113 protein-coding genes, 2 rRNA genes and 2 pseudogenes (1 of these 117 cut by a window edge) are annotated in these 113,287 nt (G+C 65.7%); 64 read left to right on the top strand and 53 right to left on the bottom strand.

Going from position 1 to position 113,287, the window contains the following annotated elements; translation table 11 throughout:
* Together ACLJPD_RS29400 and ACLJPD_RS29395 are read right to left on the bottom strand one after the other, a co-directional pair.
* On the bottom strand, positions 1-88 hold the 5' end (the start) of the coding sequence (locus ACLJPD_RS29400) for a DEDD exonuclease domain-containing protein (protein ID WP_410876452.1). 1,724 nt of this gene lie to the left of the window's left edge; only the first 88 of its 1,812 coding nucleotides appear in the window; it begins with the start codon at positions 86-88; its stop codon lies beyond the left edge, outside the window.
* 216 nt (positions 89-304) lie between these two features.
* Positions 305-1,591, bottom strand: coding sequence for an ATP-binding protein (locus ACLJPD_RS29395; protein WP_410876451.1), 1,287 nt, complete (start codon positions 1,589-1,591; stop codon positions 305-307).
* A 662-nt stretch (positions 1,592-2,253) separates the two neighbouring features.
* Between ACLJPD_RS29395 and ACLJPD_RS29390 the strand changes: the two genes are divergently transcribed.
* The 13 genes from ACLJPD_RS29390 (at position 2,254) to ACLJPD_RS29330 (ending at position 15,459) form a co-directional block, all read left to right on the top strand.
* Complete coding sequence (locus tag ACLJPD_RS29390) at positions 2,254-2,823, top strand: C40 family peptidase (RefSeq protein ID WP_410876450.1); 570 nt, start codon at positions 2,254-2,256, stop codon at positions 2,821-2,823.
* Positions 2,824-3,043: 220 nt separating this feature from the next.
* The gene (locus tag ACLJPD_RS29385) at positions 3,044-4,108 is read left to right on the top strand and encodes an NlpC/P60 family protein (protein WP_410876449.1); all 1,065 of its coding nucleotides are present in this window, start codon (positions 3,044-3,046) and stop codon (positions 4,106-4,108) included.
* Between the two features lie 9 nt (positions 4,109-4,117).
* Positions 4,118-5,116 (top strand): peptidase MA family metallohydrolase, encoded by a 999-nt coding sequence (locus tag ACLJPD_RS29380; RefSeq protein ID WP_410876448.1) that lies wholly within the window; start codon positions 4,118-4,120, stop codon positions 5,114-5,116.
* 63 nt (positions 5,117-5,179) lie between these two features.
* Entirely contained in the window at positions 5,180-6,307 is a 1,128-nt protein-coding gene (locus ACLJPD_RS29375) for a glycosyltransferase family 4 protein (RefSeq protein WP_410876447.1), read from the top strand.
* Positions 6,308-6,350: 43 nt separating this feature from the next.
* Positions 6,351-6,743 carry a polyketide cyclase / dehydrase and lipid transport gene (locus tag ACLJPD_RS29370; protein ID WP_410876446.1) on the top strand — a complete coding sequence of 131 codons (393 nt, stop codon included), beginning with the start codon at positions 6,351-6,353 and terminating at the stop codon, positions 6,741-6,743.
* A gap of 66 nt (positions 6,744-6,809) precedes the next feature.
* A complete protein-coding gene (locus ACLJPD_RS29365) occupies positions 6,810-7,247 on the top strand; it encodes an SRPBCC family protein (protein WP_410876445.1) in 438 nt (145 codons plus the stop codon).
* Positions 7,244-8,524, top strand: coding sequence for an ArsA family ATPase (locus ACLJPD_RS29360; protein WP_410876557.1), 1,281 nt, complete (start codon positions 7,244-7,246; stop codon positions 8,522-8,524). The genes ACLJPD_RS29365 and ACLJPD_RS29360 overlap by 4 nt, the downstream gene beginning before the upstream one ends.
* A complete protein-coding gene (locus ACLJPD_RS29355) occupies positions 8,514-9,086 on the top strand; it encodes a hypothetical protein (protein ID WP_410876444.1) in 573 nt (190 codons plus the stop codon). The genes ACLJPD_RS29360 and ACLJPD_RS29355 overlap by 11 nt, the downstream gene beginning before the upstream one ends.
* Positions 9,083-10,078 carry an ROK family protein gene (locus ACLJPD_RS29350; RefSeq protein WP_410876443.1) on the top strand — a complete coding sequence of 332 codons (996 nt, stop codon included), beginning with the start codon at positions 9,083-9,085 and terminating at the stop codon, positions 10,076-10,078. The genes ACLJPD_RS29355 and ACLJPD_RS29350 overlap by 4 nt, the downstream gene beginning before the upstream one ends.
* Before the next feature lie 119 nt (positions 10,079-10,197).
* The gene (locus ACLJPD_RS29345; protein WP_410876442.1) at positions 10,198-10,926 is read left to right on the top strand and encodes a lysophospholipid acyltransferase family protein; all 729 of its coding nucleotides are present in this window, start codon (positions 10,198-10,200) and stop codon (positions 10,924-10,926) included.
* Between the two features lie 200 nt (positions 10,927-11,126).
* Positions 11,127-12,506 carry an ABC1 kinase family protein gene (locus ACLJPD_RS29340; protein WP_410876441.1) on the top strand — a complete coding sequence of 460 codons (1,380 nt, stop codon included), beginning with the start codon at positions 11,127-11,129 and terminating at the stop codon, positions 12,504-12,506.
* Positions 12,507-12,582: 76 nt separating this feature from the next.
* The gene (locus tag ACLJPD_RS29335; RefSeq protein WP_410876440.1) at positions 12,583-14,136 is read left to right on the top strand and encodes an alkaline phosphatase D family protein; all 1,554 of its coding nucleotides are present in this window, start codon (positions 12,583-12,585) and stop codon (positions 14,134-14,136) included.
* Between the two features lie 51 nt (positions 14,137-14,187).
* The gene (locus ACLJPD_RS29330; protein WP_410876439.1) at positions 14,188-15,459 is read left to right on the top strand and encodes an FAD-binding oxidoreductase; all 1,272 of its coding nucleotides are present in this window, start codon (positions 14,188-14,190) and stop codon (positions 15,457-15,459) included.
* 76 nt (positions 15,460-15,535) lie between these two features.
* Here ACLJPD_RS29330 and ACLJPD_RS29325 read toward each other — a convergent pair whose 3' ends face one another.
* Positions 15,536-15,952: a cytochrome c oxidase subunit 4 gene (locus ACLJPD_RS29325; RefSeq protein WP_056816603.1), complete on the bottom strand. Its 417-nt coding sequence runs from the start codon at positions 15,950-15,952 to the stop codon at positions 15,536-15,538.
* A gap of 10 nt (positions 15,953-15,962) precedes the next feature.
* Positions 15,963-16,952 carry a cytochrome c oxidase subunit II gene (locus ACLJPD_RS29320; RefSeq protein WP_410876556.1) on the bottom strand — a complete coding sequence of 330 codons (990 nt, stop codon included), beginning with the start codon at positions 16,950-16,952 and terminating at the stop codon, positions 15,963-15,965.
* A gap of 484 nt (positions 16,953-17,436) precedes the next feature.
* Here ACLJPD_RS29320 and asnB point away from each other — a divergent pair, with 484 nt between their 5' ends.
* Entirely contained in the window at positions 17,437-19,380 is a 1,944-nt protein-coding gene (gene asnB / locus ACLJPD_RS29315; protein WP_410876555.1) for an asparagine synthase (glutamine-hydrolyzing), read from the top strand.
* 57 nt (positions 19,381-19,437) lie between these two features.
* Here the strand turns inward: asnB and ACLJPD_RS29310 are convergent, their stop codons facing one another.
* Both ACLJPD_RS29310 and ACLJPD_RS29305 read right to left on the bottom strand, forming a co-directional pair.
* Positions 19,438-20,364: a carbohydrate kinase family protein gene (locus ACLJPD_RS29310; protein ID WP_410876554.1), complete on the bottom strand. Its 927-nt coding sequence runs from the start codon at positions 20,362-20,364 to the stop codon at positions 19,438-19,440.
* 335 nt (positions 20,365-20,699) lie between these two features.
* Positions 20,700-21,056, bottom strand: coding sequence for a HesB/IscA family protein (locus ACLJPD_RS29305; RefSeq protein WP_056816608.1), 357 nt, complete (start codon positions 21,054-21,056; stop codon positions 20,700-20,702).
* A 314-nt stretch (positions 21,057-21,370) separates the two neighbouring features.
* On the opposite strand from ACLJPD_RS29305, the gene ACLJPD_RS29300 reads away from it, so the two are divergent.
* Positions 21,371-21,970, top strand: a complete 600-nt coding sequence (locus tag ACLJPD_RS29300) for a DUF3043 domain-containing protein (protein ID WP_410876553.1) — start codon at positions 21,371-21,373, stop codon at positions 21,968-21,970.
* Positions 21,971-22,028: 58 nt separating this feature from the next.
* On the opposite strand, the gene ACLJPD_RS29295 is transcribed toward ACLJPD_RS29300, so the two are convergent.
* Positions 22,029-22,196, bottom strand: a complete 168-nt coding sequence (locus ACLJPD_RS29295; protein WP_410876438.1) for a hypothetical protein — start codon at positions 22,194-22,196, stop codon at positions 22,029-22,031.
* 85 nt (positions 22,197-22,281) lie between these two features.
* Between ACLJPD_RS29295 and ACLJPD_RS29290 the strand changes: the two genes are divergently transcribed.
* From ACLJPD_RS29290 to ACLJPD_RS29265, 6 genes are all read left to right on the top strand, one after another.
* On the top strand, positions 22,282-23,232 hold the full coding sequence (locus ACLJPD_RS29290) for a helix-turn-helix domain-containing protein (RefSeq protein WP_410876437.1): 951 nt from the start codon (positions 22,282-22,284) through the stop codon (positions 23,230-23,232).
* Positions 23,233-23,401: 169 nt separating this feature from the next.
* Positions 23,402-24,316 (top strand): alpha/beta hydrolase, encoded by a 915-nt coding sequence (locus ACLJPD_RS29285; RefSeq protein WP_410876436.1) that lies wholly within the window; start codon positions 23,402-23,404, stop codon positions 24,314-24,316.
* A gap of 56 nt (positions 24,317-24,372) precedes the next feature.
* Positions 24,373-24,909, top strand: coding sequence for a bifunctional adenosylcobinamide kinase/adenosylcobinamide-phosphate guanylyltransferase (cobU, locus tag ACLJPD_RS29280; protein WP_410876435.1), 537 nt, complete (start codon positions 24,373-24,375; stop codon positions 24,907-24,909).
* Between the two features lie 76 nt (positions 24,910-24,985).
* On the top strand, positions 24,986-26,059 hold the full coding sequence (gene cobT, locus ACLJPD_RS29275) for a nicotinate-nucleotide--dimethylbenzimidazole phosphoribosyltransferase (protein WP_410876434.1): 1,074 nt from the start codon (positions 24,986-24,988) through the stop codon (positions 26,057-26,059).
* Between the two features lie 115 nt (positions 26,060-26,174).
* A complete protein-coding gene (locus ACLJPD_RS29270) occupies positions 26,175-26,924 on the top strand; it encodes an adenosylcobinamide-GDP ribazoletransferase (protein ID WP_410876552.1) in 750 nt (249 codons plus the stop codon).
* A 132-nt stretch (positions 26,925-27,056) separates the two neighbouring features.
* Positions 27,057-27,770, top strand: a complete 714-nt coding sequence (locus ACLJPD_RS29265) for an MBL fold metallo-hydrolase (RefSeq protein ID WP_410876433.1) — start codon at positions 27,057-27,059, stop codon at positions 27,768-27,770.
* A 54-nt stretch (positions 27,771-27,824) separates the two neighbouring features.
* On the opposite strand, the gene ACLJPD_RS29260 is transcribed toward ACLJPD_RS29265, so the two are convergent.
* Positions 27,825-28,922 carry a branched-chain amino acid aminotransferase gene (locus ACLJPD_RS29260; protein WP_410876432.1) on the bottom strand — a complete coding sequence of 366 codons (1,098 nt, stop codon included), beginning with the start codon at positions 28,920-28,922 and terminating at the stop codon, positions 27,825-27,827.
* 38 nt (positions 28,923-28,960) lie between these two features.
* A complete protein-coding gene (gene gcvT, locus ACLJPD_RS29255) occupies positions 28,961-30,061 on the bottom strand; it encodes a glycine cleavage system aminomethyltransferase GcvT (protein ID WP_410876431.1) in 1,101 nt (366 codons plus the stop codon).
* A 111-nt stretch (positions 30,062-30,172) separates the two neighbouring features.
* On the opposite strand from gcvT, the gene ACLJPD_RS29250 reads away from it, so the two are divergent.
* The 3 genes from ACLJPD_RS29250 (at position 30,173) to ACLJPD_RS29240 (ending at position 32,797) form a co-directional block, all read left to right on the top strand.
* Entirely contained in the window at positions 30,173-30,364 is a 192-nt protein-coding gene (locus tag ACLJPD_RS29250) for a hypothetical protein (protein ID WP_410876430.1), read from the top strand.
* Between the two features lie 103 nt (positions 30,365-30,467).
* A complete protein-coding gene (locus tag ACLJPD_RS29245; protein WP_410876429.1) occupies positions 30,468-32,057 on the top strand; it encodes a bifunctional phosphatase PAP2/diacylglycerol kinase family protein in 1,590 nt (529 codons plus the stop codon).
* A gap of 83 nt (positions 32,058-32,140) precedes the next feature.
* Entirely contained in the window at positions 32,141-32,797 is a 657-nt protein-coding gene (locus tag ACLJPD_RS29240; RefSeq protein WP_410876428.1) for a nucleotidyltransferase domain-containing protein, read from the top strand.
* A gap of 11 nt (positions 32,798-32,808) precedes the next feature.
* On the opposite strand, the gene ACLJPD_RS29235 is transcribed toward ACLJPD_RS29240, so the two are convergent.
* Entirely contained in the window at positions 32,809-33,843 is a 1,035-nt protein-coding gene (locus ACLJPD_RS29235; RefSeq protein ID WP_410876427.1) for a hypothetical protein, read from the bottom strand.
* Positions 33,844-33,957: 114 nt separating this feature from the next.
* Between ACLJPD_RS29235 and ACLJPD_RS29230 the strand changes: the two genes are divergently transcribed.
* A complete protein-coding gene (locus ACLJPD_RS29230; protein WP_410876426.1) occupies positions 33,958-34,206 on the top strand; it encodes a hypothetical protein in 249 nt (82 codons plus the stop codon).
* Positions 34,207-34,259: 53 nt separating this feature from the next.
* Here ACLJPD_RS29230 and ACLJPD_RS29225 read toward each other — a convergent pair whose 3' ends face one another.
* Together ACLJPD_RS29225 and msrA are read right to left on the bottom strand one after the other, a co-directional pair.
* Positions 34,260-35,264 (bottom strand): hypothetical protein, encoded by a 1,005-nt coding sequence (locus ACLJPD_RS29225; protein ID WP_410876425.1) that lies wholly within the window; start codon positions 35,262-35,264, stop codon positions 34,260-34,262.
* A 134-nt stretch (positions 35,265-35,398) separates the two neighbouring features.
* Positions 35,399-35,914 carry a peptide-methionine (S)-S-oxide reductase MsrA gene (msrA, locus tag ACLJPD_RS29220; protein WP_410876424.1) on the bottom strand — a complete coding sequence of 172 codons (516 nt, stop codon included), beginning with the start codon at positions 35,912-35,914 and terminating at the stop codon, positions 35,399-35,401.
* A gap of 172 nt (positions 35,915-36,086) precedes the next feature.
* Between msrA and ACLJPD_RS29215 the strand changes: the two genes are divergently transcribed.
* Both ACLJPD_RS29215 and ACLJPD_RS29210 read left to right on the top strand, forming a co-directional pair.
* On the top strand, positions 36,087-36,560 hold the full coding sequence (locus ACLJPD_RS29215; RefSeq protein ID WP_410876423.1) for a carboxypeptidase-like regulatory domain-containing protein: 474 nt from the start codon (positions 36,087-36,089) through the stop codon (positions 36,558-36,560).
* Positions 36,561-36,666: 106 nt separating this feature from the next.
* Positions 36,667-38,622 (top strand): GMC family oxidoreductase, encoded by a 1,956-nt coding sequence (locus ACLJPD_RS29210; protein WP_410876422.1) that lies wholly within the window; start codon positions 36,667-36,669, stop codon positions 38,620-38,622.
* On the opposite strand, the gene ACLJPD_RS29205 is transcribed toward ACLJPD_RS29210, so the two are convergent.
* Positions 38,619-38,993: a DUF742 domain-containing protein gene (locus ACLJPD_RS29205; protein WP_410876421.1), complete on the bottom strand. Its 375-nt coding sequence runs from the start codon at positions 38,991-38,993 to the stop codon at positions 38,619-38,621. The genes ACLJPD_RS29210 and ACLJPD_RS29205 overlap by 4 nt on opposite strands.
* Entirely contained in the window at positions 38,990-40,969 is a 1,980-nt protein-coding gene (locus tag ACLJPD_RS29200) for a nitrate- and nitrite sensing domain-containing protein (protein WP_410876420.1), read from the bottom strand. The genes ACLJPD_RS29205 and ACLJPD_RS29200 overlap by 4 nt, the downstream gene beginning before the upstream one ends.
* A gap of 284 nt (positions 40,970-41,253) precedes the next feature.
* On the opposite strand from ACLJPD_RS29200, the gene ACLJPD_RS29195 reads away from it, so the two are divergent.
* Together ACLJPD_RS29195 and ACLJPD_RS29190 are read left to right on the top strand one after the other, a co-directional pair.
* Positions 41,254-41,721 carry a MarR family winged helix-turn-helix transcriptional regulator gene (locus ACLJPD_RS29195; protein ID WP_410876419.1) on the top strand — a complete coding sequence of 156 codons (468 nt, stop codon included), beginning with the start codon at positions 41,254-41,256 and terminating at the stop codon, positions 41,719-41,721.
* Positions 41,722-41,851: 130 nt separating this feature from the next.
* The gene (locus ACLJPD_RS29190) at positions 41,852-43,306 is read left to right on the top strand and encodes an MFS transporter (protein WP_410876418.1); all 1,455 of its coding nucleotides are present in this window, start codon (positions 41,852-41,854) and stop codon (positions 43,304-43,306) included.
* A gap of 24 nt (positions 43,307-43,330) precedes the next feature.
* Here the strand turns inward: ACLJPD_RS29190 and ACLJPD_RS29185 are convergent, their stop codons facing one another.
* From ACLJPD_RS29185 to ACLJPD_RS29170, 4 genes are read right to left on the bottom strand one after another with little or no spacing between them, the layout of a single operon-like run.
* Entirely contained in the window at positions 43,331-44,632 is a 1,302-nt protein-coding gene (locus ACLJPD_RS29185) for an AAA domain-containing protein (RefSeq protein WP_410876417.1), read from the bottom strand.
* Positions 44,629-46,110, bottom strand: coding sequence for a hypothetical protein (locus ACLJPD_RS29180; RefSeq protein ID WP_410876416.1), 1,482 nt, complete (start codon positions 46,108-46,110; stop codon positions 44,629-44,631). The genes ACLJPD_RS29185 and ACLJPD_RS29180 overlap by 4 nt, the downstream gene beginning before the upstream one ends.
* Positions 46,107-47,192, bottom strand: coding sequence for a hypothetical protein (locus tag ACLJPD_RS29175; RefSeq protein ID WP_410876415.1), 1,086 nt, complete (start codon positions 47,190-47,192; stop codon positions 46,107-46,109). The genes ACLJPD_RS29180 and ACLJPD_RS29175 overlap by 4 nt, the downstream gene beginning before the upstream one ends.
* Positions 47,189-47,974, bottom strand: a complete 786-nt coding sequence (locus tag ACLJPD_RS29170) for a hypothetical protein (protein ID WP_410876414.1) — start codon at positions 47,972-47,974, stop codon at positions 47,189-47,191. Before ACLJPD_RS29170 ends, ACLJPD_RS29175 begins: the two co-directional genes overlap by 4 nt.
* Before the next feature lie 137 nt (positions 47,975-48,111).
* Between ACLJPD_RS29170 and ACLJPD_RS29165 the strand changes: the two genes are divergently transcribed.
* The gene (locus tag ACLJPD_RS29165; RefSeq protein WP_410876413.1) at positions 48,112-49,620 is read left to right on the top strand and encodes a leucyl aminopeptidase; all 1,509 of its coding nucleotides are present in this window, start codon (positions 48,112-48,114) and stop codon (positions 49,618-49,620) included.
* On the opposite strand, the gene ACLJPD_RS29160 is transcribed toward ACLJPD_RS29165, so the two are convergent.
* Positions 49,621-49,971 carry an oxidoreductase gene (locus ACLJPD_RS29160; protein WP_410876412.1) on the bottom strand — a complete coding sequence of 117 codons (351 nt, stop codon included), beginning with the start codon at positions 49,969-49,971 and terminating at the stop codon, positions 49,621-49,623.
* Positions 49,972-50,203: 232 nt separating this feature from the next.
* Here ACLJPD_RS29160 and sucB point away from each other — a divergent pair, with 232 nt between their 5' ends.
* The 6 genes from sucB to ACLJPD_RS29130 all read left to right on the top strand — a co-directional run bounded on the left by sucB (position 50,204) and on the right by ACLJPD_RS29130 (position 55,613).
* Positions 50,204-51,946, top strand: coding sequence for a 2-oxoglutarate dehydrogenase, E2 component, dihydrolipoamide succinyltransferase (gene sucB, locus ACLJPD_RS29155; RefSeq protein ID WP_410876411.1), 1,743 nt, complete (start codon positions 50,204-50,206; stop codon positions 51,944-51,946).
* 12 nt (positions 51,947-51,958) lie between these two features.
* Complete coding sequence (locus ACLJPD_RS29150; protein ID WP_410876410.1) at positions 51,959-52,852, top strand: TIGR01777 family oxidoreductase; 894 nt, start codon at positions 51,959-51,961, stop codon at positions 52,850-52,852.
* Positions 52,853-52,856: 4 nt separating this feature from the next.
* Positions 52,857-53,360 (top strand): GNAT family N-acetyltransferase, encoded by a 504-nt coding sequence (locus ACLJPD_RS29145; protein WP_410876409.1) that lies wholly within the window; start codon positions 52,857-52,859, stop codon positions 53,358-53,360.
* 136 nt (positions 53,361-53,496) lie between these two features.
* Positions 53,497-54,246, top strand: a complete 750-nt coding sequence (gene lipB, locus ACLJPD_RS29140) for a lipoyl(octanoyl) transferase LipB (protein ID WP_410876408.1) — start codon at positions 53,497-53,499, stop codon at positions 54,244-54,246.
* On the top strand, positions 54,243-55,265 hold the full coding sequence (lipA, locus tag ACLJPD_RS29135) for a lipoyl synthase (RefSeq protein ID WP_410876407.1): 1,023 nt from the start codon (positions 54,243-54,245) through the stop codon (positions 55,263-55,265). The genes lipB and lipA overlap by 4 nt, the downstream gene beginning before the upstream one ends.
* Before the next feature lie 36 nt (positions 55,266-55,301).
* Complete coding sequence (locus tag ACLJPD_RS29130) at positions 55,302-55,613, top strand: pyrimidine/purine nucleoside phosphorylase (protein WP_410876406.1); 312 nt, start codon at positions 55,302-55,304, stop codon at positions 55,611-55,613.
* Positions 55,614-55,661: 48 nt separating this feature from the next.
* On the opposite strand, the gene ACLJPD_RS29125 is transcribed toward ACLJPD_RS29130, so the two are convergent.
* The 3 genes from ACLJPD_RS29125 to ACLJPD_RS29115 form a co-directional block, all read right to left on the bottom strand.
* The gene (locus tag ACLJPD_RS29125; RefSeq protein ID WP_410876405.1) at positions 55,662-56,195 is read right to left on the bottom strand and encodes a hypothetical protein; all 534 of its coding nucleotides are present in this window, start codon (positions 56,193-56,195) and stop codon (positions 55,662-55,664) included.
* Positions 56,196-56,274: 79 nt separating this feature from the next.
* Positions 56,275-57,015 (bottom strand): glucose 1-dehydrogenase, encoded by a 741-nt coding sequence (locus ACLJPD_RS29120; protein ID WP_410876403.1) that lies wholly within the window; start codon positions 57,013-57,015, stop codon positions 56,275-56,277.
* A gap of 143 nt (positions 57,016-57,158) precedes the next feature.
* Positions 57,159-58,586, bottom strand: a complete 1,428-nt coding sequence (locus ACLJPD_RS29115) for a DHA2 family efflux MFS transporter permease subunit (protein ID WP_410876401.1) — start codon at positions 58,584-58,586, stop codon at positions 57,159-57,161.
* A gap of 144 nt (positions 58,587-58,730) precedes the next feature.
* Between ACLJPD_RS29115 and ACLJPD_RS29110 the strand changes: the two genes are divergently transcribed.
* Positions 58,731-59,732 (top strand): sigma-70 family RNA polymerase sigma factor, encoded by a 1,002-nt coding sequence (locus tag ACLJPD_RS29110; protein WP_410876400.1) that lies wholly within the window; start codon positions 58,731-58,733, stop codon positions 59,730-59,732.
* On the opposite strand, the gene ACLJPD_RS29105 is transcribed toward ACLJPD_RS29110, so the two are convergent.
* Positions 59,675-60,220, bottom strand: coding sequence for a hypothetical protein (locus ACLJPD_RS29105; protein WP_410876398.1), 546 nt, complete (start codon positions 60,218-60,220; stop codon positions 59,675-59,677). The two genes, ACLJPD_RS29110 and ACLJPD_RS29105, sit on opposite strands and share 58 nt — an antisense overlap.
* 509 nt (positions 60,221-60,729) lie before the next feature.
* On the opposite strand from ACLJPD_RS29105, the gene ACLJPD_RS29100 reads away from it, so the two are divergent.
* Both ACLJPD_RS29100 and ACLJPD_RS29095 read left to right on the top strand, forming a co-directional pair.
* A complete protein-coding gene (locus ACLJPD_RS29100; RefSeq protein WP_410876397.1) occupies positions 60,730-62,148 on the top strand; it encodes a WGR domain-containing protein in 1,419 nt (472 codons plus the stop codon).
* Between the two features lie 171 nt (positions 62,149-62,319).
* Positions 62,320-62,820: an NERD domain-containing protein gene (locus ACLJPD_RS29095; protein WP_410876396.1), complete on the top strand. Its 501-nt coding sequence runs from the start codon at positions 62,320-62,322 to the stop codon at positions 62,818-62,820.
* Here the strand turns inward: ACLJPD_RS29095 and ACLJPD_RS29090 are convergent.
* Positions 62,780-62,968: a hypothetical protein gene (locus tag ACLJPD_RS29090; RefSeq protein ID WP_410876395.1), complete on the bottom strand. Its 189-nt coding sequence runs from the start codon at positions 62,966-62,968 to the stop codon at positions 62,780-62,782. The genes ACLJPD_RS29095 and ACLJPD_RS29090 overlap by 41 nt on opposite strands.
* A gap of 80 nt (positions 62,969-63,048) precedes the next feature.
* On the opposite strand from ACLJPD_RS29090, the gene ACLJPD_RS29085 reads away from it, so the two are divergent.
* From ACLJPD_RS29085 to ACLJPD_RS29070, 4 genes are all read left to right on the top strand, one after another.
* Positions 63,049-63,264: a hypothetical protein gene (locus ACLJPD_RS29085; protein WP_410876394.1), complete on the top strand. Its 216-nt coding sequence runs from the start codon at positions 63,049-63,051 to the stop codon at positions 63,262-63,264.
* Entirely contained in the window at positions 63,261-63,551 is a 291-nt protein-coding gene (locus tag ACLJPD_RS29080; protein WP_410876393.1) for a hypothetical protein, read from the top strand. The genes ACLJPD_RS29085 and ACLJPD_RS29080 overlap by 4 nt, the downstream gene beginning before the upstream one ends.
* Before the next feature lie 98 nt (positions 63,552-63,649).
* Positions 63,650-64,774 (top strand): hypothetical protein, encoded by a 1,125-nt coding sequence (locus ACLJPD_RS29075; RefSeq protein WP_410876392.1) that lies wholly within the window; start codon positions 63,650-63,652, stop codon positions 64,772-64,774.
* Positions 64,775-64,842: 68 nt separating this feature from the next.
* Positions 64,843-65,469, top strand: coding sequence for a uracil-DNA glycosylase (locus ACLJPD_RS29070; RefSeq protein ID WP_410876391.1), 627 nt, complete (start codon positions 64,843-64,845; stop codon positions 65,467-65,469).
* Here ACLJPD_RS29070 and ACLJPD_RS29065 read toward each other — a convergent pair.
* From ACLJPD_RS29065 to ACLJPD_RS29045, 5 genes are all read right to left on the bottom strand, one after another.
* A complete protein-coding gene (locus ACLJPD_RS29065) occupies positions 65,466-66,170 on the bottom strand; it encodes a 2'-5' RNA ligase family protein (RefSeq protein WP_410876390.1) in 705 nt (234 codons plus the stop codon). The genes ACLJPD_RS29070 and ACLJPD_RS29065 overlap by 4 nt on opposite strands.
* 125 nt (positions 66,171-66,295) lie before the next feature.
* Entirely contained in the window at positions 66,296-67,117 is an 822-nt protein-coding gene (locus tag ACLJPD_RS29060; RefSeq protein WP_410876551.1) for a phosphotransferase family protein, read from the bottom strand.
* 65 nt (positions 67,118-67,182) lie between these two features.
* Complete coding sequence (locus ACLJPD_RS29055; protein ID WP_410876389.1) at positions 67,183-67,785, bottom strand: hypothetical protein; 603 nt, start codon at positions 67,783-67,785, stop codon at positions 67,183-67,185.
* Positions 67,786-68,157: 372 nt separating this feature from the next.
* The gene (locus ACLJPD_RS29050; protein ID WP_410876388.1) at positions 68,158-68,631 is read right to left on the bottom strand and encodes an NUDIX domain-containing protein; all 474 of its coding nucleotides are present in this window, start codon (positions 68,629-68,631) and stop codon (positions 68,158-68,160) included.
* Entirely contained in the window at positions 68,615-69,499 is an 885-nt protein-coding gene (locus tag ACLJPD_RS29045; RefSeq protein WP_410876387.1) for a hypothetical protein, read from the bottom strand. The genes ACLJPD_RS29050 and ACLJPD_RS29045 overlap by 17 nt, the downstream gene beginning before the upstream one ends.
* A gap of 78 nt (positions 69,500-69,577) precedes the next feature.
* Between ACLJPD_RS29045 and ACLJPD_RS29040 the strand changes: the two genes are divergently transcribed.
* The 6 genes and pseudogenes from ACLJPD_RS29040 to ACLJPD_RS29015 all read left to right on the top strand — a co-directional run bounded on the left by ACLJPD_RS29040 (position 69,578) and on the right by ACLJPD_RS29015 (position 73,146).
* Positions 69,578-69,838, top strand: a complete 261-nt coding sequence (locus ACLJPD_RS29040; protein ID WP_410876385.1) for a replication-relaxation family protein — start codon at positions 69,578-69,580, stop codon at positions 69,836-69,838.
* Complete coding sequence (locus tag ACLJPD_RS29035; RefSeq protein WP_410876384.1) at positions 69,835-70,176, top strand: hypothetical protein; 342 nt, start codon at positions 69,835-69,837, stop codon at positions 70,174-70,176. Before ACLJPD_RS29040 ends, ACLJPD_RS29035 begins: the two co-directional genes overlap by 4 nt.
* Before the next feature lie 38 nt (positions 70,177-70,214).
* Complete coding sequence (locus ACLJPD_RS29030; RefSeq protein ID WP_410876383.1) at positions 70,215-71,150, top strand: ABC-three component system protein; 936 nt, start codon at positions 70,215-70,217, stop codon at positions 71,148-71,150.
* Positions 71,151-71,161: 11 nt separating this feature from the next.
* Positions 71,162-71,416, top strand: a complete 255-nt coding sequence (locus tag ACLJPD_RS29025; RefSeq protein WP_410876382.1) for an ABC-three component system middle component 6 — start codon at positions 71,162-71,164, stop codon at positions 71,414-71,416.
* Positions 71,382-72,590 (top strand): annotated as a pseudogene (locus tag ACLJPD_RS29020) (ABC-three component system protein); the annotation flags it as partial. The gene ACLJPD_RS29025 and the pseudogene ACLJPD_RS29020, both read left to right, overlap by 35 nt.
* A 256-nt stretch (positions 72,591-72,846) precedes the next feature.
* On the top strand, positions 72,847-73,146 hold the full coding sequence (locus ACLJPD_RS29015; protein ID WP_410876550.1) for a DUF2326 domain-containing protein: 300 nt from the start codon (positions 72,847-72,849) through the stop codon (positions 73,144-73,146).
* A gap of 146 nt (positions 73,147-73,292) precedes the next feature.
* Here ACLJPD_RS29015 and ACLJPD_RS29010 read toward each other — a convergent pair whose 3' ends face one another.
* The 6 genes from ACLJPD_RS29010 to ACLJPD_RS28985 are packed head-to-tail and all read right to left on the bottom strand — an operon-like array spanning position 73,293 to position 84,270.
* Positions 73,293-74,207 (bottom strand): restriction endonuclease, encoded by a 915-nt coding sequence (locus tag ACLJPD_RS29010; protein ID WP_410876381.1) that lies wholly within the window; start codon positions 74,205-74,207, stop codon positions 73,293-73,295.
* 12 nt (positions 74,208-74,219) lie between these two features.
* Positions 74,220-75,767 carry a protein kinase domain-containing protein gene (locus ACLJPD_RS29005; RefSeq protein ID WP_410876379.1) on the bottom strand — a complete coding sequence of 516 codons (1,548 nt, stop codon included), beginning with the start codon at positions 75,765-75,767 and terminating at the stop codon, positions 74,220-74,222.
* A gap of 26 nt (positions 75,768-75,793) precedes the next feature.
* Positions 75,794-78,967 carry a type I restriction endonuclease subunit R gene (locus ACLJPD_RS29000; protein WP_410876378.1) on the bottom strand — a complete coding sequence of 1,058 codons (3,174 nt, stop codon included), beginning with the start codon at positions 78,965-78,967 and terminating at the stop codon, positions 75,794-75,796.
* A gap of 4 nt (positions 78,968-78,971) precedes the next feature.
* Complete coding sequence (locus tag ACLJPD_RS28995) at positions 78,972-80,279, bottom strand: hypothetical protein (RefSeq protein ID WP_410876376.1); 1,308 nt, start codon at positions 80,277-80,279, stop codon at positions 78,972-78,974.
* Positions 80,276-82,261 (bottom strand): N-6 DNA methylase, encoded by a 1,986-nt coding sequence (locus ACLJPD_RS28990; RefSeq protein ID WP_410876375.1) that lies wholly within the window; start codon positions 82,259-82,261, stop codon positions 80,276-80,278. Before ACLJPD_RS28990 ends, ACLJPD_RS28995 begins: the two co-directional genes overlap by 4 nt.
* Positions 82,258-84,270: an N-6 DNA methylase gene (locus ACLJPD_RS28985; RefSeq protein WP_410876374.1), complete on the bottom strand. Its 2,013-nt coding sequence runs from the start codon at positions 84,268-84,270 to the stop codon at positions 82,258-82,260. Before ACLJPD_RS28985 ends, ACLJPD_RS28990 begins: the two co-directional genes overlap by 4 nt.
* 779 nt (positions 84,271-85,049) lie before the next feature.
* Between ACLJPD_RS28985 and ACLJPD_RS28980 the strand changes: the two genes are divergently transcribed.
* The 5 genes from ACLJPD_RS28980 (at position 85,050) to ACLJPD_RS28960 (ending at position 87,867) form a co-directional block, all read left to right on the top strand.
* Entirely contained in the window at positions 85,050-85,634 is a 585-nt protein-coding gene (locus ACLJPD_RS28980) for an exonuclease domain-containing protein (RefSeq protein ID WP_410876373.1), read from the top strand.
* 206 nt (positions 85,635-85,840) lie between these two features.
* On the top strand, positions 85,841-86,026 hold the full coding sequence (locus ACLJPD_RS28975) for a hypothetical protein (RefSeq protein ID WP_410876372.1): 186 nt from the start codon (positions 85,841-85,843) through the stop codon (positions 86,024-86,026).
* 242 nt (positions 86,027-86,268) lie between these two features.
* Complete coding sequence (locus ACLJPD_RS28970; protein WP_410876371.1) at positions 86,269-86,619, top strand: calcium-binding protein; 351 nt, start codon at positions 86,269-86,271, stop codon at positions 86,617-86,619.
* A 103-nt stretch (positions 86,620-86,722) separates the two neighbouring features.
* Entirely contained in the window at positions 86,723-87,256 is a 534-nt protein-coding gene (locus ACLJPD_RS28965) for a hypothetical protein (protein WP_410876370.1), read from the top strand.
* 35 nt (positions 87,257-87,291) lie between these two features.
* A complete protein-coding gene (locus ACLJPD_RS28960; protein WP_410876368.1) occupies positions 87,292-87,867 on the top strand; it encodes a hypothetical protein in 576 nt (191 codons plus the stop codon).
* Positions 87,868-88,614: 747 nt separating this feature from the next.
* Here ACLJPD_RS28960 and argS read toward each other — a convergent pair.
* The 6 genes from argS to ACLJPD_RS28930 form a co-directional block, all read right to left on the bottom strand.
* Positions 88,615-90,381 (bottom strand): arginine--tRNA ligase, encoded by a 1,767-nt coding sequence (gene argS / locus ACLJPD_RS28955; protein ID WP_410876367.1) that lies wholly within the window; start codon positions 90,379-90,381, stop codon positions 88,615-88,617.
* A 47-nt stretch (positions 90,382-90,428) separates the two neighbouring features.
* A complete protein-coding gene (locus ACLJPD_RS28950) occupies positions 90,429-91,154 on the bottom strand; it encodes a hypothetical protein (protein WP_410876366.1) in 726 nt (241 codons plus the stop codon).
* Positions 91,151-92,068 (bottom strand): methyltransferase, encoded by a 918-nt coding sequence (locus tag ACLJPD_RS28945; protein WP_410876365.1) that lies wholly within the window; start codon positions 92,066-92,068, stop codon positions 91,151-91,153. The genes ACLJPD_RS28950 and ACLJPD_RS28945 overlap by 4 nt, the downstream gene beginning before the upstream one ends.
* Entirely contained in the window at positions 92,065-93,558 is a 1,494-nt protein-coding gene (locus ACLJPD_RS28940; protein ID WP_410876364.1) for a pyridoxal phosphate-dependent decarboxylase family protein, read from the bottom strand. Before ACLJPD_RS28940 ends, ACLJPD_RS28945 begins: the two co-directional genes overlap by 4 nt.
* A gap of 72 nt (positions 93,559-93,630) precedes the next feature.
* Complete coding sequence (locus tag ACLJPD_RS28935) at positions 93,631-94,740, bottom strand: hypothetical protein (RefSeq protein ID WP_410876363.1); 1,110 nt, start codon at positions 94,738-94,740, stop codon at positions 93,631-93,633.
* Between the two features lie 16 nt (positions 94,741-94,756).
* A complete protein-coding gene (locus ACLJPD_RS28930; protein ID WP_410876549.1) occupies positions 94,757-96,187 on the bottom strand; it encodes a helix-turn-helix domain-containing protein in 1,431 nt (476 codons plus the stop codon).
* 461 nt (positions 96,188-96,648) lie between these two features.
* Between ACLJPD_RS28930 and ACLJPD_RS28925 the strand changes: the two genes are divergently transcribed.
* On the top strand, positions 96,649-97,017 hold the full coding sequence (locus tag ACLJPD_RS28925; protein WP_410876362.1) for a hypothetical protein: 369 nt from the start codon (positions 96,649-96,651) through the stop codon (positions 97,015-97,017).
* 12 nt (positions 97,018-97,029) lie between these two features.
* Here the strand turns inward: ACLJPD_RS28925 and ACLJPD_RS28920 are convergent, their stop codons facing one another.
* On the bottom strand, positions 97,030-97,650 hold the full coding sequence (locus tag ACLJPD_RS28920; RefSeq protein ID WP_410876361.1) for a HEAT repeat domain-containing protein: 621 nt from the start codon (positions 97,648-97,650) through the stop codon (positions 97,030-97,032).
* Entirely contained in the window at positions 97,647-97,967 is a 321-nt protein-coding gene (locus ACLJPD_RS28915) for a putative toxin (RefSeq protein WP_410876548.1), read from the bottom strand. The genes ACLJPD_RS28920 and ACLJPD_RS28915 overlap by 4 nt, the downstream gene beginning before the upstream one ends.
* 70 nt (positions 97,968-98,037) lie before the next feature.
* On the opposite strand from ACLJPD_RS28915, the gene ACLJPD_RS28910 reads away from it, so the two are divergent.
* Complete coding sequence (locus tag ACLJPD_RS28910; protein WP_410876359.1) at positions 98,038-98,556, top strand: hypothetical protein; 519 nt, start codon at positions 98,038-98,040, stop codon at positions 98,554-98,556.
* A gap of 492 nt (positions 98,557-99,048) precedes the next feature.
* Here ACLJPD_RS28910 and ACLJPD_RS28905 read toward each other — a convergent pair whose 3' ends face one another.
* From ACLJPD_RS28905 to ACLJPD_RS28890, 4 genes are read right to left on the bottom strand one after another with little or no spacing between them, the layout of a single operon-like run.
* Entirely contained in the window at positions 99,049-99,270 is a 222-nt protein-coding gene (locus ACLJPD_RS28905) for a hypothetical protein (protein WP_410876358.1), read from the bottom strand.
* 19 nt (positions 99,271-99,289) lie between these two features.
* On the bottom strand, positions 99,290-100,561 hold the full coding sequence (locus tag ACLJPD_RS28900) for a hypothetical protein (RefSeq protein ID WP_410876356.1): 1,272 nt from the start codon (positions 100,559-100,561) through the stop codon (positions 99,290-99,292).
* Between the two features lie 4 nt (positions 100,562-100,565).
* Positions 100,566-100,841: a WXG100 family type VII secretion target gene (locus ACLJPD_RS28895; RefSeq protein WP_410876354.1), complete on the bottom strand. Its 276-nt coding sequence runs from the start codon at positions 100,839-100,841 to the stop codon at positions 100,566-100,568.
* A gap of 23 nt (positions 100,842-100,864) precedes the next feature.
* The gene (locus tag ACLJPD_RS28890) at positions 100,865-101,206 is read right to left on the bottom strand and encodes a WXG100 family type VII secretion target (protein WP_410876353.1); all 342 of its coding nucleotides are present in this window, start codon (positions 101,204-101,206) and stop codon (positions 100,865-100,867) included.
* A 304-nt stretch (positions 101,207-101,510) separates the two neighbouring features.
* Here ACLJPD_RS28890 and ACLJPD_RS28885 point away from each other — a divergent pair, with 304 nt between their 5' ends.
* Positions 101,511-102,086, top strand: coding sequence for a Uma2 family endonuclease (locus tag ACLJPD_RS28885; RefSeq protein WP_410876351.1), 576 nt, complete (start codon positions 101,511-101,513; stop codon positions 102,084-102,086).
* Between the two features lie 321 nt (positions 102,087-102,407).
* On the opposite strand, the gene ACLJPD_RS28880 is transcribed toward ACLJPD_RS28885, so the two are convergent.
* The 3 genes and pseudogenes from ACLJPD_RS28880 to ACLJPD_RS28870 all read right to left on the bottom strand — a co-directional run.
* Entirely contained in the window at positions 102,408-103,373 is a 966-nt protein-coding gene (locus tag ACLJPD_RS28880; protein ID WP_410876349.1) for an ADP-ribosylglycohydrolase family protein, read from the bottom strand.
* Positions 103,374-103,451: 78 nt separating this feature from the next.
* The gene (locus ACLJPD_RS28875) at positions 103,452-103,751 is read right to left on the bottom strand and encodes a hypothetical protein (RefSeq protein ID WP_410876347.1); all 300 of its coding nucleotides are present in this window, start codon (positions 103,749-103,751) and stop codon (positions 103,452-103,454) included.
* A 293-nt stretch (positions 103,752-104,044) separates the two neighbouring features.
* A pseudogene (locus tag ACLJPD_RS28870) lies at positions 104,045-104,221 on the bottom strand (DALR anticodon-binding domain-containing protein); the annotation flags it as partial.
* Positions 104,222-104,301: 80 nt separating this feature from the next.
* Here ACLJPD_RS28870 and ACLJPD_RS28865 point away from each other — a divergent pair.
* The 6 genes from ACLJPD_RS28865 to ACLJPD_RS28840 all read left to right on the top strand — a co-directional run bounded on the left by ACLJPD_RS28865 (position 104,302) and on the right by ACLJPD_RS28840 (position 109,225).
* Positions 104,302-105,120, top strand: coding sequence for a DUF3558 domain-containing protein (locus tag ACLJPD_RS28865; RefSeq protein ID WP_410876345.1), 819 nt, complete (start codon positions 104,302-104,304; stop codon positions 105,118-105,120).
* A gap of 9 nt (positions 105,121-105,129) precedes the next feature.
* Positions 105,130-105,933: a hypothetical protein gene (locus ACLJPD_RS28860; RefSeq protein ID WP_410876343.1), complete on the top strand. Its 804-nt coding sequence runs from the start codon at positions 105,130-105,132 to the stop codon at positions 105,931-105,933.
* Positions 105,934-105,941: 8 nt separating this feature from the next.
* Positions 105,942-107,162 carry a hypothetical protein gene (locus tag ACLJPD_RS28855; RefSeq protein ID WP_410876341.1) on the top strand — a complete coding sequence of 407 codons (1,221 nt, stop codon included), beginning with the start codon at positions 105,942-105,944 and terminating at the stop codon, positions 107,160-107,162.
* Positions 107,159-107,638 (top strand): hypothetical protein, encoded by a 480-nt coding sequence (locus ACLJPD_RS28850; protein WP_410876339.1) that lies wholly within the window; start codon positions 107,159-107,161, stop codon positions 107,636-107,638. Before ACLJPD_RS28855 ends, ACLJPD_RS28850 begins: the two co-directional genes overlap by 4 nt.
* Positions 107,639-107,850: 212 nt before the next feature.
* Positions 107,851-108,948: a WD40/YVTN/BNR-like repeat-containing protein gene (locus ACLJPD_RS28845; RefSeq protein ID WP_410876338.1), complete on the top strand. Its 1,098-nt coding sequence runs from the start codon at positions 107,851-107,853 to the stop codon at positions 108,946-108,948.
* Positions 108,949-108,976: 28 nt separating this feature from the next.
* A complete protein-coding gene (locus tag ACLJPD_RS28840; protein ID WP_410876337.1) occupies positions 108,977-109,225 on the top strand; it encodes a MoaD/ThiS family protein in 249 nt (82 codons plus the stop codon).
* A 26-nt stretch (positions 109,226-109,251) separates the two neighbouring features.
* Here the strand turns inward: ACLJPD_RS28840 and ACLJPD_RS28835 are convergent, their stop codons facing one another.
* Entirely contained in the window at positions 109,252-110,628 is a 1,377-nt protein-coding gene (locus ACLJPD_RS28835; RefSeq protein ID WP_410876336.1) for a DoxX family protein, read from the bottom strand.
* A 283-nt stretch (positions 110,629-110,911) separates the two neighbouring features.
* Here ACLJPD_RS28835 and ACLJPD_RS28830 point away from each other — a divergent pair, with 283 nt between their 5' ends.
* Positions 110,912-112,807, top strand: a complete 1,896-nt coding sequence (locus ACLJPD_RS28830; RefSeq protein WP_410876335.1) for a UvrD-helicase domain-containing protein — start codon at positions 110,912-110,914, stop codon at positions 112,805-112,807.
* A 147-nt stretch (positions 112,808-112,954) separates the two neighbouring features.
* On the opposite strand, the gene rrf is transcribed toward ACLJPD_RS28830, so the two are convergent.
* Positions 112,955-113,071 (bottom strand): 5S ribosomal RNA (gene rrf / locus ACLJPD_RS28825).
* An 88-nt stretch (positions 113,072-113,159) separates the two neighbouring features.
* Positions 113,160-113,287, bottom strand: a 23S ribosomal RNA gene (locus ACLJPD_RS28820); the annotation flags it as partial.

Below are 113,287 nucleotides of genomic sequence, written 5' to 3'. Positions count from 1 at the left end.
CGAGCTCATCGAAGGCCAACTGCCGTGCGGCAGCAGGGAGCGGAACGGGATCGGGCACGGCGAGCAGCGTAGGACGGGGGTCCGACATGCTCGCCACATCGGAATCGGTTCCAGTCGACGATGACCGGCTCGGCGGGGCGTCAGGCCGGGCAACCGAGACGAAGGCAAGTCCGCCGCGCGGATGCAGCCGCCCGGAGGTGCGAGCGGTGGAAGACCGAGTTCTCCGGATCGATCTCCACGGCGGTGTCGATGGCCGTGAGCGCGGCGGCCCGGTCGAGTTGTTGTTCGCTCATCGACGCGCGACTCAGCGCCGCTTCCTGCGGGTGAGATACAGCGCGAGGTCGTCGTAGCTGCCGTCGCCGTTGGCGAATTCGACCACGTTGCGGGCGGATTCGAACCAGGCGCCGGTGCTCGGCCGGATCTGGGACAGGGCCGCGTGGATGTCGGGCATGCCGATCGGGCGGACTTCACCCGAGCGCATCGAGTCGGCCATCGCCAGTTGGGTGGCCGAGGTGCAGACGTGGGCGAGGTCGGCGCCGGAGAGGCCGTCGGTGTGGGCGGCGAGGGCGTTGAGGTCGATGCCCGCCACGGGGCGGGCGCGCAGGTGGTAGTGCAGGATCGATGTGCGGGCGGCGAGGTCGGGGAGGCCGACGAAGATCATGCGGTCGAAGCGGCCTGGTCGGCGCAGGGCGACGTCGACATCCCAGGGATGGTTGGTCGCGCCGAGTACGAACACCCCTTCGTTGCTGTGGGTGGCCGAATCCATTTCGGTGAGCAGCTGGTTCACGACCGTGCGCATGGTCGAGGACGCCTGCATCTGGCTGCGTTTGTGGCCGAGCGCGTCGACCTCGTCGAGGAACAGCACGCAGGGGGCGTTGCGCCGGGCCATCTCGAAGATGCTGTGCACGTTGCGTTCGCTGGCGCCGGTATAGATGTCGAGGATGTCGGTGATCTCGATCGGATAGAAGTTGGCGCCGAGTTCGCCCGCGACCGCCGAGGCGATGAAGGTCTTGCCGCAACCGGGCGGGCCGTAGAGCAGCAGGCCGCCGCGGGCCGAGGTGCCGAAGGCCTTGGCCAATTCGGGATTGCGCAGCGGGCCGAGCAGGGTGAGGTCGAGTTGCTGCTTCACCTCGGACATACCGCCGACATCGGCCAGGCGCAGGGTCGGGCGCTCGACGGCGGCGTCGTCGTCGGTGACGAACTCGGTGGGCACGCCGTGCACGAACGCCGGTTCGATGATGTCGCCGACTTCGTCCTCGGCCGCGGCCCAGTCGAACCCCGACGGCGCCGCGGCGGAACTGACTCCCGACTGCGCCGCGGTGGGTGCGGCGTCCGACTGCGCCGGGACGGGTGCGATGGGCGCGGGGGTTGCGGCGGAACCACCGGACAGCGCTGTCGTGCAGCGCGTCATCAGGCCCAGGACCTGGGCATTCCCCGGATCCTGGCCGAGCGCCGTCCCGCAGTGCGCGAGCGCATCGGCATAGCGCCCCCGCTCGATCAGCAGCTCGATGACGCACACGCGCAGCGCGAGCACCCCCGGACTGCGTTCCAGCATCGCCAGCATGTCGGTCACAACCTGGTCGTCGGCCACCCGCGCCCCCTTCGAACTGCGAACATTCGGCCGTACCCTAATCGCCACAACAGCTTTCCCGCCAAGCGGCGATCACCCCGATCCCCTTCGTGGCTCGACGCACACGATGGCCCGTGATCTCCGGAGCCGACAATTCGACGCGAGCCTTTCGTTCCGATGCGAACAAAATGCCCGAGATCAAACTCAATCGTGACCGGGCTCACATTATTATCGAATTCACATGAGTTCATCAGAATTCAATGGGCAATCGGCCTTACCGGTCTGAGCACGGCGCGGCGCACGGCGCGCCGCCTGCGAGGCGGACCACTCGGCGAACCGTCGATGATCGCCGCAAGCACCCACCACCTGCGAGTTTTCCGATTCGCGGATCGAAAATCGCCGCACGATCCCTATTGGCGACGCGCCGGTAGCAGTCGGAAATCTCGGTTGGCGTGACCTGGCGTTATCGTTTCGTGATCGGGTGTGATCCAGCTCGCACACATTCTTCGGTGATATCACCCGAAACCCCCTTTGGACCGGTGTCCGACTTTACAAACCCCCGTGATGTCTTCGTAACCTTTTCGAGACCTCACGGAGTCCCGCTGACCGGAAACGGCCGGCGAGACGAAGCCCGCCGCGTCAAACGGACACGTCGTCGTGGGGCAGATTGGAAGTACCGCATCATGGCGAACAACACCGTCAAGCGTCAGGCGCAGCGTGCCGTTGCCGTCGGAGCCGTCGGCGCTGCCACCATCGGCGCGTTCCTCCTGCCGGCCGCCCCGGCATCGGCGACGCCGGTGACCGTGCCCGGCATCGGCACCTTCGAGGTGCCGAACGAGATTCCGCTGCCCCAGGGTGTCCCCGGCATCGAGATCCCGGCCGCACCGCAGGTTTTCACCGCGCCGCGCGCCACCGCCGCCGACATCGCCCTCGATGCCGCGCTGAGCAAGATCGGCTCGCCCTACGTCTACGGCGCCGCGGGCCCGAACGCCTTCGACTGCTCGGGTCTGGTCCAGTGGTCCTACTCCCAGGCGGGCATGGACATTCCGCGCACCAGTGACGCCCAGCTGGGTGCCGGTACCCCCGTCTCGATCGACGAGCTCCAGCCCGGCGACATGGTGTCGTTCTACGGCGGCGGCCACTCCGGCCTGTACGCGGGCGACGGCAACGTCGTGCACGCCTCCACCGCGGGCACCCCGGTCCAGATCGCGTCGCTGTCGTCGATGCCGTTCGCGGGCGCTCGCCGCTTCTGATCCGCCGGCACGGTGCGTCGTTCACGGGGAAGGGCGCACCGAAGCCGCAGCGATAGTCCGGGCATGCGCCGTCCACCGGGTTGGGCGGCGCACGTACCTTTACTGGACACGAATGCATACCTTTCCGTAACCTGATCGAGACCTTCTCGGCTGACGAGGAGATCGCCCTCAGGTATTGCGCTGGATCGGCGGACAACGAGAGAACGGGGCACGGGCCACTGTGACTGCACACCACCGGAAATCGCACGCTAGGCGTGGTTTCGCCGGAGCCCTTTCCGCCGCGATCCTGGTGTGCGCGATCTACACCGCCGGTCCCTCCGGTGCCGACCCTGTCGCCCTCCCGACCACCGCGACCGACGCGATCTCCCGGATGGTCGAGCTCTCGCGCCAGTCGGAACAGCTCAATCAGCAAGCCCTCACCGCCCAGATCGATCTCGACGCCAAGCTGGCGGTGCAGCGCGAGGCCGACGACAAGGTCGCCGCCACCTCCGCGGTCGTCGAGGCCGCCCGCGCCGAAGTGCGCAAGTTCCAGCCGATGATCGACCGCACCGCCGTGGCCGCCTACACCGGCGTGCGCACCAACAGCATGTTCGCCGTGCTGTCGAGCGGTTCACCGCAGCAGTTGCTGGACAAGATGTCGACGCTGGACGTGCTCGCCCAGCAGACCGCCGAGACGGTCCGCCAGTTCAAGCAGGCCGCCGACACCGCCACCGCGGCCGACAACCTCGCCCGCACCGCCGCCGAGGCCGCGCATGCCGCGACCACCGCCGCCGACGCGGTGCGCGCCGATGTCGAACGCAAACGCCAGGATCTCGCCACGTCGACCACCTCCGTGGTCGAGGCATGGAGCCAGCTCTCGGCCCGTGACAAGTCGACCCTGGCCGGTTCGCCGTTCCCGCCCGGTTTCGACCGTGATTCGCTGCTGGCCGGGCTGGTCCCCGGTAGCGGCACCAGCGCGCTGGCCGCCGCCCTCACCCGCGTCGGCGATCCGTATGTCTGGGGTGCCACCGGGCCCGACCAGTTCGACTGCTCCGGTCTCGTGCAGTGGGCGTTCAAGCAGGTCGGCAAGAACGTGCCGCGCACCAGTTCCCAGCAGGCGGGCTACGGCACGCCGGTGTCCAAGGACGCACTGCTGCCCGGCGATGTGATCCTGTTCTATCCCGACATCACCCACGTCGGCATCTACGCGGGCAACGGAATGATGGTGCACGCCTCCACGTTCGGTGTGCCGGTCGCTGTCGCGCCGATCAACACCACCCCGTATCACTCGGCCCGGCGATACTGAGCCAGACCGGTGACCGATCCGTCCCCCCGCTCGGGCCTGCGTTCGTGGTTGTCGTCGAACGGCCGCCTGGAATTCTGTATCACCCTCGCCTCGGTCACGCTGTTGACCGGGGCATGCGTCGCACTGATCCTGGTGCCGCGCAACGTCGGTTCGTTGCAGCTGGCCACCGACGAGGCAGAGGTGCTCGACACCTCCGAGGGCATCGACAATCCGCGCCTGAGTCCGGTGCGTCGCGACCTGCAACCCTACGGTCCGATCCTGGTGCGTGAAGTCGCCGCGTCCGAGGCGCTGCTGGTGGCTCATCCCAGCCATCGCGCCGACCTCGATGTGCTCGAACAGCAACTGGGACAGGCTATTTCGGATGTGAGCGCGGTGTGGGGCACCGACTGGAACCGTGCGCCCGTCGTGGTCGTTGCGAGCACGTCTGCCGAATTCACCGCGCTGACCAGGTCCGCGGGTGGTACCGGCGCCGACGTGGCGGCCGTGTCGCTCACCGGTTCCTACGCCCCTGGCACCCAGCCCACCGACCAGCGCATCGTGTTCAACCCCGACGCGCGCCGACGAGTCGGCAACGAGGGCATGGCCACCCTGCTGCGCCACGAACTCACCCATGTCGCCACCAGGGCCGACACCACCGACGGCGCACCGCTGTGGATGCTGGAAGGCTTCGCCGAGTACGTCGCCCAGCGCGATCAGGCCACCACTTTCTCGCAGATCGCGCCCACGCTGACCACCCGATTACGCGCGGGCACCCTGCCGTCCGACCTCGTCGTCGACGCCGATTTCGCCGGCGTCGACGCGCCCTACGCTTACGAGAGCGCGTGGAGCACCTGCGCGTTCCTCGCCGACCGCTACGGCACCACCGCCCTGACCTCGCTGTACAAGCGCCTGGCGACCGGCCCGCAGTCCCCCGCCGCGCAGGATGCCGCGTTCACGGCCGTGCTCGGGGCCTCCCGCGCCGAGTTGCTGGACGGCTGGCGGGCCTGGTTGCGCGGTCACGCTGCATGATGGGCACAGGTACGCCAGACCACGTCCGCCCACCTGTCAGCCGACCGATTAGGTTGTTCTCTTATGGCCCGAACTCTGCTGGTTACCAACGATTTCCCGCCTCGGCCGGGCGGAATCCAGTCGTATGTGCAGGCACTGTCGAATCAGCTGCCGCCCGAGGACCTGGTGGTCTACGCCCCGCGCTGGCGCGGTGACAGCCACGAGAAGTTCGACGCCGCGCAGCAGTTCCAGGTGGTGCGTCATCCGACGACGCTGATGCTGCCGAGTCCCGCCGTCATCAAGCGGGCGAGCGCACTGCTGCGCGAGAACGACTGCGACACCGTGTGGTTCGGCGCGGCCGCACCCCTGGCGGCGATGGCGCCGATGCTGCGGCGCGCGGGCGCGGAACGCATCCTGGCCAGCACCCACGGCCACGAGGTCGGCTGGTCGATGCTGCCTGGATCGCGCCAGGTGCTGCGGTCGATCGGCGAGCACACCGATGTGGTGACCTACGTCAGCAAGTACACCCGTGGCCGTTTCGCCTCGGCCTTCGGTCCGCGCGCGGCGCTCGAGCACCTGCCGCCGGGCGTCGACCCCACCGAATTCCGGCCCGACCCGGCCGCACGGGAACAGCTGCGCGCCCGCTACGGACTCGGTGAGCGCCCGACCGTGCTGTGTCTGTCACGGCTGGTCCCGCGCAAGGGCCAGGACATGCTGATCATGGCGATGACCGAGATCCGCGAACGCGTCGACGGCGCGGTGCTGGTGATCGCGGGCAGTGGGCCGTACGAGCCGCGACTGCGCGCACTCGCCGAGACGCTCGGTGTGCAGGACAGCGTCGTGTTCACCGGGCGGGTGCCCGCGGGTGAGCTGGCCGCTCATCACACGATCGCCGACGTGTTCGCGATGCCGTGCCGCACGCGCGGGGCGGGCCTGGACGTCGAGGGTCTCGGGATCGTCTTCCTCGAGGCGTCGGCGACCGGGGTTCCGGTCGTGGCCGGTGATTCCGGCGGCGCCCCCGAGACCGTGCGCGAAGGCGAGACCGGCATCGTGGTGCACGGCCGGTCGGTGGCGCAGATCAGCGACGCCATCGTCGAACTGCTCACCGACCGGGACAAGGCGGCCCAGATGGGCGCCGCCGGCCGGGCCTGGGTGGAACAGAACTGGCACTGGGACCGCCAGGGCGCCCGCTTGCGCGAACTGCTGCGGTGACACCTTGCCAGGGCCAGGTGTGGCGTCCACTACGCTCAGCCGAGTGAGCAGTATCCAGGTCGCAGATCAGACCTTCCTCGCCGCACCGGGCGCCGCGATCGCCGACGTGCTGAGCGCCGCGAACAACTGGCGCCGCTGGTGGCCCGACCTACGCCTCGACGTGCGCGAGGATCGCGGCGACAAGGGCATCCGCTGGACGGTGGCAGGCGCGCTGACCGGCACCATGGAGGTATGGCTCGAGGCCGTCCCCGACGGCGCGATCCTGCACTACTTCCTCCACGCCGAACCCTCGGCCGAGCCCAGGTCGCCGCACGCACTGGCCGCGGCCAATCGGGCCCGCCGGGTCGCAGGCCGGAACATGGCCTTCGAACTCAAGGCAAGGCTCGAAGCAGGTCGACCGGCAGGCGTCGCACCCGCGGTCTTCACTGCACCCTGATGTACGTTCCCGGCGCGCTAGAACCGCGGCACCAGCCGCGATAAGACACAGGAGGGCTTGGCTGCCATGGCTGACCGGACTCAGAGAACGATCCTGATCGACGCACCATCGCAGCAGGTGATGGCCGTCATCGCGGATCTGGAGTCCTATCCGGAGTGGGTGGCCGCCGCGAAGTCGGTGGAGGTCATCGAGCGTGACGCGCAAGGACGCGCGGCCAGCGCCCGGTTCGTGCTCGACGCGGGCGTCGTCAAGGACACCTACGTGCTGTCCTACACCTGGCGCGCCGACGGTAGGGCAGTGAGCTGGCAGCTGCTCAGCGGCGACCTGCAGAAGGCCCAGGACGGCAGCTACGAACTCCTGGACAGTCCCGACGGAGGCACCGAGGTGGTCTACGAACTCACCGTCGACCTGAACATCCCGATGATCGGCATGTTTAAACGCAAAGCCGAGAAGGTCATCACCGATACGGCGCTCAACGAGCTGAAGAAGCGGGTCGAAGGCTGAGCGCCCCGGGCGGTACCCGCGTCGAACTGTTCGTCGGCAAGGGTGGTGTCGGGAAGACGACGCTGGCCTGCGCGACGAGCATGACGTATGCCCGCTCGGGGCAGCGCGTGCTGATCGCCTCGCTGGATCAGGCCCATTCGCTCGGTGACGCGCTCGGCTTCCGTTTCCCGCACGATCCGGGCACCGTCGCCGGAGTGACCAGGGTGGCACCCGGCATCGAGGTGATCGAGATCGATTCCCTCGCCCTGCTAGAGGACCGTTTCCGCGATGTGGTGGCGATGCTGGCCAAGGGCGGCGGCCATGATCACGGCGTCGACCTGACCGCGCTGGACCCGGCCGAGCTGACCGGGCTGCCCGGCGTGGAGGAACTGCTGATGCTGGTCGAGATCGGCCAGTACGCCGAGGAGAGCGACTGGGACGTCATCGTCGTCGACTGCCCGCCCTCGGCCGACATGCTGCGCATCGTCACCGCCCCCGCCACGATGCTCAACTACCTCGAGCGCCTCTGGCCCAAGCACGAACGCACGATGAGCGCCATCGGCCTCGACCTGCGCAAGGCGGTGCTCGCGGCCGCGGTCGAACGGATCGTGGTCGCGGTGACACAAGTGCGCGACCTGCTCGCCGACCGCACCCGCACCAGCGCCCGCCTGATCACCGGTCCCGAACAGGTCGCCGTCGCCGAGGCGCGCCGAATGCGTTCGGCGGCCGCGCTGCTCGGCCTGCGGATGGACGCGGTGGTGGTGAACAAGGTCCTGGCAGCGATGCCACCGCCCGGCGACAACGCCCACCCGGCCGTGCACTGGTACCTCAACCGCCGCGCCGAGCAACTCGAAGTGGTGGCCCGCCTGCACGAACAGGTCACCGACGTCCCGATCCTGATCGCCGGGCACGCCGGTGCCGAACCGGTGGGGGTGAATTCGCTGGCGGCGTTATCCCATTCGGTCGACACGCTGGCCGCCGCGCACGCACAGGGCGCCGAATCGGGTGAACCGATGGTTCGATGGGAGTCCGGCTCCGGTGTCGACTCCGTGTACGCGATGCGGATGCGGCTGCCGGTTGTCGATCCCGGCACCTTGCGGCTGGGCCGAGTGGAGGACGATCTGATCGTGGGAGCCGATGGGGTGCGCACACGCGTACGGCTCGCGCCGGTGCTGCGACGCTGCACGGTGGCGGGCGCCGAACTCGACACCGATCACCTCGTTGTCCGCTTCCGGCCCGATCCGCGGGTGTGGCCCGCCGATCCGAACTACACGAAGGCGACCGCAGATGAGCACTGACTCCCAGTCCGAGCGTCACGGCCACGACGGCTTCGCCGAGTTCGCCGAGGAACTGCGCCTACTCGCCGAAGTCCTGCTCTCTCGCGTCGAACCGGTCCTGCGCCGCACCGCCGCCGACGGCCAGGCAGATCTGGGCGGCTGCGCCTGGTGCCCGGTCTGCGCCGCCGCCGCCCTGGTCCGCGGCGATCACCACGACGTCGTCGCCACCCTGGCCGAGCACGGCACCTCCATGGTGACGGTCCTGCGCGAAGCCCTCGCCGGCACCCCCGTCGAACCGGTCATGCCCCAGGAATGGGCTGATCATGCTGCGGGACAACCGAATTCGGCCGAGGAGCCCGCCGCCGCAACCGGCCCGAACACGAGTTCGGCCAGTCAAGGTCGGCACGGCACACCGCGACCTCGGCGAGTCGACGAATTCACCGAGCCGCGTCAGCAGGGTGGGTCCCCCCGGACGACGGCTCCCACCGTCACTCCCGAACCGAACACGGGCACGGACTCTTTCGCCACCGCCCGCGCGCCGCGCTCGCAATATGTCGACATTCCGGTGACGATCCGGGCATGACCAGGCGGATCGACCCCCAACACCTGCTCACCGTCGGCATCGACGTGGGTGGCACGAACATTCGCGCCTCGGTGGTCGATGTCGCGGGCGAGGTGCTCGACACCGTGCAGGCCCCGACCCCGCATTCGGCGCGCGCGCTCGAGGACGCCATCGATCGCTCGGTGCGCGAGCTGGCCCGTCGGCATTCGATCGCGGCGGTCGGGCTGGCCGTGGCCGGTTTCATCTCGACGGATCAATCGACGGTCCTGTTCGCTCCGCACCTGCCGTGGCAGAACGCCCCTGTCGCCCAACGGCTCACCGCGCGCCTGGGTCTGCCGGTCATCCTCGAACACGACGCGAACGCCGCGGGCTGGGCCGAGTACCGCTTCGGTGCGGCGGCGGGCGGGCACACGGTGGTGCTCGTCGCGATCGGCACCGGCATCGGCGCCGCCCTACTCATCGACGGTCAGCTCTATCGCGGCAGCCACGGCATCGCCCCTGAACTCGGCCACCTCCAGGTCGTTCCCGAAGGCCGCGCCTGCCCCTGCGGCAAACACGGCTGCTGGGAGCGCTACTGCAGCGGAACGGCACTGGCCGACACCGCCATCGAAATGCTCGCGACCGATCCGGTGCGCTCGGTGCTGGCCCGCGATGTGCTCCGCGACCCCGGTTCGCTCACCGGCCGCCGGGTCGCGGGTGCGGCCCAGGACGGCGACCCGCTCGCGGTCCGGGTGATGGCCGACTTCGCCCGCTGGCTCGGCCTCGGCCTCGCCTTCGTCAGCGATCTGTTCGATCCCGACCTCGTGGTGATCGCCGGCGGGGTGAGCAGTTCGGCGCCGCTGTTCCTCGACGAGGCCCGCGAGCACTACGCCGCCGCGGTCACCGGCGCCGGGCATCGACCGCTGGCCCGGCTGCGCACCACCCAGCTCGGCGAGGCCGCGGGTATGATCGGCGCCGCGGAACTGGCCAGGGCGGCGGCCGATGCGCCGGTGGCCGGTCGCGCGGCGAGATAAGGGTCACAGCGATGTGCTCCGGCTACCATCCTGGCTTGGTTGTGACCTGCGACCAGCGGTAAAGTCGTTGTGCGACGAGGCTCTACACAATTATCCCGGTCCCCTGGGGAAAGGACGCCATGTTCTACTGGCTGCTCAAGTTCGTTCTCGTGGGACCCTTCATGCACGTGTACAACCGGCCCGAGGTCGAAGGTGTCGAGAACATTCCGACCGACGGCCCGGCCATCATGGCGGGTAATCACCTCTCCTTCTCCGACTGGCTGTTCGCTCCCCTGCTGAGCCCGCGCCGGATCAACTACCTGGCCAAGGCCGAATACTTCAACACCCCCGGTTTCAAGGGTCGCCTGCAGAAGTTCTTCTTCAGCGGCACCGGCCAGTACCCGATCGACCGCAGCGGCGCCTCGGCCGCCGAGGACGCGCTCAGCGCGGCCACCAAACTCCTCGACGAAGGCCGTCTCGTCGGCCTGTACCCCGAGGGCACCCGCTCCCCCGACGGCCGCCTCTACAAGGGCAAGACCGGCATGGCACGCCTCGCGCTCGAAACCGGCGTCCCGGTGATCCCGGTCGCGGTGATCGGCACCGACAAGGTCTCGCCCCCCGGACCGTTCAAGTGGCGTCGCCAGAAGGTCATCCTGAAGTTCGGCGCGCCTCTTGATTTCTCGCGCTACGAAGGCATGAGCGGCAACCGCTTCGTCGAGCGCGCCGTCACCGATGAGGTGATGTACGAGCTGATGCGGCTCACCGGCCAGGAATACGTCGACGTGTACGCGCACAGCCTCAAGAAGGGCGTCGCTCCCAGCGACAACCAGATCGACGCCACCCGCATCCCCGTAACCAAGGCGAGCTGAGCCGAAACCCGCTGCGCCGCACGATGAACCGAATCGTTGGCTGATCTCTGATCGACCGGGTGACGCTCGGACCGAACGCCCAGGTAATCGCCTGCCGTTGCCCGGACACCCGCACGCCCGATTGGTAACCTTTGCCGGGCACAGGTTGACGGACGGGTGGGCCATCAGAGTGGCGGGCGGCGGCGGACAGTGAGGTAGACATGGCCGGAGGCGAATCCGACGAGGGTCGCGTCGTGCCGTTCGCACGGCGAAAGCCTCAACGCGACGGCAATCCGCCCACCGGCCGGGTAGTCCGCGGCGCCCGGCTGGCCGCGGTACCGGTCGCCTACGCGGGCAGGCGCATCGCAGGCTTCGGCAAACGCGCGGCGGGCCGCGACCCCGCCGAGGTAGATCGCGACATCCGCGTCCGCACCGCCGAACACCTCTTCCAGGTACTCGGCGAACTCAAGGGTTGCGTCGCGAAACTGGGCCAACTGCTCGGCCTGCTCGAACTCGGCCTCGCCCCCGATCTGGCCGAACCGTACCGCCAAGCCCTCGCGCGGCTGCACGATTCCGCACCGGCCATGCTGCCCGGCGCGGTCCACGCCGAGCTCGCCACCCACCTCGGCCCGCAGTGGCGCTCGCTGTTCCTCGAGTTCGACGACCGCGCCTGCGCCGCCGCCTCGGTCGGCCAGGTCCATCGCGCCCGCTGGCACGACGGCACCGAGGTCGCGGTCAAGCTCATGTACCCCGGTTCCCGCCGCGCGGTGCTGGCCGACCTGCAGGCCCTGCGCCGCGCGACTCCCTTCTTCACCGCGCTGTTGCCCGGCGCCGACACCCGTCCGGTGGTCGAGGCACTGTGCAACGAGATCCGCGACGAACTCGACTACGCCCGTGAGGCCGTCAACCAGCGCGCCTTCGCCACGGCTTTCGCCGATGATCCCGAGGTCGTGGTGAGCCGCGTGATCGCCCAGCGCGGCGACGTCCTGGTCACCGAGTGGCTCGACGGTGTTCCGCTGTCCCGCTTGATCATTCGCGGCAACGCGGCCGAACTCGATCGCCTCGGCGTGCTGATCATGCGCTTCCTGTTCTCCGCCCCTGCCCGCGCCGCCCTCGTCTACGGTGACCCCCACCCCGGGAACTTCCTGCGCATGCCCGACGGCCGCCTCGGTGTCGTCGACTTCGGTGCCTGCACCCCCTGGCCCGCCACGTTCCTCGACGTCGCGAGCGACGTAGGCGCCGCCGTCATCGCCGATTCCCCCACCGATCTCGAGGCCGCCATGCGCCACCACGGCTTCGTCGCCCCCGACCGCGATCTCGACATCGCCACCGTCGCCGCCCGCCTCCAACCGGTGCGCGAAGCCCTGCTCGCCCCCACCTACCCGCTCTCGGCCGACTGGCTGCGCGAGCAGGTCCGCCTGGCCACCGACCTCCGCCTCACCAACATCCTGCGCCAGCTCACCATGCCCCCCGCCCACACCCCTATCCTGCGCTCCTTCCTCGGCGGCATCGCAGTCCTCTGCCAACTCCACACCACCGTTCCCCTCCGCACCGAGTGCACCCGCTGGTACCCCGAGACCGCCGCCGCCGCGGGCCTGTGAGTTCGTACGGCACAGTTCATGCTCTGTTGCCTTGCTAACGACCGCGTGTTACGACCGGTGACGCACCGTAAGGCTCATGGCTGTCTCGGATTTCGCGATGTCTCGGCGCACGCTGCTGCGCGCAACCGCTCTCGGCGTTGTGACCGCTCCTGCCCTGGTGGCCTGCGGTGATGACGGGCCCGGCTTGGTGCGGGCGCGGCCCACGCTCACGCACGGGATCGCCGTGGGTGATCCGCGTAGTGACGGTGCGCTGATCTGGGCTCGGTCGGACACGCCCGCGACGCTGGTGGTGGAGACCTCGGCGACCGAGAAGTTCAGTGACGTCAAGCGATTCACCGGGCCGCTGTTGACCCCGGCTACCGATGGGACCGGGCGGGTGCGGGTGAACGGTCTGCCCGCCGGGCAACTCGTGCACTACCGCGTGCGTCTCGACGGCGAAGACGGTGCGAGCTCGGAGACCATCACCGGTGTCTTCCGCACGGCGCCGACCGCGCCCTCGGATATCTCGCTGCTGTGGTCGGGTGACGTCGCGGGCCAGGGTTTCGGCATCAACCCCGACCTCGGCGGCATGAAGGTGTTCGCCACCATGGCCGCCCGCGACCCGCACCTGTTCCTGCACTCCGGCGACTGCATCTACGCCGACAACGCCCTCACCGAGTCGGTGACGCTGCCCGACGGCCGGATCTGGAAGAACATCACCGCCGAAGCCAAGAACTCACCGGCCGAGACCCTCGACCAGTTCCGCGGCAACTACGCCTACAACCTCACCGACGACAACTACCGTCGGTTCAACGCCGCCGTCGCCCAGATCGTCCAGTGGGACGACCACGAGACCACCAACAACTGGTCCCCCGGCGGCACGGTCGCCGCCGAGAAGGGCTACACCGAGCGCAGCATGGACACCCTCGCGACGCGCGCCTGGCAGGCCTTCCACGAGTGGATGCCCCTGGAGCCAAAGGAAGCTGTCGACGGCCGCCTCTACCGCAAGATCTCCTACGGCCCACTGCTCGATGTGTTCGTCCTGGACATGCGCGCCTACAAGGACGCCAACACGGCCAACACCGCACCCCAGGGCCAGATCCTCGGCGCCGCGCAGATCAAGTGGCTCACCGAGGGTTTGAAGGACTCCAAGGCAACCTGGAAGATCGTCGCCGCCGACCTGCCGCTCGGCGTCGTCGTGCCCGACGGCAAGACCGCCTTCGAAGGACCGGCCAACGCCGCCCCCGGCGCACCGTCGGGGCGCGAAACCGAGATCGCCCAGGTGCTCTCGGCGATCAAGGCGAACAAGGTCGCCGACGTCGTCTGGCTCACCGCCGACGTCCATTACACCGCCGCGCACCACTACTCCCCCGCCCGCGCCGCCTTCACCGACTTCGACGAGTTCTGGGAGTTCGTCTCGGGCCCGCTCAACGCGGGCGCGTTCGGCCCCAACCCCCTCGACCCCACCTTCGGACCCGAAGCGGTGTACGTCCACGCGCCGCCCACCCCCAACACCTCCCCCATGGACCCGGAGTACCAACACTTCGGCGAGGTGAAGATCGACGGCCGCACCGGAGAAATGACCGTCAACTTGTGCGACGCGACCGGAAAAGTCCTGTTCGCCAAGAAACTCGCGCCGACCCGGAAATAGGTGCGAAGTACCCTGCGCAAGAACCGCCCACCTGTGGTTAGCTATGCGGTCATGGGCACGCCGCAGACCATCATCTCCGAAGAATATCTCCCCACCGACACGGCGGATGTCGTTCGCACCGTGCGTGATTCGCGCGGCCGGTCGGAACGCTTGACGGTGCGCGGCGGTGAACAGACCGAAGAGTCCTATGGCCTGACCGATCAGCGCGGCGCGCTCTCGCTGCGCAAGATGAACTCGGTGCTCGACATCAACCTGGGTCGGCGCACCGTGCGCGTGCAGGCGGGCGCGAAGCTGTCCGAGATCGACCGTCGCCTCGGCGCGCACGGTCTCGGCCTGCCGGTGGTCGGCGATCATCGCGACATCACCGCGGGCGGCTTCGCCTCCGTCGGCGGGGTGAGCACCGCCTCGCACCGCTACGGCATGTTCATCGACCAGATCGTCGACCTCGAATACGTCGACACCGACGGCCGGATCGGCACCTGCGGGCGCGGTCACCACACCGAGCGCTTCCACCGCATCCTCGGCGCGGGCGGTCGCGCGGGCATCATCACCGCGCTGACCCTGGATGTGGTCGAGGTCGACAAAGACCACACCATGCTCACCACCGACGCCGACCGGTTCCTCGACTTCGACTCCTTCGTCGAGCACGCGACCAACGAGATCACCAACCCCGGCAGCGCGGCACTGCAGGTCGGCCGCTGGGTCGACACCGCCCCGCTGAAGATGGCGCGCCCGGTCGGCACCGGCCAGGTGACCCTCGGCGCCGTCCGCTTCGGTCAGTGGTCGAGCCTGTACCCCACCGCCCCCACTCGCGGCCTGCGGGCCCGCCGCGAGGTCGGCACGCGGACCCGGAAGTCGTTGGGCGCCATCGCTTCCGCCGCTGGCGGCCGCGCGGGCATGCCGGTCCGCAACGCGGCAGCGGGCGCGCTGATGTTCGCGCCGAAGGTGCTCACCATGCGCGACGCCGAGTACCTGGCCGACACCGTGATCAACTCCTCCGAACGCGGCCCCGCCTACCGCGTCGGCGTGTTCGCCCCGCTGGCCAACTACGGTTCGGTCTTCTACGGCCTGCACGACCTGTTCTCGGCCCACCGTGAACGCTCTGGCTGCTTCACCGTCATCTCCGCGATGACCTACGGCGTGCGCTCGGAATACCTGCGCGCCGAAGCCGCCGCCCGCGGCCTCACCCCCGCCGACTACGGCCTGATCACCTTCACCTGCCGCCTGCGCCCCTCAGCCCTGCCCTCGGAGCAGCTGCGCGAGATCGTCTCCGGCATCGACGACATCTGCCGCTCGGAACAGGCCCTGCGCTACAGCGTCTGAGTCACCGAAACAGATAAGACACCAAAAAGGAAGGCCCCCACCGAACCCGGTGGGGGCCTTCCTTATTGCTTGTAGCTCAGTGCTTTTCGGCGCCGAGGTAGTACTCGAACACCAGGCCGGCGGCGGCGGCGAGCACGAGCACCACGCCGAGACCGATCAGCCAGAACTGGAAGAACGCCAGGCCCAGAGCGGTGACCGAACCAGCGCCGGCCAGCAGGATGGGCCAGAAGCTACCGGGCGAGAAGAAGCCCAGGTCACCGGCGCCGTCGACGATCTCGGCCTCTTCGTAGTCCTCAGGACGCAGGTCGATACGCCGCGCGACGAACCGGAAGTAGGTGCCGATGATCAGCGACAGGCCCGCGGTCAGCACGATCGCGGTGGTGCCCGCCCACTCGATGCCGGTGCGCGACTGGGCGGTGAAGAAGCCGTAGACGATGCCCACCAGGATGAAGAACGCCGTGAGCAGTTCGAAGATCCGCGCTTCGATCCTCATGTCAGAATCCTCACTTGCTCTCGTTCACCGAAGCGCTCTTGGCGTCGCGCTTGGTGTTGAAGGGGTACGTGGTGGTGGCCACCGGCGACTCGCCGATCGACGCGAGCGCCTCACCGTTGGTCATCCCGGACTCACGCGCCTTGATGTACTGGGCGAACTTCTCCGGCGAGACCGCACGGACCTCGAAGTTCATCATCGAGTGGTAGGTACCGCACATCTCGGCGCACCGGCCGACGAAGGCACCTTCCTTCTCGATCTCCGAGATCTGGAAGACGTTGTCGGACTGGTTTTCCTTCGGGTTCGGCATCACGTCGCGCTTGAACATGAACTCCGGCACCCAGAAGGCGTGGATCACGTCGGCGGCGGCGAGCTGGAACTCGATGCGCTTACCGGTCGGCAGCACCAGGACCGGGATCTCGGAGCTGGAACCGAAGGTCTCGACCTTGTCGTAGTGCAGGTACGAGAGGATGTCGTTGGCCGGCTTACCGTGCAACGGACCCGGCTGCGGGTGGCCCTTGTCGTTCTTGAGCTCACGGTATTCGGCGAGCTGCTCTTCGTTCAGCAGCTCCCTCTCGGTGTCGATGCCGTTCCACGTGAGACCGCCGACGTTGTTCACGTTGCGGTAGCCGAACTTCCAGTTCCACTGGAAGGCGGTCACGTCGACGGTGACATCCGGGTTGTCGACCTTCTCGTGCACGTAGTTCTGCACGACCACGGTGAAGTAGAACAGCACCGCGATGATCACGAACGGGATCGCCGTGTAGGTCAGTTCCAGCGACACGTTGTAGCCGGTCTGGCGCGGGAACTCCGGGGAGTTCTTGCGCTTGCGGTGGAAGATGACCGTCCAGAAGGTCAGGCCCCAGACCAGCACGCCCATGGCGAGCGCGGCCAGCACCGACCAGGTCCACAGCTCACGCATCCGGGTGGCCTGCGGGGTGATACCCGAGGGCCAGCCGAACCGGAGCCAAACATTGTCGATCGAGCAGCCCGAGACGAGCATCGCGGTGATCCCCAGGGACACCGCCAGCCCGGCCCGCCGAAGAACCCGGCCCTGCCGGCCCTTCTCGGGTCGTGCCCCGATCTCTTCGCTCGCCTTGTGCGCCACGCTCACGCCTTCCTGGTCGCCACACATTCCGACACATTGCGTCGTCCGGGCCGCGATTCGCCCGTTCCGACACCTCTTCAAAGCAGTTTCAGGCCTGGTCGAAGTATTGCCGCTGTGACGCCTGCACACCTGAGAAGGACCTGAGTACTACGCAGCGTAGACCAAAGCGGGCACTGTCTTGTCGCGGGGTCACTTTCGACACTCCGCCGTGACCGCGCCGATCGTCGCGACCTGCGGTTTGGCCCCCACCTGGTGGCTACGCACCTCGCACGAGCGGGCGAGCGCGGCGTGTCGGGCAGGCGTGCGGCATACTCGGACACAGCGTTTCGGCCCGTCTTGTGGCCACCCATCATCGAACGAGAGAAGGTTGGGCGACACCGTGTGCGGACTGCTCGGATTCCTGACAGCTGATACCGCACCGACCGCGGTGGTCGATCAGGTGTACGACGCGCTGCACTGCCAGCGGCATCGTGGGCCCGACGAGAAGGGCACCTGGCACGACGATCACATGATCTTCGGCTTCAATCGCCTCTCCATCATCGATATCGAGCACTCGCACCAGCCACTGCGCTGGGGTCCGGCGAACAACCCGCAGCGCTACGCGATGACGTTCAACGGCGAGATCTACAACTACCTCGAGCTGCGCGAGCAGTTGGCCGCCGAGCACGGCGCCGAATTCCCCGACGGCAAGATCTTCGCCACCGACGGTGACGGCGAGGCCATCGTGGCGGCCTTCCACTTCTGGGGCCCCGAGGCCGTGCGCAAGTTGCGCGGCATGTTCGCCTTCGCGATCTGGGACACCGAGACCTCGGCACTGTTCCTGGCGCGCGATCCGTTCGGCATCAAGCCGCTGTTCATCTCGACCGGCCCCGGTGGCACCGCCTTCGCCAGCGAGAAGAAGAGCCTGCTGGAGCTGCTGGGCCCCCTTGAACTGTCCGACGAGCTCGACCCGCGCGCGCTCGAGCACTACACGGTGCTGCAGTACGTGCCCGAGCCCGAGACGCTGCACCGCAACATCCGCCGCCTCGAGTCCGGCAACTACGCCACGGTGCAGGTCGGCCAGGAGCCGGTCGCGACCCGCTACTTCCGTCCCGACTTCCGGGTTCGCCCGTTCGTCGCGGGTTCGGAGCAGGCTCGCTATGCCGAGATCGCCGCCGCGCTGGAGGACTCGGTCGCCAAGCACATGCGCGCCGATGTCACCGTCGGTTCGTTCCTGTCCGGCGGCATCGACTCCACCGCCATCGCGGCGCTGGCCATGCGCCACAACCCGAAGCTGATCACCTTCACCACCGGGTTCGAGCGCGAGGGGTACTCCGAGGTCGACGTGGCCGCCGAGAGCGCCGAGCTGATCGGCGCCCGTCACATCGTGAAGGTGGTCTCCCCCGCCGAGTTCGCCGCCGCGATCCCCGAGATCGTCTGGTACCTCGACGAACCCGTCGCCGACCCGGCCCTGGTCCCGCTGTACTTCGTGGCCAAGGAAGCGCGCAAGCACGTCAAGGTGGTGCTCTCCGGTGAGGGCGCCGACGAACTCTTCGGCGGCTACACGATCTACCGGGAACCGTTGTCGCTCAAGCCTTTCGAATACCTACCCGCCGGTGCGCGCAAGCTGCTCGGCAAGCTCGGCGACAAGATCCCCGACGGCAGGCGCGGCAAGTCCCTGCTGCAGCGCGGCTCGCGCACCCTCGAGGACCGCTACTACGGCAACGCCCGCAGCTTCAACGACGCCCAGCTGCGTTCGGTCCTGCGTGACTTCCGCCCCGAGTGGACCCACCAGGACGTCACCGCCCCCATCTACGCCCAGTCCGCGGGCTGGGACCCGGTCGCGCGCATGCAGCACCTGGACCTGTTCACCTGGCTGCGCGGCGACATCCTGGTCAAGGCCGACAAGATGACCATGGCCAACTCGCTGGAACTGCGCGTGCCGTTCCTGGACAACGAGGTCATGCGCGTCGCCGAGGGCATCCCCTTCGACCAGAAGATCACCAAGGAAACCTCGAAGTACGCGCTGCGCAAGGCACTGGACGGCATCGTCCCCGACCACGTCCTCCACCGCGCCAAGCTCGGCTTCCCGGTCCCGCTGCGCCACTGGCTGCGCGGCACCGAACTCTACGACTGGGCCGAAACCCAGATCGCCGAGTCCCAGACCGACCACCTGCTGAACAAGCCGGCCATCCTCCAGATGCTCCGCGACCACAAAGCGGGCCTGTCCGACCACAGCCGCCGCCTCTGGACCGTCCTGGTCTTCATGGTCTGGCACGGCATCTTCGTCGAAGACCGCATCAAGCCGGAGATCCAGGAACCGGTCTACCCCGTCTCGCTGTAAACCCACGGAAAACGCCCCCTGGTTCGAAAGAGCCAGGGGGCGTTCGCTTTCCGTGCGTCAGAACAGCCGAGCCAGTTCGTCGGCGGCGTCGGTGCCGTAGGCCTTGGTGAGGCGCTCGAGTGCGTCTTCGGTGTTGAGAGTCCACTCCTGGGTGCCGGTGGTCTCCAGGATGAGGACGGCGATCAGGGAGCCGAGCTGGGCGGCGCGCTCCAGACTCAGGCCCGCGCGGTGGGCGGTGAGGAAGCCTGCGCGGAAACCGTCGCCGACGCCGGTGGGGTCGACTTTGGCGACCTCGGGGACGACCGCGACCCGGACCTCGGTGCCGTCGGCATCCACCACGAGCACACCTTCGGAGCCCAGCGTGGTGACCCGGATGCCGACCTTGGCGGTGATCTCCGCTTCGCTCAGGCCGGTCTTCTGCTGCAGCAGGGCCCACTCGTACTTGTTGGTGAACAGGTAGGCCGCACCGTCGATCAGCTCGGCCGCCTGCTCGCCGTCGAGGCGGGCCAACTGCTGGGACGGGTCGGCGGCGTAGGCGATGCCCTGCGCCTTGGCCTGGCGGGTGTGGGCGACCATCGCGTCGGGATCGTTCGCCCCGACCAGCACCAGGTCGACATCGTGCGCGGCGGCGATCGCGGCGATGTCGATATCGCGCGCCTCGCTCATCGCACCCGGGTAGAACGACGCGATCTGCGCCATCGTCTCATCGGTCGTGCACACGAACCGCGCGGTATGCGACGTCGCGGAGACATGCACCGCCGAGCAGTCGACGCCGCTGGCCTCCAGCCACTGCCGGTACTCGGCGAAATCGGCGCCGACGGCACCGACCAGCACCGGGCGCTGCTTCAGCAGACCCATCGCGTAGGCGATGTTGCCCGCCACTCCGCCACGGCGGATCTGCAGATCGTCGACGAGGAAGCTCAGGGACACATGATCGAGTTGATCGGCGAGCAGCGCATCGGCGAACCGGCCGGGAAAGCGCATGAGGTGGTCGGTGGCGATGGATGCGGACACGGCAACAGACACGAGGCAGGGCCCCTTCGACGCTAGATGAGGAAACAGAAAAAGTCCGGGACCACACGAATCCCGGACTTCAACGTTAGCAAGCGCCGCACCCCCATGGTTCACCTCGACGCAACCGTGTCGACAGCAACCACCCTCGCGAGTGAATCGCTACTCCCCCGCAACCACCTACGAACTCCCCACGCGACAACCACGTTTTCGGCCGCCCCGGATCCGAGGGGCGAGACGTAACGCCGAAGGCGCAGTATCGCCCCTCGGATTCGGGGTTACGAGGCCGAAAACCGCGGCGCCAGCCGCTAATTAAAACTGTCGCCGCAGGCGCAAGAACCGGTGGCCTGCGGGTTGTCGATCGTGAAGCCCTGCTTCTCGATGGTGTCGACGAAGTCGATCGAGGCGCCGTCGATGTACGGGGCGCTCATGCGGTCGACGGCCAACTTCACGCCGGAGAACTCGACGACGATGTCACCGTCGAGGATGCGATCGTCGAAGAACAGCTGGTAGCGCAGACCGGCACAGCCACCGGGCTGCACGGCGATCCGCAGGGCCAGGTCGTCGCGGCCCTCCTGGTCGAGCAGCGCCTTCGCCTTGATGGCGGCAGCGTCGGTCAGCGTCGCACCGTGGGTCTCGGTGGCGGTCTCGTTCTGCACAGTCATGGACACTCCTAGTTCGACTCAGCCCGTCAACGGACCTCAGGTGCACAGCGCACGACTGATTTCAACGCTGTCGCAGCAACTGCTATTCCTATTTTGCCACCCTCGGGGCAGCCAGTGGACGCCACCTGGGTGCTTGCGCCCACACTACGCCCTATATCGACGTGATCTGCGTCGCAGACCGCCTGGTATGAGATCGGGCCCACCGTTGAGCAGACCGCGTTTCCCGATGGTCGGCATCATCGAATAGCCTGGTGAACGTGAAATTGTTCCGTCGCGACGAGTCCAGCACCATCGACGAGTCCGTCGACCCGTCGGTGTCCGCCTCCGATCAGGCCGCCGCCACCGCTTCGACCACCCCCGGCAAAGGCAGGCCGACGCCGAAAAGGCGTGAGGCGGAAGGCAAACGGCGCGGTCCGATCGCGCCGGCCCCGCTGACCGCCAAGGAAGCCCGCGCCCGTCGCAAGGCCGTCAAGGGCAACAAACAGGACCGCAAGGCCGCCGCCGCCGACCGCCGCGCCGCCGTGCAGGACCGCCGCGCCCGCATGCTCGCCGGCGAGGACAAGTACCTGCTGCCCCGCGATCAGGGCCCCGTCCGCGCGTACGTGCGCGACCTGGTGGACGCCCGCCGCAACCTGGTCGGCCTGTTCATGCCGATGGCGCTGGTGCTGATCCTGTCGATGTTCGTGGCCCCCGGCCTGCAGACCATTGTCACCCTGGCGATGCTGGTGATGATGGTCTTCATGATCATCGAGGGCTTCGTCCTCGGCAGAATCGTGAGCAACCGCGTGATCGAGCGCTTCCCCGACACCACCGACACCGGCTTCAAGCTGGGCTGGTACGCCTTCGTCCGCGCCTCCCAGATCCGCAAGATGCGCGCCCCGAAGCCCCGGGTAGGCCCCGGCGACGCGGTCTGAGTTCTCCCCAACTCCCGAATGCCGTCTCATCCAACCGGATGGGGCGGCATTCGTGTTGTCAGTGATGGCTGGGACGGATGTAGTTCGAGTAGCCCGCGATGGCCTTGAGTTCGGTGTCCATGCGCTGGGCGTCGCGGTCGACGATTCCGGTGGAGCCTGCGGTGCCGCGACCGATCAGTACGGCGAGTCCGATGATGACGGCGAGGACGATCAGAAAAGTAAGCATGGCAGTAATTTTGCGCTCGATGATTTTCAGCCGAAAGTGGCTGTTCTGTCATTGTGCGTAAAGATTCAGCCAGCTACGATGAGTCATGCTCTCGAAGGTTGCGGTGGTGCTCAACGACCGGCTCGCCATGTTCGAATTCGGCGTCGTCTGTGAGGTTTTCGGCCTCGATCGCACCGCCGATGGCCTCCCCGGTTTCGACTTCCGGGTCTGCGGCGCCGAGCCGGGCAAGCCGCTGCGGTCCACCACCCCCGGCATCTCCGTGGCCCCCGACTTCGGCCTCGACCAGCTCGCCGATGCCGACCTGGTCGCCATCCCGGCCTCCCCGATCGGCCAGTACGACGATCGAGTGCTCGCGGTGGTGCGCGACGCCGCCGATGCGGGCGCGACTGTGCTCACCGTCTGTTCGGGCGCGTTCCTGGCCGGCGCGGCAGGCCTGCTCGACAACCGCAAGTGCACCACCCACTGGCGCTACGTCGACAAACTCGCGGCGATGTTCCCCGAGGCCACCGTCGACCCCGACGTCCTGTTCGTCGACGAAGGCAACCTGATCACCAGCGCGGGCACCGCCGCGGGCATCGACGCCTGCCTGCACCTGGTCCGCCGCGAGATCGGCACCGCCGCCGCCAACGGCATCGCGCGCCGCATGGTCGTCCCGCCGCAACGCGACGGCGGCCAGCGCCAGTTCATCGAACAGCCCGTCCCCGAGTGCAGCTCCGCCGGCCTGTCGACCACCCTGGCCTGGCTCGCCGAGAACCTCGCCCACCCGCACACCGTCGACGAACTCGCGGCCCGCTCCAGCATGTCCACCCGAACCTTCGCCCGCCGCTTCGCCGCCGAAACCGGCACCACCCCGGTCAAGTGGCTCACCACTCAGCGCGTCCTGTTCGCCAAGCACCTGCTCGAAACCACCGATATCGCCTTGGAGCGGATCGCCGACGAGTCCGGCTTCGGCTCCGGCGCCCTGCTACGCCATCACTTCCAGCGCCACGTCGGCATCGCCCCCACCGAATACCGTCGTCGGTTCGGCGCAGCCTGAGTAACGCGCCTGAAACGCACGAGCGGAACCCATTGGTGAACAACACAGTTCCCCACCCCTCGCGACTGTAGGGTGTCCGCATCAGCTTGACTGGCCCCGCCGCTACTGGTCAGCTGATTGCGTGTTCTATGCGCGGGGACGTTCCGGTTGGCTGACAAAGATTCTCACGGTGGTCGCTACGGCTGCCGTCCTGTCGATCGGAGCGGGTCCGGTCGAGGCGGCACCGGTGTCACGCACGCCCGCAGGCGGTTTCGAGGAACTGTTGGTGCCGTCGAGCATGGGCCCGATCAAGGTCCAGGTGCAGTGGGCCGCACGCGGCGGCAGCTCCGCGCTGTACCTGCTCGACGGTCTGCGCGCCCCGTCCGACCACAGCCAGTGGACCACCGATACCGACGCACTGCGCCAGTTCGCCGGTGACAACGTCACTTTGGTGTTCCCGGTCGGCGGACGCTCCAGCTTCTACACCGACTGGTATCGGCCCAGCAGTACCAACGGCCAGAACACGACCTACAAGTGGGAAACGTTCCTCACCCGTGAACTGCCGGATTTCCTCGCGGAATACGGTGTCTCGCGCACGAACAACGGCATTGTCGGCGTCTCGATGGGCGGCAACGCCGCATTGACACTGGCCGCCCATCATCGCGACCAGTTCCGATTCGCCGGCTCGTTCTCCGGCTTCCTCAACCCGACCTCCCCGATGTGGAACCACACCATGCGCGCGGCGATGCTCGACGAGGGCCGCTTCAATATCGATGACATGTGGGGCCCCGCGAACGATCCCGCGTGGAGCCGCAACGACGTCACCGTCCAGGCCGAACGCCTGCGCGATCTACCGCTGTACGTCACGACCGGCAATGGCGTCCCCGGGCCCCAGGATCTGCCCAGTGGTGTCGGCAACACGATCAACGGTGCCGCGATCGAGGCTCTCGCCGTGATCACGGCCGGCGTCTTCCGCGACCGCGTCACCGCCCTCGGCATCCCCGCTCGGGTCGACTTCACCTATGGCACCCACACCTGGCCGTACTGGCAACAATCTCTCACCAACGCCCGCCCGATGATCTTGGACGCGCTGCACGCGCACTGACGGCACGGGTGACCCAGCCCCGAGTCGCCGGGCGACCGAGCGGCTACCGTGCTGGAATGCCAGCCACCGCCAGGCCACCCCGCACCCTCGTGCTCGGTGGCGCCCGTTCCGGTAAGTCCGCCTTCGCCGAAGAGCTCCTGACCGAGGCGCCCGCGGTCCGCTACCTGGCCACCGCCGTCCTCGACCCCGCCGATCACGACTTCGCCGACCGGATCGCCGTCCACCGCGACCGGCGCCCCGCGCACTGGACGACCGTCGAGAACACCGAGCCCGCAACGGTTCTCGCCACCGTGGCCCCCGCGACGCTGCTCGACGACATCGGCACCTGGCTCACCGCGCGCCTCGACGCCCGTGCTGCCTGGGAAGCACCGCGCGGGACCGTCGCCCCCGATTGCGATGCGCTCGTCGCCGCCGTCGAGGCCTATCGCGAGCGACTGGTGATCGTATCGCCCGAGGTGGGGATGGGGGTTGTCCCGGCGACCCGTTCGGGGCGGCTGTTCCGTGACGAGATCGGCACGCTGAACCAGCATCTCGCGCGGGTGTGCGACGAGGCGTATCTCGTTGTGGCCGGGCTGCCGGTTCGGTTGAAATGAGGCGGGTCGGTCGGCGCCGCGCGCGGTGATCCGGGCAAGATGAGTGCCGAACACCCGACTTTCGAAAGGCTCGCCAGTGACTCACGGATTCGACCCGGTCGTGGCCCCGGACACGCAGGTACGTGTGGCGGCCGAGCGGCGTCAGGCGCAGCTCACGAAACCGGCCGGATCGTTGGGACGGCTCGAGGAACTCGGCAACTGGGTCGCTGCCTGCCAGGGCGTGTGCCCGCCCAAGCAGTTCGAACGCGCCCGCGTGGTGGTGTTCGCGGGCGATCACGGGGTGGCGAAGCACGGTGTTTCGGCGTATCCGAGCGAGGTCACCGCGCAGATGGTGGCCAACTTCCTCGCCGGTGGCGCAGCCGTGAACGCACTGGCCGCCGTGGCAGGCGCGACGGTGCGGGTCGTGGATATCGCCGTCGACGGCGACACCGACCCCTCGGTGTCCCAGCACAAGGTGCGCCGCGCGAGCGGTTCCATCGACCGCGAGGACGCCCTCACCGAAGCCGAGGTCACCGCCGCGCTGGCCGCGGGCCGCGCGATCGCCGACGAAGAGATCGATTCCGGCGCCGACCTGCTCATCGCCGGTGACATGGGCATCGGCAACACCACTCCCGCCACCATCTTGATCGCCATCCTCACCGGCACCGAACCCGTCAACGCCGTCGGCCGCGGCACCGGCGTCGACGATCAAGGCTGGATCCGCAAGGTCGCCGCCATCCGCGACGGCATGCGCCGCGCCCGCCCCGTCGCCACCGACCCCGTCGAGCTGCTCCGTGTCGCCACGGGCGCCGACTTCGCCGCCATGACCGGTTTCCTCGCCCAGGCCGCCATTCGCCGGACCCCGGTCCTGCTCGACGGCGTCGTCGTCACCGCCGCCGCCTTGGTCGCCGAAGACATCACCGCGGGTGCGAAAGCCTGGTGGCTGCCTGCCCACCGCTCCACCGAACCGGCCCACGACCTGGCCTTGAAGCACCTGCGCCTGACCCCGCTGATCGACCTCGACATGCGCCTCGGCGAAGGCTCCGGCGCCCTGACCGCCCTCCCGATCCTGCGCGCCGCTGTCGCTACTCTCGCCGAGATGTCGACCTTCGCCGACGCGGGCGTGAGCACCGCTGCCGAAGACTCGGACACCGTCGACCTGGTCAAGTGAGCGAATCGGACGCGGCCGAGTCGAGCCGACAGCGCAGCACCGAAGCTCACCCCGCTGCCCGGGATCGCGGTCCTTTCGCAGCGTCGGCCCACGTCGTCACATGCCGGACATCGGCATGAACGCGCTGCGGCTCGCGGTCTCCTGGCTGACGGTCATCCCCGTGTCAGGGCCCACGAAGGTGGATCGGGGTATCGCGGGCCACGCGATCACTCTCGCTCCCTTGATCGGCCTCGCTCTCGGGGCGGTAGCCGCAGGAGTTTCCTGGCTGCTGGTCAGCGCAGGACTGACCACCCTCCTTGCCGGTCTACTCACCGTCGGTCTGCTCGCTCTCCTCACCCGAGGTATGCACCTCGACGGCCTGGCCGACACCGTCGACGGGCTCGGTAGTTACGGTCCGCCGCAGCGCGCCCGCGAGATCATGAAGTCCGGTGGGGCAGGCCCGTTCGGCGTCGCCGCCCTCCTTTTCGCCATCGCCAGCCAATCGGTCGCCTTCGCGACACTGGCCGAACAGCAGCGCTGGGTCGCGATCCTCCTCGCGGTCGCCGCGGGCCGAGTCGCCGTCGTCCTGGCGTGCCGGACCGGCATCCCCGCCGCCCCCGACGCCGGTTTCGGCGCGTTGGTCGCGGGCACTCAGCCGCGCGCCATCGCACTGATCTGGCCCGCGCTCGCCGTCATCACCGCCGCCGTGGCCGTTCCAGACAACCTCTGGCTCGGCCCGGTTGTCGTGCTATCCGCCCTCGCGTCGACCGTCGCGATCACCCGCCACTGTGTCCGCCGTTTCGAAGGGCTTTCCGGCGATATTCTCGGCGCAGTGGTCGAAATCACGGTTTCGGTTGCCGCAGTAGGGTTCTCGCTGGCGTTATAGCCGAACGGGCAGTCACAGCAAACTCGGACTGGTCACAAGACCGACATGTCGAGGGTTGTGTGCTCGCACAGATCGTCCGGTCATCGGTACTCGGGTGCCGCTCCAGCACACCGGTGGCAATAAGGTGAGCGCATGTCATCCGAGCGCCTCTACTTCCGCCAGCTGCTGTCCGGTCGGGATTACGCCGTCGGCGATCCGATCGCGACGCAGATGCGCAATTTCGCGTATCTGATCGGCGATCGGGAGACCGGCGAGACCCTCCTGGTCGACCCCGCCTACCAGGCGGGCGACCTGGTCGACGTCGCGGCGGCCGACGGCATGCGCGTATCCGGGGTGCTCGCGACCCACCATCATCCCGACCATGTCGGCGGCACCATGCTCGGTTTCACCCTCGGTGGCGTGGCCGAACTGCTCGAGAAGACCAGCGTCGCCGTGCACGTCAACAAGCACGAACTGGACTGGGTGGCCCAGACCACCGGCATCGCCCCCAGCGAGCTGACCGGCCACGACCACGGCGACAAGGTGAAGGTCGGCGCCTTCGAGATCGAGTTACTCCACACGCCCGGCCACACCCCGGGCAGTCAGTGCTTCCTGTTCGACGGTCGCCTCATCTCCGGCGACACCCTGTTCGTCGACGGCTGCGGCCGCACCGACTTCCCCGGCGGCGACTCCGACGAGATGTTCCGCAGCCTGCGCAAACTCGCCGCCCTCGACGGCAACCCGGTCGTCTACCCCGGCCACTGGTACTCCGAAGCACCGAGCGGCGCACTGGCTTCCCTGCGCGACACCAACTACGTCCTGCGCCCGAAGTCGCTCGGCGAATGGCAGGCGCTGATGCCGGGCTGACAGCACAAGAGCGGGACCCGCGACGGGACCCGCTCTCGAATGCTGTTGTGGCGCTTACAGAGTGCGCATCCATTCGTGGGTGTCGGCGAAGGTACCGCGCTGGATGCCGGTCAATGTGTCGCGCAGCGCCATCGTCACCTCACCGGGTTCCCCACCGCCGATGGCGAATTCACCCTCGGCGGACTTCACCCAGCCGACCGGCGTGATCACCGCGGCCGTCCCACACGCGAACACCTCACTGATCTCGCCGGTTTCGGCACCCTTGCGCCATTCCGCCACCGAGATCTTGCGCTCCTGCACCGGGTAGCCGGAGTCGGCAGCCAGCGTGAGCAGCGAATCGCGGGTGATGCCGGGCAGTAGCGAACCCGACAGTTCCGGGGTCACCAGTCGCGCCTCGGAGCCGGTGCCGAACACGAAGAACAGGTTGTTGGTGCCCATCTCCTCGACGTAGCGTCGCTCGCAGGCGTCGAGCCAGACCACCTGGTCACAGCCCTCGTCGGTGGCCTGCGCCTGCGCGAGCAGCGACGACGCGTAGTTGCCCGCCACCTTCGCCTCACCGGTACCACCGGGAGCCGCCCGCACGTATTCGGTCGACAGCCACACCCGCACCGGCTTCACACCACGCGGGAAGTAGGCACCGGCGGGCGAGCCGAGCAGCAGGTACTTGTACGCCGAAGCGGGCTTCACACCGAGGCCCGCCTCGGTGGAGAACATGAACGGGCGCAGGTACAGCGAATCCTCGCCACCGGCCGCGGGCACCCAGTCGGCGTCGACGTCGAGCAGCTGGCGCACGGATTCGATGAACAGTTCCTCCGGCAGTTCCGCCATCGCCATGCGGGCGGCCGAGCGGCGGAACCGGGCGGCGTTGGCATCGATGCGGAAGGTCGCGATCTCGCCGTTCGGCTGGCGGTAGGCCTTGAGTCCTTCGAAGATCGCCTGACCGTAGTGGAAAACCATGGTCGCCGGGTCCATCGAGAGCGGGCCGTACGGTTCGACGCGTGCGTTGCCCCACTGGCCGTCGGCGTAGTCGATCGACACCATGTGATCGGTGAAGAACCGCCCGAAACCGGGGGTCGCCAGTACCTGGTCCCGCTGCTGCGCCGAGGTGGGCGCGGGGTGCGGAATACGGGTGAACTGAGCGGCGACTGTCATGGGGGCAATCCTATCCGGGCCGGTTTCTGGTACTGAAACTACTTGGTCTTGGTGTCGACGAACGGCGGCTTGACGACCGTCGCGCGCAGCTTGCGCCCACGCACGTCGACCTCCACCTCGTCGCCGGGTGCCAGCTTCGCGTCGGTGTCGAGCAGTGCCAGCGCGATGCCGACCTTGAGCGACGGGGAGAACGTCCCCGAGGTGGTCTCGCCGACCGGCTCGCCGTCGCGCAGCACGGTCTGACCCTGCCGCAGCACACCACGATCCAGCGCTTTGAGTCCCATCAGCGTACGGCGCGCGCCGTCGGCCCGCTCCTGCTCGAGCGCGGCCTTGCCCCAGAATTCCGGCTTCTTCCAGCCCACGGCCCAGCCGGTGCGGGCCTGGTTCGGGGTGATGTCGAGGGAGAGCTCGTGCCCGTGCAGCGGGTAGCCCATCTCGGTGCGCAGGGTGTCGCGGGCGCCGAGTCCGGCCGCCTGGCCGCCTGCCGCCTCGACCTGCGCGATCAGCGCGCGGAACACCGGCTCCGCGTCGGCCCACCGCGGCAGCAGCTCGTAGCCGTGCTCGCCGGTGTAGCCGGTCCGGCACACGCGCACCGGGCGGCCCTCCCACTCGGCGTCGGCGTAGGCCATGTACTCCATCTCGGTGGGCAGGCCGAGCGCGGTCAGTACCTCGGTGGCCTTGGGGCCCTGCACCGCGAACACCGCGTAATCGCGGTGCTGGTCGGTCACCGTGATGCCCGCGGGCGCCGCCTTCTGCAACTGCGCGACCACCGCTGCCGTGTTCGCCGCGTTCGGCACGAGGAACACCTCGTCGTCGCTGACGTAGTAGGCGATCAGGTCGTCGATCACGCCACCGTCTTCGGCACAGCACAGCGTGTACTGCGCCTTGCCCGGCCGGATCCGGCCCAGGTCATTGGTCAGCGCGGAGTTCACGAACGCCGCGGCACCCGGCCCCGCGACCGTCGCCTTGCCGAGGTGGCTCACGTCGAACAGCCCGACCGTGGTGCGCACCGCGGTGTGCTCGCCGACCGTGCCCCCGTACTGCACGGGCATCTCCCAGCCGCCGAACGGCGCGAAGGTGGCTCCGAGCTCGACATGAACAGCGTGGATGGGGCCCTCGAGCAGCGCGGTGTCGGTCATGGGCCGAGTTTATCGGTCCGTCGGCGGCGCCCGAATCTGCCACCTTGCCCCCGTAATTGGGGGGCGGTCCGGATGGTTCGAATTCGGTGTTCCGGTGCGAGGATCGTTCTCATGATCGTTCGCAGAATTGCCGCAGGCACCACGCTGGTCGCTGCCTGTCTGTTCATCGCCGCTCCCGTCGCGCAGGCCGATACCGGCGCCGGTGCGGGTTCCTCGCAGATCGACATCGGCTGCCTCCTCCAATCGCTGAGTGGCACACCCGCCACCGCGGACTGCGACCCGCCTTCCATCCCGACCCCGTAATCCCGCCCCCCGCAGGCGATGCCGCCTTTGCCATCGAGGGGTGCGCAGGTGGCATCGTCGGCACCGAAAGAGGCTGACCGCCAACAGCTGTAGGGTTCTCACTGTGAGTGAGTTGCCCCGAGCACGATTCGGCCACGTCGCCCGGCTCGACGACAGCATGAGCCGGGCAGTGTCGCGAATACCGGAATCATTCGTCGATCGCGGCATGCTGCGGTTGACCCGGTCGGCCAATACCGGCGGTCTCTGGCTGGCTGTCGCGGCGGCACTCGCGCTGAAACCGGGTCCCCCGCGACGAGCCGCTCTGCGCGGCGTCATCGCGCTGGGTGGCAGCAGTTTCCTGGTGAACCTCGTGCTCAAGACACTGATCCCGCGCCGTAGGCCACCCGCCGAACTGATGCCGATCGGCCGCAGGCTGGTCGCGGCCCCGGAGTCGTCGTCCTTCCCGTCCGGCCACAGCGCCAATGCAGCCGCCTTCGCCACGGCCGTCGCCCTGGAGAGCCCGCGCGCCGCGCTCGCCGTGGCCCCGGTCGCCGCCGCGGTCGCCTATTCGCGCATCCACACCGGCGCGCACTGGCCGTCCGACGTACTCGTCGGCGCCGGTGTAGGTACCGCCGTCGCGCTGACCACCCGCCGCTGGTGGCCGATCCGCGAATCCGACGAGGCCGACGCCCACGTCGTGCACGGCGCACCGATCCTCGCCGAGGGCAAAGGCCTTGTGCTACTGGTGAATCCGCGCTCGGGCGATTCCTCCTACGACCCCACCGCCGACATCGTCGAAACCCTGCCCGCGGCGACGCTGGTGCGCACCGAACCCGGCCGTGACGCCATCGAACTGCTGCAGGACGCCGTCGACGCCGCTGTCGGCACGGCGGCCCGCGACGCGAACGGGCGCGCCTCGGTCCTCGCGGTCGGTGCGGCAGGCGGCGACGGCACGATCGCCGCGGCCGCCGCCGTCGCGATCCGCAACAAGCTGCCCCTGGTCGTCATCCCCGCGGGCACGCTGAACCACTTCGCCCGCGACCTCGGCGTCTACGACCTGCGCGAAGTGGCCGACGCCACCGGCACCGGCGAAGCCGTCGAAGTCGACATCGCCGCCGTCGACTTCGACACTCCCGACGGGCCGTACACCCACCACTTGATCAACACCGCCAGCATCGGCGCCTATCCCGAACTGGTGCGCCTGCGCGAGCAGTGGGAGGACCGCTGGGGCAAGTGGCCCGCGTTCGCCGCCGCCCTCGTCGTCACCCTGCGTCGCGCCGAGCCGATCCACATCCGCCTCGACGACCGCTGGCACGACATGTGGTTCCTGTTCATCGGCAACGGCCCCTACCATCCGCACGGCGCCATCCCCGCCTTCCGCTCCCGCCTCGACGAGGGCCTGCTCGACGTGCGCTGGCTCCGCGCCGACGTCCGTTTCTCGCGCACCCGCGCAGTCATCGCTCTGATGCTCGCCGCCATCGGCCACAGCCGCGTCTACGGCGAACGCCAGATGCACGAACTCACCGTCACCTCCAAAGCCCCCGTCTCGGTGGCCGCTGACGGCGAAGTAGTAGGCATCTCAACCACTTTCCGCTTCTCCGTGGCAGGCCGAATCCCGGTCTACCGCCGCGACGAAGACAATCCCCGCTGGGAAAATCGCCCCCGCCCCCACCACCGCCGTCCCCTGGCCTGGCTCACCGACCGCCGCCGCTGACTTTCTCACAAACCCGTCTCACCTCGATCACCATCGCCCACAACAGCCTTGCGCACCGGGCCGCGGGTACCGAGGATGGACAGATGAGCTCGCCGGACGGGGGACGTCCGATCACCGCAACCGAAGCCGCCCGCCGCTGGGACCCGTGGACTCCGAGCGTGGTGGCCGCCCGCCTCGCGACCTGTCCCGCACCGTGGGCCGTCGCGGGTGGCTGGGCCCTCGATCTGTTCGCCGGCGCGATCTCCCGCGCACACGATGACATCGAAATCACGGTCCCCCGAGCAGATTTCCCGCAGATCGCCCACGCTTTCCCCGAATACGAATGGGACGTCGTCGGCGACGGCAAGCTCTGGCCCTACGATCGGGCCGGAAGCCGCCCCGAACTGCACCAGACCTGGCTCCGAGACCCTTTCACCGGCGCATTTCACCTCGACGTCTTCCGCGAGCCGCACGACGGCGATACCTGGATCTGTCGCCGCGACCCCACCATCACCCTTCCGTACACCGAACTCATCCGAACCACCACCAACGGCATCCCCTACCTGATTCCCGAAGTCGTCCTGCTGTTCAAGGCAAAAGCCAACCGTCCCAAGGACGACGCCGACTTCCGCCGCGTCGCCCCCCTGCTCCCCGAGCACCGGCTGGCCCGCCTGCACGCCTGGCTGACTCAACTCCACCCCGACCACCCATGGTCGACACAGATCTGCGCGCCCGTCATCGGCTCATCACCCACGGAATAGGTCCGACGAACTCAGTCGGCCATCCGACACCAATCTCTGCGGTAATCAGCCCAATCCTGTGGTGTCGCAGCGAAATCCACATACATGGCCACGCCGAAGTTCGCTCGGCCCACGTCGGCTTCGGTCAGGCCGAGGCGAATTCCCCGCACGGCGGCGGCCACCGTCTCGGCAGCACCGTGATGACCCGGGTCGTCGGCCCAGAAGGCGGGCGCGCCCATCAACAGATCGACACTGTCGGGTGTCACCTCGGCGGCCAACTCGGTCTGCTGCGCCACATACCCGCTGTACAGCGCTCGGGTAGGCATCGCCGTGTCATAGGACATCACCGCCACCTGATCGGCGCGACGAGCCACCTCCGCGAAATAGTCCTGGCTCCACCACTTTCCGTGATCGGCCACCGCCAACCCCACCGAATGCAATCCGGGCAACGGATCGATCACCGGCGCCGACACCGAAAGCGGCACGTGCGCCGCGGAAGTCACGGCCCGGGTCGCGTCGAGCAGCGCGAGAAATCCCGGCGACCCTGATCGAATGGGTTCGAGGTCGTAATGCACCCCATCGAAGCCATAATCGAGCACCCGCCGCGCCGACGCCACCACCCGGTCGCGTGACGCCGCCGATTCCACATCCAGACCATCGAATTCGGGCTGCACGATATCGCCCAGCCACGATTGCACCCGAATCCCCGGTAATCGCGCGTGCACCGCATCGACGAACCATCGCGCACGCGGCGCCAGGTCGTCGCGCAGACTCCCGTCGTGCTCCAACGGCCCCGTGTGCACGTACAGATCCCGCACTCCGGTACCCGCCAGCAACCCCGCCAGCCCGTCGATATCGGCGTCGGTCCTACGCCCGTCTACCCAGGCGTGTCCGAGCCAGACCGCGTCCTCACCCCTGGTCCGCGCCTGCTCCGACTGCTCGCCGACGTTGTACACCAGCAACGCCGTGACCACCCCGACCACCGGCAGCGACACCACGACGACCAGCACGAGCGCGATCACCGCACCCCGCGCCCACCACGACCACGCCCGCCATTTCCCCCGCATGAATCCCCTTCTTCGAAGAATCCCGATACTACCGGCTGGTACCGACAAGTAGATTTCCGGCAAATCGCCCACCCATGAAACACTGTGCGCCGCTACATAATTGATCGGAGCACAATGAAATACGTCGTCACCCTCGGTTCCGCTGCCATCGCGGCCTTCGCGATCGCGATCGCGACCCCGGCCGTGGCAGGAGCGCAGTCGTCGGACTGCCACGACTCCTACACCCCCTGCCTGCCCATCGTCAGCGACGTCGACTGCGAAGGTGGCAGCGGCAACGGGCCGGTCTACACCGGGCGCGTCAAGGTGATCGGGCCCGATGACTACGGCCTCGACCGTGACGGGGACGGCATCGGCTGCGAGTGAACAGCACGAAGGGCGTGCGATGGATGACATCGCACGCCCTTCGTGGTCAACGCTCAGCGGTTGCCTTCGGGCCCCCAGCCCTGATCGCCGGGCTTGCCCAGATCGGGACCGTCGGGGTTTCCTTGACCGCCCTGGCCCGGGTAACCCGGCCCACCGTAGCCCTGTCCACCTTCGGGACCGCCATGGCCAGGACCGTAACCGGGCCCGCCGTAGCCCTGTCCACCTTCCGGACCGCCGTAGCCCGGCTGACCGCCGTACCCCGGCTGACCACCGTATCCGGGCTGACCGCCGTACCCCGGCTGTCCACCGAATCCCTCTGCGGGACCACCGTATTGCTGCGGGTACCCGGGATCGGCGGTGGCCGCGGCACCGACCACCGGACCACCGACGATCACTCGGTAGGCGTAGGTGGAGGCGATGATCGACACCGGGATCGTGACCAGCAGCCCGAGCCCGCACAGCAGCGCACCGACGATATTGATGCCGAACAGCGCCAGCGCCAGCAACAGCAGCGGCCCGGCATTACTCGAGATCGCCGAGAAGCTCGACTTGATCGCGGTGATCGCGTCCTGATCGCGGTCGAGCACGAAGTTCATCGTGAACCAGGTGAAGAACGCGATGATGATGCCCGGCAGGATGCACAGAACGAAGCCGATGCCGGTGGCGATACCGACGAGGAAGCACGCCAGGATCACCGCTCCCAAATTGGTGAATTTGAAGAAGTCACCGAATCCCGGTTTGCGACCGTCGGTTTCGTGGAGGGAACCGCGCACGAGTGCCGCCGAGATCAGATACCCGACCACCGTGCTCACCACACTGCCGATAAAGCCCCAGACGCTGAATCCGAAGCTCACACCGCCGTCGGCGTCGGAGGTGACACTGCTCGACGATCCGAACACGAAACTGATCGCGATCTGGATCAGCGCGGCGAGCACGATGACGCTGATCCACACCAGGGCGTTGTTCTTGAACTTTTCCCAGCCGTAGCCGAGGGCGTCACCGACGCCGAGTTGTGGCCCCGGCACGGGATATCCGGGTTGTTGCTGTCCATACGTCATTCGAATCGCGTCCCCTCATCGTCTGCGGCGACCGCGGCCACCGTCGTGAGTTATTTCGATTCGACGTCACTGCGCACACGCCGACACTGCCGATCATGGCATATCGGCAGTGCGGCGGACGGAGTACGAAACAGTTAGCCGCTGATGGTGTCGCGCTTGGGGAGTTTCCAGCCGGGGCGCGGAAAATGGCAGGTGTAGCCATCGGGGTAGCGAATCAGGTAATCCTGGTGCTCGGGCTCGGCGTCCCAGAATGCGCTCGCCGGGGTCACCTCGGTGACGACCTTGCCCGGCCAGAGTCCGGAGGCGTCCACATCGGCGATGGTGTCGATGGCGATTCGGCGCTGTTCGTCGTCGAGGTAGAAGATCGCCGAACGGTAGCTGTCGCCGAGATCGTTGCCCTGGCGATCCTTGGTGGTCGGATCGTGGATCTGGAACAGGAACTCGAGCAGCGCGCGGTAGTCGGTCTGCGCCGGGTCGTATTCGATCTCGACGGCCTCGGCGTGGCCGGGATGATTGCGGTAGGTCGGATTGTCGTTGGTCCCGCCGGTGTAGCCGACCCTGGTGGCCAGCACGCCGGGCTGACGACGGATCAGATCCTGCATGCCCCAGAAGCATCCACCGGCCAGAATCGCCTTACGGGTGTCGGTCACGCGTCCTCCTTCATTTGGGCTCTACGGTCGCAGAGATCGGCCACAACCGCTTCTATGGAACACCGGTGTGAGCCGCGAAATTCCCGTCAGTATTGTTGCCGCCCGAGCGTTACCTCAGCAATATCCCCGTGCACTTTCATGTCCGGCAAGGAAGCAGGAGGAAGACGGCGCGATGCCACGGTTTGTCATTTCCCAGTGTTTGGCGATCGGATTGGCGACAACAGCTCTGATGGGGGCCGCGGTGAGCACCGCGTGGGCGCACCCCGGCGCCGACGACTCGATCGCGCAGGACGCGGCGCCCTGCGAAGAAGTACGACAGGCACGCCAGCACGACCATGGCGTGCCCGGCGCCACCCCGGCGGCGGCGGGCCAGATCGACGCGGTGCTGATCACCGCGAAGAACCGCACGCCGATCGCGGGCGGAAAGGTCGTTCTCACCGGCATCGACGCGTGCGGCGACAACGTTCACCGGCACATGTCCACCGGCGCCAACGGACAGGTGAGTTTCCGCGGACTACAGCCCGGCCGCTACCAGCTCACCGCCTACCGCAACGACGCGGCGGCGCGGGCGGTGACCAAGGCCGATGTCGACCTGTCGACGCCGACGATCAAAACGATCCAGTTCACCGTCGGTGCCGAGGACTGATCCGGTGGGCCGGGCGTAGCTGCCCGGCCCGAAACCTGTTGACGCCCAGCACGGTCGCGGGTCCCGTGATAGAACTCACCCCAGAGTGAAAAGGGGTGGTTTCCGCATGGAACCGACAGCCGAACAGCGGGCCGCGCTGGGCATGATCTGCGATACGTTTCTCCCCGGCGATGGGCTCGAATTGCCCGCGGCGACCGACCTCGGCGCGGTCGACACGATTTTCCGAATCCTTGGGCGCAATCCTCGCGAGGCCGAGCAGAAGCAGCTGGCAATGCTGTTGGGACTGTGGGATTCTCGCGCTTTCGGCCTGCTCACCGGCAGCGGCTTGCGCCGCTTCTCCACGCTCTCCCAGGAACGACGTGAGGCCGCCCTGCTGCGCCTGGGCGACTCCGGCCTCGCCCCGGTCCGCGCGATCTTCCAGGCGCTCAAGCAGGCTTCGCTGCTCGCCTACAACGTGAGCCCCGGTCCCACCGGGACGAATCCGCTGTGGACCGCGATCGGCTACCCGGCACCGGTCGGTCGCCTCGCGACCGCCCCGAAGCCGCCGCTGTCGCCACTGCGGTACACCGAATCCACCGCGCTGGACTGCGATGTCGTGGTGGTCGGCTCCGGCGCCGGTGGGGGTGCCGCGGCCGCGGCACTGGCCGAAGCAGGCCTCGACGTGATCGTGCTGGAACGCGGAAACTACTACGACGACCAGGATTTCGGCACCGGCGAACTCGACGCGCTGACCAGCCTGTACTCCCCCGGCCCCGCCGCATCGGCCGAAGGCCAGATCACCCTCGTCGCCGGCAGCTGCCTCGGCGGCGGCACCGTGGTGAACTGGAGCACCTCGCTGCCGACACCCGACAACGTCCGCGCCGAATGGGCCGAGACCGGCGTCACGCAGTTCGCCGAGGACGAGTTCAGCGACGCGCTGGCCGCCGTCGGGAAACGGATCGGTGTCACCGACGGCAAGTCGCCACTCTCGGCACGCGACGGCATTCTCGAACGCGGCGCGCGGGCACTCGGCTGGGACGTGGATACCCTGCCGCGCAATGTCAGCGACGCCTGCGATGCCGGAATCGAGTGTGGCCGTTGCGGTTACGGCTGCCGTCTCGGCGCCAAGCAGTCGGCGACCAAGACCTGGCTCGCCGATGCGGCCGAGCACGGCGCCCGCCTGGTGGTCGACGCCGACGCTCGCGCGATTACCGTGAAATCCGGTCGGGCCGAATCGGTTTCGGCGGTCACCGCCGACGGGGTGGAGATCACCGTGCGCGCGAAGGCGGTCGTGGTCGCCGCGGGCGCGATTCAGACGCCGGCGCTGCTGCGACGATCCGGGCTGCGCAACAAGAACATCGGGCAGCATCTGCGCCTGCATCCGGCCGCTGCGGTTTTCGGCGTTTTCGAAGACGAGATCCGCCCGTGGGAAGGCGCGTTGCAGGGGCGCATCAGCAGACACCACGCGAATCTGGACGGCAACGGCTACGGCGTGATCTACGAGACCGGCCCGGTCCACCCCGGCCTGGCCACCGGCTTCATGAGCTGGCGTGGCGCAGCGCGACATCGCGACACGATGCTCGATTTCGCGCGCACGAGCTCCATCGGGATCATCACCCGTGACCGCGACCCCGGCACCGTCTCGATCGACAAATCCGGCGAACCGGTGGTCAAATACCAGCTGTCGGACTACGACGCCAACCACCTGCACACCGGCATCGTCGGCGCCGCCTCCATCCTGGAAGCCGCAGGCGCGCAACAGATCTACTCCGGTCACCAGGCGGGCATCTCCTTCGAACCCGGCACCCGCGGCTCACTCGCCGAATTCGGCGCTGCCTGCAAGTCGGCGGGTTACGGCCCCGGCCGCTGCTCGATGGGCGCCCTGCACATCATGGGCTCGGCCCGGATGGGCGGCTCGCCCGATGTCTCGGCCACCAACCCCGATGGCGCCACCTGGGACGTCCCCAACATCGTGGTCGCCGATGGCTCCACGTTCCCCACCGCCCCTGGCGTCAACCCGATGGTCACCATCGAGGCCATCGGCTACATGAACGCGAAACGGCTGGCCGCCAGGCTGGCCTAGGACCGTTTGATCCCGGCGAGCACCGCCCGTAGGACGTTCAGGTCCGGGGCGGTGCTCAGCTGGTTGATGGGCGCGCTGGCGCGGAGTCTGCCCTCGTCGATGAGGTCGCCGATGAGGACCTTCGTCGAGGTCAGGGGCAGGTGCAGGTGGGCGGAGACCTCCGCGACCGACAGCGGGGTGCGACACAGGCCGACGATCGCGTCGTATTCCGGCGCGAGCAGCCGTGAGCGGGCACCGAAGCCCGCGTCGACTAGCAGGGTGGTCAAATCGAGGTCGAGTCGCTGCGCCTTGGCGCGCCCGCCGGTGACGGCGAACAGGCGCACCAGCGGGCCCGCCTCGTCCTCGTACCAGTGTTCGCGCTCGTCGCTCATGGTCGCGGCGAGACGGCGGGGAACTGGCCGGAGATCGCCGACTCGGGGTCGGCTGCCTCGGCCAGCGCTGTCGGGATCAGCACCACGACCCGGACGCCACCGTAGACGGACTCCGACAGCCGCACCGCGATGCCGTGCCTGCCCGCCAGCGTGGCGACCACGAACAGGCCGAGCCGCGAAGTGCCCGACAGCGCGGCGACGCTGAAGTCGGGCGGATCGGCCAGCATCGCGTTGCGCTCGGCCGTGTCGGCCTCCGACATGCCAAGACCTTGGTCGGTGATCTCCACCGCGACACCACGGCCGACCACGATCCCGGACACCACGACGTGGGTTTCGGGCGGGGAGAAAGCGGTCGCGTTGTCCATGAGTTCGGCGAGCAGGTGGATCACGTCGGCGACGGCGTGCCCGGCGATCCGTACCTGCGGCATCTGCTTGGCGTCGATCCTGGTGTAGTCCAGGCTTTCCGCGATCGCGGCACGCACCAGGTCGAACAGCGGGACCGGGTGGCGCCACCGGCGGCCCGGCTGTTTGCCGCCGAGGATGATGAGGTTCTCGGCATTGCGCCGGGCGCGGGTGGCCAGGTGGTCGAGCTGGAAGAGCAGGTCGAGCTGATCGGCGTTGCTCTCGTCGCGTTCGGCGCGGTCGAGCAGGGCGAGCTGGCGGTGCACCACCACCTGGCTGCGGTGCGCGATATCGACGAAGACGGTGCTGATTCCCGCCTTGGTCTGCGCCTCGGCGACGGCGGCCGACATCGCGACGATGTGCGCGCGGTTGAACGCCTCGGCGACCTGGCCCACTTCGTCGGTGCCGAAGTCCAGTCGCGAGCCCTCCGCCGTGGCGTCGACGGTCTCCCCCGTCGCGACTCGGCGCATCACCTCCGGCAGCCGCTCATCGGCCAGTTCGAGGGTGTCGTGGCGCAGTCGGCGCATCCGCGCGATGAACCGGTTCGCCATCAACAGCGCGACGACGAAGGCAGTCACCGCGGCGAGCGCGACCAGTGCGCCACCGAGCAGCGCGGTGCGGGTGTCGCGTTCGCCCTGTTCCCTGGCGGTCACGTGCGCGTCCCCGCTCTGGTCTTCCCAGAGTTTCTGCAGGGCAGAGCCGACGTGGCGCGAGGCGTCCTGCCAGTCCGTCAGGCTGACCGGCAGGTCGGTCTCGGTGTCGTTCCCGGAGACCGGTCCGCGCAACAGCATCGCGTCCTGCATCGCGATCACCTGCTGCCATTGCGGACTCGCGGTGATCTCCGAAAGCTGTGCCAGGCGGCGACCTTTCAATACTGTTGCGGAATACGCTGTCTCACCACGGAATTCACCGACCCGGCGACCGAATTCGATGACCTGCGCCGCACTCATCTCACCCTTGGTCAACGCGACGGAACCGAGAGTGTCGGCTTGCGACAGCGCCTCGGCCGCACGCAATTGGTCGACGGCATAACCTAATTCGATGCCGACCTTCGCGTCCGGCGCGACCCGCGCGGCCAGCATCGACGCGGCGATAATGGTGCCGATCACCCCGGTGTAGATCGCGAACACCTCGTCGACGGAAATCCGCGTGATCTCCACACCCGCGCGCACGGTCGGCACCATGGCGAAGAGTTCGTTGTACCGCTCGATGTCCTCGCGGGAACCGTCGGGATTCAGCGCGCGAGCGGCGTCACCTTTCGCGATCACCGCGGCGAGCGCCTCATCGGCGCGTTGCTTGGCGGTGACCAGCGCGGGCGCCGACGACATGTCACCGGCCAGGCGCAGCAGCGACAGCCTGCGTTCCTCCTGGAATGCCGACACCATCAGAATCGCGGGAGTGGTGGTACTGCTGGCAAGGTCCGCCCATTCGGTGGATTCCCTGGCGGTGTTCACCAGGTGAACAGCGCCGCCACCACCTACTACCAGCAGCATGATGCTGGAGATGACCACCATCGACAGCAATCGGATTCGCACACTGATCCGGCCACGAACGCCGGTACGCCTGAGCTTCAAATCTGGATCTTTCCACTCCCCGGAACGCCCCGGCGCTCCGCTACGTGCCGGTGCCGTAAATGAACATCCGTCACGTTTATCTCGCGGTGAGAGTAGCGGACTGCCCGACCCTGCGCGCGATCTCACCGATTGCCCGAAACATTGTGCGTATCAGGCAAACTCGTAGCGTCCGGCGGATTGATCGAATGGAGCGTCGGTCGGATGTGTATCGAACACGTAATATGGTCGGTACATAAGAGGATCCGCCTGGGCAGGGCGGGTCCGAGTTCACGGAAAGGGCGGAGATGGAGAAGGCGACGCGCTCGGTCGAGTTCGAGACCATGCTCCTCGGCCGCCACAGTCTGCGATCGCGCCGTGGGCACGACGCCATGGACCGCAGCGCCTACATCCTGCTGAGTCGGCTGCGGATGGGCGGACTGATGTCCATCGGACAACTCAGCGACGCGCTGGGTTTGGACGCTTCGACGCTCAATCGGCAGACCGCCGCCATGATGCGGACGGGAGTGGTGGAGCGGATTCCGGATCCCGAGGGCGGGATGGCGCGCAAGTTCCGGGTCTCCGCCGAGGGCGAGCGCCGCCTGGATGCCGAGCGGACCACGATCGTCGACGCACTGGATTCCATCCTCGCGGACTGGTCGGCCGAGGATGTCGCCGCGTTCGTCGAATACCTGCGACGTTTCAACACCGACATCGAGCGCCGGTCGGGCGAGTCCTGGCCCCGGCCACTCGCGGCCGTGCCCACCGATCACTAGCCGCACTGCGACCGATATCACGATCACTCGCGCAGTTGGCATGCCTATTAATGTGTACTATACACATGAGTTGCAATATGCATATTGTGTGTTCTGTACATAAGGTTTGTTTGTCGGATAGGAGCGGGTAGTGGGGAATTCAGATAGGGCGGCGCGACCGGGAGTGGTCGTGGGCGTGCTCGCCTTCGGCGGTACGGTTGCCGCGATCACGCAGACGGCCGTGGTGCCGATCATCGGTGAACTTCCCGGGCTGCTCCACACCAGCGCCGCCAACGCCTCCTGGGTCATCACGGTGACGCTGCTCGTCGGCGCGGTGTTCACCCCGGTGGCGGGCAAGCTCGGCGACCTGTACGGCAAGCACCGCATGCTGCTGGTCTCCGGTGCGTTTCTGATCGTGGGCGCTGCCGTCGCGGCCATGTCGTCCTCGCTGGTACCCATGCTGATCGGACGCGGCATCCAGGGCATGGGAGTCGGGTTGATCCCCTTGGGAATCAGCCTGATGCGCGATGTGCTGCCACCGGCTCGACTGGGTTCCTCGATCGCGCTCATGAGCGCGTCACTCGGTGTCGGTGGCGCGCTCGGCCTGCCGGTGTCGGCCGCTGTCGCGCAGTATTCGAGCTGGCGGGTGCTGTTCTGGGGCACGGCGGCGCTGAGCGCGCTGATCATGGTACTCATCGCGACCCTGGTTCCGGCCGAGTCCAAGCGCGGTGACGCGGGTGGACGGTTCGATGTCGTCGGCGCGGTCGGACTCGGTGCCGGCCTGGTGTTCCTGCTCCTGCCGGTGTCGAAGGGCTCGGGTTGGGGCTGGACCAGCACCACGACGCTCGGACTGTTCGCCGCCTCGGCGGTGACTCTGGTCGCCTGGGCATGGTGGGAGCTGCGGGCGTCCGACCCGCTCGTCGATCTGCGCACCACGGCGAAACCACAGGTACTGCTGACCAATGCCACCTCTGTGCTGGTCGGTTTCGCCCTGTACGGCCAGGCGCTGATCGTGCCGCAGTTGATGCAGTTGCCTGCGGCCACCGGCCACGGCATGGGACAGACCATGCTGGCGATGGGGCTGTGGATGGCTCCCGGCGGCCTGGTGATGATGCTGGTGTCGCCACTGGGCGCGAAACTGTCGGCCCTGCGCGGACCCAAGATCACCCTCGCGCTCGGGTCGCTGATCATCGCGATCGGCTATGGCTCTTCGGTCGTGCTGATGGGTTCGACCTGGGGTCTGATGACCATGGTCTGCATCACCAATATCGGTGTCGGCCTGGCCTACGGCGCGATGCCCGCCCTGATCATGGGCGCGGTTCCGCTGTCGGAGACCGCATCGGCCAACAGCATCAATACGCTGATGCGCTCGCTCGGTACGTCGGTGTCGGCCGCTGTCGTCGGTGTGGTGCTGGCCAATCTGACGACCGACTTCGCCGGACGTACGGTGCCCTCGGAGACCGGTTTCCATGTCGGGCTCCTGATCGGCGCCGGGGTGGCGCTCGTGGCGGCCGTGCTGGCGCTGGCCATCCCGCGCCGACCGGCCGAGACCACCGATTTCGATGCCGAACTCGCGACGCTGTCGCCGGAGGTGGCCAAAGCCTGACGAACACCCGTGCGCGCGGATCGCTCAGTGCGTCGCGCGCACGCGGTGTTGCGACAGATGGCTCAGCACCGCCTGATTCGCCTCCCACCCGTCGGGGAACTTCACCGGGACGCCGAGATGGACCGGGTCGGCGGAGGGGTGGGCGTCGAGGAGTTCGGGGATGCCCGCGCGGCCGACGAGGATGCAGGCGTGGCGGTGTCGAGACGCGAGCACGCACAGTCGGCCCGCTTCCAGATGGAACGCGCTGGCGTCGCGGCGGCCCGAGAGTGGGTGCAGTACCAGGGTGACGTCGTACTCGCGGCCTTGGAGCCGGTTGGCGGTGTCGACGGTGACGGGTTCGGCGCAGGTGCCGCGCAGGGCGGTGCGGATGGCGTCGGCCTGGTCGCGGTGGGCGGTGCCGATCGCGACCCGATCGGTGGTCACCGGGTGGCTGCCGGATTCGGAGTGGGCGGTGGCGCCGCGTTCGACCAGCCGGGCGGCGATCGCGGCGATCGCGGCCACGGCCTCACGGTCGGTGCGCAGCGTGTGGCGGGCGGGCAATTCGTACCAGCCCCAACCGGATTCGGCCGCCTCTTCCAGCACCTCGTCGATCGGACCGCCCATGCCGCGCGTCGTGAAATCCATGCGCCGGTCACCGAATCCGGTGCCGGACTGGAATTCGGTGAAGGGGTAGAACGCTTTCGACACCACCGGCGCCGCGGTGGCGGGCAGCCGCCAGGACACGGGCAGGCGGTGGGTGGGGATGTTGTCGTTGTTGGCCAGCATCACGCTGACAGCACTCATCGTCGGGTCCCAGGTGAGTCCGGCCCAGCGCGCGGTTTCGACGGTCGCGAACGGATCGAGCTGCCCGGGATCGCCGACGAACAGGCCACGATCGAACCGATTCGCGATGCGCAACAACATGTCCGAGCGCATCTGGTAGGCCTCGTCGATGATCGCGTGCGACCAGCTGCCCTCGGTGATGGTCGCCCATTTGGCCGCGGTGCCGATGACGATGGTGCGGTCGGCGAGATCGCCCGGCTGCTTGGCGACGCGAACATTGCCGTGCCGGTCCACGCGGTCGCTCACGACGTAGGCGGCGCTGGAGAGCCGTCCGATCCGGAGCTCGGGGTCGGCGACGGCCAGGCGGTCGATGAGGTCGTCGACCTGTTCGTTGGTCTGGGCGACGATCATCCGCTGATCGCCGTCCTCGGCGAGCTGGCGGGCCGCGCGGACGACGAGGGTGGATTTGCCCGCTCCGGGTGGTGAGTCGACGACGATCGCGCGATGGCTGTCGTCGCGCAGGTCGGTGAGAATCCCTGCGACGGCCTGGTCCGGGGTGGTCACTGGAGTTCTTCCCCCTCGTCGTCGGTCGGCGGCGTCCATTCCGGCGGCGGACCACCGTGGGTCCACGGAGTCTCTTCGCGCGCGGGCAGATTCAGCATGCCGTTGAACGGTGTCGGTTTGAAGCGGGCGAATCCGAGGTCGTCGCCTTCTTCGGGCACACTGCCCGGCTCGGCGACGAGTTTGCGTCCCATCCCGCCGGACAGTTCGAGAACCATGCTGTCGCCGTCGATGTCGACGACCACCCCGGTCTGCTTGGGCCGTTCGACGCACGTCAGTTCCTCACCGATCACCGCGACGAAGGGATCGGTGGTGCGAATGTGGATGTGCGGGCGCAGTTTCGGACGCGAACCCGAACGGTCGAGGCGTTCCGGTTCACTGTGCACGACGGTGCCACGGAAAGCGGCGCCGCTGACGCGATGTTCGAGCATGAGCAGCGGATCATCGAAAGCACACTGCGCCTGCAGTGCTTCGAGTGCCCGTTCGCGCTCCAGCAGCCTGCGCACCGCGGGAACGGCGGAATCGCGACGGGCTTGCGGAATACCCTCCGCCACATCGGCGGCGAAGCGGGAGAACGCACCGCGATCATCGGTCCACCGGTTCTCGACGCTGGCGCCTTCCGGCAGTGCGCTCAGCAGCTCGATCGAGCGCCACATCAGCTGCCAGGTGGGTTCGAGCTGACTACGCAACGAGCGCTCCAGCCGTTCGGCCGCGACAGATCTCGCGGATTCGTCGAGCGCGGCGTTGTAGGCGGCGATCAACGGCGCCAGTTCCTCGTTGTCGAATCCGGGATCGGTGGCCGGGCCAGCGGGCGGCGACAGCAGCGGATCTTCGGCCAGGGCAGCGGCTTCCGCGCCGGTCAACCCGGCGGGCGGATCGATCCAGCCGAGCAGCGCGGTGAGATTGCCGTCTTCGAGAGCGGACTGACCGGATGCCCAGTGCGCGGCGAGCACCGACGTCATCGCGGGCAGCACCGCCGACCCGGGATGTTCGGCCCGATCACCGAACCAGGTGAGCCACCGCCCGAGCAGCGGAATCGACTCCGGCACAGGGTTGTCACCGTCCACCCGATGAAATCGCACCGAACGTCCCAGCAGTTTCAGGAAATTCACGCCGCCGGGATTGGGCGTCCACATCTGCGGTGCGTCCAGGCACCGGGTGTAGGTTTCGCCCGCCTTGCTGGTGAGCTCCTCCGTGTCGACGAGAAATGTCGAAAGATAAGGCAGCACAACATCAGCCAGCTGTTCGATGAAACGCAGCCGCAGCACCCGGTCGCGCGGCTGCGGCACGGTCAAGACGTTCTGGTCGCCGGGCGAGGTACCGATCATGATCGCCACCGGCGCCGCCGCCTCCCCCGCCAGCCGCAACGGCACCGCGACCAGTGGCCGCTCGGCCAGGTGCAGGTGGCGTACCGCCGCGGTCGCCTGCGCGCGACCCGCCCGCACGGCCTCGGCCTTGGCCAGGGCCGCCAGCACGCTCATCCGGCGATCTCCCACCGCAGCCGGTGCGCGGTCCGCAGCATGGCGGTGATGTCGGCGTGCTCGGCGCCGGGTTCCAGTGTCCCGTCGGCCAGGCCCAAGACCGTGTGAATATTGTCGATGCCGCCGACCACATCGCACACCCCGCGGCCGAGCGCATCGACCGAACCGCAGGTGCGGGCCTCGTCGCGGCAGGCGAACGCCAGCTCGCAACTCGACATGCACTCCGGCGCGTAGCGAGCCGGGATGGCGGCGATCGTCTTCTCGAGGTTCTCCCCCGGCGCGAAGGTGGCCTCGGGCGGCAGCAAATCAAGCAGGTCGGGAATCGCGGTGAGCCTGGTCAATTGACGCGAGACCACCGCGAGCTGTTTACGCAGATCGACCAGTTCGGCGGTCGGGCGGTTCGAGAAGTCCTTCGCGCAGACCAGAATCACATTGTGCGACACGATCTCCGGTGACTCGCCGATCTCGGCCATCAACTCGCGCAAGGCGATCACGTACACCGCCGACTGCCGCGCGGCCGCAGCCACCTGTGCCGGATCGGCCTGCCCGTCGATCACCGGGAAGGCCTTGACCTCCACCACATGGAATTTGCCGTCCAACTGCACGGCCACCACGTCGGGTTCGAGATAGGCAGTCGCTCCGGCGATATCGAGTCGCAGCATGGGGTGATCGAACAATGTGCCGTCGCCCGCCGCGATGGTGCTCTTCAACAATTGCCTGGTGCGTTGATAGCGCACCGCGTTGCCGGTGTTCTCCCCCACCGAATTCAGGTCGTGGTAGGCGACTTCGGGAATCGTGAAGCCCAGCTTGTCGCGCAACAGGGCGAGCAGTTCCGCACAACCGTTCGCCTTCACCATCGCCTCGAAGGCATTGCCGCGGGTGATGGCGAATTGGGACTGACCGAATTGCGGTGGGAATCCCAGCGATTGGGCGATCACGGTTTTGTCCACCGCGGCCGCGTCGAGCAGGGCGCGGCGGGCACATCCGGGATTGGCCGTCAGCGCGGCGATGGTGCGGGCATTGTGCCTGGTCGCGGGGAGTTCGCCGCGCAACTTGTCCAACTGTGCTGCGAGAGTGCTCATTTCACCTCGATTCGTCGCCGATCGGCTACGCCGAGCCGAACACCGAATAGTTGTGCGGCCGGATCCGCCAGCTGATCCGCCGCCCGACGCGCGGCCGACGCACGCTGGGACGCGTCCTCGTCTTCGTGCACCGCGAGCTCACGCCGCGCGGCCTCGATCACCTGCACCGGGTCGAGCGAATCCGGGGCACTCGAGATCCCCGGAATCGACACGGCGAGCCGCCACAGTACGCGCAACCCCGACGTTTCGCCCGCAGGCTGCGCCGAAAGATGTTCGGCCAGGCGAATAGCCGAAACCAGCAGCCCCACCCGCGGACTCAACGGGCCGACCATCCGCCGTTCCAGCGGCCACGAACTCACCGCCATCAATCCCCTCGCGGGCGCGAGCAGATCCGTGGTGAGTGCCGCGCAGAGGTAGTACGGGCGCGCGTACGGCGCCGATCGGAAGGAACGTTCCTCGTCGCGGCGCAGACTCGTCAGCCGGGCGGGCAGCAGCTCCCCCGAAAAGAACGCCTCATGCGTAGCGAGCACCAATTTCGGCGACGACGGCACCGACAACAGGGTCAACGCACGATGGACGTGTTCGCGCACCGGCACCCCGGGTGCCTCCGACGTCTCCTCCGGAATCGACCCGAGAACCGCCGCGTCCCACGCGGTCTCGGCCTTGCGCAATGCGGCGCGCAATTGCCGGGCACCGGCCCGATCCCCACCCGCGGCCGCTCGCCGCACCTCGGCCCGCAAATCGGAGATGCGCACCTCCAGCTCCTCGGCCGAGTCCGTCACGAGACGGAGCGTATCCACAGCTACCAGTATTGTCCAGTAATTCCCAGTATTTCCGGGACGGCCGAACGGGAGCGCCGCACACCCGCACAGCCGGACTCGTGATGCGAGCCCCGATAGCGACCGAATAACCTGGGGCAATGACCGCAGTCGCAGATCGTTCCCTCGGACCAGAATTGGCGCGCACCGAATCCATCGCCCCCGACACCGACGTGCTGGTGATCGGGTTGACGTCGTCGGAGAACGGCCCCGCCATCGCCCCCGCCGACCTGTTCGGCGACGTGCTCACCGCCGAGGTCCGCGCGCAACTGCTGGACGCTCTCGGCGCGGTCGGCGCCAAGGGCAAGCCCGAGGAACTGACCAGGGTGCCCGCGCCGTCCGCGCTGACCGACGTCACCAGCGTGCTCGCCGTCGGGCTCGGCGCGGCCGAGAAGGTCGACGCCGAACAGGTGCGGCGCAGCGCCGGTGTCGCCGGGCGCGCACTCAGCGGCACCGAACTCGTTGCCACCACCCTGTCCGGCATCGATCTGGGTGCGGCGGCCGAAGGTTTCTACCTCGGCGCGTACACCTTCTCCACGTTCAAGTCCAAGAGCGCGCCCAAGCCGGACGAGCGTCCGGTGGTCCGGCTCGAATTGCTGGTTCCCGAACCGGAATTCGGCACCCTGGAATTGTTGCGTGCACAGCTGGTCGCCGAAGCGATCGCCACCGCGCGCGACTTCGTGAACACCCCGCCGAGCGCGCTGTACCCGGCCGAGTTCGCCGACCGGGCCCGCGTGCTCGCCGAAGCGGCCGGCCTCGAGGTCGAGGTGCTCGACGAGGATGCCCTCGCCGCAGCCGGTTACGGCGGGATCATCGGCGTCGGCCAGGGTTCCTCGCGCCCGCCGCGCCTGGTCCGGATCACCTACGCGGGCGGTCCGAAGAAGATCGCGCTCGTCGGCAAGGGCATCACCTTCGACACCGGCGGCATCTCGATCAAGCCCGCGGCCAACATGGAGAACATGACCTCCGACATGGCGGGCGCCGCGGCGGTCATCGCGACCGTGCTGCTGGCCGGGCGCCTCGGCCTGCCGGTCACCGTCACCGCGACCGTCCCGATGGCCGAGAACATGCCCTCGGCTACCGCGCAGCGCCCCGGCGATGTGCTCACCCAGTACGGCGGCACCACCGTCGAGGTCATCAACACCGACGCCGAGGGCAGGCTCATCCTGGCCGACGCGATCGTGCGCGCGGTCGAGGACGAGCCCGACTACCTGATCGACGTCGCCACGCTCACCGGCGCGCAGATGGTCGCGCTCGGCACCCGCACGCCGGGCGTGATGGGCACCGACGAATTCCGCGACCGCGTCGCCGCGATCTCGCGTTCGGTCGGTGAGAACGGCTGGGCCATGCCGCTGCCCGCCGAACTGCGCGCCGACCTCAGCTCCAAGGTCGCCGACCTGGCCAATGTCGCACCGCACCGGTGGGGCGGCATGCTCTCGGCCGCGCTGTTCCTCAAGGACTTCGTGCCCGAGGGCGTGCAATGGGCCCACCTGGACGTCGCAGGTCCGGCCTACAACACCGGTGGCCCGTTCGGCTACATCGGCAAGGGTGGCACCGGTGTTCCGGTGCGCACGCTGATCACCGTGATCGAGGAGATCGGCGCGGAGTAGTCACTCCTCGAGCTCGGCTTCGCGGGCCCGCCGCTGCTCGATGCGGCGGCGGGCATCGAAGTCGCGCATGCGTTGCGGATAGCCGGTGCGGTTGACGTCGTAGACCGGAACCTTCAACACTGCGGCCAACCGCCGCGCGCCCTTCTCACCGACGATGCGACGGGTCCATTCGCCATCCGCGGCCACCAACACCGCTGTGACATCGGTCACAGTCGTTTTGGGCTCTACGAAAGCTTCGACGCCGCGGCGCGTGCGCGCCCAGTCTGCCAGCGCGCTCACCTCCGACGCGCTCTCGCGGGCGCCTGACCTGCTCGCACCGCGCCCACCACGGAAACGATCCAGCAAACCCATTCGGCTCGACCTCCTACATTCCGGCGGAAATCTGCTCACCGCCGTACATTCCATGGTGCCAGCTTCGCCCGGATCGCCGCCCTGCGCTACACCGGCGGCGAGCGAGTGCAAGGATGGTTGCCGGAACAAGAACCAACGTTTCCCGGGTGCTCCGCCGAGACCGGCGGGGTGGACGAAAGCCGCGACCCGCGACGAATGTCCGCCGGGTACACACTCAGAGGAGTCAGAGGACATGGCCTTCTCCGTCCAGATGCCAGCCCTTGGTGAGAGCGTCACCGAGGGCACGGTGACCAGGTGGCTGAAGCAGGAAGGAGACACGGTCGAGGTCGACGAACCGCTGCTCGAAGTCTCCACCGACAAGGTCGACACCGAGATCCCGTCGCCGACCGCGGGCGTGCTCTCCAAGATCGTGGCCCAGGAAGACGACATCGTCGAGGTCGGCGGTGAACTCGGCGTGATCAGCGATGCCGACGAAACCCCCGCCACCGCTCCCGCGCCCGCTTCCGCACCCGCCGAGCCCGAGCCCGCCGCCCAGGCCCCTGCCGAGGAGGCACCCGCCGCCGAGGCACCTGCCCCGGCCGCCGCGCCTGCCGCTTCCGGCGCTTCCGGCACGCCCGTGAAGATGCCCGAACTGGGCGAGTCGGTCACCGAGGGCACCGTCACCCGGTGGCTCAAGGCCGTGGGTGACACCGTCGCCGTCGACGAGCCGCTGCTCGAGGTGTCCACCGACAAGGTCGACACCGAGATCCCTTCGCCGGTCGCGGGCACGCTGCTCGAGATCACGGCGCAGGAAGACGACGTCATCGATGTGGGCGGTCAGCTGGGTGTGATCGGTAGCGGCGAGCCCGCGGCCGCCGCGCCCGCACCGGCTCCCGCACCTGAGCCCGAGCCCGAACCTGAGCCCGCTCCTGAGCCCGCGCCCGCCCCGGCACCGGCCGCTGCGGCGCCCGCGCCGAAGCCCGCTCCCGCACCGGCTCCCAAGCCTGCTCCGGCCGCGTCCACTCCTGCCCCGGCTTCGGCCAACGGCAGCAGCACCCCGTATGTGACCCCGCTGGTCCGCAAGCTGGCCGACGAGAACAACGTCGACCTGTCGGCCCTCACCGGTTCCGGTGTCGGCGGCCGCATCCGCAAGCAGGATGTGCTCGCCGCCGCCGAGGCCGCGAAGGCGCCCGCCGCCGCACCGGCTCCGGCCGCTCCCGCGGCACCGGCCGCACCGGCGGCCAAGCAGTCCGCCGCCCCGAAGCTGGCCGCCCTCGTCGGCACCACGCAGAAGGCGAACCGGATCCGCCAGATCACCGCGACCAAGACGCGCGAATCGCTGCAGAGCACCGCGCAGCTGACCCAGGTCCACGAGGCCGACGTCACCAAGATCGCGCATCTGCGTCAGCTCGCGAAGGCCTCGTTCAAGGCGCGGGAGGGCGTGAACCTGACGTACCTGCCGTTCTTCGCGAAGGCCGTCGTCGAGGCGCTCGGTGTGCACCCGAACGTGAACGCCTCCTACAACGAGGACGCCAAGGAGATCACCTACCACGCGTCGGTGCACCTGGGTATCGCGGTCGACACCGAGCAGGGTCTGCTCTCGCCGGTCATCCACAACGCCAGCGACCTGTCGCTGGCCGGGCTGGCCCGCGCGATCGCCGACATCGCCAACCGCGCGCGCAACGGTGGCCTCAAGCCGGATGAGCTGTCCGGTGGCACCTTCACCATCACCAATATCGGTAGCGAGGGCGCGCTCTTCGACACCCCGATCCTGGTTCCGCCGCAGGCGGCCATGCTCGGCACCGGCGCGATCGTGAAGCGCCCGGTGGTGGTGACCGACGAGGCCGGTGGCGAGTCCATCGGCGTTCGCTCGATGGTGTACCTGCCGCTCACCTACGACCACCGTCTCATCGACGGTGCCGACGCGGGCCGGTTCGTCTCCACCATCAAGCACCGGCTGGAAGATTCGGCGTTCGAGGCCGATCTCGGCCTGTAGCCGAGAAATTCTATGAAAGTGGTCATCGCCGGTTCGTCCGGCCTGATCGGGACGGCGCTCGTCGCGGCACTACGCCGCGACGGGCACCAGGTCTCCCGTCTGGTGCGCCGCACCGCGGCGGCGCCGGACGAATTCACGTGGGATCCCGCGCGCGCCCAGCTCGACGAGCGGGCGTTGCGCGGGGCCGACGCGGTCGTGAACCTGTGCGGTGTCGGCATCGGCGATCAACGCTGGAACGGCGGCTACAAGCAGTTGCTGCGCGACAGCCGCATCACCCCCACCGACGTCCTGGCCGCCGCGGTCGCCGCCGCCGGAGTGCCGACACTGGTCAACGCCAGCGGCGCGCACTACTACGGCGTCGACACCGGTGACGCCATCGTCGACGAGACATCGCCTGCCGGAACAGGTTTCCTCGCCACGCTGTGTCGCGACTGGGAAGCCGCCACCGAACCCGCCACCGAAGCCGGCGTGCGCACCGTGCTGCTGCGCAGCGCCGTGGTGTTGTCGCGCAACGGCGGCATGCTCGCCAAGTTGCACCCGCTGTACTGGCTCGGCCTCGGCGGCCGCCTCGGCAGCGGCCGCCAATACTTCCCGTGGATCTCCCTCGACGACGAGGTCGGCGCCATCGTCTTCGCGCTCACCCACCCCGAGATCTCCGGCCCGATCAACGTCACGGGCCCCGCTCCCGTCACCTACGCGGAGCTCAACCGCGCCCTCGGCCGAGCTCTGCACCGGCCGACCCCGCTCATCATCCCCGGCTTCGCCCTGCAAGCCCTGGTCGGCGAGCTGGCCGACTCGATCCTGCGCGGCCCTCGCGCCATCCCCGCGGTACTCGAGGAAGCCGGGTACACCTACCAGCACCCGACCATCGGCGCCGCGCTGGCCGCCGCCGTCGGCCGAGGGTGAGCCGATGCTGATCCGCGACGCCGACAAGGCCGACCTCCCCGCCGTCCTCGCCATCCACAACACCAACATCGCCGAGTCCACCGCGATCTGGGACACCGACGAAGTCGACCTGGACGACCGCCTAACCTGGTTCGCCACCCGCACCGACGCCGGGATGCCGATCCTGATCGCCGAGATCGCCGGCGAGGTCGCCGGCTACGCCTCCTACGGCCAGTGGCGCCCCAAATCCGGCTACCGCTTCACCGTCGAGAACTCCGTCTACGTCGACAGTCGTTTCCAGCGCCGCGGCGTGGCCACCACATTGCTTACCGAATTGATCACTCGCGCAATAGATTCCGGCCGCGTGCATGCCATGATCGCCGCCATCGAATCCAGCAACAGCGCCTCGATCGTCCTGCACGAACGCTTCGGTTTCACCACCGTCGGCGAGCTCCCCGAGGTGGGCTACAAATTCGGCCGCTGGATGGACCTGACCCTCATGCAACGAAACTTCCCCGTCGAACCGTGAACCGGCCCGGTCGCTGGGAATTCGCGGTGCGCGCGGATCGGCCGTGGCCGCACCGAACACAACGCCCCCACATGGTCTGTCGGCCCCCGAGCGGGCGGGCTCACCGACCGACACGCCGGGGCGTAACGTCAATGGCGTGAACGACACGCGCCCCACCGCGTCCGCTCGATTCGATACGACCCCGATCGTGGTCGAGGATCTCGGACTCATCGATTACCACGCCGCCTGGGAGCTGCAACGGCAGACCGCCGATCAGCGCGCCGCAGGCGAAGGCGCCGACCGGCTGTTCGTGCTCGAGCACCCGTCGGTCTACACCGCGGGCCGCCGCACCGAGACCGAGGATCTGCCGATCGACGGCAGCCCGGTGGTGCAGGTCGACCGCGGCGGCAAGATCACCTGGCACGGTCCCGGCCAGCTGGTCGGCTACCCGATCATCCGCCTCGCCGAGCCCGTCGATGTCGTCCACTACGTCCGCCGCCTGGAGGAAGCACTGATCCAGGTCGTGTCCGGCCTCGGGATCGAGTGCGGCCGCATCGAAGGCCGCTCCGGTGTGTGGCTGCCCGCCACCGAACTGCTCGCCGAACGCAAGATCGCCGCGATCGGTGTGCGTGTGCAGCGCGGTGTCGCCCTGCACGGCATCTCCCTGAACTGCAATTCCGCCCTCGACGGTTTCCAGGCGATAGTGCCCTGCGGCATCAAGGACGCGGGTGTCACCACCCTGACCCGCGAACTCGGCCGCGAAGTCACCGTCGCCGAGCTCAAGCCCCTCGTCGCCGCCGCGATCGTTGCCGCGCTGGACGGCGAAATTCCCGTTTCGGCCCATGACATTGATCGCACCACCACGGCTGCGAACGCGCAGGCCCCGCGCGTAGAGTCGGTCCGGTGACTTCCGTCGACGCCTCTGCCCCCGCCGGACGCAAACTGCTGCGCATCGAAGCGCGCAACGCGGAGACACCGATCGAGCGCAAACCCAAGTGGATTCGCACCCGCGCCACCATGGGCCCCGAATACACCGAGCTCAAGAGCCTGGTGAAATCCGAAGGCCTGCACACCGTGTGCGAAGAAGCAGGCTGCCCCAACATCTTCGAGTGCTGGGAAGACCGCGAGGCCACCTTCCTCATCGGCGGTGAGCAGTGCACCCGCCGCTGCGATTTCTGCCAGATCGACACCGGCAAGCCCGCCGCCCTCGACCGCGACGAGCCCCGCCGCGTCGCCGAGAGCGTCCAGTCGATGGGTCTGCGCTACTCCACGATCACCGGCGTCGCCCGCGACGACCTCGACGACGGTGGCGCCTGGCTCTACGCCGAGACCGTGCGTGCCATCAAGGCCCTCAACCCCGCCACCGGCGTCGAACTGCTCATCCCCGACTTCAACGCCGACCCCGACCAGCTGGCCGAGGTCTTCTCCACCCGTCCCGAGGTCCTCGCGCACAACCTGGAAACGGTGCCGCGCATCTTCAAGCGCATCCGCCCGGCCTTCCGCTACGAGCGCTCGCTGGCTGTGATCACCGCCGCCCGCGAGGCAGGCCTGGTCACCAAGTCCAACCTCATCCTCGGCATGGGCGAAACCCCCGACGAGGTCACCGAGGCGATGCGTGACCTGCAGGAGGCAGGCTGCGACATCCTCACCATCACCCAGTACCTGCGCCCTTCCCCCCGCCACCACCCCGTGGACCGCTGGGTGAAGCCGGAGGAATTCGTCGAGCACTCCAAGGTCGCCGAAGAACTCGGCTTCGCCGGTGTCATGGCAGGCCCACTGGTCCGCTCCTCCTACCGAGCAGGCCGCCTCTACGCCCAGGCGATGACCCACCACGGCCGCGAGATCCCCGAAGCCATGGCCCACCTCGCCAAGGAAGGCACCGCCTCCCAGGAAGCCAGCTCGGTCCTGGCCCGCTTCGGCAGCTGACCTAGACTAAGGGTCCCCTCACCCCTGGAAGGTCCCATGTCGAAGTTCGAGAACGTCTCCGTCAGCAAGAAGGCCAACGTCTACTTCGATGGCAAGTGCGTCAGCTACAGCCTGGTGATGCCCGATGGTGCCTCGGTGTCGGTCGGCGTGATCCAGCCGGCGTCGCTCACCTTCACCACGAGCGCTCCCGAGATCATGGAGCTGGTGGCGGGCAAGGCCAACGTGACATTGGCAGGTGAGACCGAGGCGGTCACCTACCACGCGGGCGAGTCGTTCAAGGTTCCCGGCGACAGCGCCTTCGACATCGAGGTCGTCGACACCATGCACTACGTCTGCTACTACGGCTGACAGACCCCGGAGCGGGGCGACCATATCGGTCGCCCCGGTTCGCCGGATCTACTTCACCTGGAACTCGTCCTTGTACAGCCGGTTGGGACGCGGGGCGGTAGCCTCGCTCAATTCCACCTGAAAGTCGCTCTCGCGCTTGGATCGCGGTCGGTAGCTGCCACCGAAGGTGATCATCACCGACCCACCCACACCGGTCGTACCCCGGGTCGAATTCGTCTCCCGGCCCGCGTTGAACACCGTCGACACATCGCGCCCGTCGTTGCCGACCGCGATCTGGCCGTCATGGAAGAACTGCACGAACGTGCCGTTATCCGCGGTGACGGTCGCGGCGACCGTGTGACCCTTTTCCGGGTCGAGTTCGAACTCCGCATCGCATTGCTGGCGCCGATCCACGGGCCCGGTCGTTCCGAGGGTGCGCCCGATCCCGAGCAGCACGGTCTCGCCGAGGGCGTTGTGCCGCTCACGACTTTCTTCGGTCCACAGGTGGGTGGTCGACCAAACCTTCACGCGCCCGTCATCGAAAAGCGACACCCGGTCGTCGGTGCCGTTGCTGATCAGATATTTCGCACTGTTGGGGGCCATTCGTCCATCTTCCCCGTTTTCGCGTGCCGAAGTCACATGTTCGGGTGAGTCGATCGCCCACAACGCTCTGCGCGCCAGGTCAAAAGCTTTTGTGCGGTACTCCGACCGTGAGCCCACCGTCCACCACGAACTCCGCCCCGGTGGAATACGAGGACTCGTCGGACGCCAGATACGCCACCAGCGCCGACACCTCATCCGCCTCGGCCGCCCTCGCGAGCGGAATCTGCAAGAAGTCCGCGGGAATCCCCTCGGTCATCGGCGTGGAGATCAGCCCCGGATGCACCGAATTCACCCGGATCCCCTGCGGCGCGAGTTCCAACGCCGCCGACTTGGTGAGCCCACGCACCGCGAATTTCGTCGCCGTATACCCGTGCAGCCCAGGACTTCCCCGCAGCCCCTCCACCGAGGAGATGTTCACGATAGACCCGCCGCCTGCTTCCTTCATCGCCGGAACGGCCGCCTGCATCCCGAGAAACGTCCCGGTCAGATTGATATCGATAATCCGCTGCCATTCGTCCAACGCGAAGTCGACCAGCAGATTCCCATTGACGATCCCCGCATTGTTCACCAGCACATGCAGCCCACCGAACTCCTCGACCGCGGCCGCCACGATCCCCGCCCACTGCTCCGGCTCGCGAACATCGAGATGCCGATACACCACCGCGTCTCCGAGTTCCTTTGCCACCGTGGCACCTTCGTCATCGAGCACGTCCCCGATCACCACCGACGCCCCCTCGGCGACAAACCGCCGAGCATGCGCCGCACCCATCCCCCGAGCCCCACCACTGATCACCGCAACCTTGCCTGCCAAACGTCCCATGTCCGCACACTCCTTCGTAGAACCGAACCCCTTCACACCGTACGAGGACGAGCCGTCCCACCGGAGCACTTTCTAGAACAGGTTTCAATTCTGTCGGACGAGCGGACGGGGTGGACACCTCGATGCCCACCCTGTCCGATCGCTCAGGGCGAGACCGAGACACTCCATTCGTCCGGCGCAGCATCCGCGGATGTCTCATCACGCCCAGGTAGCGCGAGCGCCACCACCGCACCGAGGAACGACAGCACCGCCCCCGCCGCGACGGCTGGCACGAACCCGTCCACGAACTCCGCGGTCGACCCGTACCCACCGAACCCGGCGAAGATCGCGACCACCACAGCGATACCGAACACCCCACCGAGTTCCCGCATCATGCTGTTGGCACCCGCCGCCTTACCGATCGCCCCGTGCTCGACCGCACCGAGCACCGCGCTCTGCGCCGTCGGAATCGCCATGGACACACCGATTCCCGCCACCACCAGCGGCACGATCATCGCGGTATAAGACATGTCCGGTTCGGCGATGAGCGCGATCCAGCCCAAGCCGGCCGCCTGCAGCGTCAGCCCCACCGTCATCAGCGGCCGCTCCCCCACTCGATCCGCCAGCGCACCGGCCAGCGGCGCACAGAAGAACAATGTGAGCGTCCACGGCAACAACCGAAGCCCCGCCCCCAGCGGCCCGTAGTGGAACACCATCTGCATGAACTGCGCGAAGAAGAACACCGCACCGAACAACGCCGCGAACGTCAAGAAGATCGCGACATTCCCCGCCGCGAACCCGCGCGAGGTGAACATCCGAACCGGGAACATCGGTGTGCGCGTGCGCGATTCCCACACCGCGAAGACGATCAGAGCCACGATCCCGCCACCGAGCGCGAACACGATCTCCGGATCCGACCAGCCCGCGATATTGCCGCGCACCAGCCCCCACACCACGCCAAGCGCACCACCGGTCACCAAGGCCAGCCCCACACCGTCGAAGGCCGTCTCCGACCCGAAGCTCTCCGGAATCCGCGCCAGCACCAGCGGAATCGCCAGCAACCCGATCGGCACGTTCACCCAGAAGATCCAGTGCCACGACAACCCCTCCGCGATCGCCCCACCGACCAGGGGCCCACACGCGACCGCCAATCCCGTCACTCCCTCGAGCACCCCGATCGCCACACCCCGCCGCGCCGCCGGAAAGGCAGCGGAAACCAACGTCAACGCCAAACTCATGATCAACGCCGCACCGACGCCCTGCACGACCCTGGCCGCGATCAGCGCCTCGACCGAGCCCGCCAGAGCACACGCCGCCGAGCCCGCGACGAAGATCGCGAGCCCGAGCGCGAACATCCGCCGCCGACCGAACCGGTCACCGACCACGGCCGCCGGGATCAGCAACACCGCGAAACTCAGGTTGTAGCCGTTCACCGTCCATTCCAGCATCTCCAGCGACGCCCCGAGATCGTCTCGAATCGTGCCGAGCGCGGTCGAGACCACCAGGGTGTCCAGCGCCGCCATCATCGACGCGACGGCGGCGAGGGCGAGCACCCATCGCCGCGTACCTTTCGAAACTGTCGGTGTATCCACGAGGCTTCCTTCCGATAGATCGAGCCTGCACACATTCAGACCGGCCACCGCGGAAAACTCATCGAGCGCACACCGATGACTTCGAGCCATCTGCCCGGTCTGTATTAGAGGGCCGCCATACGCCCAGGCAGGAAGAGGTTTCGAATGATCGACACCGACGAATTCGCGACACGAACGCAGCCGTATCGACGCGAACTGCTCGCCCACTGCTACCGCATGCTCGGCTCCCTGGACGACGCCGAGGATCTGGTCCAGGAGACCATGCTGCGGGCCTGGCGCGGCTACGCCGACTTCGAAGGCCGCGCCTCGATGCGCACCTGGCTGTACCGCATCGCCACCAACGCCTGCCTCAACGCCCTCGAACACAGCAGCCGCCGCGTACTCCCCTCCGGCCTCGACGGCCCCGCCGACCACCCCGAACACCTGCACGGCGCGGCGGATGCGATCCCCTGGCTCCAGCCCATCCCGAACATCGTGATCGAACCCGAAACCACCGACCCCGCCGCGATCTTCGCCACCCGCCACGGAACCCGCCTGGCACTCATCGCCGTCTGGCAGACGCTCCCACCCCGCCAGCGAGCCGTCCTGATCCTGCGAGATGTGTTGCGCTGGAAGGCAACCGAGGTGGCCGACCTACTCGAAACCACGCCCACCGCGATCAACAGCACCCTGCAACGCGCCCATGCCACCCTCGCCGATCACACCGCCGACGCCGACCACATCACCGAACCCGACGACCCCGCCGTCCGATCCGTCGTCGACCGCTGGGCCGCCGCGTTCGAATCCTTCGACATGGACGCGCTGGCCGCCCTGCTGAAAACAGACGCCACCTGGGAGATGCCCCCGGTTCCCGACTGGTTCGCCGGGCGAGACCAGATCATCCGCCTGATCACCACTCAGTGCCCCGCCCGCACCGGCACGGCACGCATGATCCCCACGGCGGCCAACGGCCAACCGGCCTTCGCCCTGTACGTCAACGGCGAGGCCCACTCCATCCAGATCCTCGCCGTGACCCCGGAAGGCGTCGCCGGAGTCGTGGCCTTCCACGGATCCGGGTGTTTCGAACCCTTCGGCCTCCCCGACCGACTTCAGCAGGCGATGTTGGTCGCGCCCGACGACTCGAACGAAATGTGCACGTGGTCATAGTGATTCTGCGTCGGGCTGCCGCGATCCTCCATGTAGGACCAGCCGTTGCCGTCGTTGAACCGCTGTTGCCAGATCACATAGGTGACCCCGAACCGCGCCTTGTTGGCCAGCACGAAATCGGCGATCGTATTACCCAACGCGGTATTGGAGGTCATGACGTCGAGCGCCTGTCCCGCACCGTGATCACCGTCGTAGCGCCCGTGCGCACCACCGATGTTCGAGACCCCGAACATCTTCTGCAACAGATTGCCGACCTGCGCCACATGCGGCAGAGTCCCGTTGAACTCCGTCCCGCACAACACCTTCACCTTCAACGCCGACAGCGCCGCCATCTCGTCATCCGCCCGGACGATCGGCCCCGGCTGCGGCTGATCATTGGTCGGCGCGGCAGCGATCGGATCGAGCTCGATCGCCGAGGTGGACAGTGGTTCGACCGAAGCCACCGCCTCGACCTCCGCACCCCCCGGCCGCATCACCATCATCAACATGCCCGGAACGGTCGCCGCGAGACTGCATACAGCCAGCGGCAGGCGACTCTTGGGAGCCGACGGTTTGCGATGCGAAGCAGTCACGTTGTCAATCACCAGTCATTGTCGAGAGCAGGTCACCGTAAGATTACGAAATGGTCGCGGAAAAGTCACGTCCAGACGCACACCAACAGTTGGACCAGCATCTACTACCCGAAGCGATCCTGCAATCCTTTCGCCGCGTGTCGTTACCAAGACGGCCTGTCGCGATGAACGGCGCTTCACTTGTCGCTCACGTCACAGGTTCAACTCGTCGAGGTCATCACCGCGCCTCCACTGTCCGGGAGGCCGGTTGCCCGCTGCCGACACGCCTGATCGGCATGATCACCGCTCAGGCGGTACCGGGACGGTCGGACCGCCTTCGCCTACTTCCAGCGGCCTGAAACCCCACCGAAGACGAGCGCCGCGCCAATGTCGGTGCCCCTTGCTACTTTTCGTGCATTCGATCTCCACGAGCTCAGCGAGGACGCATGACCGCTGAAACCACCTATCTCGAACTGTCCGACGACGCGGGCTCCTCGCACAAGTTCTATGAGGTAGTCGTCACCGGAACGAACGTCAATATCCGCTACGGCCGCATCGGCGAGCAGGGTACGTCCAAAGCGAGCTCCTTCGCCACCGAGGACAAGGCGAAATCGGCCGCAGAGAAAAAGATCGGCGAGAAGATGCGCAAGGGATACGCCCCCGCTGTCATGGGCGCGCGCGAACGCCGCACCGTCACCCGCCGCAGCATCACCAGCCAGCGCTCCACCGCCAAGTCGGCCCCCGTGCTGTGGCGCTTCGACTCCGGCGCCTCCGCCTTCGGCATCTTCGTCGACGACCAGCGCTGCTGGGTCGGCAACGAGAACGGCGAGGTCTTCACCCTCTCCCCCGCCGGCGTCGTCACCAACAGCTACAAACTGCCCGATGCGGTCAAATGCATTGTCGCCGACGACTTCTGGATCTACGCCGGTTGCGACGACGGCCGCGTCTACGACCTGTCCGGCAAGGTCCCCCGCGCCGCCTACGACGTCTCCGCCGACGACGTCTACTGGCTCGACATCCACGACGGCATCCTCGCCGCCTCCGACGCCGCGGGCGGCCTGACCGTCATCGACCACGAAGAGGAATCCCTCTGGTCGGCCCGCAGCAAGGGCAACTCCGGCTGGATGGTCCGCGTCGACCCCACCGGCGTCTACCACGGCCACGGCGCCGGCGTCACCAAGTACCACCTGGAAACCGGCCGCTCCCAGTGGCATTCGTCCACCCGCGGCGCGGTCCTGTTCGGCTGGCAGGAATCCGACACCGTCTACGCGGGCACCTCCCACAACCAGGTCGAGGAGATCACCAAGCAGGGCACCGCCACCCGCACCTACCAGTGCGATGCCGCCGTCTTCTCCTGCGCCGCCTCCCCCGACGGCCGCTACGTCTTCGCAGGCGACTCCCACTCCTCGGTCTACTGCTTCGACGCCACCGGCACCCGCCTGTGGAAACTCGCCACCGGCTGCGGCTCCGCCTACTCCATGCAGTACCACGACGAAAAGCTCTACCTGGTCACCACCTCCGGCGCCCTGGCCTGCCTAGACGTCAGCGAATCCGCCATCCGCGACGCCGACCAGGGCGTCCTCCCCACCACCCGCTCGGTGAAGGCCCCCGAATTCTCCGCCGTAGCCCCCAGCACCACCCTCGAACTCACCACCGACGTCGGCACCGGCGTCATCGTCGAATGCCTCCAACACGGCGACTCCCTGCGCGTCCACGTCATCTCCCCCGGCTACGACCCCGGCTGGAACGTCCAATTCCCCCGCGACATCCGCCTGGCCGGCGCCCGCTACGTCGTCGACGCCGTCTCCGAATCCGCCCGCGGCGGCTTCTACCGAGTCCGCGGCGACATCCGCCGCCTGGGCTGAGTCCACGATGACACCCCCACCGCGGCCCAACCCCGCTGCCATGCCGAAACACCGCCGGTCCCCCATCGACAAGCCGACGACGATGGCCTGGACTCCGGTCACCGAATCGGAACACATCCACGAACGTCGCGGCCTCGCCGCAGTCCTCGAACGACTACCGTCCGCCAGTCCGTGCGGGCCTGGTCCAACTTCGAGTTCCCGGCAACCGGCGCGAAGCCGTACGAGATCGATCTGTTGCTGACTACACCGAGTGGCCTGCACATGATCGAGCTGAAAGCCTGGTCCGGGTCGGTCGATATCGAGACCGACCATTGGATCCAGACCGCGCCGAACGGTCGGCGAATCGACCACGGAAACGTGCTGGAGCTGGCCTATTTCAAGAGCATGCTGTTGATGAAGCAGCTACAGCGCGCAGGCGAGGCCACGATCGTGCGCACCGGGGTCTGTTTCACCGAAAACCGTGTCCGCCTGAATTTGCCCGCACTGAACCGCCGCTACGTCCACACCGTCGATGAATTGGTGAGCCGCCTGTCCCGACCAACACACGACGTCCGCCACCGCATGCCACCGGATCGCGTCGAGCGGATCGAGGAGGCGCTCGCGACATTCGCGAAGCCTTCTCGCCGATGCCTCAGAGATCGCCCACCTCCGGGTTCAACGCCGCCAGAGTGACAAAGATCGGCGCGCCTGGATCCGCCGCGACTCCCCGCCCGCGCAGAAACGCATCGATCATGCCCCACACCAATTCGTTTACCCTGCTGACGAATTCACCGGTATCCGGCTCCGCGTCACTCAGCCACAGATCGGTGAACACGATCATCACCGGCACCACGTAACGGCATTATCGTTGCCCGTACCGGCAGTACGAACTACCGGACATCGCATCGAAGGAGACGGTCCGTGTCGGACGCCCTGCGCCAACTCACCGCAACACTCGGCGCCCCACCACCGCCTGACCTCGCCACCCTCACCCCCGACGAGCTGGCACTCCTCGACAACTACGTCCGCGCCGCCCTCGACCACCGCAAGGCCGCCCTCGACGGCGCCCTCGACTCCGGCATGCGCCTCATCCCCCGCCTGGCCCGCCCTGCCGTGAAGAAGGTGCTCGGACTATGACCGCGACCCACCACACCACCGTCGAGCTGGCCAAACTGGCCCGCGTCCTCGACCGCGACCCCGCCGACCTGAATTTCCTCGCCACCCTCCCACCCGGGGCCCTGCGCGAATTCCGCGACCAGATCACCGACCTCACCGCCCGCCGCGAAGCCCGCCGCATGCAACGCGTCGGCGCCGCCGCAAAAATCGTCCCCGCCCCCATAGCCGCCAAGATCGCCGAAGCCGCCTTCGGCCCCCCGTCCTGGCCGCCGCGATCGCAGGCTCGGTCGACCCGGCACGCGCCGTAGCAATCGCCAGCGCGCTTTCCCCAGTTTTCCTCGCCGACGCCACCCTCACCCTCGACCCACGCCGAGCCGTCGAACTGATCGCCAAGGTACCCGCCCCGATGGCCGCGGCCGTCGCCCGCGAATTGATCAGCCGCGGCGACTATCTGACGATGGGCAATCTCGCAGGCTCGGTCCCCGACTCGGTCCTGCGCGCGGCCCTCCCCCACGCCTCCGACCTCGACATCCTCCAAGTCGGCTACTACCTCGAGGAAACCTCAGCAGCCGACCGCCTCCTCACCGTCGTCACAGACCGAGTCCCCGGCGTCATCCTCGCAACCCACAACGCAGGCGAATGGCCCAAAGCCATCACCCTGCTCGGCCTCCTGGGCCCCACCGAACGCTCCAAACTGGCCAACGTCGTCGCCGCCCAAGACGACGAAGTCATCGACGGCCTCCTCACCGCGGTAGAAGAAGCCGACGCCTGGGACACCCTCCTCCCCGTAGCCGCGGGCATGGCCCCGCAACCCCTCCAACGCCTGGCCCAACGCCCCGCCATGCAAAACCCCACCCTCCTCACCAAAATCGCCGACCTGGCCGTGACCCAAAACCTCTGGCTCTCCCTACTCCCCCTGGCCACCCACCTGTCCCCCACCCAACTCCACACCGTCGCCGCCCGAGTAGCCACCGAACCCGACGCCTCCCTGACAACCCTCATAGAACAAGCCCACACCGAAAACCACTGGCCCACCCTCCTCCCCGTAGCCCTCGCCCTCTCCACCCCCGACCGCAAACGCCTGGCCTCCCTCCCCGTAATGCACCGCCCCGAATTCCTCACCGCCGCAATAAAAGCCACCGCCACCCACAACCTCTGGCCAGCAGCCCTCCCCCTCCTCAACAACCTCCCCACCACCACTCACGCCACCCTCGCCACCACCATAAACACCCTCACCGACAACAACTTCCGACAAGCCCTCCAAGCCGCCCCCACCGCCGACTGCACCACAACCCTGATACAAATCGTCCTCCGCCAAGAAGTCTCATCCCGAATCCGGTCCCTGACCCTCCTCAACGAATCCGACACCCTGGAACCCTTCGTCGCCACCATCACGACGCAGGACCCGGCAATCTGGCAAGCCATCTCCGAAGCCCGCGAGGAAATCCCCGAACCCCTCCGCACTCTCCTCGCCATCCGAGAAACCCATTGCGGCCAAACAGAACTCGGCATCGACCTGACCGCCGGCTGAGCCGCCGCCAACTACCCTCATTCGGCCAATGATCCGAACATGTCGGCGGCCCCTGTCACACTCCCCATATGACGGTCTACGGGCGCAATGCCTACCCTGATGTCTTGGCGGACAAGCACTCCCGCATCCGCGCACTCCACGTGCGAGCGCTGAACGACCTCGCCGACAGGATCGCCGACGCAGAGGGAATCCCGCACGGGCACGTGCCCTACGTCGATCCCGATCTAGGTGGCATCAAGGCACGAGCACTCGTACTGCTCGACAACCCGTCCACGAAAGCCGAGGCCGCCCGCAACGGAGGTTCCGGCCTGATCAGCCCCGACAACAACGACGCGACGGCAAGAAACTGCCGCGAGGCCTACGCCGCCCACGGCATCGACTGGCACTCAGTCGTCAACTGGAACGTCTGCCCATTCCCCACCGGCCGCGAAAACGGAGCTTCCCTGGCCTCCGAACGCGATCGAGGCACCCGATGGACCCGCGAATTCATCGCCCAGTGCCCCAACCTGGAAATCGTGCTGTGCCTGGGCAGAGCAGCCGAAGACGGCTGGCGCCGCGCTGCCATCCACCGCCCGGACCTGTACGTATTCCCGGAGGGCGTGCCGCACTGTTCCCAGCGAGGCTTGGCCCCGAAGGCTGCCCGACACCGCTTCGACGTAGCGATCGGCCAGCTGGCCGCAATGTTGCGCCGCTAACCGCCGAGAGCAAGGACCGCGAGGGTGTCCCACCGGTAGGTGTGGTCTTCTCGTCTGAGGACTACCAATTCGACTTGGTTCACGCGCACGTTCACACGCTCGGCCCTGCGCAGTTTTGCGACGGCGTCGATAACCTCAATAGCAGTACGGTCAATGTTGTTGTAAGCGATGCCCAGATGCGGCCGGAATCGTGCAGCACTCGAAGCGCTCGCGACGCTCCGCAACGCTTCCCCGGTACAGGTCGACAGCAGCTGATGCAGATCGAAAAGCGGGTCCCACGGTGCGACGGAGAATCTGATCGCACCAGATGAGCCGCTCAGCGGCCCTACCGTTAGATCGAACGGCTTCACATCCGAAAGATGTTCACGCGCAATGGAAATCAGTCCATCAATCTGCCCCTCGGTAACAGCGCCCGTGGAGCCGATCCCCATCATGGTGATGTGCAGGGCATCCAGTGGAACTGGATCGAACCCGCCGATCGCCAGGGCCTGCTGGCATTCGGCAGCGAACTCGATCAGATCGGCGTCATCGAAAGTCAGGTACCAGTAGTAGCCCGTGCGCCCAGGTGCCCACTGCTTCACGGTCCAGTGATCACGTAGGACGTCGATTTCGGAGAAGGCGCTCCAGTCGTTTCGCGCGATGGCTGCCGGATCCGATGTCGAGTCCGGCAGCAGTCGAGGGAATGGGCCGTTCGATGTCATGACCGGCTGCCCAACCTTTCCCCGTTGACGTCCGTGTAAGCGAGTTTACGGATCACCGGCCGGACGCAGCACCGAGGTGCTGAACGCCCGGCCAGGTGGTATCCATGGCCGCGCGAACGAGTTCGTTAGAGCGCGTTCCAGCGCCAAGGTCGGTCAATTTCGCCCCGCAAGCAAGCAAGACGATGGCGCACCTCATCCGCTGCGCCCTCGCTGGCTTCTGACCTCGACAGCGCGAAGACAGTCCAGCGGAGTTCCTGCATGTCGGCAAGCAGCCGGAATGCCGAATCCGTGGTGACGTCAGCGCCATAGGCGTCGACGAATGCTAGGTAGTCAGCCTCCGATAGACGATCGAAATCGGTGTGGTCAGCTGCAATCTGAATGAGATCCCACCCCGGTCGGCCCAGTGAGACGCGGTCCAGATCAACGAGTATCGGCCTGCCTCCATCCGGAACGACTAGGTTGCCTTGCCACGCGTCGCCGTGAATGACAGTCTTCCGAGCAGGAGGCTCGAGCTGGGAATACTGTTTGCACAGCCCGTCGTGGTGGCCGAGAAGCCAAGCACGGTCCTCAGCGGCGAGGTGGCCTGTCGACGTGATTGCTCGGCGAAGACCGGCGAATGGTTCGTGCTCCGGGAGCACAAACGTTGTCGGCGGCGCGAGGGCGTGAAGTTGGCGAAGCGCGGTCGCGAGTTCGGTAGTTGTCGCCGCGCGGTGATCTGGAATCCGCTGCCACCAGGTGATCGGACGATCGTCTACCACGGTTAAGGGAGTGGCGACATCGGCAACGTGAACGGTCGGCAGTCCAGAGGCATTGAGCCACTGCGAGATTCGCAGTTCTCGTGCGGCCGCATCAGCTGTTCCAGTCTTGCCTACCCGTCCGATGATGTCGCCCACACGATAAATCGTGTTGGACCCCGCCCGGACGAGTTCCGCACGGGTCGGATCGATGCCGCTGATAGCCGCCGCTTTTTCGAGAATGGCCAGCGAGCTCGCCTCATTAGGCTAGAGGCTGCTCATGAAGCTGACTCGCGCGGTGTCGCTGTGACGATGAGGGCGCATAGCTCACCGACCTCGGTGATGCGGCGGTGTGTGCTCGCGACCGCTGCCAGCCCACGAAGCTCGGTCGCGATACGTGCCGATTTCAATGCGCGGCTACGAACCACTGCTTCCATTCCGATCGCGGCCGCGTCGCGGGGATCTCCGACCTTCATCGTCAACGCCGCTAACCGAATCTGTGAGAACGTTCGCGATCGGGGATATTCGGAGCCTTGCATGTCGATGGCGTAGCGCAGCCGAGGTGCGGCGACGTCGATCGAGTTGAGTGCCTCGGCGGCCAAAGCGAGCGCCTTTCCAGTACTTCCGAGGTGTTCGGCTGTGTCGTAAAAACACATCCAGGGCGGGTCCGCGTCTGGTGCGCGGGCCTCGAATAGCTCATCTGCGCGGGCAACCTCCGCAACGACCTCATGGGTACGTCCCGAAGCGGCCAGATACTGCGCGCGCATGGCACTCAGCATCGCAAGCACGGTGAAGGCCAGGCGGTCCGACCGGACCTGGGCGAGTTCGATGAGGGAGAGAGCACTGTCCGGATCCCCGACGAACGCCGATCGTCGCGCCATATCGGCGAGAGCGCTAGCGCGAAGATCCCACGATCCCGCGGAGTCCGCGCACTACAGCGCGAATTGAAGTATCGGTCGGCATCTAGGAACTCACCAGCGTCAAAGGCGGTATACCCCCGGTTCGACAAAGCGCTCGAATTCGGCGGCTTGTCGAGGACCACGTTTCGCGGTCAGACTCGGTGTGCAGTCAAACTTTGGTGCGACTGGATGCCGGGTCAGCGCTTGTCCTGCGACGCTCACCGGAAGTCGAGCATGCGGCCTAGCTCGGAGTCGAGGCCCTTGGTGCCTGGGCCGATCGACCGATCCGGTCGGTGTGGCAGCGGGCGAACGAACTCGGTGGCCTGCTGGAGCCCGGCACCGAGCCCCGGCAGTTCAACCGAGGTACGGCGCTGCCCCGCCTTCCTCGAAGTGTCCGATCCGCAGCCGAACGGTGGGGTGCACTGGCAGGTCCATCAATTCGTCCGCACCGACGAACCGGACTTCAGTCGATTCGCTGCTGACGGCGATATCGCCGCCCACGACCCGACCGAGATAGGTGACGGCGAACTCCTGCCGCACCTCTCCGTCCCCGTACTCGATGACGTGCTCCGGGTCGGTGTAGATACCCAATAGCCCCGTGATCTCGATGTCGAGTCCGGTTTCCTCCTTCGTCTCCCGAACCGCACACTCACCGAGAGTCTCACCAATCTCCATCACGCCCCCCGGCAGCGACCAATTTCCGGAATCGCCTCGGCGCTGCATCAAGATTCGGCCCGCACCGTCCGTGACGAGAACCGAACCACCAGGCACCAGACTGTTTGCCTTCGGCGCGCGCGGATCCTTGTAGTAGTCACGCCGTGAGCTCATGCGAAAGTCCTTGCGAGTAGGGGGTCGCCGAGCCCCAGATCTGTTCGAACTGCTCGGTGAACGAGGAGAAGATCCCGTGCTGGGACAGCTTTCGTAGATGGATCGCCGGGTGCTGGTATCCGCGGGCCCGGAACAGGTACGGCGTGACGATCATCTTGTCGTCGAACCGGAACACCGAGTTGTATAGATGACTGGTGTGCAGACCGATGTCGCAACCCGGCGTGTCGGTCAGCGGACCTAACATGTTCAGCGCATTGCGGATTCGGCCGGCAAGGGTTCCGTTCATCTGTTCCAACGCATCACGCTCGGCCACGTGCGGACAGTCCGGATCCGCGAACGTCAGCCGGATGCGAGTTCCGTTGCGGCACTTGACGGCGAGGATTTCCGCCGCGTCCGGCAGCAGTTCCAGCACAAACGGGTAGGCGTAGCCGACGATGTCGATCTGCTCGTCGGCTCCGAGGAGCAGCGAGGTCCACAGGTCGTTCGGAATGTCTGCCCGATGAGCGTATGCACCCTGTACCTCAGCAGTCGCCGCCCCGCCCGCTGCGAGATCAGGGCGAGTCTGCGGCCACAGCAGATCCTCGGTCTCATCAAGAATCCGTGCGACCACCGCCCGTGTGCGCCGGTGCGGGACGCGACCTGAGAGCCACCGGTTGACTGTCTTCACGTCGACGCCGACAGCATCCGCTAGCGCAACCGAATCCAGTCGCGCTCGAAGCATCGCCGATTCCAAGCGGGTGGCCATGCTTGCACCATACGGCCCATTTCCTGGACATATCAGCATCTTTGAAATGTCCGCTGAAATGTCCCGGACGTGGTTCAGGTGCCCGACGCGAAGAAATACCGTCAGATCACCGTGTACGACCAACAGCCAAGGGGGCGACGTGATCTACGGACGAACATCTCTCGCGTATCCGAGAACAGACCTCGCCAACAGGAGTCGTCGATGACCACGTTGCTCGACCAAGCGCTCGTCCTCCGCATCCTGCAACCCGGCGGACAACTAACCGACCGCCAAATCGCCACCAACACAGCACTATCTATCCGCCGAGCCAGGCGTGCACTACGCACCCTCCACCTCAACGGCCTACTCCGCGAAGTGACCCACCGCCAAGCTTGGGAACTCTCGACCAGCGGCCACGCGTACACCAACACCCCCACCGGCCAAGCCATGCTCGACGTACCCCGATCGGCACTCGCCGGATGAAACCCATCGCGATCGGGTACCTGCGATCCGACATCTCCGGCATTGCACAGAGCTGGGACGAGATCCGAATCCGCTCCTTGGCTAGGCGATACGGCTACGACCTCGCGAAAACCATCGTGTTCACCTCACGAACCCCCGACCCGATCACCCAGTTGATCACTATCGTCCGCCGAACCAGCACCGAAGCCGTCTTCACACCCCACCGGGACCACCTCGGTGCCCAGATCGCGACCTTCCTGATCAGATCATGTGACGTGATCACCGTCGATGACGAGAACACCTACGCAAGATCGTATTTCGGCATTCAGAGCGCCGCGCGCCCTCGGAGGCATCGGTAGGATCAGAAGACTGTAGTGGGGCTAAACAAGGGGGCTTGATGGGTTTGTCGTCTGCGAACTGGCGTGACTGGTACCACTTCCGTCACCGCGAGGAATGCTTCCAGTCCGGCGCTGCGTACGAGGAGTACATCGCCAAGGTCCTCACTCGATTCCACGATGACTTCATCAATCCGGTCCCGACCGGGACGCTCGGCGACGGCGGATGCGACGGGATCGCTGACGCGGGCACCATCGCCTACGCCTGCTACGGGCAGCGGCCCGGCCGTAAAGCCGAAGCCGAGCTGGCGAAGAAGGTTCGCAAGGACTTCGACCGCGCCCACAGCGTGTGGGCTACGTTCAGCACTTGGCGGTTCGTGACCAACGCACCCTTTGGACCGAAGGCTTCCGCGGTCTTGGTCGATCTACAGCAGACACATCATGCACATCCGTTGCGCCCATTGAAGATTCGCCATTTCGGCACCGAAAAACTGTGGATCGAACTGGTGAGCAAGCTGGATGTCGAAGTGCTGAACGAGCTGTTTCCAGGGGTACCTGGTGCCGCGAATGTCGAGCTGCGGGACTTGATCCCGCTTCTCGACAAACTCGGCATCGCGGGCACCGATCCCCTCACTACCGGAACGATCCGACCGGTCCCACCTCAGAAGATGGAGTTCAACGAACTCCCCGAGAGCAGTCGGGTGGAGTTCAACAGCGGTCGCCTGCTCGCGCCCCAAATCGACGAGTGGTACGCGGGCGCATCCGACCCGGCGCTCTACGACACACACGGCGACCGCTTCCGCGCGCTGTACAAGGAGGCCCGAGCTGTGACAACCCAGCCGGCAGAGATCCTGGAACGGCTATATGTCGCAGTCGCCCGGCTCCGACCCGCGTATGGACGCCACGCGGGCCAACGCCGCCTACGCAGTAGTGTCGTACTTCTTCGACTCATGCCATATCTTCGAAGAACCGCCCGGCTCGGTTTCGGTATCCGGTGAGGAGGTCCCCCGTGCTGCTACCCACTAAGGGAGTGTCAGCCGACCGCGCCCTGATCACGATCGGCGCCGATCTGCTGGAGGAACTTCGGGACCCGCTGTCGGTTTCTGCGCTGTGGGAGCGCTACAGCAACCGGCAACGGTCTACGAACAAAGCTGGGCGGATCACGTTCGACTGGTTCTCGTTGTCCCTTACCGCCCTCTACGCGATGCGGCTCATCGAGACCTCGCCCGATGGCTATCTGCGGCGGGCGCATGTTCCTCGGTAAACTCACGTGCTCCGACCCGCGGTTCAAGACTCTGACGTTCCGTCCAGGACTCAATATCCTCGTTGCGGAGCGGACTGAGGTCTCCGACCAAGGCGAGAGCCGCAACAGCAGCGGCAAAACCAGCTTCGTCAAGATCCTGCGATATCTGGTCGGTGGCGAACTGCCGCTGGAGTTCAAGTCGCCGTACCTGGATCAACACGTGTTCACCGCTCACCTGGCCCTGCCCGTTCCAGGAAACCCGCAGCCGCCATCTGTAACGGTTAGCCGCGCGGTTCAGGTCGGAAACCGAGTCCGGATTCACGGATGGGAGCAGGCGCCTCTCAACTCGGAACTTCGGGTGGACGAGTGGAAGACGCTGCAGGCGAAGTACCTGTTCCACATCCCGACCGACACCGAGCGACCGACCACCGGGCAGCTGTGGGCACAGCTGATTCGCACCTCCTTTGGCAAACCGACCAAAGGCTTCCATGCGGAATCGGATTGGGAGTCGGGTGTACGGCTCGGCTTCATGCTCGGTCTCTCCCCGGAGACCCTCGGTAAGGCAGGCGAGCTCGATCGTCTCGACAAGCAAGGCAAAGCAATTCGCAAAGCAGTCAAGGAAGGGGCTTTCACTCACCTGTCCCTTGACGAATCCGACCTAAGGGCTCGACTGGCCGTCGCACGTCGACGCCGCGACCGTATGCAGGACGACCTCCACGGCTTCCGGGTCGATGAACAGTACGGCGAGCATCAGCGTGAAGCCGACCGCCTCACGAGCGACATCGAGAAGCTGAACAACGAAGGCCTAGTATTGCAGCGCCGGACGCGAGAGCTCGAGCAGACGCTGCGCGACGAGGTCACAGCCAGCTCAAGCAGTGACCTTACCGAGAAGGTCGAACGGGTCTACGCCGAGATCGGTCTCGCGCTTCCGGACACCGTCATTCATCGCTACTCCGAGGTCGCCGCCTTCCATGAATCAGTGGTCCGGAATCGACGGATGTTCCTTCAACAGGAACTCGACTCAGCCAGATCTCGGCTGGAATCCATCGATCGCGAACGTCACGGACTCGACCACCGGCGCTCCCAAGTAATTCGCCTGCTCCGAGAAACCGTCGCGCTGGACACCTTCCTCAGCGCACAGCGCGACCTCGCCACACTTGAGGCCGACGTCGCCGACATCGAACGCCGACTCGATGCGGCCCAGTCGATCAGCTCTATCAACGACACCATCAAGATCAGGACCGCTGAGCTGGTTGCTGCGGTGCGTGCCGAAACTCAGGAACGAGCAGACCAGCTGGACGAATCGATCTCGCTGTTCAACGAACTGGGCGCAGAGATCTACACCGACCGCGAAGCTTCGCTGTATGTCGCGCCATCAGCGAAGGGAATCTTGAAGGTCGAGCCCCGAATCTCCGGTGACGCGAGCTCGGGGGCGCAGCGTCGAGATATTCATGCTCGACCTCGTTTGTGCTCTCGCCGCGATCAAGGCTGGACGCGGACCACGAGTCCTCGTCCACGACAGCCACCTGTTCGACTCGATCGACACACGTCAAGTGGCATCGTGCCTGAACATCGGCGCCCGCCTCGCCGAGGAACACGGATTCCAGTACATCGTGGCGCTCAACTCCGACTTCCTCGACAGTGTCGAAGCGCAGAGCGACGGAGCCTTCGACGCCAACCCGTACATACTCGACCAGCGGCTGACCGACGAGTCCGACACCGGCGGGCTGTTCGGCTTCCGTTTCGATTAAGCGTGCCCACAATTCGCGACGAACGGCTCGTACCGGACTGACACCGATTCGCTCGGACTGGCAGCAACGAGCGAACTCGGTGCCCTTATACAGAGGTGCGGTGCCGACAGTTGACACGGTGAGTGACGCGTGCCGGTCGATCAAAACTATTCGAAGTAGTCCTCATCCAGTTCAACCACAGTGAACACAGCCCGCTGTTGCACGCCGACGCCATACCTGATCATCAATTCGGCGAGGCGTTGCCCGTCGATCAGGATCACGCGGATCGGTACGTTCTTCGCGTACTCCCGCGCGTGCTGAGTGAAGTTGCTCGTCGTGATGAGGACTCCCCGGGTGGCGCCCACTCCGTGTAACGCCCCGACGAAGGACTGGACAGTCTCTCGGCCGACATTGTTCCCGGGGCTGTAGCGCTTCGCCTGGACGTAGATCTGGTCCAGCCCCAGGGCGTCCTGATCGATGACGCCGTCTACTCCACCGTCGCCGGTTCCCCCGATCCGCTGTGCACGCTGTTCGGTTCCGCCGTACCCCATCGCGACGAGCACATCGAGCACTGTCTGTTCGAATACCGTCGGGTCTTGAGTACCCAACGCGCGCAACAATTCGACTGCCACATCGGCATGCAGATTCGCGACTCCCGACTCGATCTGTTCCAGCGGCGCGGTGACCACCCTGGATTCGATCCCGACCTCGATGCGGTCCTGGCTGCGCGCAGGGACGTACGCCTGGTACGCCGGATAGCTCTTCAACGCCGACTCGTCAAGGCCCTGCGGGTACTGTGTCAGAGCGTCGTGCCCCGCTTGCGCAATTTGGTAGTTGGCGCGTGCGGGCTTGGTCACCAGTTCGGCGCGCACCAGCCCGCTGAGCGCCCACCCGATCCGATTCTGCGTTCGCAGCTGACCTGAGGACAGCAACTCCGACCGTTGCTCGGCCGTGAGTCCTAGGTAGTCGCACACCGCGGCTTCCAGATCGCGGCGGCGCCACACTTCCCGGTCGCTAAGTACTCGTAACGCGGGGGTGAGCATGCCGGTCCACACCGGCATGCTCGAGACCGGAACAGTCACAATCACTTCCCTCTAGAGTTCATCCAGCAACACCGAAACCTGAGCGGACAATGGATCATCCGGGCCACGCAACACCAGCAGATCATCGCGCAGCGGCTCGAGTATCCGGCGGGCTTCCTCGGACGCACCGGCGTCGAAGTACAGCTCACCGAGCGACAGCCGCATTTCCAGGGCCGCCTCGCTACAGTCGCCGCCCGCGGCGACGATGTCGCTCAGCAGCTGGTTCATGACCGCGAAACCGCCGTCGATATCGCCGATCTGCATGCGACAACTCGCGGCCATCGAACGCATCTCCCACGCCGACTCGCTGAACCGGCCTTCCGTGCGCCGGTAGGCTTCGGCGAGCGATTCCAATTCTGTTCGAGCCCGGCGGTATTCGCCACCGAGGACCCATGCGCCGGCCGCCTTTCGGCGGAGCTCGAGCACATCGACGTGGTCGGCGCCCCGAGCGTCGGCAGCATTGTCGATGACGGCTACCAACGCATCCGCGGCCTGCGCGAAGCGGTCGGCCTCGACCAGTTCCTCGTATCGATGCAGGGCTGTGTCGATCGCAGTGCGCAGGTGCAGTGGGGTCAGTGGCGCGGTGGGCTGCGCGGGAGCAGTGGACACTCGGGTCGGCTCGACCTGCGAGGTTTCCAGTGGGGCGTTGGGGCGGCGAAAGATCCGAGTGGGGTCGGGCAGTCCCGGCAAGTACAACTCGCCGGGTGGGATCGGTGCTCCCGGCGCGGGCAGAAATGGCAGCAAGCGTTCATACACCGCGTACGCATCGGCAGGGCGGTCTCGCGGATCCTTGGCCACCAGGGCCAGCACCAGCCGCTCGAGCTCTACGGGAACATCGTCGCGGAATTCACGCAGACCCAACGGAGCTTCTTCGATGTGCATACGTTGCACCTCGTAGGGCGAATCGTGCTCGAAAAGTGGTCTACCGACCACCATTTCGTGCATGAGGCACCCCAGCGAGTACAGATCGGAGCGGGGCGTCACAGGGTGGTCGTGGATGCGTTCCGGCGACATATAGCGCAGTGTGCCGATCTGCTGACCGGTTCGGGTGATCTTGGCCGCGCTCTGATCCAGAATGGCGGCGATCCCGAAGTCGATCACCTTCACCGAGCCGTCGCGGGTGAGGAGCACATTGTCGGGTTTGAGGTCTCGGTGCACGACCGGCAGGGCATGCGCGTGCGAGAGCACGGTGGCGATCTGCGCCGTGACCGCCGCAACCCACGACAGTGGCAGCTGGGCATCGGGGTCGAGGTAGTCGCGCAGGGTGACACCGTCGATCAATTCCATGACCAGATAGACGTTTTCGAACGAGGCGTCGAGTACCGCGTCGTACACCTGCGGCACTCCGTGGTGCCGGATGCGGGCGGTGACCCGCGCTTCGCGGCGGAATCGTTCAGTGAACTCCTTGGCGAGTTCCCCGGTTTCCACCTGGTCCACTCGGATCCGTTTGATCGCGACCGGCCGGTCGAGCACGATATCGTAGCCCCGCCACACCGCGCCCATGCCGCCCGAGCTGATCATCGCGGTCAGCTCGTAGCGTTTGTCGATCAGTTCCCGCATCTAGTCCCCTGCTGCGCTATCGCGGCTCAGGCCGCCCCGGTGTCACCATGTTGCCTTCTGATCATCCGCCACGCAGCCCGACCGAGTTGCCGGTCCAGTGTCGCCTTGAATTTCGGATCGGATTTGCTGAAGTAGCGGTTGCCGAGGTCCACCTGGGTGGCGTAGTTGTCGATCATCTTGTTCTCGAAGACTTCCTCGAACTTGCCTTGGAAATCTTCTTCGTTGCTGTTGGCCAGGGCCGCGAGCTGCAGGTCGGGGTCGTCGAGCGCCTGCTGGAACGGTGCGGCGACGTCGGCCTCGGTGAATTCGGTGCCGAATCGCTCGTTGAACTGCGAGATCAGTTCCGACAGCAGCGACTTCTCCGGTTCCTGCGCACCACCGGTGCCATCGCCGAATCCGGGCAGCACCACCGCGCCGTCGGCGCTGAGACTCAGGTCGAGTTCGCCGGTCTTCTGCAGTTTCAGGTAGCTGAGATCGACCTCGCCGACATCCACGCCGCCGTCGGCCCGCCGGGGCAGCACGTTGAGCAGGTGCTTGCCGTAGAGGTGGAGCAGTTCGAGGTCGATGTCACGGTAGGGCACGATCTGGGCGAGAAACCCGTACTTGCGGACGTAGTCCTTCAGGTCGGACCGGAAGGATTCCGCCTGGTCCACGTCGTCTTCGTCGTCGCTGTGCAGCAATTCGGCGAAGCGGTTCACCGCGGGAGCCAGGTGCACATACAGCTCGGCGTGCAGCTTCTGCCACTTCGCTTGCGAGCCGGCCGCCTGCTGTTCAGCTTGCAGATAGGCGTCGGCGAAGGCGCGCATCTCGGCCTGCAGCAGGATCGGCGGGACCAGTACCTTGTCCTGCGCGAGGTAGAGCAGGTTCGGGTCGGTCGGCATCGACTCGGCCTGTTCGTAATACGGCCGGAACGAATTCTGGATGTCCTCACCGTCGTTGACGAAGTCGAGGACCACCAGGTCGTCCTGCGTCTTGCGTTCCTGGGTGCGGTTGAGTCGCGAGAGCGTCTGCACCGCCGCGATTCCCTTGAGTGACTTGTTCACATACATAGTGGTGAGCAGCGGCTGATCGAACCCGGTCTGATACTTCTCCGCGACCACCAGGATCCGGTATTCCTGCTGGCCTTTGCCGCCGGAGCGGGTGGCGATGTCGTCGGCGCGGGTGTAGCCGAAGGCCTTGGGCAGCTGGGCTTCGGAGAGCCCGCCGTTCTCCTTCGATTCGCTCGTCTCCTCGCCCTCGAAGTCGAGCGGGCCCGAGAAGGCCACGAGCACACCGAGATCCGGGTACTGCTTGCCGTAGCCGGTGAGGTCGAGGTGGTCGCGGATGGCGCGGGTCATCGCGACCGCGCTCTTGCGAGAGTCGGTGACCACCATGGCTTTCGCGCGACCGCCGAGCCGACCGCGGGTGTGGGCGATGAAATGTTCGACGACTACCTGCGCCTGCTGGTGCACCGTCGACGGATGGGTGACGGCGAACCGCGCCAGCAGTGATTTCGCCTTCGCTTCGGGCAGTTCGCGGTCGTCGGGGTTCTCGTTGACCAGACGGTAGAACGTTTTGTAGGTGGTGTAGTTGCGCAGCGGGTCGAGGATGAAGCCTTCCTCGATAGCCTGGCGCATCGAATAGGTATGGAACGGTTGATATTTGTCGCCGACCAGTGTGCCGAACGCCTCAAGCGTTTTGGCTTTCGGTGTCGCGGTGAACGCGAAGTACGAGAGGTTGCCCGCCTGGCTGCGGTCCTCGGCTTTGCGCCGCAACCGCTCGTCCACCGTCAGTTCGACCGAGCCCGAATCCTCGTCGTCAGCGTCGAGCCCGAGGTCGCGCAGCGCGGCTCGCACCGCTGTCGCCGCATCACCGGACTGTGAGGAGTGCGCCTCGTCCACGATGATCGCGAACCGCCCGCCCAGCAGTTCGGTCGGCGTGCGCTTCAGGTAGTCCAGCAGCGCGGGGAAGGTGTGCAAGGTGACCGTAATGATCTTCCCGGATTCCTGCGCGAGAGCTTTCGCGAGCTGCCCCGATTTGGCACCCAGCTTCTCGTCGATCTTCACCACCAGACCGTGTACCCGTTCGAACCCGCCCACGGTTTCGCTGAGCTGGCTGTCCAAGTTGCGCCGGTCGGTGATCACGATGATCTTGTCGAATACCGGTGTGCCCGGCTGCAATCCGGCCGCGTGCGCCGCCGGATCGAGCTGGGCAGGGTCAGTTGGCGTGTGCAGATCGGTGAGGCGGTGCGCGAGCCAGCCGATAGTGTTCGACTTCCCGGAGCCGGCCGAGGCCATCACCAGATAGTTGTGTCCCGCACCGTGTTTCGCGGCGTGCGCCGTGAGTTTCTTGACCACATCCCACTGGTGATACCGAGGGAAGATCGTCGACCGGGTCGACTTGCCCGACGGGCCGGACGTGGACTGGGTATGCACGAACCGTTCCAGCAGATCCAGCCAGTTGTCCGGGTGCCAGATCTGTTCCCACAGATACGCCGTCGCGTGCTTACCGTCCACCGGACTCGGATTACCCGCCCCACCCGGCTGCCCCGGCCCCTCCGATCCGGTGTTCAACGGCAGGAACCGGGTGTTCTTGCCCTTCAACTGGGTGGTAACGAAGACCAGCAGCGGGTCGACCGCGAAGTTCGCGATCACCCGCTGCCGGAAGATCAGCTCGCTCGGATCGCGTTCCTCGCGATACTGCTTCTTCGCATCCTCGACGGTTTGGCCGGTGAGAGGGTTCTTCAACTCGGCGGTGGCGACGGGGATTCCATTGAGCAGCAAGGCCAGATCGAGACGGTTGCCCTTGTCTGCCAGCTTGGTGGCGTACGGCAGTTCCCGCACCACCGTCAGCCGGTTCGCCCGGTAGCTGTCGAGGGCGTCGTCGGAGGTCACCAGGTTCGGCTTGAAATACGCCACCCGGATACGGACCCCGTGATCCTTCACGCCCGACCGCAGAACTTCGATCAAGCCCTTCGAATTCAACTGCTGATCCAGCATCCGAGTGAAACCACGCTGGGCTTCATCGGCGTCGCCGCCATAGTAGAGGACGAGGTCATCCCACTCCGGCTGCTGGGTCGCGGCGATGAAGGTGAACAGTTCACCCATATCCAAGCCCACGTCCGCGCGATACTCGTGCGGATTGCCCGCGCGCCAACCATTGTCGAGCATGGAGGCGACGATGGCGTCGCCGAAGACGAGTTCGCTGTGGACCGGACTCATGTGGTTATACCCCCTGGATGGTATTGCTGCCGCTGGCGGTGGAGACGTCGAATTGGCCGGTTACTGCGGCGGTGATGAGCGCTCGGCGGCGTTCGGAAAGCAATTCAAGCTCGGCACCCAATACGTCGACCGCACGCAACTGAATGTCACGCATGCGGGCATATGTGTCGACAATCTTTTGCTGTTTCGCGAGAGAAAGTGCAGGAATAGGGAAATCGAGAACCTTAGAACTGCTCGTAGTCGCTATCCCGACCTGAGTCGATGTGAATCTGAAGTACCGCCGCCCATGTGAAGATGCAAGAAGGGCGGTCAGAAATTCAGGTAGCAGCCTGGCCCGATCAACACGAATCGCGAAAACGTGATTCTGATGGACCATACCCTCAATCTGCCCATCCCACATCGCCCCTCTACCAAGATTGTCCGGGTTGCCGTTTGCCTCCGTCATCACCACATCTCCGGCATAGAGCATCGCGGACCGCGCCATAGTACGCGGAATCCGAATCGTCTTGATCTCTGAGAGGTCCACACGCTCACCCTGGACATTCGCCACGCGGAGATACGGAAATTCCTGGTCATCATCGGTCACAACCCGAGCTCCGTGAACGGTCACGCCCGATTGAACTCGCGCCAAATATCCGAGTCGGACGACTGAAACGTTCGCGGGAAGCCAGGGCCACTTTGAGGACCGTTCCGAACTCGATGCAATTCCTGGGGTCACAAGTTCGGAAATCGCAGTGTTATACCGCTCATTCAGGGTGGACACCTGAAGACGGCGGAGGTCTACAATTCGGTCGATGCGCGAGGTTTCGGCGTCGAGGAAGTCGGCGATGCGGCGCTGCTCCTCCAGCGGAGCGAGGGGAACCTCAATCTCGCGGAATGACTCCCATGAGATGTCGAACTGGTTCGGTGGCTGGTTCTTCCCTAGGCGCTCATACTCGGCAATCATGTGTTTCGAACGAAGCAGATGGTGCATGAACCTCGGATCCGCAATAGTTCGATCGACGGGCATTACCCAGTACGCAGGGCTGGTAATCCCTTGCCACGGAGATACACCAACTGAGCCGTGAGGCTTTCCGAGTCGATTCATGATCACATCGTCAGGCTCGACAAGCTTGTAGCTTGTCAGGTCGTCACTCGGTGCAGGACGTCCATCCGAATCCAACCGGCGAGTTACCCCAGTGTGCAGACTGACGCCTAGCAGGGGAAGATTTGGGAAATCCGCTAACTTCGATTGCGTCAACACCCGCCTCAGCGAGACCTGTGGCCATGCCTTCGGATTGCCGAGTTCACCGACAGCGCCTGACAGGCTCATCGGATAGCCTCTCTCAGGAGCCCTTGGATCTCGGCTTCCAGCGTCCGCAGTTCAGCATCAATCTCCGCGACTGGCCTCGGCGGCTTATATACATAGAAGTGTCGAGTGAAGGGAATCTCGTACCCGATCTTGGTCTTGCTGTGGTCGATCCACGCATCGGGCACATGTGGAAGAACTTCGCGCGTTAGATACTCCGCGACGTCATCCCCGAGCGGAACGTTCTCGTAGTCGCGCAGCTCCGCATCAGGTTCGGGCTCACCCTTGATGAGCTGGACTTCGCCATCGGCATCGCGGATACCGACTGCATCGCGGAGCACCTTGGCGAACGGCGCGCCGGACGGCCAAGGCTCGCCAGCACCGACTACCGCGTCCTTAAGCGTGTTGATAGCTTCGGTTTTAGACTTCCATCCAGTCCCGACCGACGGCTGCAACAGTTTTCTGAAGACCTCGGTATCGCTGTAGAGCTTCCCGATTGGCCCGGATTCCTCAAGCTTATCGAGCGCCTCCTCGGTGAGCTCGAAGCGCAACTTCAGTGGCCGTTCGACGGTGATCCGTCGGTACCCGAAGTCGCTGTTGGCGAACACCTTCACCTTGCCGTGCTGCGGGTGACCAGGATCGGCAGCCGCATCGATGGCGTCGCGGTAGAGCACCGTGATGTCCTCGATCTGTGTGTCCGAAATCCGTTTGCGCTTGTCGCCGAGTGACTTTCGCATCTTCTCCGAGTACTCCCGCGCATCCAACAGCACCACCTTGCCCCGGTTCTCGGGAGCCTTCCGGTTGGTGAGGATCCAGAAATACGTGGAGATGCCGGTGTTGTAGAACAGCTGATCCGGTAGCGCGACAACCGCTTCCAACCAGTCATTCTCGATGATCCACTTGCGAATATTGGATTCACCGGACTCGGCGGCGCCAGTGAAGAGCGGCGACCCGTTGAAGACGATTGCAACCCGGCTCCCACCGGCAGAGGCCGGGTTCATCTTGCTGAGCATGTGCTGCAGGAACAGCAGCGATCCGTCGTTGATCCGAGGCAGCCCGGCGGCGAACCGACCGGCGTCACCGAGGCTCTTGTGCTCCCACTCGACAGCTTCCTTCACCTTCTTCCATTCGACACCGAACGGCGGGTTGGCGAGGAGGTAGTGGGCCTTGAGGTGCTGGTGTCCGTCGTCGCTGAAGGAATTACCGAAGACGATGTTGTCAGGGTTCTGGCCCTTGATCATCAAGTCGGAACGACAGATCGCCCAGGCTTCAGGATTGAGTTCTTGACCGTAGACTTCCACCCGTGCTTGGGGATTCAACTTGGTGATGTGCTCTTCGGCCGAGCTGAGCATGCCGCCGGTGCCGCAGGCGGGGTCAAGGACACGGCGAGTGACGCCGGGCATCGCGATCAGTTCCGTGTCGGGGGCGATGAGCAGGTTCACCATCAGCTCGATCACTTCACGCGGGGTGAAGTGTTCACCGGCAGTCTCGTTGGACTGCTCCGAGAAACGGCGGATGAGTTCCTCGAAGATGTAGCCCATGTTGTGGTTGGAGACCACCTCAGGACGTAGGTCGAGGTCGGCGAACTTACCGATCACCTTGTACAGCAGGTCGGCACTGTCGAGTTTGCGGATCTGCTGGGCGAATTCGTACTTCTCCAGCACCTCGGCCGCGTTCGGAGAGAAGCCGCCGATGTAGGTGAGCAGGTTCTTCGCGACGTGGTTGGGGTCGCCGAGGACCTTCTTCAGGCTCAAGTCGGTCGCGTTGTAGAACGCGGTGCCCGAGGCGCGGCGCAGGAACGGGTCGACGTCCACGTCGCCACCGCTCATCTGCTCGGCAACAGCATGCACCTTCTCGCGGGTCGGTTCGAGCACGCACTCCAACCGACGCAGCACGGTAAACGGGAGAATCACCTTGCCGTAGTCGGATTGTTTGTAATCGCCGCGCAGCAGGTCTGCGACCGACCACGCGTGGTTGGCCAGTTCGGAGTGCTTGTTGGTGTTCACTTCCTACCTCTCTGCGGCTTCGGCTCCTCGGAGCCCTGGGTGTTCGGTGGTTCCAGTGCGCCGGCGGTGAGACCGGTGCCGAGCAGACCCGCCAATTCGGCGACGGAGTCGGCGGCGCGGCGGGCTGTGACCCGCAGGTCGTGCAGGCGGCGGAAGGCAGCGCCGTAACGCTGTTGCTGCGCCAGTGGGAGCAACGGTATGCGAATACGGGTCGGGTCGTTGCGGATCGTGGTGCCCATGGTGGCGTGCGAGTTCTCGGGGCTACCGACGAACCCGGCGAGGAACCAGGGATCGAGGCGGGCTGGATCGGTGCGCAACACCATGAGCTGGGGGCCGACAACGGCGCCCACATCGGACTTTCCCGCCACCCTGGCGCGCACAGATTCCGATCGGCTTCCGGCGATCCGAGGAACCAGCACATCGTCGAGTTCGATGAGCTGGGTGGACAGTCGCGACTGCTCCCCCAGCACACCCGTCGGCTCGGTACCGGTCACCACATCACGAGCCTCCAGGACGGGACGCCCCGCGTCGTCACCGGTGGATCGGTCTTCGGGCAGCGGCTGCGCTTGTAGTCGGCGTAGCGCGCCGCCCGCGGCCAGGTCGGCGAGGGTGGCGGTGCGCCATGTGGTGCTGTCGATCCGCTGCCAGTCGCCGAGTTGACTTGTCGCGGAGACCAACTCGTCAACACGCTCGGCCAGATGGACCTGCACCATTCGGGCTGTGTGGGCGAGACCCGCGGCGTCCAGGGCGGCCCGCACGTACCTGGCGGGCGTGAGGTCGACCTCGTCGTCGAGCAGATCCATCACCCGCACCGGCGTCGCCGCGTCATCGATCACCGCCGCCCCGGGCACGCCCTCCTCGAAGCCACGCCACGCATCGACGATGGCGCTGGTGAGCAGATCCCAGTCGATCCGGCCGCGTTCCACACCCGCGAGCAGGGAACAGTCTGCGAGCCACACCTCGTCCGGTACGGGCAGCACGGGGTCAGGACGTCGCAGCACCCACAACTGCAAACCGATATGCAAAGGCTGGGCAGCGCCGGGCGGCAAGGCGATCACCGAACGCAACGCTCCCGCCCGCAGCAGAGCCGCACGGATACGCCGGCCGGAGGTTCGCATCGCCATCGCGGGCGGCAGCAATATCACCGCGACGCCGCCGGGACGCAGATGCGCCAGGCAGTGCTGCACCCAGGCGAGCTCGGATTCGCTGCGCGGCGGCGGTCCGTACTCCCAGCGGGGATCGAGCGCGAGCTCGTCGGAGCCCCAATCACGTTGTCCATAAGGTGGATTGGTGATCACCGTGTCGACTTGAAGGCCAGGGAAGCCGTCGTCGAACAGGCTGTCGCCGGTGTGTACTGCCACCTCGGCGGCTGGCGCCAGTAGCCCGACCAGGACAGCCGTCCGCTCGGCTTGTACCGGCAACACGTCCTGTCCGTAGTACGCGTGCGCGCCGGTGCTGACAGCTTCGGCCAGCAGCGTCCCGCCACCGCAGGCGGGGTCGAGAATCGACTCGGGTGTCACTCCAGCCGCCAGCACCAGCTCGACCATCAGCCGGGCGATCGGTATCGGCGTCGAATACACCCCGGTTGTCGGCCCCTCCTCCAGTCCACGCTCGGACAGCGCGTCGAGCACCGCCCGTAAACCGGAATCCATGGCCAGCCCCCGGATCGCCGAGCCGACGGCGGCTGGCACGCCCGCGAGTTCCACTGCAGCACTCTCTGTTTCAAGAAGCTCCGGCAGCGACACGATCAATCTCGGCACCTGTCCGGGAAGTACGTGCGTGCGCAGCAACGTCCGCAATCGCGCCGATGGCGTTTCCGCCGCGTCGACCCCGTGCGCGTCGAGCCACCGCTGGACCTCGATCAGGTCGAACAGTGGCCGTGACTCGCTGCCACCCGAGGCGGCCGGGAAGTTCGCATGCCTGCGTCGCCAGTTGCTCACGGTCGCGCGGGTGACACCGGCCAACCGGGAGATCTCCGCGGCGGTCACGAGCGGTGCGGTCTCCGACATAAGCCTCCTCCATCCCACATGTACACACTATGTGTTCCCATAGCTTTGCCTAGTGACAAGCGTAAGTCAACCACAGATTGATGATTGACTATGCTTTCACTGTCTCGTAGTGTTCCGCTCAGGCCGATCGGCCGCACCGTCCACGAATCACTGTGGGCGACAGGGGTTATCACGCATCGAATGCACGGCGACCGGCACCGCCACGTCGCACCGCTCGGGAAGGGGAGACATGGCTAGCCATCGAAAGCATCGCGGTCGGCGCCGTCCGCACCGCACTACCCGTGAACTCACGGTGCGCAGCGGCGCCGACCTCCGGCGCCGGTACGCCGGAATCCCCACCACTAGGTGCGCCGGCGGAAAACGTCGGTATTTCAATCGCGGCGATGCGGAGCTCGTGCTGGCCAACCTCGGCCCACAGCGCCGGGAGAAGCGTTCTTACGAGTGCCCCGGATGCCACGGCTGGCACCTGACCAGTCAAACCCTGGACGAATACCGGACGAGCCAGCTCGAACCGCGCCCCACCAGCCTCCGGTTCGCCGATATTCCAGCATCAGGGCGGGTGCCGAATCCTGCCGAGCTCGCCGCGCGATCGGCGGCGCGGCGGGGCACCGCGGTCGTGCCACCACGTCCGGCGGGCCGGACCGAGTCAGACCACGGCGAACGTCTCCGTTCCCGGGCCCACGCGGTCGTCCGGTGGGCGCTGCGGGCACTGCGCGGTCGATAACCATCCCATTCCCTCGCGGCGGACCGAACCCGCCCGCTCACCCAAAGGAAACCGAGTGACTGACAACCTCTCTTTCGCGGCCTTCGATGTCGAGACCGCCAACCCCAAACACGGCAGCATCTGCGCTATCGGCGTCGCCGTCGTTCACAAAGGCGTTCGGGTGGCGACACATTCGTGGTTGTGCCGCCCACCTGCGACGGTCGGCGAGTTCGCGCCCCGCAATATGGGAATCCACAAGATCACCCCGAGCACGGTGGCCGGGCAGCCCAGCTTCGCGCAGCGACTGCCTGAACTTCTGGACATGATCGGCGACCTTCCGGTGGTAGCGCACAACGCAGTCTTCGACATGGGAAACCTAACCCGTGCTTGTGAATTCAGTGGCGTCATGTTGCCGGGATGGCGGTACGGGTGCACCTACGCTTGGTCGAAGCGACAGCTGCTGCTCGGTGGCTACAAGCTCAATCAGGTCGCTGCGGCACTCGGGATCACCCTCGACAACTACCACGAGGCCGGCGCCGACGCGGCCGCTGCTGCCGACATCGCGGTCGCGCTCGCACGGATGGCCGGTGTACGCGATCTCGCGGATCTGGCGCGGTTCAACGGGACCCGCCTGACTCACCTCGGTGGAGTACGGCGATGAACGATCCGATCGACACGCCGAAGGGGCTCCTCGGGAGCACACCTGCGGTCCATCATTCGACCGCCCCGGTGGCACACCCCTATCCGTCCCGTCAATCGGTCCCGCAAGCCACCCCACCTGCTCGACCGCACCCGGCGCCGCCGCAATCCGCTCCACCGATACCCAACTATCACGCTGCGCCACAGACTGTTCCGCACGGATACGGGATGCCGACCGGCTACCCGATGCCGATCATCTCCGTCACCCAGAACAACGGGATCGGCGCGGGCCCGATCGTAGTCCGGCGCGGGGTCAATCACGGTCTACATCTGGTGCTCACACTCGCCACGTGCGGGCTGTGGCTTCCGATTTGGATCATCGTCGCCGTCCTCGACGCGATGAAACGACCGTGAGCACCCCGATGGCCGGAGCATGTTCTCGGCATCCAGCCGCCCTCGCAGAGGGCGGCATACACATCCAAGAAAAGGCACAAGTCTTGATGAACTACCTATCCGCACAGTGGAATTCGATGGAAATGTTGGCAAGGCTTGTTCGTGGGCTGGGATTCGGCGCCGTGGTGATGGTCGCAGTCGTCGGGTGCGATGTGCGCGAGGGCGCCAACACGGCGACTCCTATTGCCACATCATCAGTTCGGGTGACAACTGGCGCTCCGTCGGTCACGCCCACCCGGGTGGTGCCGACTACGACCGCAGTCGCGGCCGCGCCGACGACGAGCGTTGTTCCGGTGGCGCCACCCACTACCGCCGCTGCTCCTACCGTCCTCATGCCCGCGGTGGTGTGCATGAATCTGCAAGTGGCGCAGAGCCGAATTCAGGCGGCCGGCGTCTTCTTCTCCCGCTCAACCGACGCGACCGGGAAAGGACGAGCCCAGGTGCTGGACCACAGCTGGGTCGTGGTGGCCCAGAATCCGGCGCCGGACGTCCCGATCGGCGAGGGACAGGCCGTGCTGTCGGTGATGAAGTACGGCGAACCCAATCCATGCTGACCCGGTAGTCGGAGCTGTCCGCGGCCGCACACCATCGTGAAGCGGTATCGGGTGTCCGTAGCACTAGACGACAGCCGCTCAACGGAACCGAAAGTCTCCTGGCATGAAAATCTCTGACATCCTCCATATCGCGAAGCGCCGGGACATGCGGACGCTGAACACCCATCTGGCCGCACTCACGCCAGGAGATCGGGTCACGGCGCTCTTCCGGTCCGAAATGTACGGCCCGTTCGCAGTCAGCGGAGTGGTAGTGCGGTCCTGCGCGACGGGAGGGCTCCTCGTTGGTGGCTACGCCCTCGATACCGCGTCCGAGTCCCCGAAGCCCGTTCCCGACCTGGTCAAGATGACCATCGCGCCGATCGAAACTTCGAACATGCCAATAGCACTCGCCGATCTGAACCATGGCGATCTCGTACATGCCCACTTCGATCAGCACCCATACGGCTCTTACACCGTCACAGGCTTTGCTCGCGATGCACCGGTAGGTCGGGTTTTCGTCCTCGGCGCGAGATTGCTGACCAGGCCGGGATCCCGTCTGCCCACTGCGCACTTCACTGAAATCCAGCGCATTACCGACTCCCACGCGGTGGCCGTTCCTGCACGGATCGTCCGGTGGCCGGAACCAGACGGCGACTGACGACTTCCCACCCATGTGAACCACAGGGAGAAGACATGCACGGCTTCGCAATCGTCGACAGGCAACCGGTCGCCGACGCCAGCGCCATCTGGCAGACCACCCGCACCGAAAACCTCGTTCGCCACACCAATGCGGTGATCATCGAGCACAACGACCCTGAATACGACGTGCAAGTCCGGTCGCTCACAGCGAATCGGTGCGTAGTTCTCACTCAGGGCACCGAACCCCCGCCCAAGCTGGCGCACGCACAACATATCGAGTACCTGGACGACTTCATCGACCGAATCACTGCTCACCAAGGCCGCATCCTCGAGGCGATCGCGGACTATTCACCGCGCGAAAAGACGAAGCTGATTTCTCCGCGATTCACGCCGGTCCCAGTGCTCGCCGCACCCGAGGCCGACGAACCTCGGTGCCGCGCGCTGGCGGTCGACAACTATGTCTGCGCGGTGTGGACGACATGGCTGTCGGCCGAGGAACAACGCGTCCGCCGGCCGGTGTCGCCGAAGACCGGCAAGTCACCTTGGATCATGACGCCAGACCTCAACAGCCGAACCATCGCAGAGTTTCCAGCCGGTTTCGCCGAAGGTATGAATCCCAACCCGCGGTAGCCCGACCGTAACGGCAAGTGATCACAGGTCATCCGCAGCGACACGCACCACTCAGCCTGTCGGGTACGACATCGCAGGATGGACACCGTTCCGCGGCCACCACTCTCACCGTATTATCAGCCGCCCGCAGTCGGGCAATCCGCGCTGGCCGCCCCTTCTGAACATTGGCGGGCATCTGGCGGGCGCGTCTATTTGCCGCGATCCGTTGGAAAATCGCTCTGACCTCAGCCCTGTCCAGCTCCCCGTAACCCGCTGCTCGGACGGCCCGTTGGTACTGCCCGAAGGTTGGCTCTGGGTCATCGCGAAGGACGCCTAGAACGATCGCCTCAACGGCAGTACGCCTCTCGTCACCGGAGAGGACCTTGGCAGGTGGCGAAACCTGCCGGTCGCCGCCCTGCGTAGCCCGCGCATTCCGCCCCTTTACCGCGGCCTTACGTCGCTTCGCTCTACTTCCACGACGGGGTTCACCAGTTGCGCGCTGTTCTTGGACCGCACCGAATTCGAACGGATCGCGCGGATCGTCGTTTGCCGGATCGAACCGCGGATCTTGATCGCCTCGGTGCGCCCGATTCGCATACCAGTCACGTACCATCGCGGCCCCGCTTCGTCCGAATATCAGCTCGCGCCCTTCGCGCATTCCCCGACATTACAAGTGACGACCGACACATGTATGGCAAAGCATCAAGCGGAGAGTTTACGAACTGCCGACCGGACGCACCACCGATGCGGCGGGCGTCCGGCCACGGGTCACATCCGTTGTGGCGCCGCCATCCCCAATTGGCCCAACCCGAGCTCCAACGTTCGAGCAGTCAACTGGCACAGCGCGATTCGATTCGAGCGAATCGGCTCATCGGCCGCGATAACCGGGCACGTGTCGTAGAAGGTCGTGTAAGCGCGAGCCAGATCGTAGAGATAACCGGCCAGGCGGTGCGGTTCCAACACCTCGGCCACCTCGGCCAGCACAGTTCCGTAGCCGTCCAGAGCCAAAGCGAGCTCTCGCTCTGCTGGTTCGAGTGGGCCGGCAGTGTCGACCGTGGCCTGCGTCGCGGTGTGAGCCTTACGCAGGATCGAGCAGACACGGGCGTGGGCATACTGCAGGTAGACGCCGGTATTGCCGTTGAGCGTCGTCATCCGGTCCAGGTCGAAGCTGTAATCCTTGACCCGCGACGTCGACAGATCTGCGTACTTGACCGCACCGATTCCCGATTGCTCAGCGATGGTGTCGAGCTCGGCAGCAGAAAGGTCCGGATTCTTCTCAGCGACGACGGCACGGACACGTGCGGCGGCCTCGTCGAGCAAGCCCATCAACCGAACCGTTCCGCCCGCACGGGTTTTGAACGGTTTGCCATCTGGTCCCAAGATCGTGCCGTAAGCGACGTGATCGACTTGGATCGCCTCGGTAAGCCAACCCACCCGTCGAGCCGCTTCGAAGATCAGCTGAAAGTGCAGAGCCTGTCGCGAATCGGTGACATACAGCAGCCGATCCGCGTGCAGCGAGGCAATGCGGTACCGGATAGTCGCCAAGTCGGTGCTGTCGTAGCCGTAGCCACCGTCGCGTTTGCGAGCCATCAGCACAACAGGCTGATCATCAGGGCCTGTGACCTGCTCGGACAACACAACGATCGCGCCGTCGCTGTCAACTGCTACGCCCTTGTCGATGAGTTCGGTGACGGTCTCAGCGAGCTGGTCGTTGTAGAACGACTCACCGACGTAGTCATCCGGGTTGAGCAGAACACCGAGCCGGTCATAGATCGCACCGAACGCTTTCTCGGACTCGGCGACGATCTCGCGCCACCGCGCAACGGTGTCAGGGTCGCCGGCTTGCAGTGCAACAACGCGGTTTCGTGCCCGGTCAGCAAAGGCAGGATCGGAGTCGAACTGGGCGCGGGCGGCCTTGTACAGGCCGTCCAGTGCCGACACCGAACTGGTCTCGGCATCGAGTTCTTCAGTGTGCCATGGTGATTCAGGATGCTCATCGATGTACTGGATGAGCATCCCGAACTGGGTCCCCCAATCGCCGAGGTGATTCGCACGCACGACATCAGCACCGAGGAACCCGAAAACCCGGGCCAAGCTGTCACCGATGATCGTGGTCCGCAGATGCCCGACGTGCATTTCTTTCGCCACGTTCGGCGCGGAGTAGTCGATGACCACCCGATGCCCGTTCTCGGTGGTCGGCACACCGAGACGATCGTCGGCCAGCCGCGCGGCGACGCTTTCCCAGATCGCCCGATCAGCGAGAGAAATATTCAGAAACCCTGGTCCCGATACCTGCACATCGGCGATCACACCATCAGCGAGATCGAGACTGGCTGCGAGCTCACCACCGAGTTGAGCCGGCGGCATACCGACCTTCTTCGCCAACGGCAGCGCAGCGTTGGATTGAAAGTCGGCCCGATCGGATCGTCGCACCACCGGGTCCGCATCCGCCATTTCCGGGCGGACTCGCACGATCGCCTCCGACACAGCGGCAGCAACACGTCCGAGCAGCGGCACAATACCGGCAGAGCTCACCTTGGATTCCTTTCGGTGGGGATGGTGAACCCATTGTCGCAGGTGCGTCATGCGGCGTGACCAGGACCGACCTGTTCGTCGCGGACATGGCATCGGCGAAACCGCGCACCGTCGATCACCTCGACCAGATTCCGGGCGACCAGCGATGCCAGTCCGGACTGAACGGTCGAGCACAGGCGAGCGCCCGGGGTGTAGCCCAGGAAGTCTTTGCCACGCTCTCCTCCGGGCCCTTCGATGAGTGCACGTACGGCGTCGAGCACGGTCACTTCGGGTCCCCCCAGCATCGAAATTGCGAGCGCTGCGATCGCCTGCTCCGCCCTCGCCCGGTCAGCGCGATACCGCGCCACGCTTCCGCCGAGGAACACGTGTTCACTGGTCAGAGCGTTGAGAATGAGTCGTTGGGCAAAGGCCGGCGAATTCAACCAGCGTCGGTCGGCAACGACAGGATCCGGGCTGAGCCCACCGCTGATTCTTGAGAAGCACCGCAATCCAACTGCGCTGTCGACATCGGAATAGGTCGCGAACAGCTTTGTCTCGTAATCGACTTCCGTGTCACTGCGTAGCCCGAAGTCATCGTGGATCTTGCAGACAGCGGCAATTAGGTCGTTCATGATGTGACAACCGGGGCGATGCCGTCCAACCAACACCAGATCCAGGTCCGAGTCCGAGTAACCAGCGCCGACGGCCTGCGAGCCGTACGCCAATCCGTAGCCGCCGACCGGGGTCGTGATGCGACATAGCTGCGCCGCGGCGGCAAACAGTTCGGGAGTCACGACGCCAACCCGTCCGGAAGCGATGCACGCGGATGCGCGACTGCGTGGAAGTCGATGAAATGGACCCCACTCGGCAGCGCGACACCACCTTCCGGCATTTCGTATCGGTCGATGAACTCTTCCACGTCCCGCTGGAGTTCGAGGTCGTCGAGCAGTTTGGGGTGGTGCTTGAAATGGACGCCGAAGAACCATTCCCGGGCAGATTCACGTGTGGGAGCCCACGCCACTCCCCCGAGCCGCGTGTGGGTCAGTGTGCCGTCGCCGCGGTTCTCGGCCTCGCGAAGCGCGTCGATCAGGACGTGCCGGGTGTAAGCGCGGCCGCCGCCTGGGAATGGCGCGACTGTTTCCCACGCCTGTGTCACCAACTGCTGTTCCGGACTTTCGGCGTCGAACAACATGGCCAGCAAATGCCCGCCCGGGGCTGTCAGCTCAACCAGGTCGAGCACGAACTTCCGCGCGTGCTCTGCCGCGACGGCCTGGTCACCCCGTGGCTGCACGCCCGCCGACGACAGCTCCTCGAAGAACTCGCCGATCGGGTAGCTCAACGACCAGAACGCCGTTACCAGGTCGAAGGTCGCCGCTCGGTCGGCCGCGAGCAGGGAGGTCACGGCGTCGCTGGTGTCCGCGCAGATCGTTTGGGCGTCGGGGAACTTCTGCGCGACCGCGGCCACCATCGTTTCGCTGTAATCGGCCAGCACAAGATTTCGGGCGTAGGGTGCGATCGCGTCAGTGATTCGGCCTGTGCCGCAGCCGAATTCGACAACGTTCAACGCTGCACGCGGTGCCGCATGGTGTTCGGTGAGCCAGTCCGCGACCAAGTCGATGTCTTCGGTGCCGCCGTAGAAATGCTGCAACAGCAGCTTGTCGTAGGTGCCTGCCGTCTCGTAAACCGCGCGAAAACTCGAGTTCGTCATGCTGCTTGTTCCTCCAGATCCGAGGCGAGATTGTCGAGGTAGGCGAGAACTTCGTGCATATGGGATTCGGTGAGCCCAGGGTTGTTGGCCATGAACCGCAGCGGATACACGACCGATCCTTTTCGTAGGCGCCCCAGGTCATCCGGCAACGTGAATTGGTGCAGGTGCCAGCGGCCTTCGGCGAGGATCCGCTCATGGAGGGCGATGTTGAGCTGATTGACGCGGCCCAGCGCAGGCTCGTCGATACGGCCGAGCATGCTTCCCGCCGGTAGGTAGGCGAAGACAACCGCCGCCAGGTCTGGGTCGTTGAGCCGAACCAGCCGTGGGTGCGCGTCGACCAACTCAGCGAATCGTCGAGTCAGCTTCTGTCGATGGTCGGCAAGTTCCGCGAGTCCCGCTCGGCCGCGGCCGAGCATCATCATCCACAGCTTCAGCGACATCCATCCCTTGGTGCCGATGAACGGAGTGACCTGTCCGAAGGCGAAGTCTTCCTGCATGATCAGATCCGAGTAGGTCGAGATCGTCCGCAGCACAGCAGGTTTACGCACCAGCAGTGCGCTCAGCCCGTAGGGCACGGCCATGATCTTGTGCGGGTCCACGGTGATGCTGTCGAACTCGGCGATGCCGTCGATCTTGTCCCGCAAGTTCGGGCTGAACGCCGCAAGCAGCCCCCAGCACGCGTCCGCGTGCAACCAAATGCTCGGATCGACTGCTCGCACGAGATCGTGCACGGCCCTCAGATCCTCGACCGTCTGGGTTCGACTGTCACCGGCATAGGCGACCACCGCCATCACGCGATCACCATTCTCTCGCAAGGCTCGGGCGAGTTCGTCTCTGTCGTAACGGAATCCGTCGGTGGGAACTTCGATCACCTGCGCCCCGCACCCGATCCACGTCAACGCTGCCTTCACGCTGTAGTGTCCGATCCCCTTCGGAACTACCACTGCCATCCGGCCCGGGTTGGTAACACCCGTCTGCATCGTGCCCGGCGCTTTCGCTTCCCTGGCCAGCATCATCGCGACGGTGTTGCTGGTCGTCCCGCCGGGAGTGACCATGCCACCCACATCCCACACCGTGTGCACCGCATCGACCGGTGGATTCGCGTAACCGAGCAGGTCTCGCAGCCATCGCAACACGGCGATCTCGACAAATGTGGCGCTCGGGCTGTCGAACGACTGGTTGATCATGTTCTGCTGCGTCAGCACTGCCAGCGCGCTGCCCATCAGAGCGAGCTGGTCATCGCCGGTGTCACCGAAACCCATGAACCGTGGCGATGCCTCGTTCTTGCACAGGGGCAGCACATGATTCACAAACTCGGCCAGGACCTCCCCACCGGTCATGGACTGCACCGGGAGCTCAGTGACCAGCAGGTCTCGGATCTCGCGTGCTGTGCTTCGCCGACCGAATATCTCGGGGCGGGCCTTGAACTGCAAACCGATATCGACCGCGCGGTGCAACAAGCCGGTCGTTGTTGTCTCTGAATTCTTCACTGCCCCAGCGTCTCTCCGACCAGGGCTAGGGTTCCAACAACAGGCTGCTGTACAACAGCCTGTTGTATCGGGTCAGGGCAGGTCAGCGATCGCCAACCGAAGGGCTGCGGCACCTGCGGCTTGGATCGGATGCTCCGCGATGACCTGCTCGACCCGCTCAGAAGTGAAGGGCTGCAACTCGAGCACACGCCCCTCGTCGTTGTCGGCCACGATCTCGCCGAACAGTTCATCGAAGACCGGTCCGTCGATGATCACGGCAGTCAGCAGGTCCGTGGCGAAGCTCAGCGGATCGACGCCAAGGCCTAAGCAGTAGGCCTCGACCGATCCGTCGTCGAGGCCCTCCGTGAGCTTGGAGGCGAATTCCCATGACTCGTAGCCGATCGGGGCTTGCTCGCTGCCGTGGTCCTCATCGGCGCCACACAGTTCCTCGGAGAACTCACGGATCATGTTGCGCCAAAGGGAGAAGTCGTTTCCCGTGTTCCACTCGGCGTACCCCGAGGGCTGGAAGATGCCGACCGGAACTACCTGATACATCCCGCCGGCGTGTCCGACCTTTCGTGGGTCACGCCAGTGCAGGAGGAACGACCGGTTGCCGGTGTCGACATCGCGCCGGATTGTGAGCGTGCTGATCGCGAGGTTCGCACGACGCTGCCCGAGGTCGCATGGGTCGGTGATCGCAGCGCGTACGCCTGGTGCGACCTGTCCGTCGCGGTAGGCAACCGCGAACTCGTGAGCAGCCGCTTCTCCCACATCCACACTGTCGAAGTAGTGCCCCAAGCTAAATCTCAGAGTTGGCAATTGACCAGCCAGCTCCGCATGGAGCAACCGGTAAGTCGGCCGATTCTCGAAGACTGTCGGTGCCGCGACATCGCCGACGACTGCGGAATATGTCTCATACTCACCACCGTCGGCGCGCACAGGAAGGACAGAACTTCGCGGTGGCTGGGCCGGGAACGACAGAGCTTCCGTGGGGGACCAATCCAACCTAATGTCGTTCACCGGAATTGGCGAAGTCGGCAGCCACTCGCGTCGTGCGAGTAGCGCGGAATCAGCCACACGGTGCGCATCTGGATACTCCCCCGCCGCGGCAAGGTCCAGTTCGGTCCGGTGTTCACGCAGATAGGAGCGGGTTCGGGCCCACGCCTGCTCGCTGTCGGTCAGGGTGCGCGATTGCGTGGGCATGTGATCTCCAGATTCCTCAGCTGATCAAGCTGTGTCGATGCTGCCATGCCAACGCCAAGCACGCTGCTCCCGGCGCGGCCATGGGCTCGGCTTCCAGCATCCGCGTCACCGACTCCTCGGTGAACGGCACTCCATCGGCGGCTCGGCCATCACCGATGCTGACTACCTCACCTTCCTCGTTGAACTGCACCATCGTGCCGAAGATTTCGTCGAATACGTCGTCGTCGATGACGACGACAGTGAGCAACGTGGCAGCCAATGTCAACGCGTCGAGCCCGAACCCGAGTAGATGCGCGGTGACTTTTCCTTGCGCACGAGCCGCACTGAGCTGCTGATAGAACGACCAATTCGCGTAGTCGATCGGAACACTTCGTGTCCCGTCGTGTTCTGGATGGCCGAGCACCTCTTCGGAATACTCCCGAACCATGTTGCGCCACAGTGAGAAATCGTTGCGGCGGTCCCACAACCCCATGCTCGACGGCTGGAATTCACCTGCCGGAATCACGTCATAGACCCCGGCCGCGGTCGCGACACGAGAAGGGTCACGCCAGTGCAGCAGGAACGACGGCGGTGCTGGGAACCTGCGAAGCCGGATCGTCAACGTGGTGATCGCGGGGATGATCGCGCGCCGTGCCGGATCGAACGGATCTCCGATGAGCTCACGGAAAGGCAACCTGCCCCTCAAGTCCGAAACGTCGGCGGTCGGATGAGCCAGACAAGCCGCAGCCAACTCGTGCGCGAGTGCCTCGCTGACATCGAGTTTGTCGAAGTAGCTGGCCAGTCCGAAGCCCAATGCGCCGGATGTGACGGTGCCACCGAGATACCGGTAGCTCGGTCTCGACTCGAAGAGTTGCGGCGGGTCAAGATGTTTCACCGCTGCGGAATACGTCTCGTAGGCGAGCCCTGGAACGCGCAGCGGGCGCACGGGCGCGGTCTCTCCCTCGGCTCCGGTGATCTCGGCGAGTTGCGGTCCCTCATCGAGTTCGAGACGAATCGAATCCAAATCCATTGGGGCAGCGGGCATCCAACCGTCGCGAGTGATCAGCGATGTCCTCGGAAGCCGGTACTCGTCCGGATACCACGCGGTCGCCAGTCTCGCCAGGTCGTCGCGGTGGTGATTCAACCAGTTGCGTTGAACTCGCCACCGACCTCGACTGGTGGCCACCGCGGGAGTGTCATCGGCGCCCGCACGGCGGTGAGCGCGGCCCGCGATTCCGAGTTCTTCGGGAGGAATCCCCAGAACTCGCGCGAACCCTTGCCGTTGCTCCAGCGTGGCCTTGCGCGTTCCCTTCTCGACCTGACTCAGGAACTGCTGAGTGATCCCCAACGCATCAGCGACCACGGCCTGATTGGCCCCGCCCGCAAGCCGGTACTCACGAACAACCTGGCCGACCGTCGGCGCCGCAACGCCGTCCCCGTCGCGCCGCAACCACCCGGACGTCTGCATCCCATCCACGATCGGCTCCTCCCCAGCCAGTTCGTGACCGTTGAGATTCCCGGTCGATGACCATTCGAGCAGATAAAGGGGATCCTGTCAGCGCTTTTCGGGGCTGAGCACCCGCCCGTTTTGCAGGCAGCCGAGTTCCGGTCACCAACGCCGTCAACATCGTTGGAGTGATGGGTAAGCGGATCGCGTTTCAGATCAAGCAGACCTACCCGGACGATTACCTGTTCCCACCGGCCGCCGAATTCGCGCCGAACCTCGCTGAGGCTGCGCCGTAGGTCGTGCTCATAATTGACCCTCCCGGTTATGGCGAGGTGTGTACAGCCTGATCATCGCGAGTCACCACGCGGTAGCCTTGGCGTCGGGTGCCCGCCGGTCGGTTACATCGAGACGGGTGGTCCCGTTGACTCGAAAGGAACGCGATGTCTTGGCGCGATACCACCCCTGAACCGGTCCAAGACGATGTGGACAACCTCCTCGATTCCGCGCTGACGCTGGCAGGAGAGCACCTGCGGGATCGGGGCGAATTCTTCCCGTTCGGGCTTGCTGTCGACCGGAAGGGCGGCGTCCGAGTCATTGATATCGACGCGCCAGATGCACAACAGGCCAAGCCGATGATCTTCACTGCGCTGTCACGAATGCGGGGTGACCTGCGGGCCGCGGCGGTGGTGACCGACGTGGCGCTACCGGAGACGGCATCCAGTGGTATCGAGATCCATCTCGAGCACGCCCATGGGATCGCAATCGGAGTGATCGAGCCCTACAGTCTTGCCGACGGGACACTCGAGGCCGAACCGTTGGAAGGTCACACTGCCATTCGTGCTGTGTGGTGAAGTCCGCTTGAATCAGCTCTGATCGTGGTCGAGAATCCGTTTGGCGAGCTGGCGCATCCGAGGCTTGTCCGCACTCAGGAATGGCTCGATTTGTTCGCGCACACCTTGCGCCCGCATTTTCGCCAAGGCCTCCAGCGCATTTCCTTCGACAGATTCATCGTCGACAAGGCTGAGCGCGACGGTGGCAGCCTCGGGGTGACGTGATTTGCCGAGCCAGGTCACGACCATTCCACGACTACGACCGAAGGCGCGGTCGGACGCTATAGCTGCCAAAGCATCGAAGTGTTCCTTTCCAGCCGGAATGTCGAACAGGGCATTGCCTGCCGCCCACCGCGTATCTAGCCCGATAATCTTGGCGTGGTCGAACTGGGATATCAGCGCTGGTATCGCAACCGATTTGCGGGATTCCTTGACACCGAGGGCTCTGACAATCATCAGCCTGGCCATGTCGCGGCCTCGGGTTTCATCACCGGGCCAACGGGTTTCGAGCTCGACAAGCCAACCCGAGAGCACACCGATTATCTTCTCGTCGACTGGCTTGTCCGGGAACTGAAAAATCGTCCGGGCGTATCCACCTGCGCATTGATAATCAGCAAGCAGTTCACTTCCGGCCCGATCGTCGGTTGGTGTCAACTTCGGAAATCCATTCTCACGTGTTTTATCTTGCCTTGGTTGACCAAGCTCTGCATCTCGGTGGTCAGGTGGGTGTTGTTATCAGTGATCAGGAAAAATTCATAACCTCGCCGATCACAGTATGCTAGTTCATCCCTGATTTGATCGGTCAGACCCTGATTCTGCACATTCTTGACCTCGGTGAGTCGCTGCTGTCCGTGATCGAGCCTGCGCTTTGCGCCGCTCATCCAACATCTCGAGCGACGTGGCCTCGTCACCGCTTGTTGGGGAGACATCACCGGTTCGGCGGTCGCCGCGAAGGTCCGCATCGACAGCATCAAAGCCAACGAAGCTTCTGCGCAGGTACTGGACGGAGTCCCGGTCACGTGCCCTCGACTCGGTCCCGAATTGCCTGATCCGCTCGCGTATGACCTCACGGCGGCAAGGCCGCTGCTCGAACCACTTCCGCTTGTTCAACCCGTTTCGAATCCCTTGCCAGCTGAACCACCGGACGGCTCGATCATTCGCTTCGGCCGGGGCAGCTACAACTATGTAGCGGTCCGGCACGGCTCAAGCTGGGAGACGACGTCCACGAGCATCGGTGACCCGATCGACCAGGTGATGTCGTGGCCGAACCTGGGCTCGAGACTCCGCAAGTTCGATATCGCAACAGGATTCGCTCCGATAGACCGCCACGGCGATGCCCAGACCCGCCAATCCCTCGCTGTCGTCCGGTTCACCGCGGGCGGCCACTATCTGGCGGCGATCAATATCACCCCCAGGGGAAGCGAGAACAGCACTTGGTACACGACGGTGACCGAATCGATCGCGGACCGATTGCCCTTGAGCAGCTACACGAGTTGGCCAGAGATCGCCCAGCACGGGCAGCACATCCAAGTCGTATCCGAGTGGACATCGATCGGCTGACCGATCATCTGCGTTGCCAGTTGTTACGGCCGGTCGGGTCGATGAATCATCGTCAGTTCAATCTGCGGTGCAGATCTATTTTTCGATATCACGACCGAACATCATGCACGACAGCCGATTCCGGCCACGCCGCGACTACTGCGTACGACATGAGACATCCTCTAAGGCCACTGGCCTGCGACCTGCTCGATAGTCTGCCGCCCTCGGTCGCCGAAAATTGCCGACCGAGCGTAGAGATATCGTAGCCATCAGTCCCGCGATTCTTCGAATCCGTTTGTCCAATAATCTACATCGACCACATAACGTTGTACGACAAAACTATCGGGATAATCGCAGAATCCTGGCGCAGCCCTAAGCCGTACAGCAGCCGCTCGTGCATCACCTTCCGACAAATACACACCGATCCGCTTGGACTCTTCAGTGCCATCCCTCGTCACGTAAGTATGTTCGAGCAGATACGCCGACTCCATAAAAGCTCCTCAGATAGTTCGTTCATACACCTGCGGAAACAAATCCGCCAGTCCAATGATCTTTACCCACCGTGTACTTATCCACACTGAAATTGTCAGGGCGGTCACGAAATCCCGGCAAATTCTTCATTCGATCCACCGCGTCGTTCGCTTTCGATTCCGACGAGTACAGCCCGATTGTGCGGATCACTTCCTCTCCATCTTCCAATTCATACCAGTGGTCGACAATGAATACCTCGTCCATTCAAATCTCCATCAACGCGCTACTTGGGGTCTTGCCAGGCACGATCACCATATTTCTTGATCTTGTTGAACTCACTCTTCGGCCCTGTCCCCTCCCAGTTTCCGGGCCCGTACTGCTCATCCATCAGACGACGCGCATACTCTTTCCCACCTTCACCTACGAACGGCGGTCGCCCCTTGGCCCAGCTTGGCACATCATCTGCCTTTTCTTTACCTGAGCCAGAGGTCGGCACCTTCTTGGGCCGATCGACCGGGACAGCGTCGTCATTGGCCGCGATGTAGACGGCCATGCCCGCGATGGCCGTGACTGCCGCGCTGACACCGGCGTTGGTGAGGTCGGGTATCCCGGTGAATGCGCCGCTCGCAGTGCCCGCCACGACCACAGCGCCGAAGAGGGCCAGTAGGCGGCTGGCGGTCACAGTGTTCTTGATGATCAAGGCCGTGGCCTCGACGATCTCGACCGTGATCACCGCACCGCCTGCTGCCGCGCCGCCGGAGGCGAGTCCGGCGGTGAAGACCGCAGCGACCGCGACAACAGCGATGGTAATCCCGATAGCGGCAGCGACTTCGATACCAGCCTGCGCGACAGCGGCTTGAATCTCCGAGCGCATATCGGTGAGCGCGGAGTGATGCTCGGAAACAGGCGTGACCATGCCCTTGGCGGCTTCGGCTACGAGTTTTGCAGCCTGTTCGAGTTTGTTGAGCTTTTCGTCGATATCGATGATGTTCGGGTCAGTGCTGCCCTCGAACTTGGCGCCGACCCCTCTGATCCGGCCTTCGGCACCCGTGATGTAGTCGCTCTCAGCGAACTTCTTCCACGCATCGCGAGCCGTGGCGAGCTTGGTCGCGTCTCCGTTGGGGATCTTGCCGACCTTCTCGAGCAGCCCGACGACCGCACCCTCATCAAGGCCCGCGCCATTGTCACCCTTCGCGGTAACCGGCAGCGCCATGCCCGAGTCGTACAGTGGCTCAGACGCTGTCGGCCGCGCGGGTTCACTGCCGGAGACTTTGGCCCGGTTGGAGTGCCACCAGTTGTAACCGTTCGCTTCCAACACGTCGCCGTATCGGCGCAGCGCGTTCGCCAAAGTAGCGGTGAGCGTGACGATGTCGGCGGCGTTCTGGTCGTAGGCGGCAGTCCAGGACGAACACTTCTCGTGGTCACCGGCCATTCCGCCGCACTCGTTCTGGAGTGCGGCGTTCAGCGGTCCCAATGCGAGGCTGATGTCGTCGGCGAGTAGGTGACACTTCTTCCCGGCGTCGTAGTACATGCCGGAGTCGATGATCCAGGTCACCGCGCTACCCGCTCTGCAGCATCCGCTTGTTCATCTCCGCGGCGGAGGTGTAACGGCTATGCGCTGCTTTCGCCGCGTCGCTCATATCGCCGACGCCCTCAGCGAAAGTGCGTGCAGCCGCTATCCACTGCTGGTGTGCTACCTCGTAGGCATCCGCCGCTACACCCTCCCAGCTGGTGCCTTTCAACGTCGCGACGTGATCATCGACATCATCGAGATTGTCGGCGACGAAGCCTGCGAGCCCGGCCAGCCGGGCCACAATCTGGTCGAGTTGATCCATGTTCACCGAGAATTCCGAACCCATCACAGCTCCGGTAGATCGAGCCCGGCCATGTCCAGGGCATACGAACTCGTGGTGTCTTGACTCTGGTACGTGTCGGCGGTGACGCCGAGCTTCTCGGCCATCTCGGTCAAGGCGATGCAGATCTGGCTTCCGCCGCTGCTGGTTTCGGTCCAGCCTGTGCTGAACTCGTCGGCCGAATCGCCGACCCAGTCACTACTGAGCAGGGCTTCTACCTCACGACTCGCTGAATCCAACGCTGTCCGCAGCGTTTCCGCGATTCCATACACATACCGACCTACCGCGCGGACCTCGTCGGGCACGATCGCCAACGACTGACCGTCGCTCCCCCCAGGAGTGCTCATGCGGAGAGACGCTACCGGAGAGTAGTAGGGGGCTCAACCAGAGACCGCTTGCCGCTTGCAATCGGAGGGCAACGGGATGTGCCGGCCGAACGAGTCCATCGACAGCCGTATCCGGCGGGTAGCCGAGGCGCTGTGGACTGCCGAGTCACGGGCGCAGTCGGTCGACGTTCAACTTCACTCGGCAAGATCCTGGGTCCGTGGCCATCCCGGCCCCGGCTGCGGCGACATGAGACGTTACGCAGCACGAACCCGCTAGTATCGATTCAACTGCTCGGGCCCGAGACCGAGGGAGGAGGTGGCCCACATGGCGATGCCGGTACCTCACCACGACTATTGGACCGCCGCCGATCTCGATGATCTGCCCGAAGATGGACTGCGATACGAGGTGCTGAATGGCCAGCTCGTTGTGCATGCCGCCCCGAAACCACGTCACCAACTGCTGATCCAGCGCTTGGTTCGCGTTCTGGTCGATGCAGTACCTGCGGACTCGCTGGTGCTCGACGGAGTCGGCGTGATCATCGGAGATGACGAGCCGATTCCGGATGCGATGGTAACCACCGGCGCGGTCGACCTGGATGCCAGAGGCGTACCGGTCGCGCGGGTCGACCTGGTCGTGGAAGTGGTCTCGAGGTCGACAACCATGACCGACCGGGTCGTCAAGCCGATCATGTACAGCACAGCCGGCATCGCCTCCTACTGGCGATTCGAAATCAACCCTTTCGCGGGCCAGTTCCCCGGTGAAGATCTCCCGGTCCTTTTCGCCTACCGGCTCGGTCCCGACGGCGGATACGAACAAACCCACCGGGTGGCCGCGGGCGACACCGCCGACCTCCGCACACCGTTCCCGGTCACAATCACACCCGCGTCCCTGCTGCCCTGATCAGAGCGCGCACGGCTGCGGATCATTCCAATCCAAATTCTGAGTGCGAGTTACCAACTGACACAGCATGTCTCGGCCTATTAGATCCTCGACCACCGGAGCAGCAGAGGCCGAAGTATTGACGGTGCGATGCGGTCGCGTCGTAACGCGGTGGGAAGTGGACCACGGAATATGGCTGGCAGCCCGCCGCCGGTGAGCAGCAACAGCACTGACCGCACCGCCTCCATGGTGGAATTGCTGGTAGCTGCGCGGGTCGATGGAGAGTCTTCGCCACGATGGGAGCAAAGGTAACGGCGGCGTCACCGCGACCATCGAACCAACTCAAATCCCTCGGAGTCGGCGGCGCGGCGGGCTGATCGAGGTAAGCCAGGACGGTAACGGTTCGCGGGCGGCGAGCCACTCCTGGGGCACCCCGGTTCCAGTAGCGGTGCCGGTGTAGGCGGCGACGATCCCCCCTGCGATAGCGCAAGTGGTATCGATATCGCCGTCCGCTTCGATGCACGCGGCGACTGCTGCTGGGTAGTCGTCCAAATGCGTTGCCGCGGACCACAATGCGAACGGCACCGTGTCCTGCGCCTTCACTCGGGATCCGTTGCCCAGTTCGTGTGCGGCCTCGGCGATGGTTGCGCCGAGCAGGGCACGAGCGCGACGGATGCCGCGCGTCGTCTCGGTGGGTTCGAGCCGGTCCAGGACAGCGGTGAGGAATTCTGTTGCAGTGGGGACATTTTGGGTGCTGCGGACATGAGCCGCCTGACCAGCGGCAACCGCCACCGCGACCGCGCCGATCACTCCGTCAGGGTGCATATGGGTGACCTGTGCCGACCGAATCGCTTCGGCGACAACCCGTTGTGGATCGTCGAAGTAGTAGGCCCCCAGCGGAGCGACCCGCATGGCCGCGCCGTTGCCGCAGGAACCCTGACCTTCGAACGCCGCTGCTGCTACTTCTCGCCAGTGCGCACCATTTCGAATACGTCGAAGGGTCGTGACTGTCGCATGCCCGTAGTCGCGCTCCGGGGAGAAGCGGCGCGCGAAAGCCGCGGCCAGCCGATCCTGGTCGATGCACTGGTGGCGGCGTAGTTCGGCGACGAGGCTGCAGGCCATCTCGGTGTCATCGGTCCAATCCCACGGTGCTGGTGGAGGGTTGCCCGACCGAAGATCCGCGAGTGACCTACCCATGATGAAGAACTGTGCCCCCAGCGCATCGCCGACGGAGAGCCCATCGAGCGAATCGAGCATCAGCTCGACACGACCGATGGTGGAATCCGACCGCCGTCTCCATCCGATCACGGTATCGACAGTCTTCCGGGCTCGGGTGCCCAGACCGGCTGACCTGTATTTACCGCGGTGTAAGCGCCCACGATGTTGTCAGGGGTTGATCGGAGTGCCGATGGGATCGAACACTCGGCGCCCGTCTGGGGCGAGCCAGAAGCCTTCACTATCGCGGCGGTAGACCAGCACACCGTTCTCGTCGCGCCATTCACGTCCGTCGTGTGAGACCGTCCAATTCTCCTGGGGCGTGCCGGACCTGCCGTCATCTTTGATGTAGGTGACGTCGCGTGGGGCCGTGGGATCCAACGCACGCAGGCGCACCTGTGCGCGCATCTCCTCGAACGCTTCAAGTTGCTGCACTGCCCGCTCGTACTCTTCGTCGTTAGGGGTCGTCATGACTACCGGTTACCTCTCGACCATCTAGATCACGATCCGGCCCGTCGCGGGGTCCAAATACTTGTAGTGCACAGTGAATTGGCTGTTCGACGAGAACAGTACTTCGTCGTCGGTGCCGAGCGGCGTGCCAGTGTCGGGTCGGAGTCGGTGCGTCCGTTCTTGGACACAAGGGTTCTGTGCACTATTTGTCAGCCGACGGATGCCCTGCCGACAGGTCACATCCGCTGTGGTGCCGCGATTCCCAACTGTCCCTAATCCGAGTTCTAGAGTACGAGAGGACAACTGTAACAATGCTATTCGGTCTGATCGGATCGTTCGTCGGCGGTCATGACCGGGCACGAGTCGTAGAAACCGGTGTAGACGCGGGCAAGTTCGTAGAGATAACCCGCCAGCCGGTGTGGCTCCAACGTATCGGCCACCTCGATGAGAACAGTCCCGTAGCCGTCGAGGCGCAAGGCGAGTTCCCGCTCGGCTGGTTCGAGTGGACCGCAACATAGACGTGAGCTGAGGTTTCGGCCTCGGCTTTGCGCAGGATCGAGTTGACCCGGGCGTGCGCATACTGCAGGTAGATGCCAGTGTCGACGGCCGAGAAGATGTGATCGATCCCACTTTTACGCTTCACTATGGAACCGACTGGCGCCCAACGCCGTCCAACTCTGGTGTGAGGAGCAATCGTGTGGCAACGTGCTCGGCGCACCATCGAGGGAAGGAACACATCGAAGTGTCAGCGAACTGGATCTGCCCCGTCAAACATCGGAAGGCGAGCTCGGTCCCCGTTCTTGCGGCTCTCGCAGTGCTCGGTCTCGCCACCTCCGCGTGCGGGTCCTCTGACTCGGAGTCCGACACGGCACAAACTACATCGACTTCTGCCGCCCAGGTCGCCGTGGCGCCTGCGCCCACGATGTCCGAAGGCGACCTCAGCGTCGCTCTCGATCCTTGCACTGTCAGCGACGCGACGATCTCAGAGATCGGCTTCGACCCGAGCACGCGCGACCGCTCCCCCGGCGAGATCGTGAGCGGCATGTACACCGCCATCGGCTGTACGTTCTCGAAGTCGGCATCCGACGGAGGGCCGATGACTGGGCGACTCACCGTCCTGTCAACGTCCACCACGCTCGCCGAGATCAAGACCCAGGACGCGAAGGACCCCGTCAGTAACGCAGCGGTAGATGGGCGTCCAGCAGTCACCTATCGACCCAGTTTCCCCAACTCGTGCACGACGGCGATCGAAACAACCGACGGAACCCTCACGATCGAGGCGGCCGAATACCCCCGAACGGCTGCTGACGGGTCTCCGGCCCCTGGAGCCCCTGACCCGTGCGGGACCATCGAGACGACCGCGGCTGCGCTCGCTCGATCGCTGAAGTAGGCCACCGCAGTGATCGAAACCCTTCGCAAGTTCGGCCTGCTCGGGCCAGCGGGTCGGCTGTTGGCGGCGCTGGTCGTTGTCGTTGTCGGTCTGCTGGCCGTCGTCTGGGTCGGCAATCCGTTCCTGAACCGGGCAGACCCCGACCGACCTGCGGCATGGACGATGGAACCGCCGCCACCCCCGCGCACGACATCGGTGGTGCCACCGCCACCGGGATTTCCGACGATGGAATTTCCGCCGCCGATGCCCTCAGCTGAACCTGGCCGTCCGCAACTCGTTCCGACTCGATTCGGGTTGAGCTACGCCGTCCCCTCGGGCAAGGACTGGAAGGCAAGCAACCAGCTGGTTTTCGGATGGTCCGACCGCGGCGGGCAGATCGCGACATTCGGTGCAGGCAGCCAGTTTCGGCGCGGCTACTGCGGTGACGACGACGGCGCGGACCGGGCAATGGTCGGCATGAGCGGCCGCAACGGAGTCGACCTCGACACCGCCGCACGCGAGGCGGTCACCAATGCCGAGCTGGTCTTCGCGGACGACGAAACCGGACGCAAGCCTCGAGTAGAAATCACCGGGCCGTTCGACAGCACGGTGTCGGGGCAGCCGGCGCGGCGATACACCGCCACCGTTTCGGAGATTCCCGAGACCGACTCCTGCTCGCCTGACCAGGCGGTATACGAGATCATCGCCACCACTGGATACGCGAGCGCCGAAGTAGCGCTTCTGCTCGTCACCCGCGACGTCGGCACCGACGACGCGCTGCCCGCCGCTGAAGCCGAAACGATCCTGCAGTCCCTGCAGAAGACTGACAAATAGGAACCCAGATGGCAGAGACTTTCAAGGCCGTACCAGCCGAGATCGCCGGACTGAGCAATCTCGTCAAGGACATCGGCGACGATGGTGGCAAGATCGCGACCTTCGTCAGCACCAATGCACCGCCGCAGGGCGCGCTGTTCACCGGAGTCATCATCAGTGACCTGCTGACGCCTCTGCAGGGACTGTGCAACATGACGCATGGCCGAATGAACGACATCTCAGTACACACCGCGAGCACGTCGATCGAGCTGAACAAAGCTGCCTGGATGTACCACGACCAAGACATGCGGACCTACCAGGCGCTGAACAACCATACGCAGGATGTCCCCAGCGCCGCCTCCACGGATGTCGGCACAACGGTCGAAAAGCAAGGGCAGACCGAGGCGTACGGCGCACCCGCCGCCTATTCGAAACCGGAGTCCATCTCCCTCGATCCACCGACGGTCAACCAGGAAGACACAGCGGCACTGATCGGCCAAGTGTCGCCGGTACTGCATGACATCAACGAGTCCATCAAAAGCGTGACGCGCACGGCGGGAAACGAGATCGACCCGCTCGTCCTGGTGCTCAAGCCCATCGAGGGAAACTGGAACGAAGTGCGCCGCATCGGCGAGGTGTACAAGATCGCCGGCAACGCGATGGAAGCATCGGGCAAGAATCTCGAGAACGGCGTGTCACGCGTCGGACAGCATTGGGATGGCAAGGCCGCGATCTCCTTCGAGCAAGGATGGGCCAAAACACAGGTCGAGGCGATGAAATGGGAGGGTCCTGTCGGTCGCGTTACATCGGATCTCTTCTCGAGCCTCGCGGATGAAATTCGCGAGGGAGTCCGGCGTGCTATCACAGCGCTGAAGGAAATGATCGAGGATTACATCGACGTCAAGTCGGTCAAAGGTATTTTCAAGAACGTCATCAAGAAAGTCCCCGGAATCGGTTGGGCTGTAGAGGTCGTGGACCTCGGGCACAAGATCTACACAATTGTGTCCACGGTCAAGAAGATTGTCGACAAGATCGAAGAGACGAAGAACAAGCTGAAGGAGTACCTCGCTTTTCTGTCCAATCCGACGCAGGTGGCAGCGGACAAGCTGAACGACACACTGCAACCGACGCTTCGCCGCGTGGCGGTTGGCCAGGACCTCGCCCAGGTCGCGCAGTACAACAAGACGACGGATCGCCCGCGAGAAAGCTACGAGGTAGGCGCCGGAACGAACCCATGGGATAACGGATGAGGCCACAGTGGCAGAGCGCCTCTGAGCCCAATCTGGACCCTGCCGTCGAGGCGGCTGCGGCCCCGGTGCGTGACGCTATCGGCGACCTGCGGACCGCGCGCATCCAAGCCGAGAACATGGACGTCCACGCGATCCTTACCGAGCCGACGCTGGTCACCGAAGAGTTCATGTCGAACTTGGCGAGCCTGCCGCAGGCCTCCCCGGAGCTGCAGGCCTACGGCCTACGAGTCGGTGATGGCGAATGCCGGTGGCCCGAAATCGAATCGGCGGGACGTCCGGTACCTCCAGAAGTGGCCGATCTGAAAACGTCACCCTCGTTCATTTGGCGCTGGGATCCCGAACCGCCCGCCACTGATCCCCCGTCGTGGCCACCGACGGACGACCAGCCGAAACACCCCGGCGAAAAGGTCGCCAGCCCTACCGACTGGCCCGACGACTTCGACGATTACCCGCATCAGAAGTCTTGGCTGATCTGACGGCAGAACTGTGCCCTGCAGTGGACATCTCCACACCTGACGATTTGTTTCGAACCCACTCCAGCCCAAGTTCTTTCACTTACTAGGTGCTCCTAAAAGCGAAAGGAATTCACAGATTCGATTTTGAATTTCCCCCGAACTCGCAGGTCCTGTCGGTGGTGCGGCGTAGTGTCACGCGTGTCGGCGTTGCGGTGACCAATCGGAGGTTCGCGATGGACGTGCTGCTCGGAATCGGAACACGTAAGGGCTTGTTTCTGGCTCGTAGTCGGGACGGGCGGGCGAGTTGGACCGTGTCGCCGCCGCAGTTCCCGGTGGCGGATGTCAAAGCGTTGGCAATCGATACTCGGCGGGGGACGCCGTGGGTGCTTGCCGGGGTGTTGAACAGTCATTTCGGGCCGACGTTGGTGGTCAGTGATGATCTCGGGGAGACGTGGAGCGAGCCGGATGACGCGCCGCTGGCGTTTCCCGAGGACACCGGGGCTGCGCTGGGCGGCGTGTGGCAGATTGCGCCTGCCACGGATGCCGAGCCGGATGTTGTGTACGCGGGCGTCGAACCGTCGGCGTTGTTCCGGTCGGCTGATCGGGGTCGGACGTTCGAGCTGGTCCGGGGGTTGTGGGAGCATCCGCATCGGCCGCAGTGGGAGCCCGGTGGTGGCGGGTTGGCTTTGCATACTGTGCTGCCGCATCCGGTTGATACGCAGCGGATGGCGGTGGCCATGTCCACGGGTGGGGTTTATCAGACTGCCGATGGCGGGGAATCGTGGACGCCGACGAACAAGGGGGTTACCGCGGACTTCATGCCCGGCGAGTTGCCGGAGTGGGGGCAGTGCGTGCACAAGGTTGCCGTTGATGCCGAGTCGCCCAGCACCATGTATCTGCAGAACCACGGCGGTGTGTTTCGCAGTACCGATGCGGGGGTGAGTTGGCAGTCGATCGATGGTGGGTTACCGCCGTCGAACTTCGGCTTCCCGATCGTCGCGCATCCGCGCCGGCCCGGCGTGATCTACACCTTCCCGCTGGTGGCGGACATGGAGCGCTTCCGCTTTCCGCCCGATGCCACCTGCGCGGTGTATCGCAGTGAAGATGGCGGCGAGACGTGGTCGAAGCAGAACGATGGGCTGCCGCAGGTGCCGTTCTGGGCTGCGGTCATGCGTGATGCGATGTGCGCCGACGACGCCGACCCGACCGGGATCTACTTCGGCACTCGCAACGGCGAAGTGTATTGCAGTGCGGATGAAGGCGATCATTGGCAGCTCGTGGCCGACAAGCTGCCCGACGTGCTGTGCGTGCGCGCCGCGGTTATCGGGTGACGCGATGGCTCGCGTGTGCTTGCCCTCCATGCTTCGCACCTACGTCGATGGCGCGAAGGAACTCGATATCGACGGTGCGACGCTGCAGCAGGTCCTCGATAGGCTGCGCGAACGATCACCTGGCTTAGAACGTCGCCTCCGCGATGAACGTGGGGCATTACGCCGGTACGTGAACTTCTACATCGACGGTGACGAATGCCGTCTGCTCGACGGCCAGGACACCGCCGTCGGCGCACGCACCGAGGTGATGATCATTCCATCGGTGGCCGGTGGATGAGCCATATTACGTTGGGACACAATTGATTACCGATAGTAGGGTGTGGCCTGCACCCAGTGGAACCCCCGTGAGACCGCCGGGTACTGCGCGAGGTCGACCTGGTCCAGTTGCATTCGTACCGGACGTCCGCCGAGCGTGCCATCCAGGATCAGCCGATCCGGTTGTGGCTGAACGTAATTGAATGTCGCGATCTTCCACTGGTGTGCGGTGTCTTTCGACAGCGTGATGGTGTGCTGGTCGGTGTCGATGCGAGCAGGGAAGGAGACCAGTGAATCGTCGAGTCGCTGCACGGTCATGCCCTGCGGGATGTCGAAGATGATGCGGCGGAATCGTTCGGATGCGTTGGGCATTCCGCTGTTGGCGGGCGGCTCGCGGAAGTCGACCAGTGCTGGCACCTGCTCTCCGGCGACCGAGTATTCGGTGACGTTCCAGATGCCGTACAGCGGGGACTTGGGTCGGGCATTGCCGTAGGTGTGCCAGCCGTCGTATGCCTCGACGGTCGTGGCGCAGAGCAACCAAACACCCATCAGGACCTGGGCTGCCAACAGAATTCGGTTGCCACGCGGTGTGGTGAGCAGAGGTGTCGATGTCCGCGCGTCGACGGCGCGGCCGAGCAGAGTCCGAACGATCCGGGCAATGTCAGGGGCCGCCAAAACTATTGCAAACAAGCACAATTGCAGAGCGAACAACTTCACCGGCACATCGAAGCTGAGATTCATCAGGAGCACCTGCAGTGCAACGACAACGGCGAGTACAGAGCCGATCCCCGCGGTCACCGGCAGGATAAGCAGAAGCCCCGCAACAACTTCCGCTGCACCCAGGGCCATCTCGTACGGCTCCGACAGCGATGACTGTGCCCACAACACCGCCATCGGACTCATGTGGCCGAACGGTTCGACCAACCGCTCGAGGTTGAACGACATCTGAGTCGGCAACACTTTGATCATCCCGTACAGCAACAGCGCGCTGGCCAGAGAAATGCGCAACAGCAGCCGGAACCACTCGTACAGGCGCGCGTAGTTCGGCCGGTGGCGATCGAGCACCGACCACGCGGCGGTAACCGGCACGGCAACCAGGACCAGGGTGAAAACAGACACCCATTTCGCCGCGGTATCTCCACTGCCGGTCACCGCGTAATCGATGGGTACGTCGAAGATGTGCGTGCCGACCCAGTCGGTGAGCGGATGTAGCGCCGTCCATTTGGCGACCTCGGTCACCGCCCCCTGCGAAACACCGAGGGTGCGCAGCAACGCGTGCAGCAGCCACACCCCCGCCATCCCGACACCGACAACAACGAACCCGAACCGGAAGAGCACGCGAACCGCCGGATGCCACCGCTCCACGGCTTCCCGCCCGACGCCAACGACCTCGGGCTCCCGCTGCGCCAACACCCCTGTAACCATCCATCACTCCTACGGTCGAAAGCCGTCCGGGTGAAACGCTATGGCAGCGGGGATAGCCGGGAAATCCGGCAAAACCGCTGCCCCGAGCACTCGGGCCACATCTTCTCGGGGGTCGGCCGCCCGATCCGCCTGCCGTCTGAGCGGAAGTCAACTATGTTGTTACTCAACGCATTACAGCTCCACCTGCGGTACGGAGCTGGTATCCGGAGGGGGATCGATGCCGAATATTCATCGCGAGCGGGTAGCACGGTGGGCGGAGCGCACACTCGCAGAACAGCGACAGTTGACACCTGACCAGAGGCGGTTCCTGGCAGGTCTACTCACCGTGCGCGGCTGGCACGTGCTCGTGGATCGCGGTTCGCCCGTGCCCGATCGGATCGCGGCGTTCGCGCTGGGACGCACGGGCGTTTTCGCACTCGTCTTCTGCGATGCGCTGCCCACCTCGACCGATGTGCTGAAGATCCGCGGCGATGCCGAGCAGACGTTCGCCAGGTTCGTTGTCGGCGGCGCCCAGTTCGTCCCGCATTCGGTCGACATCGTGCTGCTCATGCCGCGAGGCTCGCGGGCAGCGGCAGATGGCCGCTATCTCGTCGTCGATGAGACCAGCTTCGTCGACACTCTGACGCATCGTGCGAAGCGGCTGCGTGCGGAGCGCGTCAGTGAACTGGCCGCGACCGCCGCGGAAAAGCTGAGCACGCACAGCTACCTCTGCGCTGACGATGCGCCGCAACCCGAAGCCGTGGATGCCGGCGGGCTGTTCGACCAGGACGACCTGCGCGCCGACGCGAGGACGGCAGCACTTGCCCGACCGTTCAGCGATTGGATGACGTTCCTCGACCCAGATCAGCTCTCGCTCGTTCACGCCACATTTACCGGGCCCGCTCGGTTCAGCGGCCCGGCGGGCACCGGCAAGTCGGTCGTCGCACTGCACCGCATGGCGCACTTCGCCAAGCGAAGTCCGGGACGACTGCTGTTCACGACGTTCGTCAGAAGCCTGCCTACCTACCACGAGCGAGGCTTCGCGCAGTTGGCGCCGCACACGGTGGATCGTGCCCAGTTCAAGGGCCTGCACGCCTGGGCGACCGCGTTCCTCCGCCGTCGCAGAGTCGAGTTCGACCTCGACAACGCCGCGATCAAGGACGCGTTCAGCAAGGCTTGGCGGGGCGCCGGCGGGGTGTTGGAGCGGGTCGAGGGTACCGATCGCGGCTACTGGAAGGACGAGATCGATAGGGTGATCAAGGGCCGTAGGGTCACCGACCTTGCGGCATACAAGCGCGTGAAGAGGGTGGGCCGTGAAGGTATCAGCCTCCGGTCTTCCCGTCGTCAATTCGTCTGGGAGCACCTGTATCTGCCCTATCAGGAAGTCCTGGACGCCCAGCAGGTCCACGACTTCAACGACGTCATCTCGCTGGCCGTCGACGAACTTCGAGCACGACCGCTCGACAGTACTGAGGCGTACTCCATGGTCGTCGTCGACGAGGTGCAGGACTTCACTCTCACGCAGTTGCAGTTGGTGCACCAGATAGCGGGCGGCGATTCCGATGCTCAACTTCTCCTGGTCGGTGACGGACAGCAGCAGGTCTACGCCGGCGGCTGCACGCTGTCCGAGGCCGGGATCCCCCTCGCCGGTGGTCGTGGCCGCGTACTGCGCACGAATTACCGCAATCGTGAGGCGGTGCTGCGATATTCACAGCGCATCGATGCGGGCAACACCGTCGATGATCTCGACGGCGGCGCCGGCGTCATCCTCCGTGACAGCGATCCGACTCTGTCGGACGGTCATGCGGAAGATGTGCACGTCTCGCGCCGCGATATCGACCGTCTACTCCCCCTTGCGATCCGCGAGGCACAGATACGGCCGGATTCCGAGGTTGCGGTGATCGTGAACTGGCCGAACGAGGTCTTTCGCTATTTGCGAGTGCTGCGCAGGGCCGGTATCGACGCCATCGCGTTGGAGAACGACGACGGCTCGCAAGTCGTACCGGTCAAGGTCGGCACGGTGCGCCGCGCGAAGGGGATGGATTTCGCGGCGGTCTTTCACATCACCGAGGAACCGCCATCCGACCTCGCCGAGCTGCCCGGAGGTGCCAGGGATCGCGCCGAGATGCTCGCCAGACAGCTGCTCGTCGCCACCAGCCGCGCCCGTGACTATCTCTGGGTCGCCTACCTGTCGGACTGAATTGGAAGGTCGGGACTCTGCACGACGACCCGCACACATGGCTCATCCGGCCGCGAATGCTGCAGTCCGACAACCGGATTCCAGGGTCCGATCGTTCTAACGCAAAAAGGCCCTCCAACCGAAGTTGGAGGGCCTCTCGCAAAGATGTTCCGGCAGTGTCCTACTCTCCCACACCCTGTCGAGTGCAGTACCATCGGCGCAGATGAGCTTAGCTTCCGGGTTCGGAATGGGACCGGGCGTTTCCCCACCGCTATAACTACCGTAACACTATGAAACCAGACAGCGCTCCCCTCGAGGGGTTTGCTGCAGTGTCTGTTGTTTCAGAAACCGCACAGTGGACGCGTAACACCTTTGTAGTAAGCCCTCGGCCTATTAGTACCAGTCACCTACACCAGTTACCTGGCTTCCAATTCTGGCCTATCAACCCCATGGTCTGTAGGGGGCCTTAACCCATCAAGTGGGAGAGAAACCTCATCTTGG

This window comes from Nocardia sp. A7 (assembly GCF_046549215.1).
GTDB lineage: Bacteria > Actinomycetota > Actinomycetes > Mycobacteriales > Mycobacteriaceae > Nocardia.
The sequence above is the reverse complement of the archived record's forward strand: the minus strand, read 5'-3'. Positions and strand labels throughout refer to the sequence as shown.

Bases quoted from the DNA above. Each gene is read 5' to 3' on its own strand.
- ACLJPD_RS29390 (WP_410876450.1), top strand. From the start codon at position 2,254: ATGGCGAACAACACCGTCAAGCGTCAGGCGCAGCGTGCCGTTGCCGTC.
- ACLJPD_RS29375 (WP_410876447.1), top strand. From the start codon at position 5,180: ATGGCCCGAACTCTGCTGGTTACCAACGATTTCCCGCCTCGGCCGGGC.
- ACLJPD_RS29365 (WP_410876445.1), top strand. From the start codon at position 6,810: ATGGCTGACCGGACTCAGAGAACGATCCTGATCGACGCACCATCGCAG.
- ACLJPD_RS29355 (WP_410876444.1), top strand. From the start codon at position 8,514: ATGAGCACTGACTCCCAGTCCGAGCGTCACGGCCACGACGGCTTCGCC.
- ACLJPD_RS29350 (WP_410876443.1), top strand. From the start codon at position 9,083: ATGACCAGGCGGATCGACCCCCAACACCTGCTCACCGTCGGCATCGAC.
- ACLJPD_RS29345 (WP_410876442.1), top strand. From the start codon at position 10,198: ATGTTCTACTGGCTGCTCAAGTTCGTTCTCGTGGGACCCTTCATGCAC.
- ACLJPD_RS29340 (WP_410876441.1), top strand. From the start codon at position 11,127: ATGGCCGGAGGCGAATCCGACGAGGGTCGCGTCGTGCCGTTCGCACGG.
- ACLJPD_RS29335 (WP_410876440.1), top strand. From the start codon at position 12,583: ATGGCTGTCTCGGATTTCGCGATGTCTCGGCGCACGCTGCTGCGCGCA.
- ACLJPD_RS29330 (WP_410876439.1), top strand. From the start codon at position 14,188: ATGGGCACGCCGCAGACCATCATCTCCGAAGAATATCTCCCCACCGAC.
- ACLJPD_RS29325 (WP_056816603.1), bottom strand. From the start codon at position 15,952: ATGAGGATCGAAGCGCGGATCTTCGAACTGCTCACGGCGTTCTTCATC.
- ACLJPD_RS29320 (WP_410876556.1), bottom strand. From the start codon at position 16,952: ATGCTCGTCTCGGGCTGCTCGATCGACAATGTTTGGCTCCGGTTCGGC.
- ACLJPD_RS29310 (WP_410876554.1), bottom strand. From the start codon at position 20,364: ATGCGCTTTCCCGGCCGGTTCGCCGATGCGCTGCTCGCCGATCAACTC.
- ACLJPD_RS29305 (WP_056816608.1), bottom strand. From the start codon at position 21,056: ATGACTGTGCAGAACGAGACCGCCACCGAGACCCACGGTGCGACGCTG.
- ACLJPD_RS29295 (WP_410876438.1), bottom strand. From the start codon at position 22,196: ATGCTTACTTTTCTGATCGTCCTCGCCGTCATCATCGGACTCGCCGTA.
- ACLJPD_RS29290 (WP_410876437.1), top strand. From the start codon at position 22,282: ATGCTCTCGAAGGTTGCGGTGGTGCTCAACGACCGGCTCGCCATGTTC.
- cobU (WP_410876435.1), top strand. From the start codon at position 24,373: ATGCCAGCCACCGCCAGGCCACCCCGCACCCTCGTGCTCGGTGGCGCC.
- ACLJPD_RS29270 (WP_410876552.1), top strand. From the start codon at position 26,175: ATGAACGCGCTGCGGCTCGCGGTCTCCTGGCTGACGGTCATCCCCGTG.
- ACLJPD_RS29265 (WP_410876433.1), top strand. From the start codon at position 27,057: ATGTCATCCGAGCGCCTCTACTTCCGCCAGCTGCTGTCCGGTCGGGAT.
- ACLJPD_RS29260 (WP_410876432.1), bottom strand. From the start codon at position 28,922: ATGACAGTCGCCGCTCAGTTCACCCGTATTCCGCACCCCGCGCCCACC.
- gcvT (WP_410876431.1), bottom strand. From the start codon at position 30,061: ATGACCGACACCGCGCTGCTCGAGGGCCCCATCCACGCTGTTCATGTC.
- ACLJPD_RS29250 (WP_410876430.1), top strand. From the start codon at position 30,173: ATGATCGTTCGCAGAATTGCCGCAGGCACCACGCTGGTCGCTGCCTGT.
- ACLJPD_RS29240 (WP_410876428.1), top strand. From the start codon at position 32,141: ATGAGCTCGCCGGACGGGGGACGTCCGATCACCGCAACCGAAGCCGCC.
- ACLJPD_RS29235 (WP_410876427.1), bottom strand. From the start codon at position 33,843: ATGCGGGGGAAATGGCGGGCGTGGTCGTGGTGGGCGCGGGGTGCGGTG.
- ACLJPD_RS29230 (WP_410876426.1), top strand. From the start codon at position 33,958: ATGAAATACGTCGTCACCCTCGGTTCCGCTGCCATCGCGGCCTTCGCG.
- ACLJPD_RS29225 (WP_410876425.1), bottom strand. From the start codon at position 35,264: ATGACGTATGGACAGCAACAACCCGGATATCCCGTGCCGGGGCCACAA.
- ACLJPD_RS29215 (WP_410876423.1), top strand. From the start codon at position 36,087: ATGCCACGGTTTGTCATTTCCCAGTGTTTGGCGATCGGATTGGCGACA.
- ACLJPD_RS29210 (WP_410876422.1), top strand. From the start codon at position 36,667: ATGGAACCGACAGCCGAACAGCGGGCCGCGCTGGGCATGATCTGCGAT.
- ACLJPD_RS29205 (WP_410876421.1), bottom strand. From the start codon at position 38,993: ATGAGCGACGAGCGCGAACACTGGTACGAGGACGAGGCGGGCCCGCTG.
- ACLJPD_RS29195 (WP_410876419.1), top strand. From the start codon at position 41,254: ATGGAGAAGGCGACGCGCTCGGTCGAGTTCGAGACCATGCTCCTCGGC.
- ACLJPD_RS29180 (WP_410876416.1), bottom strand. From the start codon at position 46,110: ATGAGCGTGCTGGCGGCCCTGGCCAAGGCCGAGGCCGTGCGGGCGGGT.
- ACLJPD_RS29175 (WP_410876415.1), bottom strand. From the start codon at position 47,192: ATGAGCACTCTCGCAGCACAGTTGGACAAGTTGCGCGGCGAACTCCCC.
- ACLJPD_RS29165 (WP_410876413.1), top strand. From the start codon at position 48,112: ATGACCGCAGTCGCAGATCGTTCCCTCGGACCAGAATTGGCGCGCACC.
- ACLJPD_RS29160 (WP_410876412.1), bottom strand. From the start codon at position 49,971: ATGGGTTTGCTGGATCGTTTCCGTGGTGGGCGCGGTGCGAGCAGGTCA.
- sucB (WP_410876411.1), top strand. From the start codon at position 50,204: ATGGCCTTCTCCGTCCAGATGCCAGCCCTTGGTGAGAGCGTCACCGAG.
- ACLJPD_RS29150 (WP_410876410.1), top strand. From the start codon at position 51,959: ATGAAAGTGGTCATCGCCGGTTCGTCCGGCCTGATCGGGACGGCGCTC.
- ACLJPD_RS29145 (WP_410876409.1), top strand. From the start codon at position 52,857: ATGCTGATCCGCGACGCCGACAAGGCCGACCTCCCCGCCGTCCTCGCC.
- ACLJPD_RS29130 (WP_410876406.1), top strand. From the start codon at position 55,302: ATGTCGAAGTTCGAGAACGTCTCCGTCAGCAAGAAGGCCAACGTCTAC.
- ACLJPD_RS29125 (WP_410876405.1), bottom strand. From the start codon at position 56,195: ATGGCCCCCAACAGTGCGAAATATCTGATCAGCAACGGCACCGACGAC.
- ACLJPD_RS29120 (WP_410876403.1), bottom strand. From the start codon at position 57,015: ATGGGACGTTTGGCAGGCAAGGTTGCGGTGATCAGTGGTGGGGCTCGG.
- ACLJPD_RS29110 (WP_410876400.1), top strand. From the start codon at position 58,731: ATGATCGACACCGACGAATTCGCGACACGAACGCAGCCGTATCGACGC.
- ACLJPD_RS29105 (WP_410876398.1), bottom strand. From the start codon at position 60,220: ATGTTGATGATGGTGATGCGGCCGGGGGGTGCGGAGGTCGAGGCGGTG.
- ACLJPD_RS29100 (WP_410876397.1), top strand. From the start codon at position 60,730: ATGACCGCTGAAACCACCTATCTCGAACTGTCCGACGACGCGGGCTCC.
- ACLJPD_RS29090 (WP_410876395.1), bottom strand. From the start codon at position 62,968: ATGATCGTGTTCACCGATCTGTGGCTGAGTGACGCGGAGCCGGATACC.
- ACLJPD_RS29080 (WP_410876393.1), top strand. From the start codon at position 63,261: ATGACCGCGACCCACCACACCACCGTCGAGCTGGCCAAACTGGCCCGC.
- ACLJPD_RS29075 (WP_410876392.1), top strand. From the start codon at position 63,650: ATGGCCGCGGCCGTCGCCCGCGAATTGATCAGCCGCGGCGACTATCTG.
- ACLJPD_RS29070 (WP_410876391.1), top strand. From the start codon at position 64,843: ATGACGGTCTACGGGCGCAATGCCTACCCTGATGTCTTGGCGGACAAG.
- ACLJPD_RS29065 (WP_410876390.1), bottom strand. From the start codon at position 66,170: ATGACATCGAACGGCCCATTCCCTCGACTGCTGCCGGACTCGACATCG.
- ACLJPD_RS29055 (WP_410876389.1), bottom strand. From the start codon at position 67,785: ATGGCGCGACGATCGGCGTTCGTCGGGGATCCGGACAGTGCTCTCTCC.
- ACLJPD_RS29050 (WP_410876388.1), bottom strand. From the start codon at position 68,631: ATGAGCTCACGGCGTGACTACTACAAGGATCCGCGCGCGCCGAAGGCA.
- ACLJPD_RS29040 (WP_410876385.1), top strand. From the start codon at position 69,578: ATGACCACGTTGCTCGACCAAGCGCTCGTCCTCCGCATCCTGCAACCC.
- ACLJPD_RS29035 (WP_410876384.1), top strand. From the start codon at position 69,835: ATGAAACCCATCGCGATCGGGTACCTGCGATCCGACATCTCCGGCATT.
- ACLJPD_RS29030 (WP_410876383.1), top strand. From the start codon at position 70,215: ATGGGTTTGTCGTCTGCGAACTGGCGTGACTGGTACCACTTCCGTCAC.
- ACLJPD_RS29015 (WP_410876550.1), top strand. From the start codon at position 72,847: ATGCTCGACCTCGTTTGTGCTCTCGCCGCGATCAAGGCTGGACGCGGA.
- ACLJPD_RS29005 (WP_410876379.1), bottom strand. From the start codon at position 75,767: ATGCGGGAACTGATCGACAAACGCTACGAGCTGACCGCGATGATCAGC.
- ACLJPD_RS29000 (WP_410876378.1), bottom strand. From the start codon at position 78,967: ATGAGTCCGGTCCACAGCGAACTCGTCTTCGGCGACGCCATCGTCGCC.
- ACLJPD_RS28995 (WP_410876376.1), bottom strand. From the start codon at position 80,279: ATGAGCCTGTCAGGCGCTGTCGGTGAACTCGGCAATCCGAAGGCATGG.
- ACLJPD_RS28985 (WP_410876374.1), bottom strand. From the start codon at position 84,270: ATGTCGGAGACCGCACCGCTCGTGACCGCCGCGGAGATCTCCCGGTTG.
- ACLJPD_RS28975 (WP_410876372.1), top strand. From the start codon at position 85,841: ATGCCGACCGGCTACCCGATGCCGATCATCTCCGTCACCCAGAACAAC.
- ACLJPD_RS28965 (WP_410876370.1), top strand. From the start codon at position 86,723: ATGAAAATCTCTGACATCCTCCATATCGCGAAGCGCCGGGACATGCGG.
- ACLJPD_RS28960 (WP_410876368.1), top strand. From the start codon at position 87,292: ATGCACGGCTTCGCAATCGTCGACAGGCAACCGGTCGCCGACGCCAGC.
- ACLJPD_RS28945 (WP_410876365.1), bottom strand. From the start codon at position 92,068: ATGACGAACTCGAGTTTTCGCGCGGTTTACGAGACGGCAGGCACCTAC.
- ACLJPD_RS28935 (WP_410876363.1), bottom strand. From the start codon at position 94,740: ATGCCCACGCAATCGCGCACCCTGACCGACAGCGAGCAGGCGTGGGCC.
- ACLJPD_RS28930 (WP_410876549.1), bottom strand. From the start codon at position 96,187: ATGCAGACGTCCGGGTGGTTGCGGCGCGACGGGGACGGCGTTGCGGCG.
- ACLJPD_RS28915 (WP_410876548.1), bottom strand. From the start codon at position 97,967: ATGCTGTCGATGCGGACCTTCGCGGCGACCGCCGAACCGGTGATGTCT.
- ACLJPD_RS28905 (WP_410876358.1), bottom strand. From the start codon at position 99,270: ATGGACGAGGTATTCATTGTCGACCACTGGTATGAATTGGAAGATGGA.
- ACLJPD_RS28895 (WP_410876354.1), bottom strand. From the start codon at position 100,841: ATGGATCAACTCGACCAGATTGTGGCCCGGCTGGCCGGGCTCGCAGGC.
- ACLJPD_RS28890 (WP_410876353.1), bottom strand. From the start codon at position 101,206: ATGAGCACTCCTGGGGGGAGCGACGGTCAGTCGTTGGCGATCGTGCCC.
- ACLJPD_RS28885 (WP_410876351.1), top strand. From the start codon at position 101,511: ATGGCGATGCCGGTACCTCACCACGACTATTGGACCGCCGCCGATCTC.
- ACLJPD_RS28875 (WP_410876347.1), bottom strand. From the start codon at position 103,751: ATGACGACCCCTAACGACGAAGAGTACGAGCGGGCAGTGCAGCAACTT.
- ACLJPD_RS28855 (WP_410876341.1), top strand. From the start codon at position 105,942: ATGGCAGAGACTTTCAAGGCCGTACCAGCCGAGATCGCCGGACTGAGC.
- ACLJPD_RS28850 (WP_410876339.1), top strand. From the start codon at position 107,159: ATGAGGCCACAGTGGCAGAGCGCCTCTGAGCCCAATCTGGACCCTGCC.
- ACLJPD_RS28845 (WP_410876338.1), top strand. From the start codon at position 107,851: ATGGACGTGCTGCTCGGAATCGGAACACGTAAGGGCTTGTTTCTGGCT.
- ACLJPD_RS28840 (WP_410876337.1), top strand. From the start codon at position 108,977: ATGCTTCGCACCTACGTCGATGGCGCGAAGGAACTCGATATCGACGGT.
- ACLJPD_RS28835 (WP_410876336.1), bottom strand. From the start codon at position 110,628: ATGGTTACAGGGGTGTTGGCGCAGCGGGAGCCCGAGGTCGTTGGCGTC.